The 115343-nt window shown below is 38.6% G+C and carries 107 protein-coding genes, 6 tRNA genes, 1 pseudogene, 2 riboswitches and 1 other annotated feature (1 of these 117 running past the window's edge); of the genes and pseudogenes, 11 read left to right on the forward strand and 103 right to left on the reverse strand.

Annotated features, from left to right (window positions below; translation table 11 throughout):
- The 32 genes and pseudogenes from ACAN52_RS16425 to ACAN52_RS16580 form a co-directional block, all read right to left on the reverse strand.
- A pseudogene (locus tag ACAN52_RS16425) lies at window positions 1-602 on the reverse strand (acetyl-CoA hydrolase); the annotation flags it as partial.
- 30 nt (window positions 603-632) lie between these two features.
- Window positions 633-1283 (reverse strand): redox-sensing transcriptional repressor Rex, encoded by a 651-nt coding sequence (locus tag ACAN52_RS16430; protein WP_378956017.1) that lies wholly within the window; start codon window positions 1281-1283, stop codon window positions 633-635.
- Window positions 1284-1560: 277 nt separating this feature from the next.
- Window positions 1561-2826 (reverse strand): O-antigen ligase family protein, encoded by a 1266-nt coding sequence (locus tag ACAN52_RS16435; protein WP_378956018.1) that lies wholly within the window; start codon window positions 2824-2826, stop codon window positions 1561-1563.
- A gap of 89 nt (window positions 2827-2915) precedes the next feature.
- Window positions 2916-4205: a bifunctional folylpolyglutamate synthase/dihydrofolate synthase gene (locus tag ACAN52_RS16440; protein ID WP_378956019.1), complete on the reverse strand. Its 1290-nt coding sequence runs from the start codon at window positions 4203-4205 to the stop codon at window positions 2916-2918.
- A gap of 46 nt (window positions 4206-4251) precedes the next feature.
- Window positions 4252-6930 carry a valine--tRNA ligase gene (locus tag ACAN52_RS16445; protein ID WP_378956020.1) on the reverse strand — a complete coding sequence of 893 codons (2679 nt, stop codon included), beginning with the start codon at window positions 6928-6930 and terminating at the stop codon, window positions 4252-4254.
- A 48-nt stretch (window positions 6931-6978) separates the two neighbouring features.
- Window positions 6979-7213: a binding site (T-box leader), on the reverse strand.
- Between the two features lie 57 nt (window positions 7214-7270).
- Window positions 7271-7825, reverse strand: coding sequence for a 3'-5' exonuclease (locus ACAN52_RS16450; protein WP_378956021.1), 555 nt, complete (start codon window positions 7823-7825; stop codon window positions 7271-7273).
- A 12-nt stretch (window positions 7826-7837) separates the two neighbouring features.
- Window positions 7838-8710: an aminotransferase class IV gene (locus ACAN52_RS16455; RefSeq protein WP_378956022.1), complete on the reverse strand. Its 873-nt coding sequence runs from the start codon at window positions 8708-8710 to the stop codon at window positions 7838-7840.
- A gap of 10 nt (window positions 8711-8720) precedes the next feature.
- Entirely contained in the window at window positions 8721-9392 is a 672-nt protein-coding gene (locus tag ACAN52_RS16460) for an anthranilate synthase component I family protein (protein ID WP_378956023.1), read from the reverse strand.
- Between the two features lie 29 nt (window positions 9393-9421).
- Complete coding sequence (locus ACAN52_RS16465; RefSeq protein WP_378956024.1) at window positions 9422-9583, reverse strand: hypothetical protein; 162 nt, start codon at window positions 9581-9583, stop codon at window positions 9422-9424.
- Between the two features lie 95 nt (window positions 9584-9678).
- Window positions 9679-11982 (reverse strand): diguanylate cyclase domain-containing protein, encoded by a 2304-nt coding sequence (locus ACAN52_RS16470; protein WP_378956025.1) that lies wholly within the window; start codon window positions 11980-11982, stop codon window positions 9679-9681.
- Between the two features lie 260 nt (window positions 11983-12242).
- Window positions 12243-13181 (reverse strand): exopolyphosphatase, encoded by a 939-nt coding sequence (locus ACAN52_RS16475; protein WP_378956026.1) that lies wholly within the window; start codon window positions 13179-13181, stop codon window positions 12243-12245.
- A gap of 147 nt (window positions 13182-13328) precedes the next feature.
- Window positions 13329-14384, reverse strand: coding sequence for a hypothetical protein (locus ACAN52_RS16480; protein WP_378956028.1), 1056 nt, complete (start codon window positions 14382-14384; stop codon window positions 13329-13331).
- Window positions 14377-17004 carry a UvrD-helicase domain-containing protein gene (locus tag ACAN52_RS16485; RefSeq protein ID WP_378956029.1) on the reverse strand — a complete coding sequence of 876 codons (2628 nt, stop codon included), beginning with the start codon at window positions 17002-17004 and terminating at the stop codon, window positions 14377-14379. Before ACAN52_RS16485 ends, ACAN52_RS16480 begins: the two co-directional genes overlap by 8 nt.
- Window positions 17005-17263: 259 nt before the next feature.
- Window positions 17264-18673 carry an NADPH-dependent glutamate synthase gene (gltA, locus tag ACAN52_RS16490; RefSeq protein ID WP_378956031.1) on the reverse strand — a complete coding sequence of 470 codons (1410 nt, stop codon included), beginning with the start codon at window positions 18671-18673 and terminating at the stop codon, window positions 17264-17266.
- Entirely contained in the window at window positions 18658-19512 is an 855-nt protein-coding gene (locus tag ACAN52_RS16495; RefSeq protein WP_378956032.1) for a sulfide/dihydroorotate dehydrogenase-like FAD/NAD-binding protein, read from the reverse strand. The genes gltA and ACAN52_RS16495 overlap by 16 nt, the downstream gene beginning before the upstream one ends.
- Before the next feature lie 94 nt (window positions 19513-19606).
- Window positions 19607-21274 carry a formate--tetrahydrofolate ligase gene (locus ACAN52_RS16500; RefSeq protein WP_378956033.1) on the reverse strand — a complete coding sequence of 556 codons (1668 nt, stop codon included), beginning with the start codon at window positions 21272-21274 and terminating at the stop codon, window positions 19607-19609.
- An 84-nt stretch (window positions 21275-21358) separates the two neighbouring features.
- The gene (gene folD, locus ACAN52_RS16505) at window positions 21359-22225 is read right to left on the reverse strand and encodes a bifunctional methylenetetrahydrofolate dehydrogenase/methenyltetrahydrofolate cyclohydrolase FolD (protein ID WP_378956034.1); all 867 of its coding nucleotides are present in this window, start codon (window positions 22223-22225) and stop codon (window positions 21359-21361) included.
- Window positions 22226-22279: 54 nt separating this feature from the next.
- Entirely contained in the window at window positions 22280-23131 is an 852-nt protein-coding gene (locus ACAN52_RS16510; protein WP_378956035.1) for a UbiA-like polyprenyltransferase, read from the reverse strand.
- Window positions 23124-24584, reverse strand: a complete 1461-nt coding sequence (locus tag ACAN52_RS16515; RefSeq protein WP_378956036.1) for a menaquinone biosynthesis decarboxylase — start codon at window positions 24582-24584, stop codon at window positions 23124-23126. The genes ACAN52_RS16510 and ACAN52_RS16515 overlap by 8 nt, the downstream gene beginning before the upstream one ends.
- Before the next feature lie 37 nt (window positions 24585-24621).
- Complete coding sequence (tatC, locus tag ACAN52_RS16520; protein ID WP_378956037.1) at window positions 24622-25371, reverse strand: twin-arginine translocase subunit TatC; 750 nt, start codon at window positions 25369-25371, stop codon at window positions 24622-24624.
- A 10-nt stretch (window positions 25372-25381) separates the two neighbouring features.
- The gene (locus tag ACAN52_RS16525) at window positions 25382-25588 is read right to left on the reverse strand and encodes a twin-arginine translocase TatA/TatE family subunit (RefSeq protein ID WP_378956038.1); all 207 of its coding nucleotides are present in this window, start codon (window positions 25586-25588) and stop codon (window positions 25382-25384) included.
- Between the two features lie 117 nt (window positions 25589-25705).
- The gene (locus tag ACAN52_RS16530; RefSeq protein ID WP_378956151.1) at window positions 25706-26659 is read right to left on the reverse strand and encodes a polyprenyl synthetase family protein; all 954 of its coding nucleotides are present in this window, start codon (window positions 26657-26659) and stop codon (window positions 25706-25708) included.
- A 299-nt stretch (window positions 26660-26958) separates the two neighbouring features.
- Window positions 26959-28587: an L-lactate permease gene (locus ACAN52_RS16535; protein WP_378956039.1), complete on the reverse strand. Its 1629-nt coding sequence runs from the start codon at window positions 28585-28587 to the stop codon at window positions 26959-26961.
- Window positions 28588-28966: 379 nt separating this feature from the next.
- Window positions 28967-29446, reverse strand: a complete 480-nt coding sequence (locus tag ACAN52_RS16540) for an AsnC family transcriptional regulator (RefSeq protein ID WP_378956040.1) — start codon at window positions 29444-29446, stop codon at window positions 28967-28969.
- A gap of 22 nt (window positions 29447-29468) precedes the next feature.
- Window positions 29469-29921: an Lrp/AsnC family transcriptional regulator gene (locus ACAN52_RS16545; protein WP_378956041.1), complete on the reverse strand. Its 453-nt coding sequence runs from the start codon at window positions 29919-29921 to the stop codon at window positions 29469-29471.
- 162 nt (window positions 29922-30083) lie between these two features.
- Complete coding sequence (gene yihA / locus ACAN52_RS16550) at window positions 30084-30734, reverse strand: ribosome biogenesis GTP-binding protein YihA/YsxC (protein ID WP_378956043.1); 651 nt, start codon at window positions 30732-30734, stop codon at window positions 30084-30086.
- The gene (gene lon / locus ACAN52_RS16555; protein WP_378956044.1) at window positions 30727-33048 is read right to left on the reverse strand and encodes an endopeptidase La; all 2322 of its coding nucleotides are present in this window, start codon (window positions 33046-33048) and stop codon (window positions 30727-30729) included. Before lon ends, yihA begins: the two co-directional genes overlap by 8 nt.
- Window positions 33049-33294: 246 nt before the next feature.
- Window positions 33295-34974, reverse strand: coding sequence for an ATP-dependent protease LonB (lonB, locus tag ACAN52_RS16560; protein WP_378956045.1), 1680 nt, complete (start codon window positions 34972-34974; stop codon window positions 33295-33297).
- 145 nt (window positions 34975-35119) lie between these two features.
- Complete coding sequence (gene clpX / locus ACAN52_RS16565) at window positions 35120-36382, reverse strand: ATP-dependent Clp protease ATP-binding subunit ClpX (RefSeq protein ID WP_378956046.1); 1263 nt, start codon at window positions 36380-36382, stop codon at window positions 35120-35122.
- A gap of 12 nt (window positions 36383-36394) precedes the next feature.
- Window positions 36395-37000, reverse strand: coding sequence for an ATP-dependent Clp endopeptidase proteolytic subunit ClpP (gene clpP / locus ACAN52_RS16570; RefSeq protein WP_378956047.1), 606 nt, complete (start codon window positions 36998-37000; stop codon window positions 36395-36397).
- 23 nt (window positions 37001-37023) lie between these two features.
- Complete coding sequence (tig, locus tag ACAN52_RS16575; protein ID WP_378956048.1) at window positions 37024-38313, reverse strand: trigger factor; 1290 nt, start codon at window positions 38311-38313, stop codon at window positions 37024-37026.
- Between the two features lie 227 nt (window positions 38314-38540).
- Window positions 38541-38615: transfer RNA gene (locus ACAN52_RS16580), tRNA-Gly, on the reverse strand.
- A 149-nt stretch (window positions 38616-38764) separates the two neighbouring features.
- Between ACAN52_RS16580 and ACAN52_RS16585 the strand changes: the two genes are divergently transcribed.
- From ACAN52_RS16585 to ACAN52_RS16595, 3 genes are all read left to right on the forward strand, one after another.
- Complete coding sequence (locus ACAN52_RS16585; RefSeq protein WP_378956049.1) at window positions 38765-40018, forward strand: radical SAM/SPASM domain-containing protein; 1254 nt, start codon at window positions 38765-38767, stop codon at window positions 40016-40018.
- A 23-nt stretch (window positions 40019-40041) separates the two neighbouring features.
- Complete coding sequence (locus ACAN52_RS16590; protein WP_378956050.1) at window positions 40042-40311, forward strand: hypothetical protein; 270 nt, start codon at window positions 40042-40044, stop codon at window positions 40309-40311.
- Between the two features lie 293 nt (window positions 40312-40604).
- Window positions 40605-42449 carry an APC family permease gene (locus ACAN52_RS16595; protein ID WP_378956052.1) on the forward strand — a complete coding sequence of 615 codons (1845 nt, stop codon included), beginning with the start codon at window positions 40605-40607 and terminating at the stop codon, window positions 42447-42449.
- 121 nt (window positions 42450-42570) lie between these two features.
- Here the strand turns inward: ACAN52_RS16595 and ACAN52_RS16600 are convergent.
- The 27 genes from ACAN52_RS16600 to ACAN52_RS16730 form a co-directional block, all read right to left on the reverse strand.
- Window positions 42571-42654, reverse strand: a tRNA-Leu gene (locus ACAN52_RS16600).
- 13 nt (window positions 42655-42667) lie between these two features.
- Window positions 42668-42743 (reverse strand) — tRNA-Lys (locus tag ACAN52_RS16605).
- A 4-nt stretch (window positions 42744-42747) separates the two neighbouring features.
- A tRNA-Gln gene (locus tag ACAN52_RS16610) sits at window positions 42748-42823 on the reverse strand.
- Window positions 42824-42846: 23 nt separating this feature from the next.
- Window positions 42847-42923, reverse strand: a tRNA-His gene (locus ACAN52_RS16615).
- Window positions 42924-43193: 270 nt separating this feature from the next.
- Complete coding sequence (locus ACAN52_RS16620; RefSeq protein ID WP_378956053.1) at window positions 43194-45161, reverse strand: methyl-accepting chemotaxis protein; 1968 nt, start codon at window positions 45159-45161, stop codon at window positions 43194-43196.
- A 294-nt stretch (window positions 45162-45455) separates the two neighbouring features.
- Window positions 45456-45532 (reverse strand) — tRNA-Arg (locus ACAN52_RS16625).
- An 83-nt stretch (window positions 45533-45615) separates the two neighbouring features.
- The gene (locus ACAN52_RS16630) at window positions 45616-46530 is read right to left on the reverse strand and encodes a TIGR01777 family oxidoreductase (protein ID WP_378956054.1); all 915 of its coding nucleotides are present in this window, start codon (window positions 46528-46530) and stop codon (window positions 45616-45618) included.
- A 236-nt stretch (window positions 46531-46766) separates the two neighbouring features.
- A complete protein-coding gene (purD, locus tag ACAN52_RS16635) occupies window positions 46767-48038 on the reverse strand; it encodes a phosphoribosylamine--glycine ligase (RefSeq protein ID WP_378956055.1) in 1272 nt (423 codons plus the stop codon).
- 114 nt (window positions 48039-48152) lie between these two features.
- Window positions 48153-49694: a bifunctional phosphoribosylaminoimidazolecarboxamide formyltransferase/IMP cyclohydrolase gene (gene purH, locus ACAN52_RS16640; RefSeq protein WP_378956056.1), complete on the reverse strand. Its 1542-nt coding sequence runs from the start codon at window positions 49692-49694 to the stop codon at window positions 48153-48155.
- Between the two features lie 9 nt (window positions 49695-49703).
- Entirely contained in the window at window positions 49704-50318 is a 615-nt protein-coding gene (gene purN, locus ACAN52_RS16645; protein ID WP_378956057.1) for a phosphoribosylglycinamide formyltransferase, read from the reverse strand.
- On the reverse strand, window positions 50311-51360 hold the full coding sequence (gene purM, locus ACAN52_RS16650; RefSeq protein WP_378956059.1) for a phosphoribosylformylglycinamidine cyclo-ligase: 1050 nt from the start codon (window positions 51358-51360) through the stop codon (window positions 50311-50313). The genes purN and purM overlap by 8 nt, the downstream gene beginning before the upstream one ends.
- Window positions 51357-52790 carry an amidophosphoribosyltransferase gene (gene purF / locus ACAN52_RS16655; protein WP_378956060.1) on the reverse strand — a complete coding sequence of 478 codons (1434 nt, stop codon included), beginning with the start codon at window positions 52788-52790 and terminating at the stop codon, window positions 51357-51359. The genes purM and purF overlap by 4 nt, the downstream gene beginning before the upstream one ends.
- Window positions 52787-53497 carry a phosphoribosylaminoimidazolesuccinocarboxamide synthase gene (gene purC, locus ACAN52_RS16660; protein ID WP_378956061.1) on the reverse strand — a complete coding sequence of 237 codons (711 nt, stop codon included), beginning with the start codon at window positions 53495-53497 and terminating at the stop codon, window positions 52787-52789. Before purC ends, purF begins: the two co-directional genes overlap by 4 nt.
- Window positions 53498-53524: 27 nt before the next feature.
- Complete coding sequence (gene purE / locus ACAN52_RS16665) at window positions 53525-54013, reverse strand: 5-(carboxyamino)imidazole ribonucleotide mutase (RefSeq protein ID WP_378956062.1); 489 nt, start codon at window positions 54011-54013, stop codon at window positions 53525-53527.
- 94 nt (window positions 54014-54107) lie between these two features.
- Window positions 54108-55478, reverse strand: coding sequence for an NCS2 family permease (locus ACAN52_RS16670; RefSeq protein ID WP_378956063.1), 1371 nt, complete (start codon window positions 55476-55478; stop codon window positions 54108-54110).
- Window positions 55479-55719: 241 nt separating this feature from the next.
- Window positions 55720-55821, reverse strand: a riboswitch (purine riboswitch).
- A 75-nt stretch (window positions 55822-55896) separates the two neighbouring features.
- Window positions 55897-56565, reverse strand: a complete 669-nt coding sequence (locus ACAN52_RS16675) for a TerC family protein (RefSeq protein WP_378956065.1) — start codon at window positions 56563-56565, stop codon at window positions 55897-55899.
- A gap of 178 nt (window positions 56566-56743) precedes the next feature.
- Entirely contained in the window at window positions 56744-58042 is a 1299-nt protein-coding gene (gene thiC, locus ACAN52_RS16680) for a phosphomethylpyrimidine synthase ThiC (RefSeq protein ID WP_378956066.1), read from the reverse strand.
- Between the two features lie 2 nt (window positions 58043-58044).
- On the reverse strand, window positions 58045-58698 hold the full coding sequence (gene thiE / locus ACAN52_RS16685; protein WP_378956067.1) for a thiamine phosphate synthase: 654 nt from the start codon (window positions 58696-58698) through the stop codon (window positions 58045-58047).
- 5 nt (window positions 58699-58703) lie between these two features.
- A complete protein-coding gene (thiF, locus tag ACAN52_RS16690) occupies window positions 58704-59330 on the reverse strand; it encodes a sulfur carrier protein ThiS adenylyltransferase ThiF (protein WP_378956068.1) in 627 nt (208 codons plus the stop codon).
- Complete coding sequence (thiH, locus tag ACAN52_RS16695) at window positions 59327-60430, reverse strand: 2-iminoacetate synthase ThiH (RefSeq protein ID WP_378956069.1); 1104 nt, start codon at window positions 60428-60430, stop codon at window positions 59327-59329. The genes thiF and thiH overlap by 4 nt, the downstream gene beginning before the upstream one ends.
- A 10-nt stretch (window positions 60431-60440) precedes the next feature.
- Window positions 60441-61211, reverse strand: coding sequence for a thiazole synthase (locus ACAN52_RS16700; RefSeq protein WP_378956070.1), 771 nt, complete (start codon window positions 61209-61211; stop codon window positions 60441-60443).
- A 4-nt stretch (window positions 61212-61215) separates the two neighbouring features.
- Window positions 61216-61416 carry a sulfur carrier protein ThiS gene (thiS, locus tag ACAN52_RS16705; RefSeq protein ID WP_378956071.1) on the reverse strand — a complete coding sequence of 67 codons (201 nt, stop codon included), beginning with the start codon at window positions 61414-61416 and terminating at the stop codon, window positions 61216-61218.
- Between the two features lie 173 nt (window positions 61417-61589).
- A riboswitch (TPP riboswitch) is annotated at window positions 61590-61687 on the reverse strand.
- A gap of 51 nt (window positions 61688-61738) precedes the next feature.
- Window positions 61739-62440 carry a purine-nucleoside phosphorylase gene (gene deoD, locus ACAN52_RS16710; RefSeq protein WP_378956072.1) on the reverse strand — a complete coding sequence of 234 codons (702 nt, stop codon included), beginning with the start codon at window positions 62438-62440 and terminating at the stop codon, window positions 61739-61741.
- A gap of 100 nt (window positions 62441-62540) precedes the next feature.
- Complete coding sequence (locus ACAN52_RS16715; RefSeq protein ID WP_378956073.1) at window positions 62541-63110, reverse strand: lytic transglycosylase domain-containing protein; 570 nt, start codon at window positions 63108-63110, stop codon at window positions 62541-62543.
- A gap of 195 nt (window positions 63111-63305) precedes the next feature.
- Window positions 63306-66371: an efflux RND transporter permease subunit gene (locus tag ACAN52_RS16720; protein WP_378956075.1), complete on the reverse strand. Its 3066-nt coding sequence runs from the start codon at window positions 66369-66371 to the stop codon at window positions 63306-63308.
- Complete coding sequence (locus ACAN52_RS16725; RefSeq protein ID WP_378956076.1) at window positions 66371-67498, reverse strand: efflux RND transporter periplasmic adaptor subunit; 1128 nt, start codon at window positions 67496-67498, stop codon at window positions 66371-66373. The genes ACAN52_RS16720 and ACAN52_RS16725 overlap by 1 nt, the downstream gene beginning before the upstream one ends.
- A gap of 223 nt (window positions 67499-67721) precedes the next feature.
- Entirely contained in the window at window positions 67722-68771 is a 1050-nt protein-coding gene (locus tag ACAN52_RS16730; RefSeq protein ID WP_378956077.1) for an AI-2E family transporter, read from the reverse strand.
- A gap of 548 nt (window positions 68772-69319) precedes the next feature.
- On the opposite strand from ACAN52_RS16730, the gene aroF reads away from it, so the two are divergent.
- From aroF to ACAN52_RS16755, 5 genes are read left to right on the forward strand one after another with little or no spacing between them, the layout of a single operon-like run.
- The gene (gene aroF / locus ACAN52_RS16735; protein ID WP_378956078.1) at window positions 69320-70333 is read left to right on the forward strand and encodes a 3-deoxy-7-phosphoheptulonate synthase; all 1014 of its coding nucleotides are present in this window, start codon (window positions 69320-69322) and stop codon (window positions 70331-70333) included.
- Between the two features lie 38 nt (window positions 70334-70371).
- Window positions 70372-71433 (forward strand): 3-dehydroquinate synthase, encoded by a 1062-nt coding sequence (gene aroB / locus ACAN52_RS16740; RefSeq protein WP_378956079.1) that lies wholly within the window; start codon window positions 70372-70374, stop codon window positions 71431-71433.
- Between the two features lie 15 nt (window positions 71434-71448).
- A complete protein-coding gene (gene aroA, locus ACAN52_RS16745; protein WP_378956080.1) occupies window positions 71449-72723 on the forward strand; it encodes a 3-phosphoshikimate 1-carboxyvinyltransferase in 1275 nt (424 codons plus the stop codon).
- Entirely contained in the window at window positions 72704-73771 is a 1068-nt protein-coding gene (gene aroC / locus ACAN52_RS16750; protein ID WP_378956081.1) for a chorismate synthase, read from the forward strand. Before aroA ends, aroC begins: the two co-directional genes overlap by 20 nt.
- Before the next feature lie 28 nt (window positions 73772-73799).
- Window positions 73800-74324 carry a shikimate kinase gene (locus tag ACAN52_RS16755; protein WP_378956082.1) on the forward strand — a complete coding sequence of 175 codons (525 nt, stop codon included), beginning with the start codon at window positions 73800-73802 and terminating at the stop codon, window positions 74322-74324.
- Window positions 74325-74356: 32 nt separating this feature from the next.
- Here ACAN52_RS16755 and ACAN52_RS16760 read toward each other — a convergent pair whose 3' ends face one another.
- From ACAN52_RS16760 to ACAN52_RS16795, 8 genes are all read right to left on the reverse strand, one after another.
- Window positions 74357-74701 carry a hypothetical protein gene (locus tag ACAN52_RS16760; protein ID WP_378956083.1) on the reverse strand — a complete coding sequence of 115 codons (345 nt, stop codon included), beginning with the start codon at window positions 74699-74701 and terminating at the stop codon, window positions 74357-74359.
- Between the two features lie 723 nt (window positions 74702-75424).
- Entirely contained in the window at window positions 75425-76453 is a 1029-nt protein-coding gene (locus ACAN52_RS16765; RefSeq protein WP_378956085.1) for an NADH:flavin oxidoreductase, read from the reverse strand.
- Between the two features lie 187 nt (window positions 76454-76640).
- Window positions 76641-77726, reverse strand: coding sequence for an NADH:flavin oxidoreductase (locus tag ACAN52_RS16770; RefSeq protein WP_378956086.1), 1086 nt, complete (start codon window positions 77724-77726; stop codon window positions 76641-76643).
- Window positions 77727-78049: 323 nt separating this feature from the next.
- Window positions 78050-79711, reverse strand: a complete 1662-nt coding sequence (locus ACAN52_RS16775; protein WP_378956087.1) for a methyl-accepting chemotaxis protein — start codon at window positions 79709-79711, stop codon at window positions 78050-78052.
- A 206-nt stretch (window positions 79712-79917) separates the two neighbouring features.
- Entirely contained in the window at window positions 79918-80121 is a 204-nt protein-coding gene (locus ACAN52_RS16780; RefSeq protein ID WP_378956088.1) for a hypothetical protein, read from the reverse strand.
- Window positions 80087-80245: a hypothetical protein gene (locus ACAN52_RS16785; protein WP_378956089.1), complete on the reverse strand. Its 159-nt coding sequence runs from the start codon at window positions 80243-80245 to the stop codon at window positions 80087-80089. Before ACAN52_RS16785 ends, ACAN52_RS16780 begins: the two co-directional genes overlap by 35 nt.
- A 180-nt stretch (window positions 80246-80425) precedes the next feature.
- Window positions 80426-80725 carry a hypothetical protein gene (locus ACAN52_RS16790; RefSeq protein WP_378956090.1) on the reverse strand — a complete coding sequence of 100 codons (300 nt, stop codon included), beginning with the start codon at window positions 80723-80725 and terminating at the stop codon, window positions 80426-80428.
- Between the two features lie 214 nt (window positions 80726-80939).
- Complete coding sequence (locus tag ACAN52_RS16795) at window positions 80940-81323, reverse strand: hypothetical protein (protein ID WP_378956091.1); 384 nt, start codon at window positions 81321-81323, stop codon at window positions 80940-80942.
- Window positions 81324-81431: 108 nt separating this feature from the next.
- Between ACAN52_RS16795 and ACAN52_RS16800 the strand changes: the two genes are divergently transcribed.
- Window positions 81432-81698 (forward strand): hypothetical protein, encoded by a 267-nt coding sequence (locus ACAN52_RS16800; protein WP_378956092.1) that lies wholly within the window; start codon window positions 81432-81434, stop codon window positions 81696-81698.
- Window positions 81699-81808: 110 nt separating this feature from the next.
- Here the strand turns inward: ACAN52_RS16800 and guaA are convergent, their stop codons facing one another.
- From guaA to ACAN52_RS16835, 7 genes are all read right to left on the reverse strand, one after another.
- On the reverse strand, window positions 81809-83341 hold the full coding sequence (gene guaA, locus ACAN52_RS16805) for a glutamine-hydrolyzing GMP synthase (RefSeq protein WP_378956152.1): 1533 nt from the start codon (window positions 83339-83341) through the stop codon (window positions 81809-81811).
- Window positions 83342-83415: 74 nt separating this feature from the next.
- Entirely contained in the window at window positions 83416-84237 is an 822-nt protein-coding gene (locus ACAN52_RS16810) for an MTAP family purine nucleoside phosphorylase (RefSeq protein ID WP_378956093.1), read from the reverse strand.
- Between the two features lie 58 nt (window positions 84238-84295).
- Entirely contained in the window at window positions 84296-85357 is a 1062-nt protein-coding gene (mqnC, locus tag ACAN52_RS16815; protein WP_378956094.1) for a cyclic dehypoxanthinyl futalosine synthase, read from the reverse strand.
- The gene (locus tag ACAN52_RS16820; protein WP_378956095.1) at window positions 85354-86193 is read right to left on the reverse strand and encodes a menaquinone biosynthetic enzyme MqnA/MqnD family protein; all 840 of its coding nucleotides are present in this window, start codon (window positions 86191-86193) and stop codon (window positions 85354-85356) included. Before ACAN52_RS16820 ends, mqnC begins: the two co-directional genes overlap by 4 nt.
- 4 nt (window positions 86194-86197) lie before the next feature.
- Window positions 86198-87289, reverse strand: a complete 1092-nt coding sequence (mqnE, locus tag ACAN52_RS16825) for an aminofutalosine synthase MqnE (protein WP_378956096.1) — start codon at window positions 87287-87289, stop codon at window positions 86198-86200.
- 142 nt (window positions 87290-87431) lie between these two features.
- Window positions 87432-88172: a polysaccharide deacetylase family sporulation protein PdaB gene (pdaB, locus tag ACAN52_RS16830; RefSeq protein ID WP_378956098.1), complete on the reverse strand. Its 741-nt coding sequence runs from the start codon at window positions 88170-88172 to the stop codon at window positions 87432-87434.
- A gap of 155 nt (window positions 88173-88327) precedes the next feature.
- Window positions 88328-89443, reverse strand: a complete 1116-nt coding sequence (locus tag ACAN52_RS16835; RefSeq protein ID WP_378956099.1) for a DUF362 domain-containing protein — start codon at window positions 89441-89443, stop codon at window positions 88328-88330.
- A 180-nt stretch (window positions 89444-89623) separates the two neighbouring features.
- On the opposite strand from ACAN52_RS16835, the gene ACAN52_RS16840 reads away from it, so the two are divergent.
- Window positions 89624-90055, forward strand: a complete 432-nt coding sequence (locus ACAN52_RS16840; RefSeq protein ID WP_378956100.1) for a winged helix-turn-helix transcriptional regulator — start codon at window positions 89624-89626, stop codon at window positions 90053-90055.
- A 63-nt stretch (window positions 90056-90118) separates the two neighbouring features.
- On the opposite strand, the gene groL is transcribed toward ACAN52_RS16840, so the two are convergent.
- From groL to ACAN52_RS16980, 28 genes are all read right to left on the reverse strand, one after another.
- Window positions 90119-91768 (reverse strand): chaperonin GroEL, encoded by a 1650-nt coding sequence (gene groL / locus ACAN52_RS16845; protein WP_378956101.1) that lies wholly within the window; start codon window positions 91766-91768, stop codon window positions 90119-90121.
- A 209-nt stretch (window positions 91769-91977) separates the two neighbouring features.
- On the reverse strand, window positions 91978-92265 hold the full coding sequence (gene groES, locus ACAN52_RS16850) for a co-chaperone GroES (RefSeq protein ID WP_378956102.1): 288 nt from the start codon (window positions 92263-92265) through the stop codon (window positions 91978-91980).
- A 171-nt stretch (window positions 92266-92436) separates the two neighbouring features.
- On the reverse strand, window positions 92437-93018 hold the full coding sequence (locus ACAN52_RS16855; RefSeq protein WP_378956103.1) for an ANTAR domain-containing response regulator: 582 nt from the start codon (window positions 93016-93018) through the stop codon (window positions 92437-92439).
- Between the two features lie 2 nt (window positions 93019-93020).
- On the reverse strand, window positions 93021-94442 hold the full coding sequence (locus tag ACAN52_RS16860; protein WP_378956104.1) for a histidine kinase N-terminal domain-containing protein: 1422 nt from the start codon (window positions 94440-94442) through the stop codon (window positions 93021-93023).
- A 148-nt stretch (window positions 94443-94590) separates the two neighbouring features.
- A complete protein-coding gene (tsaD, locus tag ACAN52_RS16865) occupies window positions 94591-95634 on the reverse strand; it encodes a tRNA (adenosine(37)-N6)-threonylcarbamoyltransferase complex transferase subunit TsaD (RefSeq protein WP_378956105.1) in 1044 nt (347 codons plus the stop codon).
- A gap of 100 nt (window positions 95635-95734) precedes the next feature.
- Window positions 95735-96184, reverse strand: coding sequence for a ribosomal protein S18-alanine N-acetyltransferase (rimI, locus tag ACAN52_RS16870; RefSeq protein ID WP_378956107.1), 450 nt, complete (start codon window positions 96182-96184; stop codon window positions 95735-95737).
- A complete protein-coding gene (gene tsaB / locus ACAN52_RS16875; RefSeq protein ID WP_378956108.1) occupies window positions 96181-96888 on the reverse strand; it encodes a tRNA (adenosine(37)-N6)-threonylcarbamoyltransferase complex dimerization subunit type 1 TsaB in 708 nt (235 codons plus the stop codon). Before tsaB ends, rimI begins: the two co-directional genes overlap by 4 nt.
- Entirely contained in the window at window positions 96870-97346 is a 477-nt protein-coding gene (gene tsaE / locus ACAN52_RS16880; RefSeq protein ID WP_378956109.1) for a tRNA (adenosine(37)-N6)-threonylcarbamoyltransferase complex ATPase subunit type 1 TsaE, read from the reverse strand. Before tsaE ends, tsaB begins: the two co-directional genes overlap by 19 nt.
- 15 nt (window positions 97347-97361) lie before the next feature.
- Window positions 97362-98357, reverse strand: coding sequence for a thiamine-phosphate kinase (thiL, locus tag ACAN52_RS16885; protein WP_378956110.1), 996 nt, complete (start codon window positions 98355-98357; stop codon window positions 97362-97364).
- Between the two features lie 211 nt (window positions 98358-98568).
- Window positions 98569-99159: a GerMN domain-containing protein gene (locus ACAN52_RS16890; RefSeq protein ID WP_378956111.1), complete on the reverse strand. Its 591-nt coding sequence runs from the start codon at window positions 99157-99159 to the stop codon at window positions 98569-98571.
- Window positions 99159-100247 (reverse strand): N-acetylmuramoyl-L-alanine amidase, encoded by a 1089-nt coding sequence (locus tag ACAN52_RS16895; RefSeq protein ID WP_378956112.1) that lies wholly within the window; start codon window positions 100245-100247, stop codon window positions 99159-99161. Before ACAN52_RS16895 ends, ACAN52_RS16890 begins: the two co-directional genes overlap by 1 nt.
- A 192-nt stretch (window positions 100248-100439) precedes the next feature.
- Complete coding sequence (gene rbsB, locus ACAN52_RS16900; protein WP_378956113.1) at window positions 100440-101372, reverse strand: ribose ABC transporter substrate-binding protein RbsB; 933 nt, start codon at window positions 101370-101372, stop codon at window positions 100440-100442.
- A 71-nt stretch (window positions 101373-101443) separates the two neighbouring features.
- Window positions 101444-102382 carry an ABC transporter permease gene (locus ACAN52_RS16905; protein WP_378956114.1) on the reverse strand — a complete coding sequence of 313 codons (939 nt, stop codon included), beginning with the start codon at window positions 102380-102382 and terminating at the stop codon, window positions 101444-101446.
- Complete coding sequence (locus ACAN52_RS16910; RefSeq protein WP_378956115.1) at window positions 102383-103879, reverse strand: sugar ABC transporter ATP-binding protein; 1497 nt, start codon at window positions 103877-103879, stop codon at window positions 102383-102385.
- A 14-nt stretch (window positions 103880-103893) separates the two neighbouring features.
- On the reverse strand, window positions 103894-104289 hold the full coding sequence (rbsD, locus tag ACAN52_RS16915) for a D-ribose pyranase (RefSeq protein ID WP_378956116.1): 396 nt from the start codon (window positions 104287-104289) through the stop codon (window positions 103894-103896).
- Window positions 104286-105221 carry a ribokinase gene (gene rbsK, locus ACAN52_RS16920; RefSeq protein WP_378956117.1) on the reverse strand — a complete coding sequence of 312 codons (936 nt, stop codon included), beginning with the start codon at window positions 105219-105221 and terminating at the stop codon, window positions 104286-104288. The genes rbsD and rbsK overlap by 4 nt, the downstream gene beginning before the upstream one ends.
- Window positions 105218-106255, reverse strand: coding sequence for a LacI family DNA-binding transcriptional regulator (locus ACAN52_RS16925; protein WP_378956118.1), 1038 nt, complete (start codon window positions 106253-106255; stop codon window positions 105218-105220). The genes rbsK and ACAN52_RS16925 overlap by 4 nt, the downstream gene beginning before the upstream one ends.
- 264 nt (window positions 106256-106519) lie before the next feature.
- On the reverse strand, window positions 106520-106747 hold the full coding sequence (locus tag ACAN52_RS16930) for a DUF3006 domain-containing protein (RefSeq protein ID WP_378956119.1): 228 nt from the start codon (window positions 106745-106747) through the stop codon (window positions 106520-106522).
- Window positions 106748-106749: 2 nt separating this feature from the next.
- A complete protein-coding gene (locus ACAN52_RS16935) occupies window positions 106750-107637 on the reverse strand; it encodes a ComEC/Rec2 family competence protein (RefSeq protein ID WP_378956121.1) in 888 nt (295 codons plus the stop codon).
- A 177-nt stretch (window positions 107638-107814) separates the two neighbouring features.
- Window positions 107815-108165: a type II toxin-antitoxin system PemK/MazF family toxin gene (locus ACAN52_RS16940; RefSeq protein WP_378956122.1), complete on the reverse strand. Its 351-nt coding sequence runs from the start codon at window positions 108163-108165 to the stop codon at window positions 107815-107817.
- A gap of 2 nt (window positions 108166-108167) precedes the next feature.
- Window positions 108168-108440, reverse strand: a complete 273-nt coding sequence (locus ACAN52_RS16945; protein ID WP_378956123.1) for a CopG family ribbon-helix-helix protein — start codon at window positions 108438-108440, stop codon at window positions 108168-108170.
- Window positions 108441-108647: 207 nt separating this feature from the next.
- Entirely contained in the window at window positions 108648-110201 is a 1554-nt protein-coding gene (locus ACAN52_RS16950) for an NAD(P)H-hydrate dehydratase (RefSeq protein ID WP_378956124.1), read from the reverse strand.
- Between the two features lie 4 nt (window positions 110202-110205).
- Window positions 110206-110580: a holo-ACP synthase gene (gene acpS / locus ACAN52_RS16955; RefSeq protein ID WP_378956125.1), complete on the reverse strand. Its 375-nt coding sequence runs from the start codon at window positions 110578-110580 to the stop codon at window positions 110206-110208.
- A 114-nt stretch (window positions 110581-110694) separates the two neighbouring features.
- Window positions 110695-111456 (reverse strand): flagellar motor protein MotB, encoded by a 762-nt coding sequence (locus ACAN52_RS16960; RefSeq protein ID WP_378956126.1) that lies wholly within the window; start codon window positions 111454-111456, stop codon window positions 110695-110697.
- A complete protein-coding gene (gene motA, locus ACAN52_RS16965) occupies window positions 111456-112241 on the reverse strand; it encodes a flagellar motor stator protein MotA (RefSeq protein WP_378956127.1) in 786 nt (261 codons plus the stop codon). The genes ACAN52_RS16960 and motA overlap by 1 nt, the downstream gene beginning before the upstream one ends.
- 108 nt (window positions 112242-112349) lie before the next feature.
- Complete coding sequence (gene hydE, locus ACAN52_RS16970) at window positions 112350-113441, reverse strand: [FeFe] hydrogenase H-cluster radical SAM maturase HydE (RefSeq protein ID WP_378956128.1); 1092 nt, start codon at window positions 113439-113441, stop codon at window positions 112350-112352.
- A gap of 107 nt (window positions 113442-113548) precedes the next feature.
- Window positions 113549-114037: a ferritin gene (locus tag ACAN52_RS16975; protein ID WP_378956129.1), complete on the reverse strand. Its 489-nt coding sequence runs from the start codon at window positions 114035-114037 to the stop codon at window positions 113549-113551.
- Window positions 114038-114207: 170 nt separating this feature from the next.
- Window positions 114208-114606 (reverse strand): carboxymuconolactone decarboxylase family protein, encoded by a 399-nt coding sequence (locus ACAN52_RS16980; RefSeq protein WP_378956130.1) that lies wholly within the window; start codon window positions 114604-114606, stop codon window positions 114208-114210.
- 75 nt (window positions 114607-114681) lie between these two features.
- Between ACAN52_RS16980 and ACAN52_RS16985 the strand changes: the two genes are divergently transcribed.
- Window positions 114682-115047, forward strand: a complete 366-nt coding sequence (locus ACAN52_RS16985) for a MerR family transcriptional regulator (RefSeq protein ID WP_378956131.1) — start codon at window positions 114682-114684, stop codon at window positions 115045-115047.
- Window positions 115048-115049: 2 nt separating this feature from the next.
- On the opposite strand, the gene ACAN52_RS16990 is transcribed toward ACAN52_RS16985, so the two are convergent.
- Window positions 115050-115343, reverse strand: partial view of a thioredoxin domain-containing protein gene (locus tag ACAN52_RS16990; protein ID WP_378956132.1) — the 3' portion only. It continues 1761 nt past the right edge of the window; 294 of the gene's 2055 nt are visible here — the last part of the coding sequence; its start codon lies beyond the right edge, outside the window; its stop codon occupies window positions 115050-115052.

Raw genomic sequence — 115343 nt, forward strand, 5'->3', positions numbered from 1 at the left:
CGATCATCCACTTTTACAATAGGAATTGGAAGACGGTGTGGAGGATCCATTGGAATATATATATCATGCATACCTTCAAGAGCAAGAGGCTGGCTTGTATTGACTTCTACAATAACAATATCAGCGCTTTGTACGAAGGATGCTGAATTACCCATTGAAGTGGTTGGAATAATATGTCCTTCTTCTGTAATAGCGCAAGCTTCAATGATCGCTACATCTACTTTTCCACCCAAAAATCCATATCTAGACATTTGCGCAGTATGACTTAGATGCAAGTCACAATACTTAACGCCACCAGAATTAAGAGATTTACGGATTTCATTGTTAGTCTGATACGGTAAACGTCTATTTATACCATTAACCGCGGCCAAAGCTCCATCGAGTTCCTTCCCAACGGACGCACCAGTCCAAAGGTTAATTTGGAAATGTTCTTTTTTGATTCTTTCAGCTAAGGCCAAGGGTACTGCTTTCGGATAACCAGATGGGGTGAACCCACTTGTTCCAACATTCATTCCTGGTTGAATAACTGCCGCGGCTTCATCAGCACTCACGATTTTCGCATGTAACGCAGAATTACGCACGCGATCTTTGATATCAATCATTTTAACACTTTCCTCCAAACATTTGAGTTATTATTCTACCTGCGTCTGTCTCGCCAAATAGAAAGACAAACTACTGAGTCCTACTGACAAGTCTTCATTTATGACTCGTACAGTATCAGGCACCTGAATTTTCATTGGGGCAAAGTTCCATATTCCACGCACACCAGCTGCAACTAATTTATCAGCAACTTCTTGTGCATAAATTTCTGGAACAGCAATAATTCCGATATGGATAGTTTGCTCCGTCATCACCTCTTCTAAACAATCTAGACTTGAAACTTGCACACCTTTTATACATTGCCCAATTTTATTAGGGTCAACATCAAATAAAGCTGTCAATTTGAACCCAAGAGAATCAAAGTTACGATAGTGAGCTAAGGCCCAACCTAAATGCCCTACACCAACTACAGCTATATGCCAATTATTATCCAATCCTAAGATTTTCCCCACATTGACAATGAGCTCTCGTATATAGTAACCAACACCCTTTTTACCAAACTGACCAAAAGATGCCAAGTCTTTACGAATTTGTTCAGGAGTAATTCCTAAACGGTGCCCGAGTTCTTCAGAAGAAATGATTTCCATACCTTCTTCTTGACTCAGCCTAAGAGTTCTAAAATATAAGGGCAGACGATCTATGGTCGCCTTCGAAATTACATTTTTATCATTATTATCTTTCAACAAAAAACCCTCCTCTGATTTTCAGGAGTCATCGGCCTGTATCAAAGTTTTGTAACTTCTATGCTTCCATAGTATGTACAATTTGTCACATAACCCAAAAACTCCTGCATAAAAACTATATATATTTTTTTTTTTTGTATTTTTAGCTATGTATACACGTATACTTACAGTTTTTGTATATACAGAAAGCATTTTTTGTGTTTTATTTGTTTATTCTAAATATTATATTAATTATTTTTTTACATTTAATGAAATAATTGTTTTTATTTGAAAATTTTTACATTACATTTTTTAGTAAAATATCTTGTTTTTGCCTTTGATGACTTTGCTGCCATACAACAACAATGAGTCCATTTAATAGCCAATATAGCATTGATAATTGGATATTAAACAGGACATAATCTGTAAGACCATTAATAATAATACCGCCAATCGCCGCAATAATTCCTAACATCAACCCTGATAACCAACATTCAAATGAACCTTGAAGCATCGATAAGGCCAAACGTACATGACCATACATGATCGTCAAAAAAGCGAGTAAGCCTGGAATACCGATTTCAGCCGCAATATTTAAATACATATTATGTGCATGAAATATTTTGATATTAGGATTATTTAAGAAAAAATCATATTCAGGATATACGAGCCAATAGGAGCCCCAACCAATGCCAAGGAGAGGCTTATCTACAATCATAGCAATTGTACTCTCCCATAATGCTAACCTCAAAGTCGACGAAGTATCAGTGGGATTCATAATAGACATAATTCTTTCTAACACTGCATCATGACAAAAAAGCATCACAATAGGCAGAAGAATGAGCAACCAGAAAATTTTCCGATTACATAATAAACCATACACACCAATGACAGCTAATAAACTCAGCCATGCTCCTCGTGAATAGGTCAAAACCAGGCAAGTTCCAAACATTGCCACTAAAGAAAATAATAAAATTTTTCCGCCTACGCTCGGAGTTTTATAGCCCATACTCGCACCGATCGCCATCATCGTCACTAGAAAGCCAGCCAATAAATTAGGATTTTCTAATGTTGAAAAAACCCTCATTTTAAGATCTGGAAATTGTTCTCCATCAACCCACTCATTGGCTGAAATATTAATGCCAAATAAATATTGATAGAATCCATAGAGTGTGACCATCAAAGCTGATGTTAGCATAACCCAAATAATACGTTTTATTTGAGCTGCAGAGCTAATATTATTCACTACTAAATAGTAAATAAGAACATAACGTCCCATTAAATTATAATAGTTATAAAAACTAAATCCACGATCTGGCGATGCATATATGGAAAATGCCGCTAGAACAACCAGTAAACCAATGACTACATCAAATGGCGTACGTTTAAAATCCATTTTTCTCTTCACTATCATTTTACTAAGCCAAAGTACTGCACCAAAGCCTAAAAAACCACTACTGATGGGGAGGGAGAGTGGCAAAAAAAAGGTCACCGCCAAAATGCAGTGCTCAATTAAATAATCCAAATAATATTGAGTTTGAGCAGTTTTATATGTCATATTCACAATTTCACCTGTCTAATAGTAATTATAATCACAAAATTACAACTACTAGATTATATATTGCTTATTATATCGGACAATAAATCTTTTGTCTACGTACATATTATCTGCCTTGCTGCTCCAACTAAATATAAGGAACCTGCAACACAAATCACACCATTTTCTCCTGCGAGAAGGCGCGTCTGTTCTAAGCCTGCTGAAATCGAATTAGCTGTCTCTACATGAACTGCCTGTATTTGCTTGGCAATCTCTTGGGGTTCTCCAGCTCGTTCGGATAAAGGTGCAACCACCACAACTTTATCAACAGGGTAAATTAGTTCTCTAAGAATGGCTGCCACATCTTTATCTTGCAAAATCCCCAGTAAAAAAACAATTTCTTTTTGTCCATAGAATTCATTCAAATTTTTACGTAGCCCTCTTGCGCCATCCTGATTGTGAGCTCCATCAATAATAATCGTTGGTTGTCCTGGAATGACCTCAAACCGTCCAGGCCAACATACTTCTAAGAGTCCTTTTTTCAGAGCAGACAAGGTAATACGCTCTTCTTCTTTGGCTAAGACAAATGCGGTCTTCACAGCAATTGCACAATTATCCACTTGGTGATGACCTAATAAACTAACTGTAAAGGTCCCTATATTTCCTTGTTCCTCATCTTCGATTACAACATTTTGACGATGTTCGATCAAACCAGCAAAAGTTGCAGAGAAATCATGGCCATAGCGATACAGCTTGGCTGATTTTTCTTGTGAAAATTCTTTAATAATATCGAAAGCTTCCCCTTGCGCTCCTGTAACAATCGGCACCCCTTGTTTAATAATTCCAGCCTTATGAGTTGCGATCTGAGAAATTGTATGACCACATTTATCAATATGATCTAGGGTAACATTCGTAATTACAGACACTTCTGGCACAATGACATTGGTCGAATCTAACAATCCGCCTAACCCGACTTCAATTACAGCATATTCCACTCCACATGTTGCAAAATAGTGAAAAGCTGCTGCTGTTAATACTTCAAATTCTGTTGGATGTCCAAACCCATCTTCGGCTATCTTTTCCACAAATTGACTTGTATACTTAATGGTTTTTGCAAACTGCTCAGGAGTTATTTGTTGTCCATTGACCATCATACGCTCTGTATAGTGAGCAAGGTGGGGAGACGTATACATCCCTGTTTTTATGTTGGCAGACCTTAATATAGATGCCAACATCGCTGTTGTTGACCCCTTCCCATTGGTTCCCGTAATATGAATTGTTTTAAATTTTTTCTCTGGATGATCCATCATCTCAAGAAGTTTTTCAATCCTAACCAAGCCTAAATTAATACCAAATTTACATAAATTAGCCAAATAATGCAAAGATTCCTCATAGGTCATCATCATCACATCCTTTGTGTAAAATAGGCGGGTGTAACACCCGCCCTTATCATTATATACTAGCTAAATAGACCAATCGTTCTTGAATCGCTTGTTGTTTCTCTTGGTATTCTCCAGCTTTGGCTTTTTCTTTTGCAATGACTTCAGGTGGAGCTTTTGCAACAAAAGCTTCGTTGGAAAGTTTGCCCGCAATGCGCGCCAATTCTTTATCAAGACCTGCCAATTCTTTATTAAGACGTAATGTTTCTTTTTCCACATCAATCATCCCTTTAAGAGGCATATAGATCTCTACACCATTGACAACAGCTGTCATGGCATTTTCAGGTTTCCCCGCCTCAGGGCTAAGCATTGTAATCGGATCAGCGGCTGCCATTGTTTTTACATACTGTAAATTGCTAGCAAAGACAGTTTGCAATTCAGCAGTAACAACTTGCAAAATAACTTCGCTTTTTTTGCCTGGCGGTACATTGACTTCAGCCCGCATATTACGAATGGCTTTAATGGCATCCATGATGGTATTCATCTGTTGTTCTGCTTGCTCATCAAGTAAACTTGATTCCTCAGCGGGCCACTCAGCTACCATAATACTATGACCTTCATGAGGTAAGTGTTGCCAAATTGTTTCAGTGATAAAAGGCATAAATGGATGTAACAGTTTTAATGTTTTCTCCAGGACATACCATAATACATACTGGGCTGTTGTTCTAGCCGAAACATCTTCTTTGTTATAGAGTCGCGCCTTAGCCATTTCGATATACCAATCGCAATACTCATTCCAAATAAATTCGTACAAGAGACGCGCTGCTTCACCGAGTTCAAAACGTTCCAAATTCCGTGTAACTTCAGTCACAGTTTTGCCAAAACGACTTAAAATCCATCGATCAGCTAAAGTAAAACTATTATTTTCTCGCGCAGTCACTCCATAACTTTCTAACTTAGAAACCTGGTCCACATCTTCTAGATTCATTAGTACAAAGCGAGAAGCATTCCAGAGTTTATTTGCAAAATTGCGGCTTGACTCTACTCGTTCCCAATAAAAACGCATATCATTGCCCGGAGTATTTCCTGTTACTAAAGTGAAGCGCAGAGTATCAGCACCATTTTTTTCAATGACTTCTAATGGATCAATACCATTGCCCAAAGACTTACTCATTTTGCGCCCCTGAGAATCTCGAACTAATCCATGAATAAATACATGTTTAAACGGAATTTCTTTTTTGAATTCTAGCCCCATCATAATCATTCGAGCTACCCAAAAGAAAATTATATCATAACCAGTCACAAGTACACTGGTTGGATAAAACTGCTGCAATTCATCTGTGTCCTCAGGCCACCCCATGGTAGAGAAAGGCCATAATCCCGAACTAAACCAAGTGTCTAATACATCAGAATCTTGCTGAATACTATGGCTACCACATGTAGGACAAACTGTAATATCTTCTCGTGCTACAATGGTTGCACCACATTCACAATACCAAGCAGGAATGCGATGTCCCCACCAAATTTGTCGTGAGATGCACCAATCACGAATATTATCCATCCAGTTAATATAAGTTTTGGTAAAACGTTCAGGCACAAATTGAATTTTACCTGAATTTACAGCTTCAATCGCAGGATCAGCTAAAGACTGCATATTAACAAACCATTGTTTCGAAACCAGTGGTTCTACAACTGTGGTACAACGTTGACAATGACCGACTGCGTGTTGATGATCATCAATTTTGACCAAATAACCTTCTTCTTTTAGATCGTTTACTAATGCCTTACGACACTCGTAACGATCCATTCCCGCATATTTGCCAGTCTCTGCTGCCATAGTTCCGTCATTGGTAATGACAACGATTTGCGGCAGCTTATGACGAAGTCCCATTTCAAAGTCATTCGGATCATGAGCTGGAGTAATTTTTACAGCTCCTGTACCAAAAGCCTGATCTACATATTCATCAGCAATCACTGGAATAGAACGTCCTACTAAAGGTAAAATTAAGTTCTTACCAATTAAATGGCTATATCGTATATCCTCTGGATTGACAGCAACAGCCGTATCACCCAAAATCGTTTCTGGACGAGTCGTCGCCACACTCAAAAATTCTCCTGAACACCCTTCCACAGGATAACGAACATGATATAGATGACCTGGTTTGTCTTCATGCTCAACTTCAATATCACTTAAGGCCGTATTGCAGCGTGGACACCAATTGGTGATACGATTTCCTTGATAAATAAGACCTTTCTCATAGAGGGACACAAACACTTCCCGCACGGCCTTAGAGCAGCCCTCATCCATCGTAAACCGTTCTCGCTGCCAATCACAAGAAGCCCCTAAACTTTTTAATTGTTTAATAATCCGATCCCCATATTGTTCTTTCCATTCCCATACTTTTTCGATAAATTTTTCTCTGCCTAAATCATGGCGGGTAATACCATCTTGCGCCAGCATTTCTTCAACCTTAATTTGCGTAGCAATGCCAGCATGATCTGTACCTGGCATCCATAAGGTATTATAACCTTGCATTCGGCGAAAACGAATCAGAATATCTTGCAGAGCATTATCTAGGGCATGTCCCATATGAAGTTGTCCTGTTACATTTGGTGGCGGAATCACAATACTAAAAGGCTTTTTCCCTTTATCCACTTCATCATGAAATAAACCATGATCTTCCCAATATTTATACCATTTTTCTTCTACTGCCTGGGGATCGTATACTGTTGGAATATTCTTTTCTGTCAAAATTAGCGCCTCCTCGTTATTATACAAAAATAAAAAGCCCTCTCATCCTAAAAGGACGAAAGAGCATACTCTCGTGGTACCACCTTGTTTTACCGCCAATAGCCATAGAAAATGCCTACGCGGACTCTACTGCCATAACGGGGCATACCGGCAACACTTACTATCAGTTCAGCGCTGCAGCTCAAGGACTACCTTCCCCTATTCCACTCCGAGAGATCTTTCAGCCACGGATCTCTTCTCTGAACGGCGGTCACAGGGTACTCCTCCCTATCATAGCTTATCGAAATATATCACCTATAATATACTCATAAGACATAGTATTTGTCAAGTTTATGCTACTTTATGCAAAATCTTTGACGGGTAGCTTTAATATATGCATTAACTGTAAAAAGTTATTAATTCTTAATTCTCGCCCAGCCAAAATGGCAATTTTTGCACATGTGCGGGCATCGTGAAGAGCATTATGGTGTTCAAAATCAATATTGAATCTTTGGGCTAGTGTATTGAGCTTATAATTATCTTCACCGGGCCATGTTTTTTTTGCAATTTGTACCGTACAAGCATATTTCATAGTAGGCACTGGTAAGGAATACGTTTGCAAAATACTGCGCAATACACTGATATCAAAAGCAGCATTATGGGCCAGAACAATTTTATTTTCAATATGAGGACAAATACGCTCCCATAATTGATCAAACGTTGGTTTATGCATCACATCTTCGGGCTGAATACCATGTACTTCGATATTACGATAATCAAATTTCATTACAGGAGGACGGATTAACGAATAAGCTGAACGGACAATCTGTCCATTTTCTACAGTAACAGCTGCCAAACTACATACACTTGAACGGCTGGCGTTGGCAGTTTCAAAATCAATTGCAACAAAATTCATTCTTAATTGGCGCTAGGTTGCGCTCTGACTCCTCTCAGTCTTAATTTTATATTCTTTTTGTAATAATTTCGTTATCTTACCGGGGCGACCATCTTTGACGATACGTTGGTCTAATATGGTCACAGCCATAATTTCAAGCAATGAACTGGTAATAAACATTTCGGATATTCCTAATAGTTCATCAGGATCAACTTGTCGTTCTTCTACCCTAAGACCTGCCTGATAGGCAATTTTTAGCACAAGGGCACGAGTAATACCTGGCAGCAGCCCACTCTTTTCATCAGGAGTAATCAAGCGATCATCAATTACAAAAAAAACATTGCACATTGTACCTTCGGCAACATTCCCCTTTGTATTAAGTAATAAGGCTTCGTTTGCTCCTTTATGCCGCGCTTCGGATTTCGCCAAGATATGATCAAGATAATTGGCAACTTTAAGGCCACATAAGGGTGAAGTGAGGTTGCGCCTTATGCTCGCTGTAACCATACTCCACCCTTGCTCGTACACGTCAGCACCAAGAAGCTGAATGGGATAAGCAAAGACAGCAACCGTTACTTGCCCACAGGTTGATGGATCGGGACGACTCGCACCAATCCCCCGGGTTACAGTAAGACGAAGGGAAGCCTCTTGCAGTTTATTTTTTTCTAACGTCTGATAAATGGCAGAAGATAATACTTCAGCATCAAACCATTCAGGCCATCCTAATACAAGACTACTAGCATGGAGACGTTTCAAATGTTCCTCTAAACAAAAAACGTTACCTTGATAAACGCGCATGGTTTCAAATAAACCATGACCGTATAAAAAGCCATGATCGAAGGGCGAAATGCTAGCCTCACTTTCCAGAACCATTTTATCATTTAGATAGATCCAATTATCCTGCATTATACTCTCCTTACACCTTGTAGCCTAAAGCACCCATTAATGCCCGTCCTTTATCCAAGGTTTCCTGATATTCTAATTCAGGTACAGAATCAGCAACAATTCTGCCACCAACGTAAAAATTAGCTTGTCCATCTTTTATAATCAATGTACGAATGACAATATTCAAATCTGCATCACCATTAAAGTCAATATAACCAATAGAACCTGTATAAATTCCCCGTTGTATAGACTCTTGTTCTGCAATAATTTCCATAGCCCGTACTTTTGGTGCCCCCGTGATCGACCCTCCAAGAAAAGAAGCCATGATCACATCGATAATATCCTTATTTTTAGAAAGCCGACCTATCACTGTCGATACCAAATGAAAAACCGTAGCGTACTCCTCTAAGCGAATGAGATCTGGCACGCAGACACTGCCATATTCACATACCCGCCCTAAATCATTACGTTCTAGGTCAATAATCATAATCAGTTCTGCTTGATCTTTCTCGCTGCTTAAAAGTTCTTGCCGTAAGTGTTGATCAGACTGTTCGTCAATACCACGAGGTCTTGTACCTTTTATAGGCCTAGCTTCAACCATTCTATCTTGCAAAAGCAAATATCGCTCAGGGGATGCACTCGCTACCACCACTTCAGGAAAATGTAAATAAGCAGCAAAAGGAGCAGGATTACTATAGCGCAAATAACGATATAAGTCAAAAGAAGGGACTGTTAATGGTGCTGAAAAATTAAAATATGAGTAGGTGCCAAATTCTCAATTTCTGAAATACTAATTTTATCATTACGCGCTACCTTAATATCCTGTCCAAGTTCACCAAGATATTGGATTAGATTATATACAAAGGAATCATAGTTATCAATTACAAAAATCATTAGGACCTCCACAACAGGATAATAATCCTATTATGCCACAAAACTCAAAAAACCTCTACCTAACTAGTTTACTAGTAAAATAGAGATTTTAAATCTTAACATTCTTTTGTAGTATCGATAAGTTGATGATTTGTAGCAGCGATTTCTCTCATGATAACTTGGTGCCTCTCAGCTCCTAAGTCAAGAGTTTTAGCAACTATATTTTTAAAGATTTCAACTAAATTAGGATCAAACTGAGTACCAACACATCGTTCAATTTCAGCGATTGCATCATCATGGCATATCGCATCACGATAAGGACGCTCATTTGTCATTGCGTCATAAGCGTCGACAATGGATAAAATACGACAAGCAAGTGGTATGGCTTCGCCTTTAATGCCCAGTGGATAACCTTGTCCATTCCACCATTCCTGATGTTTGAGTATCCAGTCAGCAATAGGGGCCAACTCACCGGAAGACTGAGCAATACGATAACCAATTTCACAATGACGTTTCATAATCTCAAACTCACTATCAGTTAAGCGCCCTGGCTTAAATAAAATTTCATCAGGTATACCAACTTTCCCAATATCATGAAAACGACCAAATAAACGTAAGTCTGATAGCCGACTATCGGATAACCCGATTGCCATTGCTAATTCCACAATCAAATATTGTAATCGATCAGCATGACCACTGGTAACAAAATCACGCGCTTCTAATGCCTTTGCAAGGGTCTGAACAATAGAACTTCTAATGCTTTGGCTACTATGTAATTTTTCGCGGTACATGTTATCATCAGCAATCTTAAATACTTCATATAAACTTTGTTCTGGCTGGCTGCGCAGACCTATCCCTAGGGAAATACTCATTGGTATTTTAAGATTATCCTTACGAAATTGGCTAACGCACTCTCGGATCTTATGACAGACATTTTCAACTTCTATCTGATCTTTATTCGGCAACAAAATGGCAAACTCATCGCCACCGACACGCGCTATCTCATCTTTCGCCGACAAACAACTTTCAATTATTTTAACAGCGCTCATTAATAATTCATCCCCAGCTTGATGGCCAAAGGTATCATTTACTAATTTCAAGCCATCAATATCGCACATAATAATGCCAATAGGAACTTGACAACTGTCACTTAATTGTTGAATTTTTTCTTCAAAATAGGATCGATTATATAGCCCTGTCACCTTATCATGCAGTGCATAATACTGAAGCTTACACTCCAGTTCTTTGCGTGTCGTGATTTCTCTAGCAATAGCAATGACTTCATTTATACCGCTTTTCAATATTCGTATTTCTTGGTATTTCAAAACACCTTGTTCAATCTGTTGATATTCAAAAACTTGGGTAACCCCTGTCAAAAGAGTTTTTTCTATGTTATCCATGAGTATTGATGAATATTCTGGCAATAAAAAAGTTTCTATTTTCTCTCCAATTCTTCCCTGCATGTCTATCGCCCATTCTAATTCTTTGCCCTTTTTATAATCAAGTAACGTTCCATGTTGATCCAATTGAAAAATAGAGTCTGGCAATGCATCAATCAAGGCTTGATTACGTTTTTGACTCGTTTGTAATTCTTCATGGAGCAACAGATTGACTAAGGCAATGGATGCTAATTCGGCAAAACTGTCTAACATGAGTCGTTCTTCTTTATCAAATACATGATGCTCCGTATAGTTCATACTAAATACACCAATGACTTCTCCCCCTGCTTTTAAAGGGAGCCCAATCGCTGTACGCAAAAGATTATAAGGGTGACCTGTCAATCGATCTTCCCATTTGTGATAATGATCAATGACGAGTGTTTCTTCATTTTTCCATACTTGGCCGATTAACCCTTCACCTTTTTTTACACTGGTCTTAATTTCATCTACAGAAAATCCATCAATGACTTTAGATTTCATCAGCATATCATTTTTATCAAGTAAATAAATATAACCAAATTGGGCACCACTTAATGCCATCATTTTACTTACGACAATGGCAAAAGGATCTTGTACCTTATACTCCTGTACTAAAATGAGAGAAGCTTCATGTAAGGCATATAAACACTCATTTCGACGGCTAACTTGCTCTTCACGATTCAATATTTCATCAAATTGTTGCTTTAACTCTTCTTCTTGGGCAATTAATTCTTCATAAGCTAGCATCGTTTCTTCATGTTTTTCTTGTAATTTTTGCTCTGATTCCACAATAATCTTCATATGCTGAAAAATTAATCGATAAAGTAATACTGCAGTAATCCCAACAAATAACCAGCCCTTTACAATTTCAATAGTAATAACTGACACTGGATCGGAAATAAAATAATGTAATACACGATCTGATAGTAAAATCCATAAAATACTGGTTACTGCATAAACCATCGTAATTTTAAAAGCAATTGAAGATGCCCGTCGAACCATGATGCCCACTCCTTATAATGCCCTTTTTCTGTATCATTCGATATTTTTTTTATTTTTCCTGTATTATGTCAAACAGAACTAACAATAAGCAAAACCTTAACCATGGTTACTTGATACTATTTTGATTGTACAACAAATAACCGCCCAGTCTTATATAGAGCTACTCATAAAATAAGTTTGAAAGTCTTCCTCTCAAATCTATCTTGTGAGCAGTCCCCATATATAAAAGGCGGTTAGTATGCCATATGTAAATTAAAAATTTAAGCGTCAGCGTTTATTTTTTCAATGAGTTCTTGTAACACAAGATCAGCCTGATTATGATTAACTTGACAAGTTCCGGCATTGAGATGTCCGCCTCCACCGTATTTAAGCATTAGCTCGCCAATATTGGTATTGGATGTACGATTGAAAATGGACTTACCAACTGTAAACACCGTATTTTGCTTTTGGAATCCCCACATTCTGTGGATTGAAATATTACACTCCGGAAATAATGCATAAACCATAAAGCGATTACCACTATAAATAATTTCTTCCTGCTGTAAATCTAAAACAACTAAATTATTATGAACTGTTGCACAACGCTTAATCTGTTCTTTAAACTTTTCCGCATGCTCAAAATAAAGATCGACTCGCTCTTGCACATCAGGTAATAACATGATTTCATCAATTGTATTCGTGCGGCAATAATCAATCAGTTCCATCATCAAATTATAGTTTGATATTCTAAATTCTCTAAATCTTCCAAGTCCAGTCCGAGCATCCATTAAAAAATTGAGTAGTGCCCAATCGGTTGGATTCAATACTTCTTCTAAATTGTACTGAGCTGAATCCGCTTTATCCACCGCTACCATCATATCTTCAGAGACCTGAGGGAATCGTTCGCGTCCACCAAAATATTCATAAACAACACGCGCTGCTGATGGAGCATCAGGATTGATAATATGATTCTCTGGGTGTCCCTTTACACGGAATGTCTCGCTTAAATGATGATCGAAAGCCAAATATACGCCTGGAACATAGGGTAAATTTGTAGTGATATCATTCTCCGTGACTGCAATCTTACCATCTTGCATGTCTTTTGGATGAACAAATTTAATTTCTTTTAGTATATTAAGTTCTTTTAACAATACTGCACAAACCAATCCATCGAAATCACTGCGTGTCACTAATCTAAATGTTCTATCTCCATTTTCCATAATACCCCTCCTGCATCCTATCTCGACTATGATCTTGGTATGACAGATATAGTCATAAAAATTACTATTTCTTACTCACTTTTATTCTCTCTACAATATGGTTTATCCTGCTAAAAAATGTGGAATTACAATATTATTACCCACTCCTTATTTCCAGCGTAAACCTAAAGCACCTTTTATTTTTTTCAAAATGACTTCATCTAAATTTTCTTCTGCCCACTTCTCAACAGCTGCATTTAAATGTTCTTGTTGCCATTTTTCACATATGTTCGTAAAGTATTCATTTGCTACTTGATCAGTCGCTTTCATTTTTTCAACAAAAGCATTCATCGCCAAATTTTTTTGTGCAATACTGAGCAGTTCACCTTGCATTTCTTTTGTTTCAGACATCATGCGCCGATACTCTATCATTTGCAACTGCAATTCTTGCTGCATCACATTCATATCACGAACACTGCTACTGATCTCATGAGCAACCTCAACCATTCCATTCTGCATGCCCTTTAACTGCTCTACTTCAGCCTGTAAAGATTGATAAGCGGGTACCATTTCTTGGGTATATTGCTTTAGGTAGGTACTGATTTCTTTTAACTCAGCAAAGGTTTCTGCCGATTGGACTGCACATTGACTACCCAGTTCACCAATCATTTTAAAAGTACTGACCACATCCTGTTGTTGCGCTCCAGTATGGCTTAAAAGTTCCTTATGCTGCTCTAATTTTCGAGTCAATTCACTATGCATATTTAATATTTTGTTCATATCAGTATGCATGTTTTTCATTGTGAGCTCTGTTGACTGTTGTGCATCCCCTACGATCTCTAATTCTGTTCCTAGAGTTCCATAAAAAGGGATAATCTCATCTAGATACTTTTGTAAATATTCTTGAATATGATTGAGTTGTTTCCATGATTGCTCAACATTTTCAGAATACATTTCACCTCTGGCTTGCATTTCTTCAGTATGTAATTGTATTTTTTTTAGGTTATCACTAATCGTTGAATACACATCATTCGCCTGAGTAAACTGTTGATTTACTTTTGGTAATAATGTTTCTATTTCATTTTTCAAGGCAAAATTTTCTGCAGTCTTATGGAATTCTTCCATAACTCCATGTAGACTCAAAATTCCTTCTTGTAAGGAACTTAAACTCTGTGAGCTTTTTACAAACCCATCTAATAATTTTTCCAACTGTTTCTCACTCATCAGATGCAAACTCCTTTTTGACCATTTCAATACCATGTAAACAATCATCACATTTTTTTTGATACTCGTGAAACTTCGGTCCTAAATAGTTATCATAAACTAATTTCATAAAGTCATGATTATCAACCGATTGAGCAATGACTTCATGTATGACAGCAAGAGGTTTCACAAACATAGTTTCTACTTCCGTAGGGCTTGTCATAATTTGCAGTAAAACAAATAAACGAACTTGATCATCCTCTAACTCTTCTGCAAGCTGCCACGCCTCATCATTTTCATCTGCCGCTAAAAACTTCTTGATCGCCTCCAAATACAAACCTTGTTCACGAAAAATTTTCCCCTCACATCGCAAAACCCCAATTTGTTCATTCATGTCAGCATATCCCTGCATGGCTTGCTCATAATTCCCTAGGCGTTCTTGATTCCGAGCATCATTGAGGATTTCCTGACGATTGGCACTTCTGGTTAGTTCCATCGAAGCAGAATCAAAAGTTTTTATGATTTGAAAATAGTCTCTGAGCTGTGACAATAAGGGATGATCAATCTGTTCTTCATAAATGCATAAATTTCGTTTTGCACGAGTTAAGGCCACATAAAAGATATTGAAATAATAACGATACTTGGCATTCTTTTTGCCCTGACCTGCCATAATATCTTGCCATTCACTCAAAAAAGGCGTCAGCATGTTGACACATACCACATAGTCATATTCTAAACCTTTAATTTCTTGAACAGTAAATACACGTTCAGCAGTTCCCATTTCTTCCTGAATTCGTTTTTTTTCTGTTTCGTTTGGAACGACAATAATTGCATATTTACGATCTTTTCGTTGTAAGGTCGAAAATAACTCTCGTTCATTATCTGCTGTTGGCATTAACCAAAAAGGTAGATTCCCTGGATTTTGCAAAGGAATGGAACTAAAGTTATCTTTAGCTCCAATATAACTCTTACACAATTCACCCATTTTATTACTCAATGTTACGATGTGTGCTTGACTACGATAGTTTTTTTCAAGTAACTGAAGTTCTTTTTCCACATGATGATAATGAAAGGGCATTCGTAGCCGACTAAAACTAAAATAGGTGGGATTGATCATTTGATGAATATCACCACTAAAAAAGAAATCATTAAAATGACCATTGTCGCGTTTTAAAGATAAGAGTAAATAAATTTGAAGTTCACTTAAATCCTGAACTTCATCCACCATCACATAATCATAATTAGGTTTTATTTTGCCCTCTTTGATCATAACCAGCATCCTGCGAGCCAGGTCATTTTCATCAAATTTATTTACTTTTTCCAACCAAGCCTGATACTTTTCTGCAATATAATAAATCTGATTTCGCTCTTCTTTGCTAAAAATACAATCATCATCCTCCAAACTCAGATAAAGTTCTTTGGAAATAAGTGGCGATCGGAATTGCCCTTCTTGCATTTTTTTCTTAATTTGTCGAATATCAGTGATGATTCCTTCTCTTCCCTGTTCAGCTCCCAATAGTAAATCAACAATCATATCCTCATTATTTTCATTAAACAATGATTGTGGATTTTTGATAACCATATAATGATCTTTTTCGATCTGCGCAATAAACTTATGATGAATTAAAAAATCTAAGGTTCCTAAGCTGATCTTTTTATTTAGATTATCAAAAACTTCATTGCGTAACCAATACCTGCCCATAAACCCTTTGATGAGACCACGAATTTCTTGCCAAATATCAACTTTGTGAATGAGCATATTGTGAAAGAGCGGCCAATTTTCCGTAGAAAAATCACTCTCAAATTTACGAAAATCAATTAACTTTCCAAATTTAACTCCTAATTTAGTAAAACAAAAGTCATTGAGTGAATGAAACTCAACTTTAGCCATCAATTCATTGGGATTACTCTTGCTATAGTCTGTTTGATACACATCATACATTTTTTCAAAATCTGTTTTTAATGTTTTAGTATAGGTAAAATAAGCCAATTTTGCATCTTTATTTTTACTGAGTGCAAATAATTTATGTAGTCCAATCGTTGACTTACCCGTACCGGCTCCTCCTGATAAAAATACAGGACGATCGTGGATTTGCACACAATTATATTGCTCATTATTTAAATAGTACTGCCAATCTTTCACTCCATCTTCAGCCATTCGCGCCAAATCGTGATCTTCAACTTGGTAAGCGCGCGTATGATCAATCATCAAATTTAAGGCTGCATAATTCGCTTCAATTTCAGAAAAAATTATACTTTCCGTTTCTTCTGTATAGCCTTCCATTTCAAAATCATATTCAGAAAATTTTTCATTACCAGTGACTTCAAAATTTCTACCTTTACGGATTTGTTCATCATGATTACAGTAAGCAAGTAGTACAATACCACATTTATTTTCCAACCGAATACCTTTGACGTCATCAGCATATATAAACAAAATCCGATCATCATTTGCCATTCGAAACTTATATTTATCAACAGTACCTCGAATGCGCCGTGCATAGAATCCTTTTGGCATATTACTTATATTACCGCGCTCTTCGGTGAGTTTTTTTAAATAATAAGGTAGCTTGCGGCGGACATGCTGTACCTTTTCGTGTGGTATACTATCCCAAAACTGCTGTAATATTAAATGTTTCATGTGACGACTCCTTACAATCTGAATCACTGGTTGCTGAGTCAGTACCCGCACCGCAATATTCTACCTATTTTACCTTTGTTTTCAACGAATGATGTTAAAATCCTTCATTTCGTAATCAGAAAGTATAACACTTTCTCGATTACAAGTAAGGGCAACTAAGACTTTGGTCTACGCTGAGGCTCGACCGAAGCCAAGTTTTCTTTATCGCAAAAATATACACCCATCTACTCATGAATCAAGTAGATGGGTGCAGATTACATTATTTACTCGCTTTTTGTTCTTGTAAATATTGATCAATAGCCACTGCAGCTTTCTTACCAGCCCCCATAGCGAGGATAACGGTAGCGGCACCTGTGACAATATCACCACCAGCAAAAACGCCTGGTTTACTAGTGGCACCCGTTTCAGCATGGGCATTAATATTACCTTTTTTGTTGGTTTCTAGTCCCTTAGTCGTAGACTGTACTAATGGGTTAGGACCTTGACCGATGGCAATAATCACCGTATCCACATCGAGTACAAATTCAGAGTCAGAAACTTCGATCGGACGGCGACGCCCTGAAGCATCTGGTTCACCAAGTTCCATCCGAACACATTGTAGACCAGTCACCCAACCTTGTTCATTGCCTAGTACGGCAGTTGGCGCAGTCAGCAATTGAAAATCAATGCCTTCTTCTTTTGCATGGTGTATTTCTTCTAGTCTTGCTGGTAGCTCTTTTTCTGAACGACGATAGACAATGGATACATGTTCAGCACCAAGACGAAGAGCTGTTCTAGCACCATCCATAGCTACGTTGCCGCCACCAACGACAGCAACTCTTTTTCCTACATGAATCGGTGTTCCGCTTTGAGGAAAACGATAGGCCTTCATTAAGTTACAGCGGGTTAAGAATTCATTAGCAGAATATACACCATTTAGATTTTCTCCAGGTATCTCCATGAAATAAGGAAGGCCAGCACCTGTACCAATAAAGACGGCATCAAAACCTTCTTCTTCCATCAGTTCATCAACGGTAAAAGTACTCCCAATAACAGCGTTCACAACAATCTCTACACCAAGCTTGCGCAAATTATTAATTTCAGCCTGCACTACTTCATCTTTCGGCAAACGAAATTCCGGAATACCATACATAAGTACACCGCCTGGTAAATGCAGAGCCTCAAACATGGTGACCTTATAGCCCATTTTTGCTAAATCACCTGCAACACTGAGGCCTGCAGGGCCAGAGCCAACAACAGCCACTTTTTGCGCATCATCTGCATACGCAAGAGGAGTCGCAGTTTGACCTTGATTGCGAGAATAATCGGCAACATAACGTTCTAAACGACCAATAGCAACAGCTTCGCCTTTTTTTGCCAAAACGCAAAGTTTTTCACATTGCTCTTCTTGAGGACAGACTCGACCACATACTGCTGGCAGGGCATTTACTTCATTTATTTTTGCGATCGAGGCATTCATATCCCCTTCTTTAACCAGTTTAATAAAAGCTGGAATATCAATTTCTACTGGACACCCTTTACGACAAGGAGCCGTTTTACATTGCAAACACCGCTCGGCTTCAGCCTGGGCCAATTCAGGTGTATAACCAAGAGTAACTTCTGAAAAGTTTTTAGCCCGCACTTTCGGATCTTGTTCAGGCATTGGATGTTTTGTTAGTGAGAGTGACATTTGCATCCTCCTTCCCGTTTACCAGCACTATGTTCACTATGTTGTTTTTCATGAGGTTTATACATACGTTGGCGAGACATAAGTACGTCAAAATCTACTTTATGTCCATCAAATTCTGGACCATCTACACAGGCAAACTTATTTTCATTGCCAACAGAGACACGGCAACCGCCACACATTCCTGTACCATCAACCATAATTGGGTTAAGACTCACAACAGTTGGGACACCGTAAGGACGGGTGGTTTCAGCAACAAATTTCATCATAATTACAGGTCCAATGGCAACAACAAGGCTAATATTTTTATCAGAATCTAAGAGTTCCTTCAGTGGCTGAGTTACAAGGGCTTTGCGGCCTTTTGAACCATCATCCGTTGTGATAATAAGTTCATCACTGACAGCTGCCATTTCTTCCTCATAAATTAAAATATCTTCAGAGCGAGCGCCAATAATAGAAATGACTTCATTACCAGCTTCCTTCATACCCCGAGCAATAGGATATACAGGTGCAATACCAATACCACCACCGACACAGACAATGGTTCCCATTTTTTCAATATGAGTTGGTTTACCTAATGGTCCAACTAAGTCTAATAGAAATTCACCTTCATTTAAAAGGCCTAATTCCACCGTAGAAGCGCCTACTTCTTGGAAAATAATCGTAATTGTACCTGTCTCGCGATTAAAATCAGCAATTGTGAGAGGAATACGTTCCCCATCTTCATTAATCCGCAAAATGACAAATTGACCTGGTTGAGCTTTTCTCGCAATGAGTGGTGCCTCTACCTCAAAAAGTTGAACGCTCGGCGCCAATTGTTTTTTAACAAGAATTTTATACACAAGAAGCCTCCTCTAAATAGGAATAGGCAAACAGCCTTGAGCATGTCTGCCCTTCCATTAAACTATCATGATTTTAATAATACGAGTTCTATTTTTAAAATAATCCGCTAATTTTTCCAGTATTATCAATATCCATTTGTTCTGCAGCTGGACGTTTTGGCAAACCTGGCATCGTCATGATATCACCAGTCAAAGCCACCAGGAATCCAGCACCTGCAGCAACCCGCACTTCACGTACTGTAATCGTAAACCCTGTAGGACGACCAAGTTTAGTCATATCATCACTTAGTGAATACTGAGTTTTTGCCATACAAATCGGTGTTTTATCAAACCCCTGAGCTGTAAGTTCTGCAATCGCTTTTTCAGCTTGAGAAGTATAGTTTACACCCTCTGCACCATAAATGTCTGTAGCAATAGCCAAAATTTTATCTTTAATAGATTGTTTCTCATCATAGATATAGGTAAATTTGCTAGGTTGAGCACAAGCAGCTAACACTTTTTCAGCAAGTTCAATACCACCTTGCCCGCCTTTTGCCCACACCTCAGATAAAGCTACTTCAGCACCAAGTTCCATACATTTTTCCCGTACAAACTCAAGTTCTTTTGCAGTATCCATTGGAAAGGCATTAATCGCCACAACTGCTGGCAAACCGAATTTTTGCATATTCTCAATATGTTTGGTTAAGTTAGCTAAGCCTCGCTCTAAAGCAGCCATATTTTCACCTATTAATTCAGCCTTCGGTACACCACCATGCATTTTTAGTGCGCGCACTGTCGCAACAATGACAACAGCATCAGGCTTGATACCAGCAAAGCGGCACTTAATATCAAGAAACTTTTCCGCACCAAGATCAGCACCGAAACCTGCTTCAGTCACGCAAATGTCAGCAAGCTTTAAGGCAAATTTTGTCGCCATTACACTATTGCAACCATGGGCAATATTTGCAAATGGTCCACCATGGACAAGGGCTGGCGTATTTTCTAGTGTTTGTACCAGATTAGGCTTAATTGCATCTTTAAACAGTAAGGTTAATGCCCCAGTCACTTTTAATTGGTCAGCTGTGACAATTTTATTGTCATAGGTATAACCAATAATAATTCGTCCAATACGGGCTTTCATATCATCTAAATCGCGAGCTAAACATAAAATAGCCATCATTTCTGAGGCTACAGTAATGTCAAAGCCACTTTCTCGCGGCACCCCATTGATTTTTCCACCAAGACCACCAATAATGGATCGTAATGCTCGATCATTTAGATCAACGACCCGCCTCCAAGTAATGCGGCGCGGATCGATTCCCAGTTCATTACCTTGATGGATGTGATTATCAAGGACTGCTGCTAATAAATTGTGTGCTGTAGTAATGGCATGAAAATCACCTGTAAAATGCAAATTAATATCTTCCATTGGCACGACTTGTGCATAACCACCACCCGCGGCACCACCTTTTAAACCAAAACAAGGACCAAGTGAAGGTTCTCTAAGAGCAATTGCCACTTTATTGCCCAGTTTGCGTAACGCATCACCAAGGCCGACAGTCGTGGTCGTCTTCCCTTCACCTGCAGGTGTAGGGTTGATCGCCGTAACGAGAACTAATTTTCCATCTGGGCGTCCTTTAATACTTTCCCATTTTTCTAGAGATAACTTTCCTTTATATTTACCATAAAGCTCCAAATCATCTTGGGTAATTTCTAATTCTTCAGCTACTTGGTGAATGTGTTTCATGATCGCCCCTTGGGCTATTTCAACATCACTTTTCATCCCTATAAATCCCCTTCCTCATGACTAAAGCCAAAGTGAATTGTTGAAACAACAAAACGTTTCAATATTCCTTTGGCTGTTTTATTACTGTATGTTATGTCTTAACTTTACTGCTTTGACAGTGTTGCTGAGTAACATAGCAATTGTTAAGAGGCCGACTCCACCAGGTACTGGCGTAATCGCCCCTGCTACTTCTTTGACTTGTTCAAAGTCAACATCACCAACTAATTTCTTATCAGCCAAGCGATTAATACCAACATCAATTACAACAGCACCTGGCTTTACCATTTCTTTTGTTACAAAATTAGGTTTGCCAATCGCCACGACTAAGATATCTGCTTGGCGTGTTATACTTGGCAAATCAACAGTACGAGAGTGGCATATAGTGACTGTGCTATTTCGTGCTAATAATAAATTAGCCATAGGTTTACCAACAATATTGCTGCGGCCAACAATTACAGCATGTTTACCTGCAATGTCAATCTGCGCAAGTTCTAGCATCTTTATACAGCCATATGGTGTACAGGGTAAAAGATGTTCTTGCCCAATTGCTAATTTTCCTACATTAACAGGATGAAAGCCATCTACATCTTTATCAGGATCAATTGCCTTTAAAAATTTAGCTTCATCATGTTTTAAATGTTCTGGCAACGGTAATTGCAATAAGATACCATCAATAGCAGGATTTTCATTAAGAAGTTTAATTTGTGTTAACAACTCTTCTTGAGTTACCATTTCTGGCATTTGTACGACTTCAGAATAAATACCAATTTCTTCGCATGCTTTGTGTTTATTAGCAACATACACTTTTGAAGCAGGGTTTTCACCAACAATAATGACTGCTAAACCTGGCGTAATACCATGTATCTCCATTAGGTTTTCTACTTCAGATTTAATACTTTCTTTGATTTGTGCGGCAAATATTTTGCCCTCTAAAATTCTTGCTGACATATGTAAATACACCCCGGCACTGAGTGCCACCCCTCTTGCAAGGGGACTATTTATCTAATCGAACATCATACTGATGATGGTAAAAACCAACAAGGCAATACTAACCAAACCATTGCGCATAAAATACCTTTGGTTAACTTTCGTAAAATCAGTTGGAGTAACAATGGAATGTTGATACACAAGAACTGCTGCTGCGAGCATCACACCACCATAATATATCCACTGCATATGCATAAATTGACCCACAATAAAAAAACCAATAATACTCATCATATGCATGACTTTTACGATAGTAAGTGCGCCTTTCACTCCAAACCGCACGGGCACAGAATGTAGACCATTTTTCTTATCAAAGGCTACATCCTGGCATCCGTAAATAATATCAAAACCAGCAATCCATATGGCAACAACCAAACCAAGTAAGACAATCGGCAAGGTGAGCTCGCCTCGAATGGCTACCCATGCTCCAATCGGAGCAATGGATAAAGCCAACCCTAAGACAAAATGACAAGTCCAGGAAAATCTTTTCATATAAGGGTATACAGCAAAGGGAATGACAGCTAAAGGTGCCAACTTAACGCATATGGGATGCAAATAAGTCGTAGACCAAAAAAACAGCGTTAAACTAGCCAATGTTAATGCAATTGCCTCCCAAGGTTTCACTGCTCCAGTCACCATGGGACGGTTGGCAAAGCGAGGCTGCAGACGATCATATTTCAAATCAATAAAGTTATTGAGTGCCATAGCCGCGCTGCGTGCCCCCATCATTGCCACCGTAATCCATACAAGATCAGAAATCTTTGGCATACCATTAGAAGCTAATATTGCCCCAATATACGCAAAAGGTAAAGCAAAAATTGCATGAGATAAAACGATATTATTCATATGTGCTTTTAGTTTATTCAAGACCTAGACCCTTCCATTTCTTGTCAACCATTTCTTTTATATCTGCTGACATTTCAATTTCATCTGGCCACTCACGAGTATAACCTTCTGTTGGCCACGCTTTCGTAGCATCAATCCCAACCTTTGTTCCCCAATTTGGCATAGGAGATGAGTGGTCAAGTACATCAAGCGGCCCATCAACCATGACAATATCGCGACGAGCATCAATATTATTATACACTCGCCACCAAACTTCATTCATATCTTGAACATTCACATGTTCATCCACAACAATAATCATTTTCGTAAACATCATTTGACCCATACCCCATATGGCATGCATGACTTTTTTAGCTTGTTGAGGATAAGTCTTTTTAATCGATACCACAGCACAGTTGTGAAAAACACCTTCTAGTGGTAAATTGATATCCAAAATTTCTGGTAAACTCATTTGTAATACAGGTAGAAAAATACGTTCTGTCGCCTTTGCTAAGAAGCAATCTTCCATAGGTGGCTTACCAACAATCGTTGATGAATAAATAGGATCCTTACGATGAGTGATACAAGTAATATGAAACACTGGATAATCATCAGCCAAGGAATAGTATCCAGTATGATCACCAAAAGGCCCTTCTCTTCTGAGCTCATCCATCATCACATAACCTTCAAGGATAATTTCCGCATGAGCTGGAACTTCGACATCAATCGTTTCACATTTCACAAGTTCTACAGATTTTTTACGCAAGAACCCGGCAAATACCATTTCATCAATATCTTTAGGTAGAGGAGCAGTTGCAGCATAAGTAACTACTGGATCCGTCCCAATCGCCACCGCCACTTCAATGCGATCTTTTCCCAAAGTCTGATGAGCACGATAATTCTCAGCCCCATTTTTATGAATATGCCAATGCATGCCAGTTGTTTGTCCATCATATACCTGTAGGCGATACATGCCTACGTTACGTTTTCCATTCAATGGGTTTTTGGTAAAGACTAAAGGTAATGTAATAAACTTACCTGCGTCACCAGGCCAACACTGTAAAACAGGAAATTTATCTAAGGAAGGTTGATCTTTAATAATGACTTCCTTACAAGGAGCATTTTTCACATACTTTGGAAAGTTAATGGCCCGTTTAGCCATAGGAATAATTTTAAGTAAATCCAACTTATTTTGCATCGAAATATAGGGCAGTGAAAAAATACCTTTTAATTCAGTCGCAATATCATCAATTTTATCTACACCAAAAGCTAATGCCATACGTTCCATACTGCCGAAGGCATTCATCAAAACCGGCATTTGATAGCCTTTTACATTTTCAAAGAGTAAAGCTACATTTTTATCTCCGGAAAGTTTGGATACTCGATCAGTAATTTCTGTAATTTCTAACTCGCAATCTACCTCTTCTTTGATCCGTTTCAACCAGCCTCGTTCTTCTAAGGCCCGAATAAATTCACGTAAATCATTAAATGCCACTTATATAACTTCCTTTCATTGATTGCCATTATTTATATTATTTTCTTAAAACATATTTTACTATTAATCGACTTATTTCATACATTACGATGATCGGCACAGCAACCATTGTCTGGGAAAAAACGTCAGGTGTAGGGGAAATAATAGCACCAACGACAAAAGAGAGAACCAATATATGTTTGCGTTTTGCAGTTAAAAACTCCGAACCAATGATTCCAAATTTAGCTAATACAACAATTAAGAGTGGAAGTTCAAAGATAAAACCAAATGGCAATAAAAATGAAATAACAAAAGATAGATATTGTCCTAACGATAGCATGGGCTGAAGGTCTTCTGTAGCAAATCCCATAAAGAACTTGATACCAGCTGGTAAAACCCATACATATGAAAAAGCCAATCCTATCAAAAATAATAATACAGATGCTGGAACTAGAATGAAGGAAGCTAAACGTTCCTTTTTACTTAAAGCTGGTACTATAAAAGCCCAAACCTGATATAATACCACTGGTAAGGCTAGTAAGAAACCTGAGAAGAACGATACCCTTAAATACGTAAAAAAAGCTTCTCCCGGGCTCATATAATATAATTTACCAGCAGGTGCTGTAATAAAATGCACTAGATCAGAAGCATAAAAATAACAAATAGTACTACCGATAACCACAGCAATAATAGCGGTAATTAATCGTTTACGTAATTCTTGCAAATGATCAATCAATGACATTTTATCGTCTTTTACGTCATTCTCTAAGGGTTCCTCATCATTATCATGATTTATTATTTCAGACATCCAGTTTTCCTCACTTTTTTTCTTCAGGCTTGCTCTCAGCTTTTACCGGTTCGACTTTTATCGATTCATCTTTTGCCGCCTCACCATTTGTAGCTTTTTTAAATTCTTGGATTCCTTTTCCTAATGCTTTGCCGACTTCAGGCAATTTCCCAGGACCAAAAACGACAAGGGCAATGACTAGCACTAATGCCAATTCAGGCATACTAAAATTAAACATCTGTAGAAAACCCCTCTCACATAAAATTATATCTATATTATACATAAAAAAGGCCAATAAGAAAAGGCTTGGCTTTTGCCAAGTCTTTTCTTATTGGTACTAAAATCTTCAACCATGTTAGTATTTACGTAAACCAACGAAATCAGCAACTGCAATGAAGGATTCTTTATGTTCAAGTAACACTGAATCAGGAATAACACTACGTGCTTTTTCCAAATAATCAGCAACCCGATTATATGAATATTCAATTGCATCTGTTTCGTGTATAATCTCTAGGCCACGTTTAATTTTTTCTTCTGACATATTACAAGTTTGTACAATATCACGAAGTTCATCTTTATGGACACTATGCTGTAGTGCATATATTACAGGCAAAGTTACGATACCTTGTCTTAAATCATTACCTACGGGTTTCCCTAGTTCTTCTGAAGAAGAAGTAATATCTAAAATATCATCCGTAATTTGAAAAGCCATACCTAATGAATAACCATATTCACGAAAAGCCTGTACTTCAGCACTAGGAAGATCAGCAGCCAATGCACCAAGTTCACAACTTGCAGCAAGGAAATCAGCGGTTTTTTGTGCAATCCGTCCCAGATAGTCATTTTCTACTTGGTCAGCATTAAAAGTACTTCGGTTTTGATTAATTTCCCCTTCACACATAGAACAAATCACATCTGTTAACACTTTAAGCATTTGATTACTTACTTTATTTGCAACTAGAGAAAATGCTTTAGCAAATAAATAATCGCCAATTAGTACTGAAGAATGATTACCCCAGCATGAATTGGCAGTCGGTCGTCCCCGGCGAATAGCAGAATTATCAATGACATCATCATGCACAAGTGTCGCCATGTGTATTAATTCAATTGCTACTGCCATTGGCATTAATTTGTCAGTACCACACACTCTATTTTGAGCACACATAAAATATAAGGCAGGTCTTAAACGCTTGCCACCTGCTTCAACTAAATGTTGACTCATATCCGTGATTAATTCTTCTGGCGAGTGTATTACAGAAAGCAATTCAGCTTCCAATAGTCTTAAATCACTTTTCACTGTTTCAAACATTGATTCTTTATTCACTATTTTAATCACCTACATGTAAATTCTCTTTCTATAATACACCATTATTCATCTTTACGTCTATTTTTTTTTAATTAATAGACAGAAAGGTATGGTTAAAATCAATATAATCTCTCTTTTTTGTCTTAATTACTATTCACCATTCATGATAAATTAATGCATATCCTTAAGTTATTAACATTATTCAAATCAGTAAATTACTTCCATCGATGATTCTACAAAAAATACTGGGCGGAGACTTCTCTCCACCCAGTATTCAATATCACGCACTGTGAAACTAGTCTTTAAGGAATCATCCAAGTTAAGTAATAAGCCTGTACATATGTCATAATTCCAACAATAACAGCTAAGATCAAGGAATGTTTAACTGCGAAGTTAAATAAATCCCCTTCTTTACCTACAAGACCAGTTGCTGCAGTTGCTACTGCAATACTTTGTGGTGAAATCATTTTACCAGTAACACCACCTGATGAGTTTGCTGCTACTGTAATAATCGGATTAACACCAACTTGATCTGCAGTAACGGCTTGTAAATTTCCGAACAACGCATTTGCTGATGTATCAGAACCTGTCAAGAAAACTCCTGTCCAACCCAAGAAAGCTGAGAAGAATGGGAAGTAGTGACCTGTTCCTGCTAACATTAAACCTAATGTTGAGCTCATACCTGAATAATTCATAATATATGCTAAACCAAGTACACAAGGAATCGTAATAAGAGGTTTTGTTAATTGTTTAAAGGTTTTTGCAAAAATAGCAATAAACCGGCTAGGGCTAACACCAAGTACAATTGAGGTCAAAATACTAGCAATGAACAAGGATGTACCAGCAGCACTTAACCAATTGACTTTGTAAAGTGCAGCCATCGCAGTTGGAATTTTAGCAATTGGTGCTATTTGCATAACCACTTTATCTAAGCCTGGAATTAAGAATTTAAGAGTAACAGCATCCAACATGGTTGCTACAGGTTTTAATCCCCACAAAATAACCATAACTGTTAAAATGATAAACGGCGACCATGCTTTAAAAACTCTGCCAAAAGTAAGATTGGATTTATCAATAGAAATTGTTGGCGCTGGTTCATTAGGGAAACGCCAAACATTTTTTGGTCTCCATACTTTAAGAAATAAAGTCAAGGAAATAATCGCTGCTAATGAAGATAAAATATCTGGAAGTTCTGGTCCGATATAGTTAGAAGAATACCATTGCAGTAAAGCAAAAGCACCACCAGTTACTAAACAGGCAGGTAGAACTTCTTTCGTAGCTTTCCAACCTGACATTAACATAATTAACCAAATAGGAATAACGAAGGATAAGAATGGTAATTGTCTACCAACCATAGCACTAATCTTCATTGTATCAATACCAGTAACCTGTCCCGCAACAATAATTGGAATACCAATACCACCAAATGCTACTGGTGCTGTATTCGCAATCAAGCATAATCCCGCTGCATAAAGAGGATTAAAACCAAGGCCTACAAGCATACCTGCAGAGATAGCAACAGGAGTACCAAAACCTGCCGCGCCTTCCAAAAATGCACCAAATCCAAAAGCAATTAAAAGTGCTTGTAAACGGCGATCATCAGTAATTGAGGCAATTGAATCTTTAACAATTTCAAATTGACCTGTCTCCACTGTCAAATTATATATAAAAATTGCAGTGACAACAATCCAAAATATAGGAAATATTCCATACATGGCACCCATACCCGTAGCTTTGAGAGCAATCTCAACTGGCATATTGTAAATAAAAATTGCAACCAATACTGCCGAAGTTACAGCAATGGCACCAGCAATTTGTCCTGGAGTTCGACGGATAGCTAAAAGATAAAAAATTACAATAATCGGGATTGAAGCAAAGAACGATGAAAGAGCAAGGTTATTCATTGGATCATAAATTTGAGTCCATGTCATGTAAGTAAACACCCCTTTTATTTTTTCCAGCAACAATGTTTGAATTTTCACAAATAACTGTTATTGAATTAACTGAAAATTATCACCTCACTCTTTCATATAGCATTACCAGCAAAGTCAGATTTATACTATTTTATTTAGGATTCAATATTTATTATTTTATCCAATAAAACAAAATCAATCCGCTAACAACATTATTATTGTTAGATAATAATAAGTTTGCCTTAATTTTCACTTATTATTAAACTCTGATTATTCTTATTCGACATACAATTACAAATTCCCTCTTTTTTCGCTATTTTTTTTATATTAAAAAAACATTGAAAAAAAATATAGTTGTACAGCTCATCATAAATGTACAACTATATTTTCCAAATATTTAGTTTTTTATTTTTCGAAAATACTGCATGCTATTTTTTTTCCATTCTTTGGTACTAAATAACATAATATATTCTTCTAATTCAGCTTGACTAGCCAATTCTTTAGCAATCGTATTACATTGTTCCCGAGAGTTTGCATGAAGCATCGTATAAAAATTGTATGGCCAATCAGGCTGAGTCACACGAGCATAACAATGGGTAACTGCAGAAACTTTCGAAAACATTCTACCAATTTCTTGAATTCGCTCTTCCGGTACATTCCATGCACATAGGGCATTTGCAGTATAACCCACTTCACGGTGCTTAAGTACAGCTCCCATTTTGCGAATTTTACCTGATTGAGTGTATTTGTTTAGTCGGCTCAAGAGTTCTTCTTCACTTATACCTAACTTATTAGCAATTTCCAGATAGGGTTTTGCGACTAAGGGAAAGTCATCTTGCATAATGCTAATAATTTTTTTGTCTAACTCATCTAACATGTGTCACCTCATTCATTTGATCTCATGATAAAGTAAATTGTACACTCACCTTAAATTTTTGGGTAGCAGGTAAATTGATCATCCGTACTACACCAGGTATTTTTTCAATTTTATCCAATGTTTCTTTTTGCTCTTCCAGAGTATGGCTAAAAAGAGTAAACCATAAATTTAAACTTCCATCCCGCTCATAATTATGAGTAACGCCATAATCTGAATTAATAAAGGCAGCAACTTGTGGTATGAAATTGGGCTCAACTTCTAATGCCACTAAAGTCCCGATATAACCTAATTTAGTAGAATCAAAAAATGGACCAATACGCCGAATAAATCCCTGTTCCTTTAAATAGTTAAGCCGTTCAATTACAATAGCCTCCTCTGAATCTAAACGTTCAGCAAGAACAGCAAAGGGACGACTCTCAAGGGGTAATTCAATCTGTATAAGGTTTAACAGTCTTTTGTCAAATGCAGTAAGCATATACAACTCCTTCATTAGTTTATTTATTCACATATAGAATAGACAGGATGCCATTAATTTTGAGTTCAACGGCGTTTAGTAATAGATAACACCCTGCACTAGATTTTCTGCAATTTAGTAAAAAGGAGAACAGCCCCCGCTGTTCTCCTTGGGATTTATATTTTATTTTAACAGAATTTCTCCTATTACGTCAAGTAACTCACTTCGACCTAAACCTTTTTCAGATGAATAGGCAATAATATTATTACTTTTCATACCAAGCCCTTTGCGAATGGCAGCAACATTTTTATTAATATTCATCCTTGTCAATTTATCGGCTTTTGTCGCGATGACTTGTACAGGAATATCATTTTCAATCAACCATTGATAGGTGCTAATATCACTCTCCATAGGAGCATGCCGAATGTCAATTAATTGACAAGCAAGCTGAAGACGTGGAGATTTTAGTAAATACTCCTCAATAAATTTGGCCCACTGAATTCGATTAGATTTTCCAGTACGCGCATAACCATATCCAGGTAAGTCCACTAAAAAAAACTCTCTTCGATCTTCTTCACTCATTTTTGCCATTAAGCGATAAAAATTTAGTGTCTGCGTTTTACCAGGGCTACCACTGGTCCGAGCAAGCCCATTACGACGGCATAATGAGTTAATCAATGAAGATTTTCCTACATTTGACCGCCCCATAAAAGCCACCTCGTGCAGCTGCCCCTCTGGGTACTGATCAATACGAACTGCAGAAGCTACATACTGTCCGCTTGTAATATTGATCATAATTTTTTCTTCATTTATTGTCATTTTTTCTTCATTCATCCACTTTCACCAATGCAGTCGCAAGTACTTCATCCATATGTCCGACAAAAACAAATTCAAGATTTCTTCTTACATTAGCTGGTATTTCATCAATATCGCGTTTATTTTCTTTCGGCATAATAATTGTTTTAATACCGACACGATGAGCCGCTAATACTTTTTCTTTAATACCACCAACAGGTAGTACTCGTCCACGCAAAGTAATTTCTCCAGTCATTGCCACATCACTGCGAACTGGTCTGCCAGTTAAAGCTGATACAACAGCTGTCGACATGGAAATACCTGCTGATGGACCATCTTTAGGAATTGCACCTTCAGGAAGATGGATATGGATATCCGTCTTTTCTTGGAATTCGCTATCAATATTTAAATCCTCAACTCGAGTGCGAATATAGCTAAAACCAGCTTGTGCAGATTCACGCATAACCTCACCCAATTGGCCAGTCAATATGAGTTTTCCCTTACCTTTCATCACAGAAACTTCGATTGGCAGTACATCCCCACCAACTTCAGTCCATGCTAAACCAGTACTCACACCGACTTGTGGCTGTATCTCGGCTTGTTTATGACGATATTTTGCTGCACCTAAGAAAGTATGTAGATTTTGAGCCGTTACTTTTACATGAGCCCGTTTGTTCTGTACAATTTGCCGTGTTACTTTGCGGCATAATGTGGCTATTGTACGTTCCAGACTGCGCACACCTGATTCACGAGTATACTCACTAATTATTTTTTGCAAGATCCCATCAGCAAAACCAATCTGTTTTTCATTCAAGCCATGATCACGGATTTGTTTCGTAATCAAATAACGTTTGGCAATCTGTACTTTCTCTTCTTCTGTATACCCAGGAATATGAATGATCTCAATCCGATCTAACAGCGGCCGCGGAATACTATGCATTACATTGGCCGTTATGACCCATAAAACCCGAGAAAGGTCAAAGGGGACCTCTACATAATGATCACTAAAAGTATTATTTTGTTCAGGATCAAGCACTTCTAATAGAGCTGCAGATGGATCACCTCTAAAATCAGCACTCATTTTATCAATTTCATCTAATAAAAAGACTGGATTCTTCGAACCTGCAGTACGCATCCCTTGAATAATTCGTCCTGGAAGTGCTCCAACATAAGTACGGCGATGACCACGAATTTCAGCCTCGTCTCTTACGCCCCCCAATGAAACCCTAACAAATTTGCGATCCATTGCTTTGGCTATAGAACGTGCTAAGGAAGTTTTACCTACACCAGGTGGCCCAACTAAACACAAAATAGGCCCTTTCATACTTTCAGTCAACTTACGAATTGATAAATACTCTAAAATACGTTCTTTGACTTTTTCTAAGCCATAGTGATCTTCATCCAATGTTTTTTCTGCCATATTAATATCTAACATATCTGTTGTTTCTGTGCTCCAAGGTAAAGCTAATAAGCAATCTAAGTAGGTGCGAATTACGGCACTTTCAGCTACCATAGGTGGCATTTTACCTAAACGATCAATTTCTTTATTGATTCTCTCCATGACTTCTTTAGGAAAATCTTGATCCTTAAGTTTTTCTCGATATTCATCGACTTCAGCAGTACGATCATCTTTTTCACCAAGTTCTTTTTGAATGGCTTTAAGTTGCTCACGCAAATAATACTCTTTTTGAGTTTTTTCCATTTGCTTACGTACACGAACATTAATTTTCTTTTCTAGTTCGAGAATTTCCATCTCGCGACCTAAAATTTCACATAATGTTTCTAAACGTTCTTCAACATTTATTTTATCAAGAAGGGCTTGTTTATCCTCAATTTTGAGCGACAAATGACTCGCAATCAAATCGGCCAATCGACCTGCTTCTTCTACGGCAATTACTGAAATCAATGTTTCTGGTGGTATCTTTTTACTAAATTTTACCCATTGTTCAAATTGATTAATGGCATTACGTGTGAGTGCCTCAACTTCGGTCGTTCGTTCTTCCACTTCTGAAAACTCATTTATTTCAACTTGATAGTATGATTCTAAATCACTATATTCAACAATTTCAGCACGATGTAAACCTTCTACAAGAACTCGAATCGTACCGCCAGGCAACTTTAATAATTGTTTGATTTCAGCCACTGTACCAACATTAAAAATTTCTTCTGGAGTTGGTGCATCATTTTGCGCATCTTTTTGCGCAGCAAGCATAATTAAACGATCGTTTACCATCGCTTCTTCTAACGCGCTAATCGACTTTTCTCGACCTACATCAAGATGAATAATCATATATGGAAAAACTAAAATGCCTCTAAGGGGCAGTAATGGTATTGTTCTTGTCTTATTTATCATGAAAGTAACCTCCTCTTTATCTTGATCACCTTGGTATTTTTTTCAGGTTTACTATTTATAAATATTCTTATTTCGACCACAAAAATCCTCTTAATTTGTAAATAAAAACACTCAGTACTATACTTTTTTTTATAAATCATAAAAAAAGTACAGATTTTTCACATTAATTCTATAATTGAGTCAGTTGATTTTAAAAATTTGTCATTTCGTACATAATAAGTAGCCCTCGCACGAGAGGGCTACTTATTATGTGCTTTTCACACCAGCAGCAGCTAAAATATCAACTGGCGGCGTGGCAACATCCATATAAATAGAATTCTCTACTCGTAGCAAAGAATATTGTAAGGCTTCAGCAACAGTTTCAATTCCAATGACCTCAACAGCAAGATTACTATATAAGTCTTGCCAATTTTCTTTAGGAATCAGCACTCGGCGCGAGCCAGCCTGCTCTGCTGCGTATATTTTAGCACTTACACCTCCAACAGGTTTAACCCATCCATGAATGGAGATTTCACCAGTCATCGCGACAGTATTATCGATAGGAATATCATGAATTGCTGAGTAAGTCGCCACTGCCATCGTAACACCCGCCGACGGACCATCGATGGGAGCACCTCCTGGAAAATTAACATGAATATCATATTTATGCAGCGGAACTGAAAAACAGTTTGAAAGTACAGTTAATACATTTTCCAGAGAACTTTTTGCCATACTTTTTCTGCGAATTGTACGACCTGGTACGACAAATTCTTCTTCGTCGACAACACCCGTAATCGTCAATTTTCCAGTACCATCGATAGCCGTCACTTCAACTTCTGTAATAGCCCCAATATTGGCACCATGTACTGCTAAACCATTGGCAATTCCCACTTGAGGTTTGTTAGGTATTTTTTTATCAGGACGAGGAGTATATTGGCCAAAATTAATAACCCATTCTACATCTGCACAAGATATTGCCTGACGATGATCATTAATCGCAACACCTGCAGCGATCTGTATAATATTTACAACATCTCGACCATTTGAAGAATAATGTTTAATCACATCAACAGCTCGATCTGCAATGGAAAAATTAACCTTTTTCGCAGCATTATAGGCAATCCGACTGACCTCATCAGATAAGAGTGGGCGAAAAAAAATTTCCACACAACGCGACCTAATGGCAGGAGGAATATCTTGCGGCATCCGAGTCGTTGCTCCAATTAAACGAAAATCAGCTGGTAGACCATTTTGAAAAATGTCATGAATATGAGTAGGAATATTTTCATCTTCGCTATTATAATATGAGCTTTCTAAAAATACTTTACGGTCTTCTAAGACCTTCAATAATTTATTCATTTGTGTACTATGTAATTCGCCAATTTCATCAATAAACAAAACTCCACCATGGGCTTTAGTGACAGCCCCAGCTTTAGGTTGAGGAATCCCTGCAACACCAAGAGGACCAGCACCTTGATAAATCGGATCATGTACTGTGCCAATTAAAGGATCAGCAATACCACGTTCATCAAAACGTGAAGTCGTAGCATCGAGTTCAATAAATTTAGAATTGGATCTGAAAGGGGATAAAGGATTACGTTTAGCCTCCTCTAGAATAAGTCTAGCAGCGGCTGTTTTGCCAACCCCTGGTGGTCCATATACTAAGACATGTTGTGGATTAGGACCACATAAGGCAGCTCGCAGAGCTTTTAAACCATCTTCTTGACCAACGATCTCAGCAAATGTAGTCGGCCGTGTTTTTTCTGATAGTGGCTGTGTTAATGATATTTCACGCATTTTTTGTAACTTATCGATTTCTTTTTTGGACTCACGTTCGACAGCTCCACGGTTTCCCTGTTGAGAGCGCAATAAATTCCAGAAATACATTCCAATCACAATGACAAAAAAGAATTGGACAACACTAACAATACTCACCGCATAATCCATTTTTACAAATCCTCCTCCCAAAACGATGTTCTAATGAACTTAGTATTGTCAGACAGTTTAATTTTATCCTGCCAGAAAATACTTCCTTTGAGAAAAAGGAAATTAAAAACGTAGAAAAGACTTAAGCCTTTTCTACGTTTTCTTTTTATGCTGATTCTTCTTTTTTCTTGTTTTTACGATCAACAGTAACTAAAATCGGCTCTTCTTTATTCAAAACTGCTTCCTTCGTCACTGTACATTTAGCTACATCAGTACGAGACGGAACCTCATACATCACATTGCACATAATGCCCTCAATGATAGCCCGCAGTCCCCTTGCACCAGTTTTACGTTTCAACGCTTCTTTCGCAATTGCATCTAATGCATCTTCTTTAAATTCTAACTGCACATTATCAATTTCCAAAAACTTTTGGTATTGCTTGATAAGAGCATTTTTAGGCTCAAGCAAGATACGCACTAAAGCTTCTTCATCCAAAGCATCTAATGTCACAACAACTGGTAAACGACCAACGAACTCAGGAATAAGACCAAACTTCAACAAATCTTCCGGTAAAATTTGTTTTAACAATTCACCGATTTGTTTTCTTTCCTTACTCGGCACTTCTGCACCAAAACCCATATTTTTCTTACCTGTACGTGCACTAATGAGCTTATCAATACCGTCAAAAGCACCACCACAAATAAATAAAATATTAGTTGTATCAATTTGGATAAATTCTTGATGAGGATGCTTACGTCCGCCCTGAGGTGGAACACTTGCTACCGTTCCTTCAAGAATTTTAAGTAGTGCTTGCTGCACACCTTCTCCTGATACATCACGGGTAATAGATGGATTTTCAGACTTACGGGCAATTTTGTCAATCTCATCAATATAGACAATGCCTTTTTCAGCTTTTTCTACATCATAATCAGCAGCTTGGATAAGTTTGAGGAGAATATTTTCTACATCTTCACCTACATAGCCTGCTTCAGTTAATGAGGTCGCATCAGCAATCGCAAAAGGTACATTTAACAGTTTTGCCAGTGTCTGAGCAAGTAAAGTTTTACCACTACCAGTAGGTCCAAGCATGACGATATTAGATTTTTGTAATTCAACATCATCATTTTTGCTAGTAAAGTTAACCCGTTTATAATGGTTATATACTGCTACCGCCATTGTCTTTTTGGCAGCATCTTGACCAATCACATATTGATCAAGGATATCTTTTATTTCTTTAGGTTTTGGAACATCACGAAGTTCAACATTGATGTCTTCGCTTAATTCCTCTTCAATGATCTCATTGCAAAGTTCAATACACTCATCACAAATGTATACACCAGGACCAGCTACAAGTTTTTTGACTTGTTCCTGTAGCTTACCACAAAAAGAGCATTTGAGCTGACCTTTGTCATCCCCAAATTTTAACATACTATCACCTCTCTATTTGGGACTTTCCTTAAACTGCGTGCCACGGACAACCACAGAATCAATGAGACCATACTCTTTTGCTTGCTCAGCAGACATAAAGAAATCCCGTTCAGTATCATGTTCGATTTTTTCCCGAGTTTGACCCGTATTACTGACAAGAATCCCGTTCAGTAATTCTCTCAATCTTAGTATTTCTCGAGCATGAATTTCAATATCTGTAGCTTGCCCTTGAGTTCCTCCCAGAGGCTGATGAATCATGATGCGCGCAAAAGGAAGTGCATAGCGTTTACCTTTTGCACCTGCACTTAATAAAAATGCCGCTGCACTAGACGCTGAGCCCATGCAAATAGTGGAAACATCTGGTTTAATGTAATTCATAGTATCATAAATCGCTAAAGCAGCTGTCACTACACCACCAGGGCTGTTAATATACATATGAATGTCTTTATCTGGATCTTCTGATTCCAAAAATAAGAGTTGAGCAATTACCACATTTGCCACATTGTCGTCAATAGGACCGCCAATAAATATAATACGATCTTTTAGGAGCCTGGAAAAGATATCATAGGACCGTTCCCCACGACTAGATTGCTCCACAACTATTGGTACAAAGTTCATGTTATAACACCTCTATTGGTTTATTACTCTTTTTCTACGCTGTCAATAATAAGCTGAGCTGCTTTTTTACGCAATATAGAATCAACCACGAAAGACATTTTACCTTGACCTGTAATAATTGATTTTACATCGGCGAGTTCAGCGCCATACCCTTTAGCAATAACACCAATCTCTGCGTCAATTTCTTCAACCGTTACTTCAAGAGCTTCCGCCCGCACAATTGCTTCCATCAACATATCAGTTTTAACAGCCACTAATGCAGATTCACGATAGTTCGTACGAACTGCATTCATGTCAGTATTCATATATTTGATATAATCTTCAAGTTTCATGCCACGACTTTCAAGATTGGCACTCAAATCTTCAATCATTTTTGTAATACGGTCTTCAACCATAATTTCTGGAATCTCAACAGTTGAATTTTCAACTGCTTGTTTTATCGCTTCATTACGGAACTCATGTGTAGCTTTTTCAGCAGCAGCCACTTCCAATTTATTCTTAATGTCAGCCTTTAATTCCTCTACAGTATCGAAATCGCTTACATCTTTAACAAACTCATCATCAAGAACCGGTAATTCTTGGCGTTTTACATCATTAACAGTAACTTTAAATACAGCTTCTTTGCCTGCTAAATCAGGAGCATGATATTCAGTTGGGAATGTTACATTCACATCAACAGTTTCGCCAGCTTTCACACCAATCAATTGTGTTTCAAAACCAGGAATGAAGGAGTTGGAACCAATTTGTAATGGATGAGCTTTACCTGCACCACCAGGGAACGCAACATCATCGACAAATCCTTCAAAATCGATAATAGCAAAATCACCTTCAGCAATAGCAACGCCTTCAGCAACTACCATTTTTGCATGACTATTGCGCATCGTTTCAATTTGAGCATCAATTTGCTCTTCAGTTACTTCTGCAACAGTTTCAGCAACTTTTAGTCCTTTGTATTGTCCTAAAGTTAATTCCGGCTTAGCAACTACAGTCACTTTAAAGACTAAATCTTTATCTTCAGCCAATGTAACTACATCAATTTCAGGATGGCTTACTGGCTCAATATTGTTCTCTTCAAGAGCTGTTGCATAAGCAGGACTAGCCAAAAGTTCAAAGGCTTCATCCAATAATGCCTCTTTACCAATATGTCTTTCTAAAATATTACGTGGTGTTTTACCTTTACGGAAACCAGGAATATTTACTTTATTAGCTAGTTTACGATATGCCTTCTCTACTGCTTTTGCTACTTCAGCTTGTGGCACTTCAATTTCAAATACCACTTTATTATTGTCTATTTTTTCCATTGTTGCTTTCATTTATACTATATCCTCCTATGTAATGAGTTAGCAAAATATTCTATACTGCCAACAAATATTTTTATCAGTTTCAACATATTTTTATGTTGTTTCTAATTATCCCCTCAATTTAGGCATTAAATACCCAAGCTTTATAATACCATAGCCCATATGATACCATAACTATTCCACAAAAACAAGATATATACAAAAAACCCAGCAATAACTGCCGAGTTCAATCTACTTCATGGAGCGGAAAAGGAGATTCGAACTTAGGGCCTTCGCCTTGGCAAGGCTATGCTCTACCGCTGAGCTATTTCCGCATGCTTGGTTCATTTTTAACAACATAAATAAGTATAGCTGTTGTCATTTTATTTGTCAACGTAATACCCAGACTTTTATTATTAAAAGTCACACCAAGCTAACACTTCTGCATATTATGTAATAAATCACCATAAAGGAGGCTAGATCGTTGTATTATCAGCTTCAAGATGACTGTAAATTGGTGAAAGGTGCTGCTCGAGCCGCAATTTATGATTTTAAAACTGGAAAAGTTCATTCAATTAATATGGATGCTGCTCAACTACTTGATGCCTGTCAGGATACTGCAATTGAAGATTTATGGAATCTAGATTCCCCTGACAATGATTATCTTATGGATTTTCTAAATAAACTATGTACTAAAGAACTAGGACATTTTTGCGATACTAAACCAAGTCCAGAATTACCTTTGCCATATTCACCAATAAAACTTGATTTTATTTGGTTTGAACTTACCTCCACTTGCAACAGCAAATGCCTACACTGTTATGCTGAGTGCAGCCCATCATGCCCACCTCCTGAGCAAGTACCTCATGACCGCTGGCTATCATTAATTGATGAGGCCAAACAAGCTGGTGCCACCTCAATCCAATTTATTGGCGGGGAACCTCTACTTTATCCAGCCTGGCGAGAACTAGTAATAAAAGCCCATAACCTTAATTATGACTATATTGAAATTTTTACAAATGGAACTTTAGTTGATGATGATTGTATCGACTTCTTTAAAAAATACAACGTAAGCATTGCAACAACTCTTTATGCCGATAATGCACAAATCCATGACAAAATCACATTACAACCAAATAGCTTCAATAAGACCATGACAACCATCAATAAACTTATAGATGCCAACATTCCTCTTCGAGTTGCTTCTATTATTATGAAAGATAATGAACATGAAGTGGAAAACATTATGAAACTCTATGAAAAATGGGGCATGAAGGATGCCTACCCTGACGTTGTTCGCCCTACTGGCAGAGGTGATGACCAGCATTTACAACCCCTACATTACAAGAAGCCTCCTATAAAGCCGCCATTTTACAGTGATGAATACTCTTTTTTTGATGCACATCATCACCATGGATGCCTGGCTGGTAAAGTTGCTGTTACAGCAACAGGAGATGTCATTCCATGTATTTTTGCAAGAAGCCAACTTTGTGGAAACATTTTAAAAAACTCCCTCGATGAAATACTTAGCGGGCAGTCTCTTACTCAGTGTTGGCAAACCACCAAAGATCTTATTAATCAATGTAAGGACTGCGAATATCGCTATGCATGCCCAGACTGTCGCCCTCTTGCTCAGAGTAACGACTCTGAAAAAAATTGGTTTGCACATCCTCAGTCTTGTTTCTACAATCCCTATACAGGTAAATGGAGCACTCCTCTTGTACCTGCGGAACTTTAAAATAACAAAAGGAGGTTTATATCATGTATTATGATGATTATGATCAAAGACCAAAATGGGATCGTCCCGAAATTGATGATTGGGATGATGATGATGATTTCTCGCGAGAATATACCAATGATTTAATCGGTTGCATGCCAACGAGTACTCCTTGCTGGCCACGCCAGTGTTGGCCTCGCCCATGTTGGCCACATCAATGTTCACCACGTCAATGCTGGCCTCGCAAACAGTGTTGGCCTCGCCCTTGTTCACCTCGTCTTTGCTCCCCTCACCACTGCTGGCCACGACGTTAACGTTTATCTCTCAACATTAAACACAAGCATGTTTTATTGGACACTGATCATTTTCAGTGTCTCTTTTTTCATTAAATATCCATTTTTTAAATTCAATTTTATTATGTTATAAAAATTTCGTAAAGAATGTATAAAGAATGTATAAATATTATAGATTCTTACTTCCATTCTCCTAGAAGCATTGTATAATGGATTTTATGTAAAATCACTTTTATTATTTTCTTTCCATTATATGTTTACGTTTTTTAGCAAATAATAAAGATAACCCCACTACACAAGGAGGCACATCCATTATGATGAAATTAGTCCGACGAATACTCATCGGCAGACCATTGCACAACCAAGAAATCAGCCACGAAAAACTCCCTAAGTGGAAAGCCTTAGCTATTTTTTCTTCAGATGCCTTATCATCTGTAGCCTATGGGCCAGAAGAAATTATGCTTATGCTAACACTTCCAGGAATTATAGCATATGGTTATCTAGCACCCATTTCAATTGCTATTCTACTTCTGCTCGCTATTGTAACGATTTCTTATGTCCAAGTAGCTAAAGTTAACCCTGGAGGCGGCGGATCTTATTCTGTAGCCATTAAGAATCTTGGCGAAATGCCAGCCTTAGTCGCTGCAGCTGCATTATTTGCGGATTATACCTTAACAGTCGCCGTGAGCGTTTGCGCCGGTACAGCAGCTATTTTATCAGCGTTTCCTGCATTGACCGTTCATGGAGTAGCAATCGATTTAGCTGTGCTATTTGGAATTTTAATGTTGGTCAACCTGCGCGGAGTACGCGAGGCTTCCACTGCCTTTGTTTATCCTACCTATGCTTTTATATTCGGCATCGTAGCATTAATTGGTACTGGAATATATCAATCTTTAACTCAACAAATGCCAATCATTCCTCCTGAATCCTTAGCTAAGCAATTTGATTGGACAATCGCCCTCCTCCTTTTACGCGCCTTTGCTAATGGCTGTAGTTCCATGACAGGAGTAGAAGCCTTGTCTAACGGTGTACCTATGTTCCGTTCACCCGAAGTACGTAACGCTTCGATAACGACCTATTGGATGTCAGGTATTCTTGGAGCCATGCTCCTTGGTATTTCTTTCTTAATTATGCATTTTCATATTTTACAAATTGAAGGTGTAACTGCTTTATCACAAATAGCTGAACTCACTTTCGGACGGAACTGGCTTTATTACTATATACAGATTACTACAATGTTAGTGTTATATTTAGCTGCAAATACTTCATTCAATGGTCTACCTTCTTTATTATCTTTACTTGCCACAGACGGTTATATGCCTCGTTATCTAGGTATTCGAGGTGAACGTCTAAGTTTCTCTAACGGTATTATATTATTAAGCACAATTGCTGGTTTGCTCATTTTTATTTATCAAGGCGATACAGAACATTTGATTTCACTCTATGCGATTGGCGTATTTTTATCATTTACCATTGCCCAAACAGGCATGGTCGTCCATTGGCGTCGGGAGAGGACACCTGGCTGGGGTGCACGTGCTGCCGTCAATGCAGTCGGCGCTACAGTCACGGGAATTGTTGTTCTTATTATCGGAATTACTAAATTTTCTCACGGCGCCTGGGCAGTCATTATTTTTATTCCATTTATGATTTTTATCTTTAAAAAAATTCGCTCTCATTATAACGATATGTCTGAACAACTTCACTTACCAGTTGAAGACTTTGATCCGACAACTGCTACTAATCTCAAAATAGGGCGAAATGTTGTTATTGTACCCATTGCAACCCCCACAAATATCGTAGCACAAACTTTAAAATATGCTAAAACAATTAGTAAAGATGTTGTTGCCTTACATATTGCTACCGACGAAGCAAGTGCTCTGCGAGTAGAAGAAAAATGGCATAATTGGAACCCTGGAGTAGAGTTAGTCACAATGTATTCCCCTTATCGCCTAGTCATTCAACCATTATTGAATTATATCAGTCAACTCGAACGCCAAAGAAAACCTGAAGATTTTATTACAATCTTAATTCCTGAATTCCAAACAAAAAAATGGTGGCATCGCTTACTTCATAACCAAACAGGTTGGGTACTTCGTACATTACTTATCCTTAGAGAAAACGTAATTGTGACTACTGTGCCTTTCCACCTGAAAAAATAATAGTCAAATAAAAATACGACTCATGTATGAGTCGTATTTTTATTTGACTATATGCCCTCTCACCATTCTCAGCAAAACAAAAAAGCTTTCAGAAGTTCATCTGAAAGCTTTGACTTTAATGTGGTGCGGGAAAGAGGACTTGAACCTCCACACCTTGCGGCGCCAGATCCTAAGTCTGGTGCGTCTGCCATTCCGCCATTCCCGCATATGAGATTAAATGGTGGCTCACCCGCGGCTCGAACGCGGGACACCCTGATTAAAAGTCAGGTGCTCTACCAACTGAGCTAGTGAACCGTAGTGGCAGGGGTAGCTGGACTCGAACCAACGCATACGGGAGTCAAAGTCCCGTGCCTTACCAACTTGGCTATACCCCTATTAGTTTTTGCTAGTTTTAAAATGGGGTGGCTGAAGGGGATCGAACCCTCGCAATAACGGAACCACAATCCGCCGTGTTGACCGCTTCACCACAGCCACCATTTTCTTAACATTCCCTAGCGACAAGATTTATTATATCATGTCTCTTATTTCGTGTCAAGTTTTTTTACTAACTTTTTTTCGCTTGTTACAAGCAATTTCTCAACTTGTTTTTGGCGACTTTGTTAGTATACCAAATTACTACTATATTAGCAACATCAAATTTAACCGTTTTCATAACTTTTTCATTAAATATTTCACTTTTTCTCTTTTTTTCGCCTTATTTCGCCTATTTATTTATTTATTTATTATACTATAATTATAATGATTTTATACTTTAAAATTACTTACAGCCTCTTGTAATTCACTAGACATCTTTGCCAAACTAGAAACAGCTGTAACAATTTCTTGTAAAGAAGCGTTTTGCTCTTGACTGGCAGCTGCAACTTCTTGTGAACTATCCGAATTCAACCGAGCTGAATCAGCAATCCCTCTTACTACCTGCTCAACTTGCGAACTCCCCATACACTGGTGTTCGACCAATCCTACAATTTTTTCTACACGTTGCCTCATATTCTTCACATCGACATAAATTTCTTCAAAAGCAATTTTTGAAGCGACAACGACTCGTACACCTTCAGCCACTTCTTTACCACTCTTGTCCATAGCTTCTACAGTTTGAGCCGTTTCACTTTGAATCGCACCAATAATTGCAGCAATTTCTTTAGCAGCGGTTTGCGATTGTTCCGCTAATTTTCGTACCTCATCTGCTACTACCGCAAATCCGCGTCCCTGTTCGCCAGCGCGCGCTGCTTCAATCGCAGCATTTAATGCCAATAGATTTGTTTGCCCTGCTATACCAGTAATCACTTCAACAATCTGACCAATTTGCCGTGATTTTTGACCAAGCACATCAATCATAATACCTGTTTGATTTACATCATCTTGAATATGATTCATCAAACTAACAGCGTGCTCCGCTTGTTTAATGCCATTTTCAGCCGATTGTTCACTTTTGTCTGATACCTCGGATACATCACGCGCTGCTTGTACAGTATCCAAGTTACAGCTATTCATACCTAAAATTACATTAGTCGATTCCTCAGATAAGCGCATCTGTGTAACAGCACTGTGAGCTACATTTTGAATCGTATGTGCAACCTCATCAGAAGCCCTGCCAACTTCAGTTGCTGCAGCTGTTAATTCTTCAGCCGATGCTGCCACTGATTCAGCCACAGTCGCAGTATGTGTAATAATTTTCCGCAAAGATTCGGTCATATGATTGACTCCCCGTACCAACTGATTCACTTCTAAAACACCTTCAGCTGTAAGAGTATGAGATAAGTCACCATCAGCAATGAGATCAACTGTTTCAACGACTTGTCGCAATGGATTGACAATGCCACGTGTTATATAGAAAGCTGTTATCGTCGCAAGTAAGATAGAAATAATTAAAATAGCAATTATAAGGTATGCAGCTGAAATTGCAGCATCAAATATTTCCGCCACTGGCTGATTGACGATAATTCCCCATTTATAGTTAGCAATCGGCGCAAAATCAGTTAATGTTTTATCACCACGAGTTGACACCGTTTCTACCCAGCCAGACTGTCCATTAATGACTTTTTGTACATAATCAATATTGGCAAAACTTTCTTTCTTTAGTACTTTATCATGATCTGGATGAGCAATAACAGTCCCTACATTATCAATAATTTCAATATAACCATTTTTCCCAACTTTAACATTTTCAGCAATACCTTTAAGAGACTGCAAACTAATATCAGCAGCAAACACACCAACAACTTGACCACTTGAATTTTTTATTGGAGTCGAAATCGTTATACAGGGTGCATTCGTGAAGGATGATATATATGCATCTGTAAAAAAAGTGTTCCCCTTTATTGCTTCTTTGAAATAAGGTCGATCACCACGATTTGCCAGATTCCCCGATGTCCTAGCAATTTGCATACCATTAGCATCCATTACGAAAATTAGCTCAAACTGAGGATTTTTTTGTTGCATTCCAATAATCATGTCCCGTATGGCAGCTCCATCCATAGAATGAGCCGTCGGTCCTAGTGCCAAGCCTTCTATCATCCCTTTAGAACCATTTAACATAATTTCAATTTGTTTCGCAACTTGTGCCGCCGTGTTACCGTTACTATGTACTGCCGCACTTTTAGTTGAAGTGATATTCATATAAATACTAATTGCCCCGCCAATCGCCGCAGGAATAAATGCGAATAAAATAAAACATAAAATCAGCTTTGCTTTTAAACTTTGTTGTTTTAACATAAAAGTCTCCTTCCCCTTTATACCGTTTTAAATCTATCTACCATTATCATACACTGCATTCACAATACTTCATAATACTTCTTTTATTTTCCGTTTTTTTTTGATTTTATTGACTCAATTATATAAAATTTTATTCAATTAGACGATAAAAAAAAAGACTCGGCTTACGCCAACTCATCTTATCTAATCCAAAGCTTTAATTATTCATCTTTAGAATCAAAAATTCAATATACCCTTTGATTAGCTAATACAAAAAAACACTTGAATATTCTTCAAGTGTTTACATTTATAAAGTGGTGACCCCGGCAGGATTCGAACCTGCGACCTCTTGATTCGTAGTCAAGCGCTCTATCCAGCTGGGCTACGGAGTCAGTAGTTGTTTTAACCACTTGTTTATTATAGGTGTTTTCAAAACCAATGTCAACATTTTTTTTTGTAATTTCTTATTATTAATTTATTTACGATAAATATCGACTAAAGTTTCTTCTAAATGAGGATATTGAAAGATATATCCTTCTTTCAACAAACGCTCAGGAAAGACTTTCTGTCCTTTCAGCAATACTTCTTGTGCCATTTCTCCAAAAAGAAGCCTTGCCATATAACTTGGAATACGCACACGACTTTTACTGCCAATGACCCTCCCCAACACCTCCATAAATTCTTTCATAGTGACAGCATAAGGCGTCGTCAGATTATAAACCCCCTGCCAATTATCACCCTCCAAAGATTGTATAATGATCTCAATCAGTTCTTTACGATGAATCCAAGACATCCATTGCTGCCCATCACCCAAATAGCCTCCCACACCGAAACGAAAGGGGAAAGCTACGCGTTGCAACATGCCACCATCACAATCTAATATATGGCCAAACCGCAAGCAGATCACTCGAACTCCTAAAGATTCTGCCTGCAGAGCCTCTCCTTCCCAACATCGACATACATCAGCCAAGAAATCATCACCGTTCTCACTTTTTTCCGTAAAAATCCGCGATGGATGAGTCCCATAATAACCGATTGCCGAGGCATTCACTAGAACCTTTGGGTAAGGCATCCCCTGCTCACGATTACGTCGAATGCTTCCTACAAGACAGCGAGTCATTTCTACTCGACTCGTTAAAATCCGATCGCGCACTTGCCTGTTCCAGCGATGACCAGCAATACTTTCACCAGCTAGATTAATGACTTGCGATACTCTCCCGATCAAATCTGGAGGAAATAATTCACCAACAGTCGGTATCGCAACTAAGGATCCTGAAGAATCTACGGCATGGCTACGTGAAACAATATAAGGTGTAAAGCCCTGTAATACGAGCCGATTCACTAATGCTTTTCCAACAAATCCAGTACCACCAGTTACCAGTATATTCATACTCACTTCTCCTTCCCTTTGCCTCTCACCAAGTCCTCAACCCAGACCTTACTCGTAACCTTAGAAAGTGTAATACTTTCTAATTACGTAAAAATAGGCACCTTAGATTAATATAACCTAGGTGCCGTTTCCTCTTGTTTTTCAATAAAACATATCCAAAAAGTACTTTATATACACTGTGCTCTTGGAAAAAGAATATTTTCAATATGAAGAGTTTCTCTATTTCATGATACTGCTTATTTTTTCATTGCACGATGTGCAATATCTTTTCGATAATGAACACCCTCAAACTGGATTTTACCAACTGCCTGATAAGCCTTATCGACAGCTTGCTTAAGATCTGAAGCAATGGCTGTAACACCTAAAACACGACCACCATTCGTCACGAATTGGTTATCATTAGAAAGGGCAGTACCAGCATGAAATACAGAAGCCCCTTGTTGTTTGGCTTCTTCAAGACCAGTCATCACATCACCTTTTTTATAAGTTCCAGGATATCCGCCTGCTGCCATTACAACACAAACGGCTGCTGCATCCTTCCATTTGATCTCAGTATCAGTTAATGTTCCATTGATACATGATACCATAATAGTGACCAAATCGCTATCTAATAAAGGTAATACGACTTGAGTTTCAGGATCACCAAAACGCGCATTGAATTCAATCACTTTTGGTCCATCAGCTGTTATAATAAGCCCCAAATACAAACAACCACAATAAGGAGAACCTTCATTCACCATCGCATCAACTGTAGGTTGTAGAATTTCACGCATAACTTGCTCACTAATACTTGCAGTAACCACTGGTGCTGGTGCATATGCGCCCATACCACCAGTATTAGGCCCTTGATCATGATCATAAACTCTTTTATGATCTTGAGCTGCCACCATCGGTACGATTGTTTTTCCATCAGTAAAGGTAAGTATGGAGGCTTCTTCACCGACTAAAAATTCTTCAATGACAACCTGACTACCTGCTTGTCCAAAAACATTGTCACACATGATCATATCCACCGCTTCTAGAGCCTCATCAAGAGTCATAGCAACCACTACACCTTTACCAGCAGCTAAACCATCTGCTTTAACCACCACAGGTGCACCTTGTTTCTTGATATATTGTTTTGCGGACTCTGCGTCTGTAAATACGGCGAAAGCAGCAGTGGGGATATTATATTTTTCCATTAAATATTTTGCGAAAGCTTTTGAACCTTCAATACGAGCAGCACTTTGTGTTGGTCCAAAAATTTTAAGACCGTTCTCTGTAAAAATATCAACGATACCGTTTGCTAAAGGTACTTCAGGCCCTACGACCGTAAGACCAATCTCATTTTTTTGAGCAAATTCCAGAAGAGCTGAATTATCATTGATATCAACCGAAACACACTGAGCCATCTCAGCAATACCCGGATTTCCTGGGGCACAGTAAATTTTTGTAACCTGTTGACTTTCCTTTAACTTTGATACTAGTGCATGCTCACGTCCACCGCTACCGATCACCAATATATTCACTAAACATCCACCTCTCAAATAAATTTAGAGGGCCAAATCGCCCCCTGACTACTCACTTATTAACCTTAGAATCAGGCTTAATTTTTTTATATCAATTAAGCCTGATCCTAATTTTTAATGTTTAAAATGTCGAATGCCAGTAAACACCATCGCAATACCATGTTCATCAGCAGCTTGAATGGATTCTTCATCTCGCATGGAACCGCCTGGTTGAATAATAGCAGTAATACCAGCTTTTGCAGCAACATCTACCGTATCACGGAAAGGAAGGAAAGCATCAGAAGACATGACTGCACCCTGTGTTTTTTCTCCAGCTTGTTGTAAAGCAATCGCAGCTGCTCCCACCCGATTCATCTGTCCAGCTCCAACACCAAGTGTCTGATGATCACCTGCGACAATGATCGCATTCGATTTTACATGCTTAACCACTTTCCATGCCAACATTAATTGTTCCCATTCTTCAGGGCTCGGTTGACGTTTTGTGACAACTTTCATATCTTCAGATGATTCAATTGACACATCGCGTTCTTGTATCAGCATACCACCTGAGACAGTTTTTATATCGACTTGCTTACAACCACTCTGTAATTTATCAGCAACTAACAACCTAATATTTTGTTTTTTGCTCAGAATCGCTAAAGCGTCTTCACTAAAACTTGGAGCAATCACTGCCTCAATAAAGATTTTACTAATTTGCACAGCGGTTACTACATCCACTTCACGATTAAGACCAATAATACCACCAAATGCCGATACAGGGTCAGCCTGATAAGCCTTTTCATAAGCTTCAGACAAAGTATGACCAATTCCTGTACCACAAGGATTAGTATGCTTTATAATAGCTGCCGCTGGTTCATCGAACTCAGCTACAATACTGTAAGCAGATTCTACATCTACAATATTATTAAAAGATAATTCCTTACCATGCAGTTGACGAGCATTGGCTACGCCAGATCCTGTAAAATGTTTTTCCCTATAAAAAGCTGCTTGCTGTTGAGGATTTTCACCATAACGCAAAGGTTGTACTTTTTCATATACTAAATGTACGGTATCAGCAAACTGACCTTCCCCTAGCTGCCCAGCTAAATACCCTGCAATGCAAGCATCATATTCTGCTGTATGATTAAAAGCTTCTTTTGCAAGAGCCATTCTGAATCCATCGGAAATAGTACCGCCCTCAGCTAATTGAAGTAAAATATCATTATATCTTGCTGGATTTACAACAACAGTAACATATTTAAAATTTTTGGAAGCAGCCCGAATCATAGCCGGTCCACCAATATCAATATTTTCAACTGCATCTTCCAGAGAAACATCAGGTTTTTCGATTGTCTGACGGAAAGGATACAGATTGACAACAACCATATCTATTCCAGTAATATTGTGTTTCTCCATCGCCTCAACGTGAGCAGCATTATCACGGATCGCTAAAATTCCACCATGAATATATGGATTAAGAGTTTTTACTCTCCCATCCATAATCTCTGGAAAACCAGTTACTTCACTCACATATTTAACAGGTATACCCGCTTCTCTCAGCGTCTTCATCGTACCGCCTGTAGAAATAATCTCTACACCATAATTATGAAGTTCTTTAGCAAATTCAACAACACCAGTTTTATCAGAAACACTAATTAGTGCACGTTTTATATTCATTGAGACTCCTCATCCTTCGATAATTTTTACATTCCGACCTTCAATACACAGACGTTGCTCACAATATAAACCAATCGCCTTGGAATATAATGCATGCTCTACTTTAATGATACGTTCAGCCAAACGATCAGCCGTATCGTCAGCGAGCACTGCCACTGCTTGTTGCATAATAATCGGCCCCGTATCTACACCTTCATCGACAAAATGAATTGTACAACCAGAAACTTTAGCACCATACGCCAATACCTGTTCATGAGCATGTAATCCTGGAAAAGCAGGTAATAAAGATGGGTGAATATTCATAATACGTCCCGAAAATAAACCAATAAAATATCCACTTAAAATACGCATGAAACCTGCTAACACAACCAATTTCACTTCATGATTAACAAGTTCTGCAGCGATAGCCGCCTCAAACTCTTGCTTAGTAGCAAAGTTTTTTCGTTCAACGCATACCGCTGGAATCCCAGCGGCAGAGGCAATTTCTAACACTTTGGCAGTCGGATGATCACTAATGACCACCCCAATCTTAGCATGAATCTGGCCCGAATGAATGTTATTTAAAATGACTTGCATATTGCTGCCTCGCCCTGAGGCTAATATACCGAGTACTGTTTCACTCACCGAAGATGCCACCTTTCAGCACTGCCTCCCGTGGTCCATCAGTCACATGACCAATGACATAGGAAACTTCTCCCCGTGCTGTTAGGTCTTCTTGAATGGCACTCACTTCGGACTGAGGAACAACCAAAATCATCCCAATCCCCATATTAAAAGTGCGGTACATTTCTGGCCACGCAACATTGCCCCACTGCTGCACTAATCCAAAGATTTCTGGTTTAGGCCAAGCTTCTGTATTGACTTCTACACCACAGCCTTCTGGCAGCACCCGAGGAATATTTTCATAGAATCCACCACCAGTAATATGAACCATACCTCGTATATCAAATTTCTCAATTAAAGGTAAACAGGCTTTTGGATATAATTTAGTTGGTACTAATAATTCATCACCTAACGTTTTACCTAATTCCGGAATTTGCTGATCAATTGTAAATCCCTTTACATCAAAACAAATTTTACGCACTAAAGAATAACCATTCGAGTGCAATCCACTTGACGGCAGACCAATCAAAACATCACCAGGTTGTATTTTTTCACCAGTGATCAACTTAGAACGTTCCGCTACGCCAACAGCAAAACCACCAATGTCATATTCTCCATTTTTATAGAAACTAGCCATTTCGGCTGTCTCACCACCAATGAGTGAACAACCTGACTCTAGGCAGGCTCCCGCTATACCACTAACAATCGCAGCAACTTTTTCAGGTTCTAATTTACCGACAGCCAAATAGTCAAGGAAAAATAAAGGTTCCGCTCCTTGTACTAAAATATCATTCACGCACATAGCAACAGCATCTTGACCAATGGTATCATGCTTATCTGCCATGAAAGCAACACACAACTTCGTACCTACACCATCAGTGCCAGATACAAGAACTGGCTGACGATATTTCCCAGTATTAAGAGCAAATAGACCACCAAAACCACCAATATCACCAAGTACTTCTGGGCGGTAGGTAGAACGTACATGTTTTTTCATTAAGTCAACAGCTTTATTGCCGGCATCAATATCTACACCAGCTTCACGATATGTCAATTGGCTCATCGAGGGGCCCCCTGTTCAAAAACATATTTTCCATTTTCGCTTGTTTGTTCGCAAGGCTTGCTGCCTGGATATTTAGAATTGAAACAGGCATAGCACATATTTTGATATTTAGCCTTGGTCACAGATTTAGCTAGTCCTTCAATTGAAAGATAGTGCAAGGAATCGGCACCGATAAACTGTCTAATTTCTTCCTCGTTTTTGGAAGCAGCAATCAACTCTTTGCGCACTGAGGTATCAATACCATAGTAGCAAGGATACATGATTGGTGGTGAACTCACACACATATGCACTGCAGTTGCTCCTGCATCCTTAATCATGCGCACAATTTTACCGCTGGTTGTACCACGCACAATGGAATCATCGACCATAATGACCGATTTTCCTTTAACGATAGATTTAACAGCATTTAACTTGATCTTAACGCTTAAATCTCTTTCTTTTTGATCAGGTTGAATAAACGTACGTCCAATATAACGATTTTTAATCAATCCTTCAGCAAAAGGAATCCCTGACTCTTGGCTAAATCCTAGAGCAGCGGTCGTTCCGGAATCAGGTACAGAAATAACAATATCAGCGGTAAGACCACTCTCACGAGCTAATTCTCTCCCCATTTCAAGCCTGGCTTGATACACACTTTGACCATCAATGACACTATCAGGTCTAGCAAAGTAAATATATTCAAAGATGCACAATGCCTCTCGGCCTTTTTCTCCAAAATGATAGGATTCGATACCATGATCATCAATCACTACCATTTCACCTGGTTCTACATCCCGCACAAATTCAGCAGCAACTGTATCAAGTGCACAGGATTCTGATGATATCACATAACCGCCACCACTGAGTTTACCAATACACAAAGGACGAAGCCCATTAGGATCACGCACTCCAATTAATTTTTCTTCAGTCATGACAACTAAACAATAAGCACCTTCGATTTTTGATAAACTTTCAATCACTTTTTCTTCTAATGTTGCTTTTCTTGATCGAGCAATCAGGTTAACGATCACTTCACTATCAATGGAAGTCTGAAAGATACTCCCCTCTTCCTCCATTTGATTCCGCAATCGTCCTGCATTTGTCAAATTTCCATTATGAGCCAAACTAATATGACCACCAGAATACTTAACCTTTAAAGGTTGAGTATTCATTAACGCACTAGAACCGGTTGTGGAATAACGTACATGACCAATCGCAATGTATTGTCCTGGCAAATCGGGCAATTGATGGCGAAAAACTTCGTTCACAAGCCCCATCCCCCGAGACACATCCATCCATGATCCATCTGTTACTGCAATGCCTGCACTTTCTTGACCACGATGTTGTAAGGCATACAAACCCCAATAGGTATTTTTAGCTACATTATCCTGACGCGAATAAATCCCGAAAACACCGCATTCGTCATGCATCTTATCATAATCCAGAATCATGCCTTTTCTCCTGTTAAACGATATAATACTTCTTTATAGGCCTCCTCAACATTTCCAAGGTCACGACGGAATCTATCTTTGTCCATTTTTTCGCCTGTTTCACTATCCCAAAAACGGCAAGTATCTGGAGAAATTTCATCACCAAGTAAGACTTCACCTTTATGCACACCAAATTCTAATTTAAAGTCAATGAGTTCTAATTTTTTAGTTTTTAAGTAATTAGTCAACACTTCATTTATTTTAAGAGCATATTCTTCCATTATTTTCACTTGTTCTTCTGTCGCGAGTCCCATCATTTTGATGTGATAGTTATTAATTAAAGGATCACCAAGATCATCGTTCTTATAGTACATTTCAAGAACAGTCTGAGGAAGTTTTGTACCTTCTTCCCAACCAATGCGTTTAGCCAAGCTACCTGCTGCAATATTACGAACTACGACTTCTACTGGTAAAATTTCTAATGATTTTACTAACATTTCACGCGGACTTGGCATGCTAATAAAATGGTGAGGAATACCGTGTTCACTGAGTAAATTAAAAAAGAATGTAGAAATTTTATTATTGAGTACACCTTTGCTTTCAATTGTTCCTTTTTTCTCACCATTAAAAGCTGTTGCATCGTCTTTGAAATATACCAATAATTCACCGTCAACGTCAGTTTTATATACCCTCTTTGCTTTTCCTTCATACATAGGTTGTTTTTCCATGTTCAAACGCCTCCTCATTAATTCTTCTTATGATAATTTGTTGGAAAGTCTAACTGCTTTTTCTTCAACTTCATTTGCCATTTGTTTGCGATAGTCGGCAAGCTTATCAACAAGTTGAATATGTTTTCCAGACATGATCTGCACGGCAAAAATACCTGCATTTTTAGCGCCATTGATCGCCATTGTAGCGACGGGAATACCCGCTGGCATCTGGACAATACTGAGTAGTGAGTCAAGACCATTGAGAGTTGTACTATTAATCGGGATACCAATCACAGGTAATGTCGTATAAGCTGCAATCACTCCACCTAGATGGGCCGCTGCTCCAGCAGCTGCAATAATTACTTCAATACCTCGCTGCCGAGCCTCTGAAGCAAAAACATGCACTTTATCAGGTGTGCGATGGGCTGATGCCACAACAACTTCAGTCTCAATGCCAAATTGAGTTAATACTTGAACTGCTGGTTCTACGAGAGGCCAGTCAGAATCACTTCCCATTATAATTGCAACTTTCATAAATCCTCCTGTCGTTTTTCTTTTTAGACAAACTATTAAATTTATTTTTTAGTAAACCCAGATATCTTCTTGATTGATATCTGGGTTTATGGGTTTACTCTGCAAGAAATACTAGGCGTATAATAACCAGAATAGCTAATATATATACAATCCAATGAACTTCACGACTACGACCAGTAATGATCTTCAAGAGTGGATATAATACCAATCCGAAAGAAATACCATTCGCAATACTATAAGTAAAAGGCATCATAACAATGGTCATAAACGCAGGCATAGCCTCAGTAAAATCAGTAAAATCAATATGACGCACACCTTCCATCATCAAGCAACCAACAATAATCAAGGCAGGAGCCGTCGCAGCATCAGGAATCAAACTTACAATCGGTGTAAAAAAGAGCGCTAGGACGAATAAAATACCACAAACAACTGCAGTTAAGCCTGTACGACCACCCGCTGCAACACCTGCTGCACTTTCAACAAAAGCAGTGATTGTACTTGTTCCAAGTACGGCACCAAGACTTACACCAGTAGCATCTACCAACATAGCCTTACCAATATTAGGAATTTTCCCATCCTTGTCCATTAAACCGGCTTTACTTGTTGTTCCAACCAAAGTTCCCATGGTATCAAATAATTCTACAAAGGTAAATGTAAAAACAATTGTCATCAACCCCATACCAATTGCGCCTGGGATATCAAGGGCAAAAAAAGCATTATTACTAAAATCAGGAATAGCAATAGGAACAAATCCCGCTGGAACTTTTACAATTCCCATCACAACACCAACAAGAGTGCTTGTAATAATACCAACCAACATCGAACCTTTTACATTCCGTGCAATTAAAACGCTGGTTAACAAAAGACCGAATAAAGCTAATAATACTTCTTTATCCGCAACTTTTCCCATTTCAATGATGGTTTCAAAATACATAGGTGTACCATTTCCATGTCCAGCAACAATTTTCTCGATTGTCGGTGGAATGAGAGATAAGCGAATACTCATAATCCCTGAAATCTTTAGACCAATGATTGTAATAAACATACCAATCCCAACTGTAATGGCATGTTTTAAAGAATGAGGCATACCTTCAACTAAAAGTTGACGTACTTTTGTCAGGGTTAAGAGTAAGAAAATAACACCGGAAATAAACACAGCTCCCAGAGCAACTTGCCAAGGGATTCCCATACCAATAACGACTGTAAAAGCATAAAAAGCATTGAGGCCCATACCAGGAGCTAAGGCAATAGGGTAATTTACAAATAACCCCATCATCATTGTAACAACTCCTGAACCAATCGCAGTCGCTAATAATACAGCATTCTTGTCCATACCTGCCGCACCAAGAATACTAGGATTTACAAATAAAATATATGCCATTGTCATAAATGTGGTAATACCAGCTGTTACCTCGGTCTGCACATTTGTATTCCGCTCACTTAGTTTAAAAAAACGATCTAACATTTATGTATCCCCTTTAATATAAAATATAATTGATCGGATCTTGATTTTATCCAGAAAAGCTAACCAACCACCACCCCCATTGTAAAACAATAACCCGGGCAGGGAGAATCGCATCGAGTAATGAGCGAAACCTCCCCGCCCGGGTTTTTATCCCATCGGTGTAACACTGTCATAGTGTCTGTACCACTTGGTCACAGACCATAATAAAGTAGACAGATTGTCTACTTACATCATGCGGAACCCTAGGTACACTTTCACTCGTAGTTAGACAATTTACGGTCGCCTTGTAGAAACGCTTGAGCCCTATTCTCAAAATTATACGAGTTATATTCTGTTACCACATTATTTTACAACATACACAAAAAGCTGTCAATAAAATATGAACATTATCTACTTTTTGTATTTTAACATTCGGATTTTATTTTTTTCTTTTTAATCTCTTATGAAAATTTACCATCCAGCTACCAGTAATTACAACAATGACTGCAAAAACACTCGGAACAACCATTTTTAACCAGTAATTTCTTTCAACAATCTGAATTATCTGATTGTCAGATATAACCATTTCTCCTGCAGTCCATCCTAAAAAAATTGATCCTACTACAATAAGAATAGGCCATTTTTGAATCAGTATGCCAATAAATTTGCTTCCCCATATAATCATAGGAATACTAATAATAAGTCCAATCACTAATAAACTTATATTTCCTTTTGCAATGCCAATAATGGCAATTACATTATCAAGACTCATGATAATATCGGCAATGATAATGGTTTTAATGGCATCCCATAAATTTTTTTTTGCTTCAATTTTTTCATGTTGATGATGATCAACAATTAATTTGATGGCAATCCATAATAACAATACACCTCCTAAAATTTGCAAATAAGGTATTTTAAGAATAAATACCGCAATAAAAGTTAAAATAATCCGCAATCCAATGGCACCAATACTACCAAACAGCATAGCAGACTGTTGTTGCTTGGGTCCCAATTTACGACTAGCCAGAGCGATCACTAAGGCATTATCACCACTAAGTAAAATATTAATCATTATAATACTCAATAAAGGTAATAAATACTCCATTTCGCAACCTTCCTTTTTTTAATTTCTGCATGTTAGTATTTGCGATTAAGAGAATCATCATGTAGATGATAGCAATATTTTTTCACCTTATTATCGTATGCCCCAAAAAAGAAAAAGTGCGGTTAAAAACCACACTTTTTGTAATCATGATTACAAGTTATATAAGGATCAGAAGGTTTTAAATATCTAAACCTTCCCCATTTAAAATTCGATTCATCGTTTTCATCGCACACATTTTACCGCACATTGTACATGTGTCTTCTTGCTCAGGCAATGATGATTCCCGATAAGATTTAGCTTTCTCAGGATCAATGGCCAGTTCAATCATCTTGTTAAAATCAATATCTGCGCGTGCTTTACTCATTTGATTATCCCAATTTCGCGCACCTTTAACTCCTTTAGCAATATCGGCAGCATGAGCCGCAATACGCGCTGCGATAATCCCTTCTTTCATGTCATCCAAGGTTGGTAAACGCAAATGTTCGGCAGGCGTCACATAACACAAAAAGTCTGCACCAGCAGAAGCAGCAATAGCTCCCCCAATTGCACTGGTAATATGATCATAGCCAGGTGCTACATCCGTTACCAATGGTCCTAATACATAAAAAGGTGCACCATGGCATAGACGTTTTTGCAACATAACATTTCCAGTGATTTCATTTAATGCCATATGTCCAGGTCCTTCAATCATAACTTGAACATTTTTTGCCCAAGCACGTTTTGTCAATTGACCAAGAACAATCAGTTCATGAATTTGAGATGCATCTGTCGAATCATTAATAGAACCTGGACGGCAAGCATCTCCGAGACTCAAGGTAACATCATGCTTAGCGCAGATATCAAGTACCCGATCATAATATTCATAAAAAGGATTTTCACTATTATTCAGTTCCATCCAAGCAAAGAGTAACGAACCGCCGCGGGATACAATATTGGTTAATCGTCTTTCTTCTTTTACCTTCGCAGCTGTTTCGCGGTTAAGACCAGAATGAATCGTCATGAAATCAACGCCATCTTCTGCATGTTTTTCCACAACAGCTAAAAATTCTTCAGCGGTAATATCTTTTAGTTCTTTATCTAAAAAACCCACAGCATCATACATGGGTACTGTACCGATCATGGCAGGTGACATTTCAATCAACCGACGACGAAATTCCCGCGTTTTTCCAAAACAGCTCAAATCCATAATCGCATCAGCTTTCATATCAATGGCTTTTTGGACTTTGCAAATTTCTTGCTCCACATCACAGCAATCTTCTGAAACACCAAGATTAACATTAATTTTTGTGCTCAATCCTTGACCTACTCCTGTAGCATCAAGAGATGTATGGTTTTTATTGGCTGGTATCGCAATTTTCCCTTGGGCAACAAGCTCCATTAAGAGAGCAACATCCATATCTTCTTTTTCTGCAACCCTCGCTATTTCCTTAGTAACAATTCCTTTTTTGGCTGCATCCATTTGTGTTGTATAATTCATCATCATTTCTCCTCAACTATACTATTTTTAATGACTTCTCTAATTTGGCTGATCCGCTCAGGGATATCACCAGCTGTCGTTATTTCTGTAATGATCGCAACACACTGCGCACCGCTCTTGATCACCTCGGGGATATTATTGAGTTTAATTCCACCAATGGCAACAAAAGGAATCGGTATGTTTTTTGCAACATAGTCTAAATACTCAAACCCTACAGGAGCACATACATCTTTCTTCGTAGCCGTTTTGAAAATAGGTCCTACTCCAATATAATCAGCCCCCGCTTGAACAGCCTGCTGGGCCTCTTCAGGACAATGAGTTGAAATACCGATAATCATCTGCTCTCCAACCAGTTCCCGTACTTTTTCAATCGGTAAATCATCTTGACCAATATGTACACCATCCGCCTGTACAATGATCGCCAAATCAATATCATCATTAACAATAAACGTGACACCGGCCTTCTTAGTCAGTTCTCTAATAATGCAACATTCACTGTATTTCACTTTCATTTTTTTGTCTTTTTCTCGGTATTGTATGATTTTCACGCCAGCAGCAATCATTTCTTTTACAACCTCAACGTTGCTACGCCCCATTGAAAGTTCTTCAGCTGTAATACAATATAACTCTGTATTAAAACGGTAATTTCTTTGCATATGGACTATTCTCCTTTCAATATATAATCTAAGATAATATTCGCTTGTTTTGCCGCAGCAATACTGACTCTGGGCGCACATGGCGGTAAGTCTTTTCCAACTGCTGACGACAAATCACCAATAATATATAAATTTTCTTTGATCTTATGGGTTTTTAATTCATCACTATTTGACCAGCCAGCAATTCCTGATGCAGATACAATCAGCTTATTCGAAGGTAGATAGTGTTCGACAATCATTTTTTTATAACGTGCCTGATCAAAAGCCTCGACAATCACATCACAATTCGCAAAAATCGTTTCCACATTATCTTCTTCAATTTTTTGTTGCCTAATGTCTAATTGTAAATTAGGATTAATGGCAAGCAAATTTTCCTGTAACGCCTGCACTTTCGGCAAACCGACCTGATTATAAAAATAAAACTGGCGGTTGAGATTCGAATACTCAATTTGATCAAAATCCACAATCACAAAATTAAGAAAACCACTGCGCACCAAGTTGACTGCACAATTAGAACCGAGACCACCAGCGCCAGCTATGCCAATGGTTGCTCTTTGTATTTTTCTTAGCTTTCCTTCACCGAAAGCACCCTGTAACGCTTCTTCAAATCGATTCGTAAGATGATTCATCATATTGCTTGCCAATCCTTAAATACTGGTTGGTATCCAAGTTGCAATATAGCTTCACACATTTGGGCAACACTTCGTTCATCCGATATTGCAAACTGACCTGAATTTTCTTGACTTTCCGTATGACCGCCAACTGCGGTATTGACCCCTGCAGACATTTTTGTGACTCCAAGTTTAATTGCATGATCACGAAACTGTGCATTTTCACGTGTAGAAAGAGTAATTCCAGCGCGCGGCATAAATAAACGAAAAGCTGTCATCATTTGTACCATATTTCTATCATTTACAGTAAGTCCAGTTTCACATTGCCCCATGGTCGGGCGTATGCGCGGCAAAGAAAGACTTACTTCCACATCTGAATATTTATTTTGAATATAATTGGTATGTAAGCCTACAAAAAAACCATCACGCCGCCACTGATCAAGACCAAGCAATGCACCAAGATTGACAGATCGCATCCCCGCCTGACAAGCCCGCTCCGGTGCGTCGAGACGATAACGATAATCTTTTTTAGGACCTGCTAAATGCAATTGATCATATAAAAGCGGATCATATGTTTCTTGAAACATTGTCATACTGTCGACTCCGGCATCGACCAATTCCTCGTATTCCGACTTATCCATAGCATATATTTCAATAGCGATGGCAGAGAAATATTTTTTCAAAATTTTAATACACTCTTTCATATAAGCAACGCCAGCAATCTTCGGAGCATCACCTGTCAAAAACAAAATATGTTTAAGCCCCGTAGCAGCAATACTTTGAGCTTCTTTTTCCACTTCTTCAAGAGTCAGTTTTTTCCGCGTAAAAGTGTTGGTTACATTAAAACCACAGTAAACACATTTATTTGTACAGTAGTCCGACAAATAGATTGGTGTAAATAAGAAAATGACACGTCCAAAATTTTGCCTAGTTAACTGATGAGCTTTTTGCGCCATCAATTCTAAATGTTCTTCAGCGGCAGGTGATAACAAAGCTAAAAAGTCCATGACTGTTAATCGATCTTTGCCAATAATCTTTACAACTTGATCCGATGTTGTACCTGTTAATACTGCATCGATATCATCATTGGAATATTGTACATATTCATCATAAAAACTCATAGTTTCCCCCTTAGTCATTTAAGAATCCAGTAAGAGGTGATGATGCACTCGCATATTGATGAGTTCCTCCTAGCCCAGCTAAATAAGCTTTGCGTCCTGCAATGACCGCCATACCAAAAGCTTCAGCCATGAGCCCTGGATTATTAGAACTCGCAATTGCAGTATTAAGCAAGCAAGCTGCCGCTCCCATTTCCATCGCTTCACAGGCATCCGAAGGTTTACCAATACCAGCATCAACAATGACAGGTAAGGATATTTCCTCAATTAATATTTTTAATAACTCTTTCGTTTTAAGACCGCGATTTGTACCAATTGGCGCACCAAGTGGCATCACTGCTGCTGCACCTACTTCAACAAGTTTCTTTGCAACCATCAAATCTGGACTGATATAAGGCAAAACCACAAATCCTTCTGCTGCCAAAACTTCAGTCGCTTTGATCGTTTCATAACCATCAGGCAGTAAGTACTTGTTATCGGATATCACCTCAATTTTAATCCAATTACCACATCCTGCTGCTTTAGCTAAACGTGCAATACGTATTGCTTCTTGCGCATTCCTAGCTCCAGATGTATTGGGTAATAATTGCATACCAGAGGGAATATGATTCATCACATTTCCAGTAGAAGAATTAAAATCAACCCGACGTAAGGCTACAGTAATGACTTCTGATCCAGATTTTTTTACTATTTCAGGAATCATCTCATCTGTAGAATATTTACCTGTACCAATGAATAATCGACTCTGCAAACTTTTCCCACCAATTATTAAGGCATCACTCATATCCTCAGCCTCCTCCAACAAAATTCAGTACTTCTAAACAATCATCATCTTTTAAAACAATAGCTGACCATTCTGTTTTTTTTACGATTTCCCCATTGTACTCAACAATAATTGTTTCTGGATTGAGTCCTTTGAGTTCTACAAATTCCGATAAAGATAAATTTCTTTCCAACATTTCTTGATTGCCATTCAATACAACTTGCAAATCTTTCACCTCACAAAATTCATGATTTAAGGAATTTTAAATAAGAGAAACGCTGACATGCCTTATCGATCTACAAAAAATAAAAATCTGATCCCGAGTATAACTTCACTATGATTTCTAATAGGAAAAAAAGCTTATCCACAGAGGATAAGCTTGTTCGCTCAATATAAAAAAAATATACAAAGCAGCTTCCCTACGATGGTATTAACCATGTCAGGTTCAAAGGGTCAGGAACATCCTTCTCAGCCATTAGGCCCCCCTAGCATCTTATTTAATTAGTTAAATCATAATTCATTTATCACAATTAGTAAAGCAGATTATTTTATTCAGACATTTCCAGGGCAATATTCATCATTTGCGTAAAAGTAGTCTGACGTTCATCTGCTGTAGTGGCTTCGCCAGTGACCAAACTATCACTCACGGTTAGAATGGTCAAGGCATTAATACCATGTTTCGCTGCTAATGTATAGAGTCCTACTGTTTCCATCTCAACAGCAAGAACACCAAAATCAGACCAACGTTTCCAATCCGTAGGATTATCATGATAAAAGGTATCTGTTGTGAAGATATTGCCAACCTTAACCTCAATACCTAGCTTTTGTGCTGTATGATAGGCTTTCTCCAAAAGCTGAAAACTTGCAGTAGGCGCATAAGTCATGCCTTCAAAACGTTGTAGATTGATATTAGAATCATGGGATGCAGACATCGCCATGATCACATCTTTTATTTTTACGTTTTCTTGCAATGAACCGCATGTACCAATTCGAATAATATTTTTCACATTATAACTAGTAATGAGTTCATGAGCATAAATGGATATTGATGGCACTCCCATACCCGATGCTTGAACTGAAATTCTTTTTCCTTTATAAAAACCAGTGTATCCGTACATGCCCCGCACTTCATTATAGCAAACAGCCTTCTGTAAAAATTTTTCTGCAATAAACTTTGCTCTTAGTGGATCTCCTGGCATTAATACCGTACTTGCGATATCACCTTGCTCAGCATTAATATGTATACTCATTGATTCAGCCTCCTCCATTTTGATTATGTAAATATTATATAGTCTTTACTAACTATTATACAACCAAATTCCTTATTTAGGTGTTTCTCATCTTATTTTCCTAATACCCCATTTCTTTTTGTAACTGACTATAATTTTGCGCTACACCATTTACATGATTTTTCGTTTCAGAATAAGGTGGAATTCCTTGATACTTTATAACAGATTCTGGTCCAGCATTATAGGCTGCTACTGCGTAGGTAGTCCCCCAGTCACCTGCTTGATTAAATCTAGCCAGTTGAACAGCTAAATATTTTATGCCACCTTCTATATTTTGTGCTGGATCAGCAGGATCGAATCCTAGCCCAGCAGCTGTTTCTGGTTGCAATTGAGCAATTCCAACTGCCCCAGTCCGAGAATAAGCAGCCATATTGAATCCTGATTCTTGTTGAAATAATGCTGTAACTAAAAGTGGGTCTAGTGCATATTGTCCTGAATAGTAAAGAATGGCTTGAGCAATCCAAGCCGACCACTCGGACCCCATCGGACTACGTTCTGCAATATGGTGATAAATAACTTGATAATACGAGTCATAAGAGTTGTTTGCTTTCCCACTAGCAAAGACAGTCACACTCATTACATTCAGTATAAATAATCCTACGATAAATAATATAGAAACTCTACGGGACATCTTTTTATCCTCCTTGGCGCAAACGACATCATATACATTTACAACTGATTATAAATGACTTCGCCAAACAATTCCTACAACCTGCTAACTAGTTGTATTTCTCACAATGATTAACTCTTGATTCAGCAGCAAAGACCTACAGATCGCATGCGCCGTCTGTAGGTCTTTGCTTTTTTATGAAACTGTATCTTTTCATCACTTACGTTTTTGTAATTGATTAATCATCAAGTATACAACTGGCACAACCACCAATGTGAGTATGGTGGACGTAATAAGGCCACCAACCAGCACTACCCCCATGGACTGACGAAGTTCAGCTCCTGCACCAATCCCTAATGCGATAGGCATCATTCCAAAAATCATTGCTGCAGTGGTCATTAAGATAGGGCGCAGCCGCACACTACCTGCTTCTATCAACGCTTCAGTGATTTCTTTACCCGTTTCCCTTAGCTGATTTGTATAATCTACTAATAGAATGGCATTTTTAGTCACCAATCCCATTAACATAATCACACCAATCAATGACATAATATTCATAGTTTGCCCAGAAATCAATAGGCCTAAAATAGCACCTACTAATGAAAATGGCAGGGATAACATAATGGTCAGAGGATGAATAAAGCTTTCAAATTGGGCAGCAAGTACCATATAAATTAAGATGACTGCCAATCCTAATGACTTTCCAATTTCCATAAAAGAATCTTGCATCGTTTGGGCTTGTCCAACAAATTTGTAAGAGTATCCGAGAGGCAAATTCATCCCTGACATAATTTCTTTCACCTTCGTAATAATATCACCTGATGATACCCCTACTACATTGGAATAAACGATCACTTCTCGTTGGCGCATATCTCGATCGATTTCAGTCGGTCCTGATGATAATTTAATCTCTGCAACGTCTCCCAATCTAATAAACTGTCCAGACTTTGCAGCAATCTGCAAATTAGCCACATCATCAATACTCTGCCGATGTTCAGACGCCAACCGTACCTTAATATTGTAATCTTTATCTCCAGCATTATATTTATTTCTAGTATTAATTCCTAGAAAAGCTGATTGAACTGTATTTGCCACTACGGTTGCATCAAGTCCCGCATCATTGACCCGTACAGAATTCAGTGTAATCTGCACTTCTGGAGATGACTGTTCACTTGATATATCAACATCAGCAGTACCGGGAATCTGTTTGATTTTTCCCGCTAGTTCCTGAGCTGTATGAGTCAACACTTCAAGATCAGGTCCCCGCAGAGCAAGTTGTACTGGCCTAGCATCACCACGCCCCATACCTTGACTATTTTGTACAGCAACTTTTAAGTCGCCAAAATTACGAAATTTTAATCTTAGCTCATCCATAATTTTATCCATTGATCGTGATCGTTGATCAGTAGCAACCAACTTTACACCGATCGTCGCTTTATTCCCTTGATTACCAGGCCCCACAGTCAATACAGCAGATTCCAATTCTGGTATCCCTGTTACCTCTTTCTCAATTGGGGCAACAAGCCTCTGCATTTTTTCAAAAGCTGTACCTGCTGGCGCTGTCATCATAATACTAAATTCCCCTGAATCATAGGTGGGTTGAAACTCAGTACCAATAAAGGGCAATAATAATCCATTGATAAGCAGGGAAGCTACTGCAATCACTACAATTTTTTTCGGTCGATGTAGTGCCCAGATTAAAACGTTTTTGTAGTTTTCCTGCACTACTAGAAAACCGTTCTCCCAATATTCCAAGAAAGTTTGTAGTATTTTGCGCCAACCGTGGAGTATCGGTTTATCATGTTCTGGTTTTTTTAGCCAGTAGGCTGATAATGTTGGCGTCAAAGTAAAAGCTACAAACAAGGAAAAAGTTACAGCAAAGGCTACTGTTAAACCAAATTGTTTGAAATATTGACCAACAATCCCGCCCATACTGCCCACAGGTACAAATACAGCTAAGATAGATAAAGTGGTAGCCATAACCGCCAAAGCAATTTCTGAAGTACCATCTCGCGCTGCCTCTAAAGCTGATTTACCAGCTTCCATGTGCCGATAAATATTTTCAATAACAACAATGGCATCATCAATTAAAATGCCGACAGCCAAACTAAGTCCCATCAAAGACATATTATTCAACGTGAAATGCATATTTTTTAATAAGAAAAACGTTGCAATCACTGAAGTCGGAATCGCAATCGCACCAATCATAGTCGCCCGAGTATTTTGCAAAAACAAAAAGGTGATGACAACAGCTAAAAACCCACCAAAAATCATAGACATCATAACATCGTCTACACTGCTTTTGATATACACTGCTGTATCACGAGTGACCGAAACTTTTATATCTGGCGGCAATAATTTTTGCACTTTGTCCATGGCACTTTTAGCACGCTCAGCTACATCTACCGTATTTGTCCCTGATTGTTTTTGTATAGCAACCATCACACTCGGCACTCCATTTGTACGCACTAAGGAACGCTGTTCAGCAAAGCTATCAACGATATCTCCTACATCACTCAGCTTAATCAAACGGCCATCCTGGTTAGCAATGATGAGATTTTTAATATCATCAACACTTTTATATTGCCCGATTGTCCGAACTGTTAACTGAGTTCCTTTTTCAGTGATATCTCCTCCAGGAGCATTCAAATTTTGATTATTGATACCATCAATAATTTGTTGCATGGTAATTTTATAAACTGCTAATTTCTTAGAATCTACCTGCACTTGGATCTCACGTTCTGTAGCACCTGTAATACTCACATCAGCAACGCCATCAATACGTTGCAATTCATCTTTTACTACATCAACAGCTAATTTTCTTATTTCTCCGGGACTTCGGGTATTTGACAGCATACTAAAATATAAAACAGGGGCAGCCCCCATATCAAACCGTTGAATGGTCGGTTCATCAATCTGATCAGGAAGTCTTTTACGGACAGTTGCCACTTTTTCTCGCACTTCATTTGCTGCAAGTTTAGGATCAGTCCCAAACTCAAATTCGATCGTTGTTTGAGAAACCCCTTCCTTTGTTACTGAAGTTAAATTTTTGATACCTGAAAGGGAACTTACGACATCCTCAATCGGTTTCGTTACCAAACTTTCCATTTCTTCCGGTGAAGCACCAGCATAACTAACAGATACATTGACAAGAGGAAAATCAACATCAGGATTAAGATCAATCCCCAGACTCGGATAGGCTCCTAAACCAAATACTACCAATAGCATAACCAGCATCGTTGTAAATACAGGACGTTTAATGAACGTTATAATCCCTCCCATTACTGTCCACCATCCTTCACTGCACTGACTTCAATGCCATCCTTTATTTTATTTTGTCCTTCCACTACAATACGTTCCCCTTGTTTTACCCCATCAAGAACTTCTGCTACACCACCACCAATAAACCCTAGCTTTAATACACGTTGCTGTACTTTATTGTCATCTCCAAGAACAAATACTGTTTTTTGATCCTCTCGCATAACCAAAGCACTTTCAGGAATAACCACTGCATTAGGATGTGGCTTAATCGGCACTCCTATTTTAGCAAACATCCCAGCCTTTAATAGACCTTGCTCATTGTCAATTGAAATTTCCGCTGTAAAAGTGCGGGCCGGTAAAGCTGCCACAGGGGAAATACGTACAATACTACCGCTAAATTCTTGCCCACTTAGGGCATCCACCTTAACTGTTACACTGGATCCCACTTTCAATTCTGCGACCTGAGCCTCACCGATCGTAGCCTTAGCTAATAAAGTAGATAAATCAGCTACTGTAATAATAGGAGCTCCGACTCGTGTAAAAGTTCCAGACTGTACATATCTTTTGGTCACTACACCGCCACGAGGCGTTACAACAGTCCCATTATTTAATTTTTCTTGCGCCTGCCTTACAGTTCCCTCTGCAGCCCGCACTTGTCCACTTGCTGCATCTCGTTTTGTTCTCGCATTATCAAGAAGCTGTGCCGATACTGCACCTTGAGAAGCTAAAGCACTATATCGATTATAGTCTAACTCTGCCTGTTCCAAACTAGACTGAGCGACAGATAGATTCCCCTGAGCTTGTAACACTTGTGCTGATAACTCATTCGTATCGAGTGTCGCTACGACAGCACCAGCCTCAACACGATCGCCCTCTGCTACCTGAAGAGTATCGATCCGGCTATCAACTTTGGCGGAAATATCCGTACTCCATACTGGTTCTAACCCCGCTGAAAATTCGGCTACTGGTATCATATCACGCACTTCTACTGTAGCAACCTGAACAGCAACGCCTTTACTTTGAGACATTTTAGCAGTTCGTTCTTTGCTTACAGATAGATTTTGATAGATTCGGTATCCAATAATACTTGAAAATACAACCATGACCATAATTACAATGGAAAGTTTCTTGCGTTTTTGTAGAAGCATCAAACTCTCACCTTTCTTACTAAAAATGATATAATCAAAATGACTATATAGTCATTTTGATTATATCATTTTAGTTTGCTTTTTGATATATTTTTTCATATTTAAAGTATATCAAAATAAAAACAATCGTGTATCACACAATTATACTTTCTGATTTCGCAAAAAAATAGGATCTACTACTTTTTTAAAGCAATAGATCCTATCGATATGAACTTCAAAATGATTAGCAGACTCTATCACCCTTTTCTTGCCCTAGCAAATGCAGTAACCAGACTCGCCCCACCGCTACAGTAGGTACCGCAAACAACATACCAGTAACTCCAAACAGATGACCAAATAATAAAATGGCAACCATAATAAATAAAGGATGTACCTTAATCGCCTTACCAACTACCTTAGGATAGATAATATTATGATTTACTTTTAATAAAATCACATAAAATAACAATACCTTTAACGCCAATAAGGGGGAATAAGATAAGGCTACCAAAGTGCCAGGTACAGTTGCAATCACGGTGCCAATAACAGGCACAAATTCTGACAGCGCAGATACGACCGCCAAAATATGTGCATAAGGTAAACCGAAAATGGACATTCCTATAAATACCACAATACCTGAAACGAGAGAAATGAGCATTTGTCCTCTGATATAACTGCCAAGCACTCTGCCAACATCACCTAAAAAAGGGGAAATCTTTCCGACCTGCACTGGTGATAAAAACTTCCCGATGGAAGTCGCAATTCTTCTCCCATCTTTTAATAAATAAAAAGTTAAAAAAGGCACTGCAATCATTTCAGCGACTCCAGAAAAAGTACGGATGAGAGGGACAATGGATTCTTTAACAATATCCACGCCAAAAACAACAGCATCATGTAGAACTTGATTGCCATAATCCATGAATTCTGGCGGCAGACCACGTAATAAAGCCGAAGAATCAAATTGAGCGACAACCGCTGGAAATTCTCTTACAAACCCTGCTAAATCTGGAAGAATAGTATGAAAAAATAAACTGGCTACCACGACTAAGATACCAAAAAAAGCAAATAAAACGAGCAAGACTGCTACGCTATGTGATACACAGCGAGAAACTCTAAAGACCGCTGGATCAAGCAGAATGAATAATAAGGCTGTAATAAACAAAAGAATCAATAAAGACTTAGCAAATATATACAAAATCGATACAATCATTATAAAAATAGTAAATAAAATAAAAATTGGATCTTTCCACACACTTTGTGTTTTTATACCTAGACGATCAATATCATTTATCACGGCAATGGCCCCCTCATATTTCGATCACTATAACCCTTTCGACTTTATGATTCAACTATCCTGTTTTCATCACCTATAGTAATGATTTTATATTTAATCTCCATCCAAATCAACAAAAAGGATCTGTTTTTACTCACTGCACACAAGACCGACTCCAGGAAACATAATTAACATTTATATTCTTTTACAACCTTTTTTCAACTATCCCTTGACATACTTTATCTGTTTGTTATAATAGAGAGCAAATGACAAAAAATTTATCACTTGTTTTGATTGGAGGACGTTTTCATGTTAACACCTATGCATAAAGTAATGAGACAACAATATTTTTACTTTTTTAGTTGGAGCTACTTTTTTAGCTTTGACTATTTTTGCTGGGCAAATTTCATGAAACAATTTTCCAATGAGTATCTTGATGCGATCGTATTGCTAGACTGAAACTGGCAACTACATATTTTTCGCAAGCATCTTGACAAGACTCAATGGAGTCTTATTTTTTTTACTATCATCTAGAAAATTTTCCCACAAAAAAAGAGGAGGTTTTATTTATGGTTATCGTATTACATCCAACAGCAACACAAGAAAATCTTGAGGAAATCATACGTATTCTAGAAAATAACGACTGTAAAGCATGTCCAACTTATGGTGAATTTCAAATTATTATTGGTGTTATCGGCAATACACAACAAATTGATCGTGACAGATTGCTAAATAAAAAATATGTAGATAAAATTTTATCTGTACAACAACCTTACAAAAAAGCAAATCGTATGTTTCATCCTGAAAACAGCCTAATTCAAGTAGGAAACCAAATCATCGGTGGTACACAACTTACAATGATCGCCGGTCCATGTTCTGTAGAAAGTGAAGAACAAATTCTTGATATCGCGAAAAAAGTGAAAGCCTCTGGTGCCGGTTTCTTACGTGGCGGCGCTTATAAACCTCGTACATCACCTTATGCTTTTCAAGGTATGGAAGAAGAAGGACTTGAACTGCTGAAACTTGCGAGAAAAGAAACTGGATTACCAATCGTCTCGGAACTCATGTCAATCACTAAAATTGATAAATTCGTTGATGATGTAGATATTATTCAAGTCGGCGCACGTAACATGCAAAATTTTGACTTACTTAAAGCTCTCGGTCAAACAAATAAGCCTATTTTGCTAAAACGCGGACTCAGTGCTACTTTTGAAGAGCTTCTCATGTCAGCAGAATATATCATGGCTGGCGGCAACGACAATGTAATTTTGTGCGAACGCGGAATTCGTACCTTTGAAACTTACACACGTAATACCCTTGATCTAAGTGCAGTACTTGCTCTTAAAAGACTGAGCCACTTACCAATCATCATTGATCCTAGTCATGCAGCTGGAAAATGGTGGATGGTAGAGGCACTTTCCAAAGCAGCTATCGCTGTCGGAGCCGATGGACTCATCATTGAAGTACACAATGACCCAGACAACGCCGTTTGTGATGGTAAACAATCCATTACGACAGAACGTTTCGCAGCTTTAATGGAACCTTTACGCTTAATTGCTCAAATTGATAACCGAAACTTCTAAAGAAAAGCCTTTTGTTTAGAATGAAGGAGGAATTTTCAGTGCAAACCCTGTCGATTAATCTTCCACAAAAACAATATTCTATTATGATAAAAAAAGATTTATTGCCTACAATTGCAAAGCACATCTCCATGAACCATAGCAACAAAAAAATTGCTGTCGTCACTGATGAACATGTTGATGCACTCTACGGAAATATTTTAATGGATAGCCTTTCCCAGCAAGGTTTTCTTGTAACCAAAATCGTCGTTCCTCCTGGGGAAAAAAGCAAATCTATGACCATGCTAGAGTATTTATATGGTCAATTTCTAGACTTTAAAATATCTCGCTCTGACCTCATTATCGCCTTTGGCGGTGGTGTGGTCGGGGACTTAGTTGGTTTTGCTGCTTCAACTTTCCTACGCGGAGTACCTTATATACAAATTCCAACGACATTACTAGCACAAATCGATAGTAGTATCGGCGGAAAAGTTGCCGTCAATCTACCAAATGGCAAAAATTTGATTGGTACCTTTTATCACCCTGACGCAGTCTATATCGATCCTAAACTTCTCGAAACATTACCAATTAGAGTTCTGCGTGATGGTATTGCCGAAGTCATCAAATATAGTGGAATTAGCGAAACATCTCTCTTTGAAGACCTCAGTCGTTATCGTGACGAACAAGAATTACTTGAAAATATCCACTCAGTAATTGCTACTTGCTGCGAAATTAAACAATCTTTCGTTGAGAAAGATGAAAAAGATACTGGATTACGAATGACACTCAATTTTGGTCATACCATTGGTCACGCAATCGAAAATTATTTTAATTACGAAACATATACCCACGGCGAAGCCGTTGCTATCGGCATGGCACGCATCACAACGCGAAGCGAAGCGTTAGGCATTACCAAACCTGGCACAAGCGAGGCCCTGATTGGGCTCATCGAAAAATACGGCCTGCCCACTACGGCAACGGATTATAATCAAAAAGCATTATTAGAATCAATGACCTTAGATAAGAAAAATTCCACAAGTGGTCTACATCTTATTTTACTAGCCCACATAGGAAAAAGCCTTATTCAAAAAGTTAAACCCGATGAAATACATCTTTATTTATAATCAGGAGGTTATTTTATGAGTGACATGCATATTGCCCCATCTAGTCTAGCTGGAACCGTTCGTGTCCCAAGTTCCAAAAGCGTTTGCCATCGTGCTGTTATCTGCGCTGGACTAGCTGAAGGAACGTCAAAAATTACTGGTGTTTTATTATCTGATGATATCATTGCCACCATGAAGGCCATGGAAGCTTTAGGAGCCGTCATTCATCAAGAAAATGATACTTTGATCATCACAGGAACCAATTGCATACAATCAACGCCTCTAGAAATTGCTTGTAATGAATCGGGTTCTACACTCCGCTTTTTGATTCCCCTTGGACTTAATAACCAGACCATGACCTTTACCGGTAAAGGTCAGCTTGTAGAGCGACCTCTTCATGATTACTTTAATATTTTTGATAAACAGCAGATTGCATACCAAACTACGGATGGACATCTCCCCCTCTCAGTAACGGGCGCATTGAAACCCGGCGAATTTCGGTTGCGAGGAGATGTAAGTTCCCAGTTTGTTTCTGGTCTGCTGTTTGCTTTACCGCGCTTACCTGGTGATTCATCGATTATCATCACAACAGAAATGGAATCAAAAGGTTATATTGATTTGACCCTATCTATGCTCAAACGATTTGGCATTAAAATTATTAACAACAACTACCGCGAATTCATCGTACCAGGTAATCAAAAATATCAAAGCACAGACTATTGCGTCGAAGGTGACTATTCACAAGTTGCTTTTTGGCTGGTGGCCGGAACATTGGGCAATCCTGTTCGCTGTACAGGACTCGACCCCCATTCCCTCCAAGGCGATAAAGTCATTATTGACTTAATTGAGCAAATGGGAGGGAAATTAAAAATAGAAACTGATTCCATTACGGCTTCCCCTGCGATCACAAAAAGCATCGTAATTGATGCCTCTCAATGTCCTGATCTTGTTCCAATCCTCACAGTATTAGCAGCCGTTAGCGATGGAACAACTCAAATCATCCGCGCTGGCAGACTTCGCATCAAGGAATGTGACCGACTCAAAGCAATTGCACAAGAATTAAACAAATTGGGTGCTGATATTCAAGAGAATGAAGATTCATTAACCATCAATGGACGCCCTTGTCTGACTGGCGGCGTTGTTCATAGTTGGCACGATCACCGCATTGCTATGGCCCTTGCTATTGCTTCTGTCGCATGCCAAACACCTGTTACTATCAAACACAGTGAATGTGTAAGTAAATCCTATCCTGACTTCTGGCAAGATTTCCATATGTTGGGAGGAAAAAATAATGAGCGCCACGTGGGGTAATAAAATTCGCTATACGATTTTTGGCGAAAGCCATGGTAAAGGAATTGGCATCACCATCGATGGTTTGCCACCCGGCCTTGAAATTGACTTAGCAGAAGTAACCCGCGAGATGGAGCGCCGCGCACCTGGAAAAAGTCCACTTGCAACAGCCCGTAATGAAAAAGATCGATTTACCATTTGGAGCGGCTTTATTAATGGTAAAACCACTGGTACTCCCTTATGCGCCATAATTGAAAATCAAGATCAAAAATCAGCAGACTACGACTCTTTAGCGCAAAAATTCCGCCCTGGTCATGCCGATTATTCCGGTTTTATAAAGTATAAGGGTTTTAACGATATTCGAGGCGGTGGCCATTTTTCAGGCAGATTAACGGCCCCTCTCGTTTTTGCTGGCGCCATTGCTAAACAGTTTCTCTGGCAAAAAAATATCCAGATTGGCGCACACATCCAACGTATTGCCTCAATCTCTGAACCCAAATTTAATCCTCTACAAATTGAAGAAGAGGTTTTAAAGGAACTAAGCAGCCGAACTTTCCCCGTGATTGATTCTGCAATAGGTCAACAAATGCAAGAATGTATTTTATCAGCAAAATCATCCGGAGATTCTGTGGGCGGTATTATCGAAGGAATAGCGATCAATCTACCCGCTGGTTATGGAGACCCTTTCTTTGATTCTGTAGAAAGCACATTATCTCATCTGTTATTTTCCATCCCTGCAATTAAAGGCGTAGAATTCGGTGATGGTTTTTCAATGGCTGAGATGCGTGGCAGTATGGCAAATGATGCGATGTCTAACGAAAATGGAATCATCAAAACCACCACCAATCACAATGGCGGCATCTTGGGTGGAATCACGAATGGTATGCCTCTCATTTTTCGCGTTGCCGTAAAACCAACTCCATCCATTCACATTGAACAACAGACTGTGAATGCGAAAGGAGAAAATGTTTCTCTCGTGGTTGGCGGTCGTCATGATCCATGTATTGTCCAAAGGGCTGTCCCCGTTGTCGAAGCTGTTACAGCGATGGCAATTTTAGATATACTGTGAACAATCTTTATTAGGGAGGTATATTCATTTGGAGATCAACACTAATAATATTGTTCTCATCGGTATGCCTGGCTGTGGAAAATCATCCATTGGCTTACTTATCGGTCAACTCTTAAATCTTCCTTTTTATGACTTAGACAGTTATATCGAAGAAACAGAACAAACAAATATCACCGCTCTTTTTCAACGAGGGGAAGATTATTTTCGACAAATCGAAACCAAGGCCGTTCGAGACATTTACCATAAAACATCAATCGTCATTTCTACTGGTGGCGGCATTGTGACTCGCGATGAAAATATGACCTTACTGCGCCAAACAGGCACTATATTTTATATTGATCGTCCAATAGAAATGATTTTAAACTCTTCTGACTTAACAACGCGCCCACTACTGGCCGACAATAGTCATAAAATATATACTCTTTATAATGAGCGAAAACACCTTTATGAAGAATATTGTCATTTTTCGATTGTTAATGACCAATCTCTTGAGATAGCGGCTGAAAAAATTATTAACATAATTAAAAGCACAAACCAAAACACCGTCACATAATGTGACGGTGTTTTATCAATTTTACATCTATTTTATCGAGCAATTTTCAATTGATTAATTTCTAGCTCATGTTGGATCGAGTCAGCTGAAAGTTTACGCAGCCAATCAGTATGTAATTGTTGAGTGGCAACTACTTTATCAATATCATCTTTGGTTGCCATTCTTTGTAATATAATTTTTATATCTTCTTGCTGTTCTTTATAAAGCATATCAACTTTATTTTCAAGACGAATAAAATCCTCTTTAAGTATAGCAACGTCATCTTTTAAAGCAGTTAAATCTGTACGCATTCCATCAATTGTCGAATTATTATTTGCGGCCATACCAATTAATTGTTCCATCATTTTTTCCATACGATCTAATCGTATATCAGTCATGCCCGTCCCTCTTTTCTGTACATAATAACAGAGGCAACCCCTAGTGGATCTATTATACCCCAATTGATCACCATAAATAAAGAGGTATTATTTAACATTACATTAAATAAATACCTCTTTTATGTAATGAAAAACACCGTCACATAAGTGGCGGTGTTTCCTATTTAAGTCAGATTTTGTCGTGGCGCAGTGCCATTTATTGCCCAAAAGGCATTTTCCTTTATTCTCCCTGGCTTTGCCAGGTATGCCCGCCACTCCATGGTGAGCGCCTTTTTTAGCAAGCAGAAATTCCTGTATTTACGTGGGTTGAGGATAAAAAACGACCTTGCATAAGCTTCGAAAAGCTTTAATGCAAGGTCATTTTTTCTATGTCGGCAGGTTAAGCCATTTTGCCTTTGGGAGGATAAATGGCAGTGCCCCACGACATAGTATCCTCGACCTTTGTAACTTTCTGATTAGATTTCGGATCACTGCTACACAGTCGTTCTCATTGCTGCCGCCCAGCAGCCTAGAGATTGCGGCAAATTTTTCCGGCGAATAAGAAATGGCTTTCTCATAGATTACCGGAGTCAGTGTTGCCAGTCCTCTGACAAGATGCTCCATCGCGTAGGGTGCGGCTACACCAGCGTTGTTCACCCCCCCCCCCGAGGGTACTGCCCCATCTAATCGTCTCCCACACTTTCATTAGCCCTTATCTGTTGTTCATAAACTTATCTTCTTATTTTAGTTAAGAATACATCTCTTTTTCCCAACCGTAAAGCACTTATTGCAACTTACACATCTTGCTTTTTCCTGACCATTTTTTAGTCTGGTAATCAAATCAGGTTCGCTTATAAGTGGTCTGCTTATAGAGATCATATCCACACCAGCTTCCAACACTGCCTCCATATCCTCGAAATTTCGTATACCGCCAACTACTATTATAGGGATGTCTGTATTCCCTTTGATATTCATTGCGCTTTCAACAAAATAATTGTGATCCGAGTATTTCATATGTATGAAATTAGACCCGCTAAATTCAACAGCTTCGACACCCAATCTCTTAAACTCAGGTATCATTTTCTTCAAGTCACTCGTATATTGTTCATTTTCTTCAGCGGCATTTGAATTCACCTTGACAAAAATCGGATAATCAGCTCCACATTTGTTTTTGATCTCTTGGATTATCTTTTTGACAATTAAAAATCTGCCTTCATAGGTTTCACCATATTTATCGGTTCTCTTGTTAAATGATGGTGTTAAAAACTCACATAGAAGGTAGTCGTGAGCACAATGAATTTCAACACCATCCATCCCTGATAATTTTGCACGATAAGCAGCATCTATGAAATCTTCAATCACAGACTCAATTTCATTCACCCGCATCTCTCGGGCTTGTTTACCTTCCTCAAGTTCAATAACTGATGGTCCAACTTTATTATCCTCCGGATAGGCTTTGGCGCCTGCATGATTGAGTTGTGCAATCACTTTAGTACCGTATGGTCGAACTCTTGAAATGATTTTACTTGCTCGTTCGATTTGATAATCTTCAGCAAGTTCATTAGAACCGGGTCTTACAATCCCTTTTGGGGATACAAAAAATTGTCCCGCGACGATTAGTCCAATATCATTACTCGCCAGTTCTTCAAACATATCTAGTTCTTCATCGCTAATCGTACCATCGATGTTCCCTAACATGCTATGTGTCGCTGATCTTACAATTCTGTTTTTAATCGTTAGATTTTTAAATTTCATTTCCTCAAATACTTTCATTTTTCTTCCTCCATTTTTATAAATTATCAATAAGTTTGATTTTTTTACATCATAGCTTTCTTGTTAATGAATTATTATTATTAATCACCATCAGCCAAATTACTTATGACATACCAAGTACTGTATATGCCAGAGATAGATCATTTCTATCGGTAATAAAATATGACATTATTTTGGTAACATGTTTTTATTGGCGGTTAAAAATACAGCTCGTTCCGCCAGGATTAAAGCACTTATTGCAAGAAATACATTTTGATGGTGTAAGGTCTCCACCCTGCCAACGGTTAATTAAATTGCTTTCACGTATTAACGGGCGACAAAGACTAACATATTCAATTGAAGTCTCATGTAAAAGATCCGTCAATGCTGCAAAATCATGGTTACCACCTACTGAAATCACTGGAACATTAATTTCTTTGGCCACTTCTGCAGCATACTGTTTAAAGTATGGTTCTTGGCCAGTTGTTATGGTTCTTGCCACCCCCTCATTAGGCCTCGATGATCGACTACCACCACTAATCTCAATAGCATTTATCCCTAATTCTGCTAACTTTTGGCATACGTATTTGCATTCTGCAAAAGTCATACCTTGATCCATAAAATCTTCACTATTTATTTTAATTAAGATGGGATATTCCAAACCAACCTTTGCTCGTATTGCCTCATATGTTTCCAAAACCATTCTTGATCGGCACTCAATGCTACCGCCATATCCATCTGTTCTGCAATTATAATAAGGCGATAAAAATTTATTCAATAGATAGCCATGAGCTGCATGCATTTCCACACCATCAAACCCTGCTACTTTGGCTCTAAGCGCTGCATCGGCGAAAGCTGTCTGAAGGAGGAAAATTTCTGACAACGTCATTTCCTGTGGGGTTGTCTTATATCCCAGATCTTCGATGGCGCTAGGCCCCCACATGACCTTTCCCCCATTTTCATTGGGAAATGTTTGAGAGCCAAGAGAGGCAATTTGAAGGATAATATTGGCATTATATTGATGAACCATTGCGGTCATCTTTTTATATTCGTTAATAAATGAATCATCGTAGATGCCCATCTGACCTGGAGAGGGTTGCTCTAAATCACTAATATAAGTCATACCCGTGATAATGGTCCCAACTCCCCCCTTTGCCAAATTTTCATATACCTCAAATAACTCCTTTGTCATGTGTCCGCGTTCATCTGCCACCCCATCAACGGTGGCAGAACGAATCAATCTGTTTTTCAGTTTTATGCCGGCAAACTGTGTCTGGTCAAATAAATTTTTCATTAAATTTCACTCCCATTTGTTTATACGGACATTCCCCACAAATCCCTCAGTCTCACTTCCATGAGAACTAGAATAAAAGCCAATATCGCACTAATCACACCTTACCCAAGGACTAATCATACAGTCATTAAACCGCATGATTACTAAGTTCTTCATTACATTCTACTCATAACCTCATTTTCATATTTTATATTGAGATCACTCTATCAATATTAAGCACTTCTAAACAAGTGACTACTAATGTCGACTATTTGGACTTTGTAGCTCTACTGTTCTTTATGGTTAAGCCATCAATCTCTTTTTAAACATAAATATCTCTTTTCTTACATTACCCGAAACTGACCGGCAGCTGTGATCATTTCATCGGCTATGACACTAAGGGCACTAGAAGTATCCGTTAGATGGTATGAAGATTCTGTTTGATCCTGCAATAAGGCCGCAATTTCTTCGGATGCCGCCGATATTTGGGATGCTGCTTCGGCCAGTAATTGAAATCTGCCGGCGACTGATTGCTGGGCTTGGGTAGAACTGTCGACAGATTGTAATGTTTCGGTAATGATGGGAGCGATAGTCTGGATCTCATGGAATATTTGCCCGAATGACTGGACGACATCGCTAACCATGTGAAACTGCTGATTTGTTTGTTCCCCTACTTGTTGTTGCGTTGCCAGGACATCACGAGTTTCTACTCCAATCTGTTCCATGACAATTTGTATTTTACGGGATGAATCCAAAGACCCTTCAGCAAGTTTACGGATTTCATCAGCCACCACACTGAACCCTCGTCCATGTTCACCAGCCCGGGCGGCTTCAATCGAAGCGTTTAATGCCAGTAAGTTGGTTTGGTTAGCAATGGATTTAATTATGTCAGCGAAGGTGTTAATATCTTGAATACGGGAAAATAGTTGGGAGTTTTTATCGCTTGCCAACAGAAAGTTGTTCTGAATCTGTTTTAGATATTGGGATACTTGCTGGAGATTCTCCGAACCTGCTGTGGCTAATCCTCCTACACGGCCTGTACCCTCTGATAGTAAACCCATTTGCTGATTAATATGGCTCATATTGCTATCCAAATGGTTCATCAAATCCACAGCATTACTGACGCTGTCCGCCTGTTCTTGTGCCTGATTGGCCACGTCCTGCGTCGCCACAGACAACTGATGATTGGAATCGCGAATCTTTTGACTTGCTGCTACGACGGATGCTGATGACTTTTTGACTTCCCCTGCCTCTTGTTGAACACTAATCAGCATATTTTGTAGCCGAGCATTACTCTTGTTCGAGGTTGAAGCTAGCATTCCCAATTCATCCCGGCTGGTTACTGGAACGCGAACGGTCATATCGCCGGCTGCGATCTGATTCAACCCATCAATAACTGTCAATATCGGACGGGTAATCCTGCGAGAAAAAGTGAAGGCTAACATAATGCTCAGGATCAGGATTAGGGCAGAAACAGCCAAAGTCAATACAACTGTGGAATGAATCGCAGCATACATATTTTGTAGGGATATGGCAATTACAGTAAGGCCAACAATTTTATCGCCGTTATGTATTGGCATGGATATATTAAAGACTGGGCTACCATAACTTTCTAAGATCTCTGGTGTGTCCATAATAACGGCCTTCGGCTTACCTTCGCTGAAAGCTTGTCGCCCCTCTTCTGTCGGAATGATTTTATCGATAAATTCATAACTACTTGCCGCAATTAGACGAAAAGATGGGTCCATAACACCGGCATAAATTAAGGTGCCATGACTTTCTATTTTTATTTCATCTACATAAGATTGTAATCTTTTCACATCGTTCATGCCGATCCGTTCTACGCCTGAAGCAACCAAATAAGCACTGGCAACTCCATCTTCGCGCATTTGATTGCTAACTGCTTTTTCAATACTGTAATAGGCCACTGCAAATAGTGAAGCGACGGTTAGAAAAATGATGGCAGTTACGGTGATCGTAATTTTGTTTGATAATGAGTTTAGCATATAATGATCACTCCTTGATTTTTATATTGGTTCTGAACTATCCATCATACTAGGCACAACAAGACAGTTCCCCGCTCCCATGATATAAGTTCTTTTATCCTCAGAAGTCTCTATTTAGTTGATTTAAGTGTATATACACTTAAATCAACTAAATAGAGACACACTGATCGTGTCACTAAGACTTCTATTGAATATTTATGCTCACATCAAGGCACAAGTGCTTCTAACTTTGACAGTAGTAACACGAGTGTCGCCAAATCTTCCTCCCCTAGATATTCTTGTAGTGATGCCTGAGCCTTACCCCACAGTGCCCATCCTTTAGTCACTGCCTCTTTTCCCAATTCTGTTAATATGACTTGCCGAATTCGAGAATCCTCACCCGGGATGCCGTAGCAACCCCAACTGAGCAATGGTAAGGCCACTTGACTTTAATTCTTGATCATAAAGCTGAGTCACAGCACGAGACGCTCGCCGTATATTCAGGCAATTGCAAACACTCGGTGTTTTAGGATATATTTCGCAAATATGTTTCATGATATAGAATTCCTTTCATGTTTATCTAAATACAATAAGTGCATATACACACATTATATTATTCCCATCATACATGTGTCAAGTATAATGAAGGGTGTATTGGTATTTAAATTGTGATAATGCCACTATGTGAGAGATACAGGACAGGTCACTTCCAATTTATTAGTACATTAAGTATCACTACGTATAACAGTAATGTTGCGTAAGCCATAGTATTTTAGAATTTATAATTGCTAAGTTCCATCCTTGCACAGTCACACATGGTACAACATTGGTATAGGGATTATCAGCTTCAATCACTCGATTCTCTGTAATCAAATTAATAGCCTTGCTGATAGCAGAACTCTTACCTATTCCAGACGTGCCGATAATGGTAAAGCTATCAGATCCGCCCATGATGCCGCTATATTCCTGCTGCATAATGGCTCTGTAGTTCTGGTTCTGCTGCTGTACCGCCAGCTTCGTTCCCTTCTTCTGCATAGAGGCAAGAGGGCCAAGTACAATTTGCTGTAGATTTCCAGCGACATTTGCGAAGGAATATACACCCTGTATAAGTCCGATAGCGCCATAAGCCTTACGGAAGCATTGGTATTGGAGATTTCAGGATTGTACTCTGGCAATAATTCCAATGCGGCTATCAAATCATCCCCTGACTTCATGCAAGGCAGGACGTTGATGATATCTGAAAGATTTGTCATGGCTTGGCTCCTTTCATATAGTTTCTATGGTGTTTACGTTGTTCACGCTTGCGGTTATCTCGGATATTCTTAACGCTTACATCGGCACTGCTCCTGACACTGCCAGCGATTGCCTCAATATGCCGCGCAAGATTAATCTGAGCCTGTAGATTATTCTGGTTGGCTCCTTTTACAATGTCTCTCTGGGCTGTCTGTAAACTCTGTACAGCAGTCAAATCTTTACCCTTAAATCTGGATTCAATAATGGTAAACTTGGCATATATTCCATTTTCCAACAGCCATACAGAAGTAACGTCCTCTGGATTATAAGCAACTGTAACCTCACCGCACTTGGCAATGACGCGCTTTTCACAACGACCTTTAAAATTTTTCTTCCTCACCTTGCAAAACCTCCTTGTGTGGAACGCTCTGCTGCTTGACTCCATTTTCCCAAAAACACTTCCCAAAAATAAAAATGGGCGGTTTTTGGGGAATTGGAGATTAGATTTTTGGGGAATTTAAAAATCATGGATATGCTCTTCCGCCCCATGTTACGGGCGTTTCAATCCAACATCCATGAAAATCATAGCGCTATGCTTTTTCCCCAAAAGCATAAAAGAAAATATCACCATGTCGTGGGGCACCGCCATTTATTCTCAAAAGAGATTTTCCCTATTCTCCCTGGCTTTGCCAGAAATACCCGCCACTCCATGGTGACCGCCTTTTTTAGCAAGCAGAATTTCCTGTATTTACGCGGGTTGAGGATAAAAAAATGACCTTGCATAAGCTTCGTAAAGCTTTAATGCAAGGTCGTTTTTTCTATGTCGGCAGGCTAAGCCTTTTTGCCCTTTGGCAAATAAATGGCAGTGCCCTACGACAATTTCTGCTATTCAAATTCAATTGTTGCTGGCGGTTTTCCTGTGCAATCATAAAGCACACGATTAACGCCCTTTACTTCATTTATAATACGGCTGGTAACAACAGCAAGCACTTCCCACGGAAGCTGTGCACTTTCTGCTGTCATAAAATCAGATGTCATAACTGCACGAAGAACAATCGCATAATCATAGGTACGACCATCGCCCATAACGCCGACAGAACGCATATTGGTAAGTGCTGCGAAATACTGTCCCAGATCTTTCGCTACACCAGCTTTTGCTACTTCTTCGCGGTAAATAGCATCTGCCTCCTGAACGATTTGTACTTTTTCTTCCGTCACTTCGCCGATAATACGAATGCCAAGACCCGGACCCGGAAATGGCTGACGGCTGACAAGAGATTCCGGAATCTGTAATTCTCGCCCTGCTTTTCTTACTTCATCTTTAAACAGCAGGCGCAAAGGTTCTACGATTTCTTTGAAATCAACATAATCCGGCAGACCACCTACGTTATGATGGGACTTTATAACGGCAGATTTACCCAGACCACTTTCAATAACGTCTGGATAGATCGTTCCCTGTACGAGGAAATCCACTTTGCCGATTTTTTTGGCTTCATCTTCAAACACACGGATGAATTCTTCGCCAATAATTTTACGTTTTGTTTCCGGATCGGTAACACCCTTTAGTTTTGCATAAAAACGGTCTTTAACATTTACGCGGATGAAGTTCAGATCGTAGTGACCATCAGGACCAAATACAGCTTCTACTTCATCACCTTCATTTTTTCTCAGCAAACCATGATCAACAAATACGCAAGTCAGTTGTTTGCCGACAGCTTTTGAAAGCAAGACGGCAGCAACAGAGGAATCCACGCCGCCCGACAATGCGCAGAGAACTTGTCCATCACCAATCTTCTGGCGAAGCCTCTGAATTGTCGTTTCTACGAAGGAATCCATTTTCCAGTCGCCATTGCAGCCACATACATTGAAAACGAAGTTATGAAGCATTTTCATACCTTCAACTGTATGCATAACTTCTGGGTGGAACTGCACGGCGTAGAGCTTTCCTTCTTCATTTTCCATAGCCGCAACCGGACATACTGGTGTAGATGCTGTAATCTTAAAAGATGCTGGAGCTTCTGCAATATAATCCGTATGACTCATCCAGCAGATATTTTCCTTGGAAACGCCTGCAAAGATTCTAGAACTTTCATCTTTAATACTGACTTCCGTTTTGCCATATTCGCTGATCGGAGCGGTTGCAACCTTGCCACCAAGCAAATGTGCCATAAGCTGTGAGCCGTAGCAAATTCCCAAAACCGGAATTCCCAGCTTCAAAAGTTCTGCACTGCATACGGCAGAATCCTTTTCATACACACTATTAGGGCCGCCGGTGAAAATAATCCCTTTCGGCTTCATTTTTTTTATCTCTTCAATGCTCATCGTATACGGAAAAACTTCGCAGTATACGTTGCACTCTCTGACACGTCTGGCAATCAGTTGGTTGTACTGCCCACCAAAATCCAACACTAAAATCATTTCATTGCTCTCATTGCTCAACTCAAGAGTCCTCCCCCATATTTAAATATTGAATCAAAATATAGCACATAACATTACTTATTGTAAATACCTTTTAGCAATGTTTCTTTACGCAGGTCTTTACATTCACATTGACCATTCACCGGTAATTGACGAATGGTATCAATGATAATGCGACTGATCATGGGTGCATCATCATAAAAAATAGTTTTTAGATCGTCATGAGACCATTGAGCAACTAGTCCTTCACCATAATTTACAACAAAGTAAAGCCCTGCAAAACACGCACCGATTTCCCTTGCCAAATACACTTCCGGACAAATGCTTTGGCCAATAATATCAGCATGTCCCTTCATCATGGCTACCTCTGCCGGACTTTCAAAATGACGTCCATCCGTATTCGCATAAATCCCTCTGGTAAAAATGCGGCCATCATACTGCTTACGAGTATTTTCAATCAAAGTACTGCGTACTTCACCGCATAAGGAATCACGCATAACGAGTAAATATCTGCCATCGAGTTCTACGTCTTTACGAACAGAAAAATCAAGATAATCATCAGGAATGACAAAATCCCGTGGATCTAGAAGATGGTTGGCTGTCCCCACTCCGCCTTCACTAATAATACGTTTTACTCCAGCTTCACGAAATACCCAAAAAATTTGCCGCGATGCATCGGCGCGACTGACTCCACTGCGCCAGCCATGCATTTTGCACGTCAGTACTTTTTTGTCATCTACGCTAAACAAACGAAAAATCGGACTTAAACCATAAGGAGTGGCAAACTGTAAATCATCATCAATCAATAGGACTCCTGAATCGTTCGCCCCTAAAGGAAAATCACTTGAAAGAGTACCTGAACCACCAATGACTGCATATTCAACTTGTATATCCATATTACTCATCCTCACTTTATCGTCAGCTATAAAAATGCTCTGAGAAGATACACTCTGCTCAATTCACCTTATCATTTGTGCTTTCCATCTCAAATGTCTTTATAATTTCATATTGAGTATTACGTTGTGCTGGTTTTTTGCCCGTCGCTCTAATCAATTCTACCATTTTTCCAATGGACATCTCATAGGCTGTCCCTGCCGCTTTGACCACATTTTCCTCTAGCATAATGCTGCCAAGATCATTGGCGCCAAAAGCTAAAGTAAGCTGTCCAATATTTTGTCCTTGCGTTACCCAAGATCCTTGGATATGCTTAATATTATTAAAATAGAGTCGTGCCACAGACAAGGTTTTCAAATAATCCCAAGCAGAAATTTTTTCCCCACCAAGTTCTGTATTCCCTGGCTGATAAGACCAGATAATAAAAGCACGAAAACCACCTGTTTTTTCTTGTAATTTACGTATTTTTTCCATATGTTCCATACGCTGTGCATAAGTTTCTCCCATACCAATTACCATAGTCGCCGTTGTTTCCAGTCCGACACTATGAGCGGCTTCCATCACTGCCAACCAGTCACCAGCACTAATTTTCTTGGGACTGACTCGCGCACGCACAGCATCAACAAGTATCTCAGCCCCGCCGCCTGGTAATGAATCAAGACCAGCTGCTTTAAGCTTTGATAACGTCTCAACTACAGATAAACCTTCTTGCTTAGCAATATGTAATATTTCCGCCGGAGAAAAAGAATGAACGATAATATCAAAATTCTTTTTAATAAACTGTAAGAGTTTCACATAATAATCTAAACCCAGTGCTGGATTGAGACCACCTTGTAACATGACTTGAGTGCCACCAGCTTCAATCGTCTCTTGCAATTTTTCAAAGATAACAGACTCTGAAAGAGTATATCCTTCTGCATGCCCTTCTTTTCGATAAAAAGCACAAAAACGACATTCACTCGTACATATATTCGTATAATTAATATTACGGTCCACCACGAAGGTAACGATATTATCAGGATGAATCTCTTGACGCACCTGATTGGCAGCTTGTCCTAGTTCAAGAATGTCACCATTGGTCAACAGTTCTAATCCTTCACTTGTCGTTAACATGTTACTCATTTCATTACCTCCGCAAACTCAATCGCTGGCACACCATCAATCAACCCTAGCACATGTGAGAGTTGATAATAGGTCACAAGAGCTTGTTTATGAGCAGGAGTAAACTCATAGTTTAATAAGTTGATATAAGTGATGAGTTGCTGGGTTGTAAAAGAAACCTTAGGGGCTAACGTTTCAGCCGCAACTGATAGATTTGATAGACCATAAGCAAAAGCTCCTGTCACTTGCTGATATACCATATGGACTAAATCTGCATGCCGTGCAGCAAATTGACGATTGACCACCCATACTGCATATACCATTGAAAGGCCTGTCATTCTTTGCCACTCATCACCCAAATCATAATAATAATAGCCTGGAACTCGATTATGATAAGCCTGAAGTGCATCATCGCCAATAAACAAGACAGCTTCAGCGTCTTTTAGTACTCCACCTTCAAGAGATAATGGACTAATGAAATAGTCGGGATTGGCCTGATAAGCATGATACATAATGATTTTAAGCAATCCATGAGAGGTCGCCGACTTTGCCGTCAATGCAATACGTGCTTCTTTTAACTGCTCAATAGGATATTTAGAAACGAGTAAAATACTTTGTAAGGCTCCATTAGCGCTGATTGATACATCAGGTAATATGAGCAGTTTATCGCTATGTCTAGCATAAATGATTGAAGATACAGGACTTACATCGAGTTCGCCAGCTACAACTAAACTATTGAGTTCCGCTGGAGTTCCTGATTTTATAGAAACTTTCTCTCCAAATCCCCCTTCCATCAATCCATGATGTAAAGGTAAACAATTTATAAATTTAATATCTCCCAATTTTGGTTTATTCATGTTATTACTCTCCACTTATACATTCCAGCGGGCGGTAAAAAGTATCTCGTTCTACCGCAGTATAACCTGTTTCCTCAACAAGTCTAATAATTTCCGCCTTCGTAATTCCAGTTTTAGTTTTCGCACCAGCTGCATGAATAATTTTTTCTTCTACAACTGTTCCATCAAGATCATCTGCACCAAATGTCAAAGCCAGTTGGGCGATTGGCAAGGTTAGCATCATCCAAAATGCTTTGATATGATCAAAATTATCCAATACTAAACGGGCCATGGCAATCATTTTTAAATCTTCCCAGGATGTAACTCTCGTAAGTTCCGTAAAACCAGTATTGCCAGGATGGAAAGGAAAAGCAACAAAGGCCTGAAAGCCACCCGTTTGATCCTGGATATTTCTTAAAGTCATCAGATGTTGTATCCGTTCTTCTACTGTCTCAATATGCCCATATAACATCGTGGCATTCGTAGGTAATCCCAAGTTATGAGCAGTCGTAATGACCTCAATCCATTCTGCCGTTGTTGCTTTATTGGGGCAAATAATCTTACGTACACGATCATCCAAAATTTCAGCCCCACCACCCGGTAATGAATCAAGACCAGCAATTTGTAGACGTTTCAATACGGTTTGTATCGTCAGCCCGGAAATTTTGGCAAAGTGTACAATTTCAACCGGAGTAAAAGCTTTTAAATGGACAGATGGTAGATTCTTTTTAACTGCTGCTACAATTTCTTCATAGTAGCTAAAAGGTTTATCTGGATGCAGTGCACTCACCATGTGTATTTCACTCAGATTAGGTATATCCTGGGCTGTCTGACGTACAATCGCAACGACCTCTTCTACTTCCATAACATAAGCTTTTTCATGTTCAGCAGTACAACCAAAAGCACACAAGGGACAAGCAGATACACAAATATTAGTTAAGTTGATGTGTCGATTCACATTATAATATACATTCTTCCCTGATTTACGTTCTTTAACGATGCGTGCCAGGCTAGCCAATTCCAATAAATCATCACTATGATACAAAGCTAAAGCTTCTGCAAAATTGAGCCGTTGACCACTACGTATTTTTTCTCTAGCACTATGTACTATACTCATTCTATTCTCCGCCACCTTATCATCTATGATGGTAGTTTATTATATATTTTGATCGGATTACGCAACTTATACATATTCGAGATATCGATTAAAATTCCCTGCCCTTGTGCAAAAAAAAAGGGCTTGTGATAAAACAATCCCATCAATGTCTTTGTATTCCATTTTCACTGTATTGATCTAAAAGTTGACCAACAGTAACGATTTCATACCCTTGTGCTTTTATTTTTTCAAGCAAAATAGGCAGTGCCTCTGCGGTCTGCACTGGTGTATCTGAAGCATGCATCAAGATAATTCCACCAGGTTTCAGCCGTTTCATGACTCTTTCTATGATGACATCGCGTCCAGGATTTTTCCAATCTAATGAGTCAATGTTCCAAATAATTGTTTTATAGCCTAGTTCGTCAGTTACTTTTAAAGATTCTTGACTATAGTGGCCATTTGGTGGACGAATGAGTTTAGCATCAACACCCGTTACCTCTTTAATTAAGGCATGGGATTTTTCAATATCTTCTTTGACCCACTCTCTTGTCATATCCCCATAATTTTGATGCCTGTAGCCATGACTTGCAATTTCATGTCCATCAGCTACCATACGCTTAGCCACCTCTTGGTATTTTTGCGCCCATGGTCCCATGATAAAAAATGTGACTTTTGTATTATTTTGCTTGAGAGTATCAAGGATCGATGGTGTAAACTTATTGCCCCAAGAATGATCAAAAGTAAGAGCGACTACCTTGCGTTCAGTCCGAGTACCTGCAATAGCAATCGGACCGGAAGAGATCAGTTCAGCTACTTGAATATACATAGCTCCAATGGCGAATAACCCAATCACACCATAAAACAAATGTCGATGATTAAATAACCGTCGTAAATTGATAATCATACCACTTCCCCCTTCTGCCACATACATTAGTATGTATGCAAAGAGATAGGGAAATATGAACTTGTTTTATATAGATAAAATCAAGGAGAGTCCATAAGTTTTCTAAACTCATGGACTCTCCTTGATTTTTTATTATTTATTGCAGTATAAAAATTTTAGATTTCAATCAGTTCATAGGCTTTTCTACCAATACCAAGTTTTTCAGCATGATCAATACACACCATCCAATTTGTTTCAGGATGAATTGTAGCAAAATGATCACTATTATTTTTTTGTTTTTTAAATTTTTCCGCCAAATAGCTATTAGGCATCATAGGAGCTTGGTTGGCCATATCCGCACAGGCCACATCAAGAGCGACTGGATCAAAAGATGCAAACATACCAATATCAGGAATAATAGGCACATCATTTTCAGCGTGACAATCACAGTATGGTGATACATCAATGACTAGACTAATATGAAAATGAGGTCTATCATGTAACACGGCCAAAGTATACTCTGCAATTTTTTTATTCAGAACATCATTAGACTCATCCCACGCTGGAGAAATCGCATTAAAATGACAAGCACCTATACATCTTCCACAGCCAACACATTTACTATGATCAATCTTTGCCTTTTTATTTTCAAGGCGTATTGCACTATGGGCACACATTTTTACGCAAGCTCCACAGCCTACACAGGTTTCACTTGTTACACGTGGTTTACCATCACTGTGCATTTCCATTTTCCCAGCTCTCGAACCACAACCCATACCGATATTTTTAAGCGCACCGCCAAACCCTGTAAGCTCATGACCTTTAAAATGTGTCAAACTGATAATGATATCTGCGTCCATGACAGCGCGTCCAATTTTTGCTTCTTTTACACATTCACCACCTGGTACAGGAACGTATGCCTCATCAGTCCCTTTTAATCCATCTCCTATGATAATCTGGCAACCCGTAGTAAATGGATTATAACCATTTTCATACGCCGCATCCAAATGCTCAAGGGCATCTTTACGTCTACCAACATACAACGTATTACAATCCGTAAGAAATACCTTACCACCCATATTTTTTATTACATCAGCAATCACTTTAGAGTAATTCGGTCTGAGAAAAGCAAGATTACCCGGCTCACCAAAATGTATTTTAATTGCAGTAAATTTACCTTTAAAATCAATTTCTTCAATTCCAGCTTTCTTAACCAACTTCTCTAACTTTTGTAACAAATTCATATTTGGAGTCGCAAGTAAATTTGTAAAATAAACCTTAGATTTTTCCATTATATTCTCCTCTAAATTCAAATTTTTAACATAAGTATCATTTATAGTATAATTAACAATCGTATGATATACAAGAGTGCACTTTATTGATAGATAGTATCCTCTATGATACTATAGTAAGGTCATCATTTTATCTGTGCTCGTAATTTCTGAGAGAATCTATAAATTAGGAGAATCGTCATGAATGGGAAAAACAAAAAAATCCATGAGGCCATCTGTGAAGTTGAAGTAACTTTTGGCGTTATTGGCGGTAAATGGAAACCAATTATATTATGGTTTCTTGGCAAGTGTGAGCAGCTGCGCTTCGGCCAGCTTCAGCAACTACTACCAGATATAACACATAAAATCTTAACAAAGCAATTACGGGAACTTGAAGTAGATCAACTTATCGAAAGAAAAGTCTATCCCGAAGTTCCACCAAAAGTTGAATATTCAATTACACCGAATGGAAAAGAAATTATTCCGATTCTTGAACTCATGTGTGACTGGGCCTACAAAAACAATTATTTTGGTTATGAGTTAAAATATAATCTATGTGATGCCGATATCGAAAACAATTTATTGTATAAATCAAAATCCAATAAAAAAGAGGTTGTTCATAAGTTAAGCTAACTTATGAACAACCTCTACTTTTTTGTCAGTGTCTAGGAAAATGGTACGGTTTGAAGGGCTGAATTACATCATGCCGCCCATTCCACCCATGCCACCCATACCGCCCATGCCGCCCATGGCAGCAGCGCCAGCACCACCGTCTTTTTCAGGCTTATCAGCAATCAAAGACTCAGTGGTCAAGACCATAGCAGCAATGCTCGCTGCATTTTGCAGTGCAGAACGAGTTACTTTAGCAGGATCAACAATACCAGCTGCAATCATGTCTACATATTCTTCAGTCAACGCATTAAAGCCCATGCCTTTGCCAGCTTTCTTTACGTTTTCAACAACGATAGAACCTTCGCACCCTGCATTGTGAGCGATTTGACGTACTGGTTCTTCAATTGCACGGCGTACAATATTAACACCAGTCAATTCATCACCAGTTGCTTTAATACCATCAAGAGCAGGTAAAATATCGATGAAAGTTGTACCACCACCGGCTACGATACCTTCTTCAACAGCTGCACGAGTTGCATTGAGTGCATCTTCAATACGATATTTTTTCTCTTTTAGTTCAACTTCAGTTGCAGCACCAACTTGGATAACAGCTACGCCGCCAGCCAATTTAGCAAGACGTTCTTGAAGTTTTTCTTTATCGAAATCAGAAGTACTATCTTCGATTTGAGTTTTGATTTGGCTAACACGAGCTTTGATAAGCGTAACATCACCAGCACCATCAATAATCGTAGTTTCTTCTTTAGAAACACGAACTTGACGAGCACGGCCAAGGTCAACAAGTTCAACAGTGTCAAGCTTACGACCAATTTCTTCAGTTACAACAGTACCGCCAGTTAACGCAGCGATGTCTTCGAGCATTGCTTTGCGGCGATCGCCAAAACCAGGAGCTTTTACAGCTACAGCTTTAAACGTACCACGAAGTTTGTTAACAACCAAAGTAGCTAATGCTTCACCTTCGATATCTTCAGCAAGGATTAGAAGTTCGCGACCTTGTTGTACTACTTTTTCTAATGTAGGCAACAAATCAGCAATAGCGCTAATCTTACGATCAGTAATTAAGATATAAGGATCATTAAGAACAGCTTCCATTTTATCAGTATCAGTTACCATATAAGGAGAAATGTAGCCGCGGTCAAATTGCATACCTTCTACTACATCAAGGCTAGTGCCCATTCCTTTGGATTCTTCAACAGTAATAACACCGTCTTTTCCTACTTTTTCCATAGCTTCAGCAATCAAGTTGCCAGTTTCTTCATCTGCTGCAGAAATTGAAGCAACTTGTGCAATTGCATCTTTTGTCTCTACTTTTTGAGATGATTTTTTGATTTCTTCTACTAAAGTTTTAACTGCTTTTTCAATACCTTTTTTAATGATCATAGGGTTAGCACCTGCAGCTACATTGCGCATACCTTCACGAACCATGGCTTGTGCCAAAAGTGTAGCAGTAGTTGTACCATCACCAGCAACATCATTCGTTTTAGTCGCAACTTCTTTTACCAATTGCGCGCCCATATTTTCAAACGGATCTTCTAAATCAATGTCTCTAGCAATTGTTACACCATCATTAGTAATGGTAGGAGCACCGAATTTTTTATCAAGAACAACATTGCGGCCCTTAGGTCCAAGTGTCACTTTTACTGCATTAGCAAGAGCATTTACGCCTCTTTCAAGAGCGCGACGTGCATCTTCATCAAATAAAATTTGTTTTGCCATTGTATGTAAGCCTCCTAATTATATTGATCAAATTCTAATACTTCCACTTTTATCAGTGAAAATTAACTGTTTCGTTCTAATGAAAGGTAGTAGTCTCTCACCAGAATCTTTATACCAACTTAAATCCTAAAAGTTGACTATTTAGCTGTAATGGGAGGTAGTAGTCCCTCATCAAAGCTTTTATGTTCAACTTCATTTAGATCATTTTATTATTCTACAATTGCCAAGATATCTCTTTCAGCACTTACGATTAGATAATCTTGTCCTTCAAATTTCACTTCAGCACCAGCATATTTGGAGAAAATGACTTTATCGCCAACTTTTACATCAAAAGCCACACGTTGTCCATTTTCTAATACTTTACCAGTACCAATGGCAACAACTTCACCCTCCTGCGGTTTTTCTTTCGCAGTATCAGGTAATACGATACCACTCTTTGTTTTCATTTCACCTTCAAGAACCTTAATGACTACTTTGTCACCCAATGGTTTAATCATCGAAGTAACCTCCTTTATGATGTATAATTTACTAACGTTGTTGTTAGCACTCATTAGTAGAGAGTGCTAATCACTTATTTCATGATATAAAATTCAAGAGCAAAAAGCAAGTGTTTCCCAAGAAAAATAAGGTTTTTTTATAAATTTTTATGAAAAAACCTTATTTAGACATTAATTTTTCTTTTTTGCGGCCCCCACGATAGCTTCAGCGACTTCCTTAATTGATTTACGTTTACTCATACTATACTGTTGAATCCGTCGATAGGCTTCTGTTTCACTCAAACTATATGCATCCATCAAGATGCCTTTAGCCCGATCAAGAATTTTTCGCGTTTCTAAAGAACTTTTGACATTTTCTAATTCTTGTTCGAGTTCAGCGAATTCCTGAAAACGAGAAACAGCAATTCCCATGGCTGGAAACAAATTAGCTTCCTTTACAGGTTTAACCAAATAAGCCAACACTCCTGAATCTTGCGCCTTCTCTACAATATCCTTTTGACTGAAAGCAGTGAGAAGTAAAACAGGAGCAATTTTTTCATTAGAAATTATTTTTGCAGCTGTAATACCATCCATTTCAGGCATTTGAACATCCATAATCACAAGATCAGGCCGATGAGTACGCACTAAATCCACTGCTTTAGCACCATTGGGTGCTTCAGCAATGACAATATGCCCGGCTTCTTCAAGCATTTCTTTTAAATCCATTCTGATAATCGATTCATTATCAGCAATTATAATTCTCAAAGATTCCATCTTTACACGACTCCCTCCACCTTACGGGGAATTATAATACAAGCACGAGTACCATTATCATTATACATTTCAAAACTACCGCCAACATCACTTTCAATCAGTGTACGGACAATTTGCAGTCCAAGACTATTGGATGTCTGGGGATTAAAATTGGAAGGCATACCAATTCCATTATCATAGATTTCAATTTTATATGAATTAGGTAAGGTAGCAATTTCAACTCCAATGAGACCTTCCCGTCTACCAATAAAGCCATGCTCAATTGAGTTTTGTATCAATTCATTAATAACGAGTGCCAAACTACTGGCTTGCTCAGATGGAAAAATGACCGTCTGACCATTAAAACGGGTTTGCAAATCAAAGTCAGGTTCTAGCATATTTTGAATCACGAGTTCTAAAATATTCTTAGTGACTTCTGCTACATCAATAAATTCAGCATCCTGCTGTGATAAAAATTCATGAACAACAGAAATGCTCGATATGCGATTCACACTTTCTTGAAGAGCAGCTTTTACTTCTTGGGATGTCGTACGACGCGCCTGCAACCGCAGGAGACTTGCAATGGTTTGTAAATTATTTTTCACTCGATGATGGATTTCTTGAATGACAGCAGATTTGATAAGTAATTCTTTCTCTTTCTTTTTCAGTTCAGTTACATCGGTCAAGATGACAACTGTACAGATTGTAACTCCATTCAAAATAACTGGAATTGCTCTTTGTACGAGTGTCATTTTCCCTGTTACGATTTCTACTTCACATGCCTGCTGGCTCGACATTGCTCTTTGAACAAGATTCATATGGGCTTGCCTTTCATAGATACGTCGTCCAACAATACAACCAACAGCTAGTACTTTATAAATACTATCAGCTGTTGAGTTAGCAAAAATAATTTTTCCTTGCTCGTCAACAATAAGAATACCATCACTTGCCGATAAGGAACGGTACATTTTACTACTGCTTGGAATTTTCACTGTAGCAAGCATCAATTGAGCCGTTTCTACAAGAAGTTGATGATCTACAAGCTTCGCTTCTTCCATACTAGTTTCAAAACTGACAACTCCAATTACGTTACCGCTCGCATCACGGACTGGATAAACTTGCATCTCCATCCACATACCCACTGCCCACTCTCGCTGACCACGAATGGGTATTCCTGTAGTCATCGTTCGCCAAACAAGAGGTTCTTCTGGTGCATATACAATTGTTCCGAGCAAATTAGGTTTCTGTTGTACAAAACTAGTATTAGGCTTAACTTGGGCTACAATGACCAAGGATTTTTCAGTACACGTATGGGCATATACTGTAACCTGGGCATGAGCTAAATCACTTGCCAAACCGAGTATAGAACAAATACTATCCAATACTGCTATTTGAGCCGGGGCCAACGGGGTTACCTTCCGGCAAATATCTCCTGCTACTACCATATATACCTCCAGCCAAAACTAACAAGTTTATTTAGATTCCTATACTGCCAATATAACCGTAATGAAATCATATTACCATTATTATTCAACTTACTTTGAGAAAATCCCTTGTTTTTGCTAAATACCTTTATCTAATTACTTTATTATACTATTTACTCCCCAGTTTTAAAGATGGTATGGCATTTAAATGCAGATCAGCATGATCACCAATCAAATGTTGATAATAAGCCCTGCATGCAATCATGGCTGCATTATCTGTGCATAATATAATGTCAGGATAATATAAAGTAAGACCTGCCCGTGTACATTCATTCTGCAATTTACGCTTCAGCCCACTATTTGCAGCAACACCACCAGCCAATACAACTTGCTTCACGCCACATCGCTGAGCCGCCTGTAAAGCTTTGCTGACGAGTACATCGACAACAGCGGCCTGAAAACTCGCTGCTACATCAGCATTATTTATTTCATCCCCTCGTTGAACGGCACTATTTATATAATTAAGTACTGCCGATTTGAGCCCACTAAAACTAAATTCGAAATTATCCCGTCCAGCTAACGCTCGTGGAAAAGCAATGGCTTCTGGATTGCCTGTTTCTGCTAAACGATCAATGTACGGCCCACCAGGATAAGGTAATTTCATAACACGTGCTATTTTATCAAAAGCTTCACCAGCTGCGTCATCACGAGTTTGTCCTAATAGTTCAAACTCATTATACCCCTTAACATGGACGAGTGAGGTATGCCCTCCAGAAACGACCAAAGCCATAAACGGTGGCTCTAATTCAATATGAGATAAAAAATTAGCAAAAATATGTCCCTCCAAATGGTTAACGCCAACAAGAGGTATATCAGTAGCAAAGGATAAGGCCTTAGCAACTGAGACCCCCACGAGTAGAGCTCCTACTAATCCAGGACCATGTGTTACACCAATAGCAGCAATATCCTTTAACGTCACGCCCGCCTCATGCAATGCTTGGTCAACTACTGGAATGACGTTTTCGATATGTTTACGAGAGGCAATTTCAGGTACAACGCCTCCAAATTTTTGATGGACTGGTACTTGAGACGAAATCACATTTGATAGTATAATACGTCCATCTGCCACCACAGAAGCTGAAGTTTCGTCACAGCTGGTTTCTAAGGCTAAAATTAAACAGGCTTTAGAGTTTTTTTGTTCATCATCTTGCAAAATATTGATCTCCTTTTTGTAACAACTTATCGATGGATTCCATATTATAAGTATCAACAATCACCCTACTCGCCACGAAAGTGGCGCTTTTTTTTATCTCTCATACTAAGTGATCGCACCACATAATTACGGCATCTTCTTGTGTATCAGTATAATATTTTTTTCGTACACCACGTGCAACAAAACCAAATTTAGCGTACATCCCTTGGGCCACAAGGTTGGATGTGCGTACTTCAAGTGTCATGCTCAAAGCGCCCCGCTCTTTCGCATGTTGAATTAATGCGGCCATTAATTTTCCACCAAGTTTTTGTCCTTGATATTGAGGAATAATCGCTACATTTGTAACATGAGCTTCATCAACGATGAGCCACATACCTGCATATCCAATAATATGACCATCACTTATCATAACCAGATAATGTGATAATTCATTTTTCATCTCAGCAACAAAACCTGCCCGAGACCAAGGGATTGTAAAAGATTGTTCCTCCACTGCAAGCACGTCATCAATATCAAATTCATTCATCCTACGTATAGTCGCTAAGGTCATACACTCACTCCATTACGACGTTCCCACAAAACTTCGGCTTCGGATCGTCTAATATATAGAGGTTCTAATGCCATTACATCATGTTCTATGCCGTCCTCAATGAGCATATGCCCGAGACCCGCCACACTACTTGCCCTTTGAATAATCACATGAGGAGCTGCTAGCAATAAAGGATTGCCTGCTTGACTAATTTTTTCACGATGCAGCACTGCGGCTTCTCCCATCAATACTACAGGGATCTTATATTGAGCTAACTTCGCTAGACTCTCACCAATTTCCATAACAGTTGCTGGCATAATTTCTTGCATGCGGCCATCTTTCCATTCAAATAAAGCTTGATATACATTACCTTTTTGTGCATCGAGCATAGGTGCCAGGATTACACCAGGAGTCGGACAGCCATAAGCCATTGCTGCCAAGGTAGGTACGCCAATCAACGGTATATTGAGGGCATAAGCTAGAGTCTTAGCAGTAGCCAATCCAATTCGAAGACCGGTAAAAGAACCAGGTCCAATGCTGACTGCAATCGCCTTAAGTTCAGATTTTTTTACCCCAGCACTTTCTAAAATTGTTGCAATGTGGGGCATTAATAGTTCTGAATGTGTTTTTTTAGTTTGTAATGTAATTTCAGCGAGCAGAGTATCGGCAGTCGCTAATGCTACACTTGATACCAAGGTTGCTGTTTCTATTGCAAGAATGGGCATATATTTTTCAACTCCTCACAGATCTTTTCATAAACGTCGCCACGCGCCCGCACATGAAAAATACGTTCATTTATATTTTCATTGGTTGTTATCTCGATCCATAAATATTCATTAGGTAATTCCTCTGGAAATTTATCAGGCCATTCAATAATGGATAATCCTTTAGCTTCTGTATATTCATAAAAACCGATATCAAATAATTCTTCAGCATAATTTAAACGGTATAAATCAAAATGATAAATGGGAAAATTTGATTCATATACATTCAAAATCGTAAACGTTGGACTCGTGACTGCATCTTCTATCCCAAGCGCCCTCGATAATCCCTGCACTAATAAAGTTTTGCCTGCCCCCAAATCTCCGGCGAGACAAATAACCTGACCTGGCCCCAATACTTTTGCCAGCGATTGTCCAAATGCAACTGTTTCTTCTGGCGAATTTGATTTAAAATTCAACATAAAAAATGAATCCCCCTAACGAAAATGATTATAACCCTTTGCTTCAAGTTTAGAAGTTTGGTCATCCTGATCTACAAGTAATGTCCCTTGACTCTGGTTAATAACTTCACCAATGACAGTCAAGGGAACTCCAATATCAGCTTCTACTAATTGGTTAAATTGTTCAGGCGGGATTGTAAACAACAATTGATAGTCCTCCCCCCCATATAAAGCATACTCGACTGGTGATTTTTCAAGTAAGGCAGCAGCAGTCCGAAGTTCAGACGATAGTGGAATCTTTTCTCTATAGATACGCATACCGACATGACTAGCAAGAGCAATTTCATTCACTTCACTTGCTAGACCATCACTAATATCATTCATACTTGTCGAACCAAATGCAGCAAGCAAAGGACCTATGTGAACCTGTGGCTTTGGCATGAGATGCCTTTCCACAAGAAGCGCAGCAGACTCATACCCTTCCCAATTTCCTTTTATTAACAAATCCAGCCCACAGCCAGAATCTCCTAAAGTTCCAGTAATAACAACTAACTCACCCTCGCGAGCACCTGAACGTCGTTGAAGTTGTTTCGGATCGACTTCACCAATAACTGTCACATTAATAATCAATCCATGAGGGCTCGATACTGTATCCCCCCCCACAATATTGACATCAAATTCACGACAAATTTCTTTCATTCCATCATATAAATTGACAACAAAGTCGACTGGCAACTCTTTTGGCAAAGCAATTGAAACGACAATATTTCGCGGTATACCACCCATAGCTGCAATATCACTTAAATTTACCCCAATCGCTTTATATCCAAGTTGCCAAGCAGTGCTTGTCCCTAAATCAAAATGCACTTTTTCAACTAACATATCCGTTGTTACCAATTGCAATTGTCCTGGAGTAGAATTAAGGACAGCGGCATCATCACCGATACCAACAATTACACTATCAGGTTTATTAATAGTATCTTGTTTTATCAGGTCAATCAAGGCAAATTCCCCTAATTGTTCAAGTTGCATATTTGTTACACCATCCAATCATCACTATAAATATAATATGGTTCTGCTCCTTCTCGCTAAAATCCTGCCTTTCTAGTATGCCATATCTATAAAAAAAAATTGTATTGATAAAGAAAACTTGACCTCGGTCAAGCCTCAGCGCAGACCAAAGTCTTAGTTGCCCTTACTTGTAATCGAAAACAGCAGTCCACTATGGACTGCTGTTTGAGCGTCATTTTTTTATTATTTTCTCAGAACGACTGAGAGGTTCACCAATATCCATATGTCCTGAGATACTATCAATTTTTTTACCCTCAACTAAAATTTGTACTTTTTGTATATTATGAAATTCTGTCAATGTATTCACAATAGCAGCAACCAATAGCATCTCTGATGCTGAGCCACCAGTATTATTTTTAATCAAGTTCTCATTAAAATCTACATATGCAATCCCATCTTTAACTGAGATATTTCGTAATTTTGTCCCTTTGGGCATGACTGCAATTAAATCTGTATTCTTCGTCCCTGCGACTAATGATTCAATTGCCGTCTGCGCTGGATGATCATTCTTAGGAACGACACGACTTTCTGCTACTAAGTGCGTAGCATCTTTCGTTGCATTATACACCGTTACTACCATCTTTTCCTGATTGACTATCGCAGTTTGGTTACTCTGACTCCCTGGTACAATTCCTTGTTGTTGCTCATTTTTCCCCGCATCAACCGGAGGTGTTGGAGACTGAGAACCTTGCTGAGCACATCCCCCAACTAACATTCCTAATAAAATAAATAACATCCCTAACAACTTTCGAGTACCAACCATCAGGAGCCACCTCCTTTTCTAGCTGCCTGAGTAAAAAACCCATCTAAGCCTTGAACAATACCTTGTGCCATCTGTTGCTGAAACTGAGGAGTATTCATCATCTTTTCCTCATCAGGATTGGATATAAAGCCCAATTCAGTTAATACTGCTGGCATTGTTGTGCGTTTTATAACATAAAATCCAGCCGCATTAATTCCCCGATCTTGAGATATGCCAAAATTTGCTAAATTATCTTGGATATTTTGAGCTAGCATAGCATCATACCCTGTTTTCTGGTAATAATAAGTGGCAATACCACCCACTGAAGGATTGGAAAAAGCATTGATATGAATGCTAACAAAGACATCGGCTTTATTCAAATTGCCTACTTTTGTTCTAGCTTGCAATTCATCCGTGGCACTGGCACCAGGCCCATAGACATCAACATCAGTTTGCCTTGTCATCAACACTTTAGCGCCTGCTTTTTCAAGCAAATTCTGAACTTTTTGAGCTATTGCCAAGGTAATTGTTTTTTCTTGAGTTTTATTCGAACCAATCGCACCAGAATCACTGCCACCATGCCCAGGATCAATGGCAATGACTTTACCTTTTAATCCCGGAGTAAAATTATAATTTACTTTAGGTACAGGTTTATTAATATCTATGACGACGCGAAAGCTTTTATTACTCTCAGCATTACTCGGTAAGGTAAATACTTTGTAGTCACTAGTCTCAATCATATTGGATAAATCTACAAGGATTTGGCTGCTCGATATATTTTTTTTGCTAAAAGTGACTTTATCAGCAATTTGTCCATCTAAAGCCACTGATTGATCGATTTTACCCAAAACTGCATCTTTAACATCAATCATCAATTGAGGGCCAGGCTTTTCACTTAGTACACTGCTTATTTTAACAGGACCTGTTGTGTCAATGACCAACCGCAACCTGCTCGTCCCTTCCACGGCATCTGTATGTACTTGCCAGCGTACATTAGCCAATTCCACTTTCGCTACAGAGCTACTACTACCATTTAGAGTTGCTGCAACAGCGGCCTGCGGTGCCATAAACACTAACAATAACAATAAACTTAGAACTATACGATGCAATTATAACACCTCCATATCTTACTACATATTTGTCTATACATATTCTTTGTTCTTATCATGTATTTGGATAGAATTCGCGTTTCCTGACAAAATCCCTGCAGGACTTTAGGCTAAATAAGAAGTAAAAATCAGGAAAGCTGTCAGCTTTCCTGATTTTTTGTACGATTTATATAGTTGACCTTACTGTCATTATTATTTCTTTACTACAAGTTCTAGAGCTACAGGAATCGTTGTTGGTACACTTTCTTTAGCAATTACTTTTTTAGCAGTTTCAATTGCAATTTTACCCATATCTTTAGGTTTTTGCGCTACAGTTGCATTCAATGTACCATCATTTACTGCTTTTACTGCATCTGCAGTGGCATCAAAACCAACTACGATAACACCTGTACGTTTGGAAGATTTAATTGCTTCTAAAGCGCCTAATGCCATTTCATCATTATGAGCAAATACAGCATTAATTTCTGGATTAGCTTGCAAAATATTCTCCATAACTTTCATGCCTTTAGCACGATCAAAGTCAGCTGGTTGTTTTGCTACTACAGTCAAACCGCTAGCAGCTTTAGCTGCCTCATTGAATCCTTTACCCCGATCATTCGCAGCGGAACTTCCAGGAATTCCTTCTAGTTCAACAATTTTACCTTTACCAGCTAGTTTATCAACGATAAATTGACCTGCCATCTTACCACCAGCAACATTATCAGAGGCAATCGCACTTACGACTTGTCCGCCAGCAGCCCCGCGATCTACGGTAATCACTGGAATATTAGCTTTATTAGCAGCTTCAATCGCTGCTACAATGGCTTTAGAATCGACTGGATTTACGATAATAACACTCACTTTTTGTTGAATCAAATTTTCAATATTTGCCAATTGTTTAGATGCATCATCTTGAGCATCCATAACAATAAGTTCCATTCCATTGGCATCAGCAGCGGCTTTAGCCCCATCACGCAAATCTACAAAAAACGGATTATTTAATGTGGAAATGGATAAACCAATTACTGCTTTTTTAGCAGCAGGCTCTTGCTTTGTGCTGCCACACCCCGTCAACAGAGCGCTCACACTAAAGGCTACCAACACTAACATCACCCAAAAACTTTTTTTATGCATACTTTTAAACACAATCAACCACTCCTATTTTTTAATATTTTTCTTAAAAAACTGGACACCGTGCTTTCTTCTCATCATCCTCCTTATCGACGTTTTTTATCAAGAAATACTGCCAACAAAATCACTAAACCTTTAGCAATTTGTTGATAGAATGAAGAAACATTTAATAAATTAAGACCATTATCAAGAACACCAATAATAAAGGCCCCGATTAAAGTACCACCAATTGTACCAACACCACCAGATAAACTGGTGCCCCCCAATACAACTGCGGCAATAGCATCTAATTCAAAACTAATACCTGCAGTAGGTTGTGCAGAATTTAACCGGGAAGCCATAATAATACCGCTCACCCCAGCGAGCAAACCTCCTAATACATATACACACAGCAATATTTTTTTTGTGTTAATACCCGATAATCTAGCAGCTTCTTCATTACCGCCAATCGCGTAAATATAACGCCCTAGTCTAGTCTTTTTTAACATGATGTATGTTAAGGCAAAAATCAATACCATCACAATGACAGGTACAGGAATGCCAGCAAGATAACCTCCACCTAAGAAACGAAAAACTTCTTCCATGCCCGTAATCGGTCGCCCTTCTGTATAGACTAAGGTCAATCCTCTAGCTACGGTCATTGTACCTAAAGTCGCAATAAACGGTGGAATTTCGGCGCGGGTAATTAAAAGGCCATTAAACAATCCTAATAATGCCCCTACAAGCATTCCCATGAAAATAGCTGGAAAGATAGCTTGTCCACCTACGAGTAAGCCTGCGGTAATGCTACCTGTTAATGCAACAATCGAACCTACTGACAAATCAATACCACCAGTTAAAATGACCAATGTCATGCCCACGCTGATAATTGCATTTATTGAAATTTGTCGTGCAACATTCAATAAATTATCAACAGTAAAAAATCGATCAGATAATATTGTTAATGCTATACCAAGCAAAAGCAACCCTAACAAAGGACCCATTTTACGAATAATCGTATTCTTTTTATTATTTTTATCAGACATTTATGACTCTCCTCCCGCTGCATAGGACATAATTGTTTCCTGTGTGGCTTCATTGACTGGCATTTCCGCAACAAGTTTGCCACGATGCATCACCAGTACACGATCACTCATTCCCAAAATTTCAGGAAGTTCTGAAGAAATCATTAAGATTCCTACACCAGCAGAAGTCAGCATATTCATAATATGATAAATTTCAGCTTTTGCCCCCACATCAACGCCGCGAGTAGGCTCATCCATAATTAACACTTTAGGACAAGTAGCGAGCCACTTGGCAATGACTACTTTCTGTTGATTCCCGCCACTTAAATTTTTTACCAACTGGGTAGCGCCTGGAGTACGAACCTTAAGTTTTTCAATATTTCCTGCAATCATTTCCTCTTCTTGATCATCATTTATAAAGCCATTTGCACAAAACTGTGCCAGAGAAGCCAGTGAAATATTTTCGCCGACAGACATCCCTAATACCAATCCCTGATGTTTACGATCTTCGGTAATCAGACCAATACCAACACGAATCGCATCTGCAGGGGAATTAATCGTACATTTTTGTCCATCGAGAAAAATGGTGCCTTTCTCGATGGGGTCGGCTCCAAAAATCGCCCTGCCAACTTCCGTACGCCCTGATCCCATTAGACCCGCCATACCGACTATTTCACCAGACCGCACACTAAATGAGATATTTTCCAGTTCCCCCTGTCTTCCTAATCCCTCGACTCGCAGAACCTCTGCTCCAAACTCAGCAACTTCTTTTGGAAAACGGGTTGTCATATCCCGCCCAACCATCATTTTGATCAAGTCATTAAACGTAATTTCTTTTGTCTCTACCGTTCCCACATAAGTACCATCTCTTAACACGGTTACACGATTGCTTAAAGCAAATAACTCCTCCATACGGTGGGAAATATAGATAATTCCAACACCACTTGTTGCCAACTGACGAACAATCTGGAATAATTTTTGCGTTTCACGTTCTGTTAAGGCAGCTGTCGGTTCATCCATGATTAAAATTTTCGTTTCATAAGATAACGCCTTAGCAATTTCGACCATTTGCTGTTCACCAATACTTAGACTGGATACAGTTGCGGCAGGATCAATATCTGAACCAAGTTTGCTCAGAAGTATCGTGGTCTGATCTTTCATCGTCTCGGCCTTAAGAAATCCAAATAAATCAGTTAACTCTCGCCCAAGATAAATATTTTCCCAAACTGTTAGTTCTGGAACCAAATTCATCTCTTGATGGATAATACCAATACCATAGGCTGATGCTTTACGCGGACTACTGATTTCTACCAGCTCGCCATTGATCCAAGTTTCGCCTGCATCTTTATGATAAACGCCACTTAGAATTTTCATCAATGTTGACTTTCCAGCCCCATTTTCGCCTAACAAAAAATGAACTTCTCCAGCCAGTAAGGTCAACTCCACATCTTGTAGCGCTTTTACGCCAGGGAAAGATTTTGTAATTCCCTTCATTATTAACAACGGCGTATTATCCAATTATGTCTAACCTCCTAAAAAATCACACCGGATTTCAAGATAATATTTGCATAAGGTGTACATTCTCCTGTACGAACTACGGCTACAGCTTGCTGTGTGATTTTTTTAAATTCATCATGACTGACCATCTCAATTGTTACATTTTCCATTAACGGTTGCAGTTGCTGATATAGTTCAGAACTTTTCTCAATCATTTCACTAGCAATCACAGCACTTTCCACTTGGAGTTCTTCTTTAACCACCAATAAAGTTTGTAAGAACGTAGGGACACCAGCAGTCAGAGCTAAATCAATTCTCCGTACTGTCTTAGGAATCGGCAATCCACAATCACCGATCACTAACATATCTCCATGCCCCATACCAGCAATGACCTCACTAAGGCACTGATTTAAGGTTCCAATTTTTTTCATCTGTCAATTCCTTCTTTACTCATGAACTCTTCTACCTCTGCTCGCCAAGGTAGTGATGGCTGAGCACCTCTTCGAGTTACAGATATGCCAGCTACCGCAGCTGCAAAATCCATACTTTCGAGCAATGTTTTACCTTCAGCCAAAGCAGTTGCTAGTCCTCCAGTGTAGGCATCCCCTGCCGCCGTTGTATCAACAGCATTCACACTATATGGCTTGATTTGTTGATAACCCAACTCATTACAGCAGACCGCACCTTTAGATCCCATGGTCACAATGACATTCTTGACCCCACTTTCCAGCAATATCCCCGCAGCACAAACAATTTCATCCAATGTCTCCACAGGGCAATCTGTTAATAGTGCCATCTCCGTTTCATTCGGCATGATAATATCGACACAAGACATTAATTTCTTTTGAATTTGCCGCGCCGGAGCAGGGTTGAGAATAACCATCCATCCTCTTGCTTTCGCAGCCTCAATCGCATATTCAACCGTCTCCCGAGACACTTCATTTTGTACTAATAAAATTCCTGGTTCTAACAAACTTTCTAACGCTCGATCAACATCGATTGATGTACATTCCATGTTAGCTCCGCCTACCACAACAATCGTATTCGCACCATCATCAGCGACTGTAATGAGAGCCGTACCAGTTGACGCATCTACCTGGCGAATAAAATTAGTATGAACCTGATTTGCCTCTAAACTGCCCATCAGCTCACTACCAAATCCATCATGGCCAATACACCCTACCATGTGAACGATCGCATCCAGTTTGCCTGCAGCCACAGCTTGATTCGCACCTTTACCACCAGGAAAAGTAGCAAATTCCTTACCAAAAATTGTTTCTCCTCGTTGGGGAAGACGTTGTGCTGTCGCCACTAAGTCCATATTCAAGCTACCCACCACGAGTACCGTTTTCTTTGTGATCATGATCGATCTCCCTTCCCACCAGAAGATTGACGGACGATCAATTCTGGTTTTAATATTTCATCATTACAATCTGTTATAACACCTGTGATATGGTCTACTATGAGTTTTACTGCAACTTGCCCCATATCATATACTGGCTGCTTGATCGTTGTAAGGGAGGGTTTATACCATGCAGCCATACGAATATCATCAAATCCAATTACAGCTACATCATCAGGTACACGTTTCCCATAGTTAGCTAAACATTCAATAGCACCAATTGCCATCATATCATTCGCTGCAAATATGGCATCAAAAAACTGCCCGCTGTTTATCAAACTTTCAGTTGCTTGGTACCCCCCTTCAAAGGAAAAATAACCAGTTAAAATAAGAGATTCATTTGAAGAATATCCATGAGATTTAAGACAGTTCATCGCTCCATTGACCCGTTCCATACTTGTAGGAGACTCAGGCTTACCACCAACAATGGCAATGTGTTGCCTCCCTTGCGCGATAAGATGATCGACAGCCATCGAAGCACCTAATCCGTTATCGACCAAGACAGTACTAAATGGTGCGTCTTTCATCCGTCGATCAACCAATACGAGCGGTACGGATAAGGCAGATAGCCAGCTTCTATTTTGTGAAAATTTTAAATTACCAAGAAATAATATACCATCTACCTGTTTACTCAAAAGAAATTTAAGATACCGTTCTTCTTCCTCGGGTTTGCCATCAGTGTTACACAAGATCACAGCGTATCCTTGCTTTTGCGCTGCATCTTCCACCCCTCGTACTAGGGCGGGAAAAAAAGGATTCTCAATATCAGGAATAATCAACCCAATACTGCGAGATTGAGAACTTTTTAAAGCCTTAGCAATGCCATTAATTTGATAATTAAGCTGTTTTACCGCGATCTGTACCTGCTCACTTAATTCCTTGGAAACGCCTTCTTGTTGGTTCAAAACCCGCGATACGGTAGCGATCGACACCCCAGCCGCTTGCGCTACATCTTTTATCGTAATTTGTTTTAAATTATTTGCTTTTCTATTCACAACTTGATTTTACACTCCTAATTACAATCTAAAAATACATAATTACTTAAATGTAAACGTTTACTTTTTATATTCTAGAATAATCTAAAAATTCCTGCATTCTGACTAAACTTTTTTATTCAGGTTATCTCTATGAAAATAGTTGTAGTTAGCAAGCCTTCAAAGAGAAAAAGTAAAAGATTGTTACAGGGTATTCTAGCCCCATAACAATCTTTTGCTTTTAGTATGATTTTTGAAAGATAGACTTTTTCAGTGGCCTCGCGATTAACCTTCTTGATTTTTTGCTAATATTTCTTTTAGCAAACACTCTGCTTCTGTTTTTGCAGTGATCGTTGCCTTAACATCGATGTGTAAGTCAATGTGCAAGATATCACCTTCTTTGACTTCACTAGGTAAAATATGTTTTGGCCATACGACTCGTGCCTCTTCATCTCCTAACAATAGTATCGCTTTATTACCTTCAAATCGATCAATAACAGCTTGAATTTCCATAGTTATTTCTCCTTCGTAATCTGATATGTGCTACCATCACTCGTAATACTAACCGTTCCATCTTGATCCGTACGGTATACCTTAAGCTTGGCCTGTTCATATTTTTTTAACGTTGAGGGATGAGGGTGATGATAGTCATTATTAGCTCCTAATGAGATAATAACGGCTTCTGCTCCCACTGCTTTTAAAAATTCAGACGTAGAAGATGTATTACTGCCATGATGTCCAGACTTTAGCACTGTACTTTTAAGCTCACCAGCATAAGTTTTAAGCATACGTCCTTCAGATTCTTTTTCTGCATCGCCTGTTAATAACATAGAAAATTTATTATAAATCAATTTAGCTACGACAGAGTTGTTATTCAATTCTGAGGCTGTAAGATAAGGCTTTTCAGGTGCAAAAAATTTCATTTTAATATCATTACTAATTACAATTTCAGTCCCTGCAGTCACGACTGTAAACGGTATATTTTTCTTATTTACGAGAGATAAATATTGACGATACAATGCTGTTGTTCCCGTTTGCCCACTATCATAAATCTGTCTCACCTTGAAATTTTCCAATATCCCAATCATCCCCCCTAAATGATCGGCATGGGGATGAGTAATAATGACTTTATCAATGGTCGTAATACCTTCTTTTTTTATGTATGCTACCATTTTGTCCCGAGTATCAATATCACCCGTATCAACAAGTACTGTTTGTCCAGCTACTCGAATTAAAATCGCATCACCTTGTCCGATATCCAGAACCTTCACCGTGAGTGCCGAATTTGAATTTTGTTGTTCTTGATTTTTCTCTGTTGTTTTTACTGTCCCCTTACCACAACCTGCTAAAAAAACCATTGTAAAAATTAAGACCGCACTCACTAACCATAACCCTTTACGCATTTCAATCCTCCATTAGTATTTTAATATTTTTTGATCATAAAAAAAGACTTGACTTGTACCAAGTCCTCAGACGCAAGCAGAAGTCTTAATCATTCTTACTTGTAACCCTAGAAAGTGTTATACTTTCTGATTACATATTAAAAAATAGGCAGTTACCTGCCTATCCTCTACTATCATTTATACATCAACCAGACCTAAGCTTACCTTGATGGCTTCATCAATCATGTTCATCACTTCATCACTTAGATGAGTCACTTTTTCTTTTAAGCGCCGTTTATCTATTGTGCGTAACTGCTCAAGTAGAATGACAGAATCTTTTTCTAAATTAGAAAATCTAGAACTAATCTCCACGTGTGTCGGTAATTTCCCTTTGGAAATCTGAGAAGTAATGGCTACTACAATCACCGTCGGACTATATTTATTGCCAACATCATTTTGAATTACTAAAACAGGTCGATGGCCACCTTGCTCAGAACCCACAACCGGGCTTAAATTAGCATAATAAATATCTCCACGTTTTACCACCATATTTATTCACGCTCTGCCAGCAAGGTAGGCATTTCAAAAATATCTGTATCTGCCAGCAATCCTTCCTCAGCTAGTTGCATATTAATATTAGCCATTTCCTGATATCCTTTACGCATCCTATCACGTACTTCTTTACGCTTACGATCCTCAATACACGAACGCATAGCATCACGCACAAATTGACTACGGCTTAACTTCTCCATAGCAATAATACCATCCACTTCTTGAAGTAAACTATCTGGAATACTAATCATAATGCGCCTCAATTCTGCCACGCCTTCACCCCCGCCAGTTAACACATGCTTTTCATATAGCTTTATTATAAGTTTTATCTATAAGGATGTCAATTTTTTTATATATGAATCTGTTAAATGGCGAATGATAACGAGCTGCATTTATCTATACTACCCATTTCTCCTTGCGCGTTTACCACAACGCACATCACTATCATTAAGTATGCTTGAAAAAAGAAGAAATTATGCTTAATCCTTTTCTTGAATGCCAAATATTGCTGCTGGCAAAGCTTGAATCAAATCACTCGCTGCTACACCAATCATTCCATTCCGCGCTACAATGTCACCAGCCAAACCGTGAATATATACACCAACCAAAGCTGCTTCATGACTTGATAGGCCCTGAGCAATTAAAGCGGCAATCACTCCAGTTAATACATCACCAGTACCACCTGTTGCCATACCAGCATTACCGTTGATATTAATATATACTTCACCATCTGGAAATGCTACTAAAGTGCGCGCTCCTTTCAAAATAATAATGCTTCCCCACTCAATCGCTGCTTGTCGAGTAATATAAATTCGATCTTGGTTAACTTCATCAACGGTTAATCCAACAAGCCTTGCCATTTCTCCAGAATGGGGTGTTAAGACTGGTACAGCTTTCGTTTCCGTCAAGATATCTGTATGACCAATCAATGCATACAAAGCATCAGCATCGATGACTAATGGTTTTTCTACTGTTTTAATGATTTGACGTATCGCTGTCATCGTGTCCACGTGACGGCCAAGCCCAGGACCGATTGCTACGATGTCATTTCTAAGGGCCATTTCTTTTATATCACTGATTGCACCTTGCCCCATAATACCTGCCGCTACCTCCGGCAGGGGTTTGGTCATGACTTCTGTTAATTTAGCTTCCATGATATCATGTAAACTTTCAGCAATCCCTAAAACAACCAAACCAGCGCCAGCGCGTACTGCAGCATTCGAAGTCAGAGCTGCTGCACCAGTCATTCCTTTTGAACCTGCTACAATTAATACTTTTCCACAACTGCCTTTATGAACATCTGGATTTCGTTTAGGAAACATCGACTTCACTATCGTATTTGTAATAATATTCTGTTTAATTTTTTCATCAATCAATAATGTGCGCGGAATTCCGATATCTGCTACTGTTACATCACCAGCATAAGAAGCACCAGGATAGAGCAATAATCCTTGCTTCGGTAGAGAAAAGGTAATGGTATGATCAGCCTTTACTGCTACACCAGAAATTTGCCCTGTATCAGCATCAACACCTGACGGAAGATCAATTGCAATCACGACTTTATTGATTTTATTAAGACTTTCGACAACTTGAGCCATATGACCACTCAATTGTCCAGTAAACCCCGTTCCCACCAATGCATCTACTAAACAATCTGTAAATGTCATCGCAATTTTTACTTTATCCCAGTCACTCTCATTAGCAACTTCGATCACATCAATGCCCATATAGGAAATAATTTGCAAATTAATCAAAGCATCTCCCGTGACATTGGCTTTGTTACCAATCAAGAATACTTTTACTTTAGCCCCTTGATTATAAAGATGTCGAGCAACAACATAGCCATCGCCCCCATTATTACCTTTACCAGCAAAAATAGACACCCTTTTATTATATAAATTTCCCATAATCCGCTCAATTTGACTTACAACTTCATTTCCTGCATTCTCCATAAGAGCTACACTTGGAATTCCATATTCTTCAATTGCCCTTTGATCGATTGATCTTATTTCAGCACTTGTTACAAATTTCATATTATCACCCTCCCCATAAAATAGCCTGTGCGGCAGCATATTCGCGCGCATGCGTTAAGGAAATATGGATACCAGTCACTCCCATATCCTTAGCTAACGTTGCAAATTGTCCACTAAGTTCTACATATGGACATCCTTTATCATTTAGCAAAATTTCTATATCTTGTAAACTTCCTCCAGCTAAACCTGTACCAAATCCCTTCATTATAGCCTCTTTGCCAGCAAAACGTGCTGCATAAGAAGAAGCCTTCTGTACACCACGACTTTCGCAATACTCTTGTTCATTTTTCGTAAATACTCTATTAATGAAAGACTGGCGTATAATAGCAGCTTTGACGCGACTAATTTCAATAATATCAATACCAGTACCAAGAATCACACTCTTCACTCCATATTAGTCTTTATTATGCATTGTATCAGTATTAACCTTGTTTTGCCAACACTTGGTGACAAAAAAGAAGACTTAGCATTTTTCTAAGTCTTCTTTTCACTATTATTGTATTCTAAAATTGCGCATAATCAGTACTTCGACTCGCCGATTTTTAGACTGTGCTTCGCTTGAAGTATTAGGTTCTAGCGGGCGGTACTCTCCATAACCAATGGCACTAAATCTTTCAGGCTTTAAATTTCCTTGACTCAATAGAAATTTCATGAAATTAATTGCTCGTGTAGAACTCAACTCCCAATTAGATGGAAATTCACGAGTATTAATTGGTACATTATCAGTATGCCCTGAAATGACAACTTTTTGTGACAAAGGCGCAAGCATTTTTTCAATCTCAGTAGCAAGTCGCTGAGATTCTGTACGAAGTGCGGCACTGCCAGAAGGAAATAATGCTGAATCTTTAATCCGAATCATTAACCCATCTTCTGTCAAAGATGCACTTAAATCGCCAACTAATTTGTTATTTTGGATATATTGATCAAGCTCTTGTTTTACTTTTAACAACTCAACTGTTTCTTTTAATTGAGCTTGGTCTTTAGCGCCGCCTTCAGTCCTTGATTGATCTGGCTTAGAAGCGTCAGCTTCTGGAGCAATGGATCGATTGTTATCAAAAACAGAAGGACTACCACTAAAAGCTGCACTCAACGACTGAGCCATTTGAGTAAATTTTGCACTATTTGCATCAGCTGATGCAAATAAAACAATAAATAAGGCTAATAATAATGTTAATATATCAGCATAAGGAACCAACCAGGATTCATCTGTATGCTCTTCATGATGCTCACCATGATGTTTTTTCCTTCTGGACATTATGCTTCCTCCGTCTTAGCCTTTAACAATTGACGTTCACTCTGGGGAATAAATACCATAAGTTTAGCCTCAATCGCAGTGGGGGAATCACCAGCTTGCAGTGATAAAATTCCTTCTACCATCATTTTTTTGCTATCAACTTCTTTTTTGGACATCATTTTTAATTTATTTGCAAAAGGATGCCAAATAACATACCCAGTAAAAATCCCTAGCAACGTAGCAACAAAAGCTGCTGCAATGGAATGTCCCAATTTTTCAATATCATCAAGATTACCTAGCGCGGCAATCAGACCAATAACCGCACCAAGTACCCCTAGGGTTGGAGCATATGTACCTGCTTGGGTAAAAATAAGAGCCCCTACACGATGTCGTTCTTCCATACTTTGAATTTCTGCATCCAATACATCACCAACAAAATCTGGATCAAGACCATCAATAACCATACTTAAACCTTTCTTCAGAAATTCATCCGTAATCTCATCGACACGACTTTCCAAAGCTAAGATACCTTCCCGCCTAGCTACCTGTGATAAATCAACAAACATTTTTAACATATCACCTTTAGGCATCAATTGGGGTTTCCTAAATAATGTTTTGAACAATGCTGGAAAATTTTTCAGAATATCCATTGTAAAAGCATTAAACAAACAAGCGACTGTACCACCGATAATAATCAAAAATGCAGCTGGATTGATTAATGCCATTGGACTTGCACCTTTCAAAGCCATACCGACGACGACAGATAAAACACCAGCAACCAAACCAATCACTGTTGATGTTTCCAAGATATTTCCCCCCAAACTCAAACCATAGACCTAATCTATGGATATTTTGTGTATTTCAGCCTATTTCTACATAATTCACTTTTTTTTTTCATTTTCCTGCACATCATTCTATTTTTTTATGCGATAACCATATTCTTTTGATACCTGTCGACCAATCCCCGTAATTTTCCCTGTAATACATCCTCGACAATGGGCAGGCGTATCATTTATGCATATTTTACCAGGATATAAACTATAAAGTTGTCGATACTCTCCCTCTGTCACATTTGGCATCACCACATTTGCACCACTTTTGAGAGCGATCATTCTTCCTTCTTTATTTAAAGTTTCCATTGCTGTCGTTGCTGGTATATTTGCATCAGGTAACAACAAGCGAATCAAGGCCATCACTTTCAAACTTAGTTCAAAAGTCCCTCCTAATTCATGAGCTAAAGGTGTATCTTCATTGGGAATAAAAGGACCAAGACCGATCATATCAGCGTCTAACTCTTTGAAAAACAAAATATCATCCGCCAAAGATTCTACGGTTTGCTCAGGCAATCCCACTAAGCAACCTGTCCCAATCTCATACCCTAGTTCTTTTAAATCAGTCAGACAGCGAATCCGGTTCTCAAAACTCATACCTGGATGAAGTTTTTCATAAAGTTTACGATCAGTTGTTTCGATCCTCAGTAAATATCGATCAGCACCAGCTTCTTTATAAGCCAGATACTCACTTCTCGTCTTTTCCCCTACACTTAAGGTAAGTGCCAAACCCAAAGACTTAATGTTACGAATAATATATTGCATATCTTCAACGCCATAGATATCACTTTCACCTGATTGCAGCACAACAGTCTGATACCCATAGCTGCTAGCTTTCGTGGCAAAATCAATAATCATCTCCGGAGTAAGCCAATAGCGTTTAACATTACCATTATCTTTTCTTAGACCGCAATAATGACAATTCATCTTACAAATGTTAGAAAACTCAATAAGTCCACGTAAATGTACCTGATCGCCAACAAATTGACTGCGAACTCGATCAGCGGCACTAAACAACTCTTGAACACTCTCATTATTTTTCAACAATAAGACGATTTCATCCTTCGTTAAAGAGTGTGTATTTTCAGCTTTATGAATAATCGCCAATGCATCGATCAAACTACCACTCTCCCATACTAATTTAAATTGATATGATCTCTTTATTTCTTCATTCATTCCATGAATCCCTTTTTAAATAAAAAAATCAGATTTATGTCCTATTCGGCCATAAATCTGATTCCACAAGAAAAAGGCCTCTACTATGTGGAGGCCTTTCAAATATCTTAAGCGCGTTTTCCAAGCTCTTTATCGATATAAAGAAGAGAACCATTACTATTGCCAACCATTTTCAATCTTTCTAAAATAGTTGAAGCATTTCCTTCTTCTTCTACTTGTTCTTCAATGAACCATTGCAAGAAAATCTGAGCAGCATAATCTTTTTCTTCAATGGCTAATTCATATAACTTAGTTATCAAACTAGTGATATGTATTTCATGGGCTAATACTTTTTCAAACACTTCAACTGGAGTACCAAACTCAACTGGCGGAGCTGCAATAGCTTGAAGTTTAACAGTACCTCCTCTTTCAGTTAGGTAGTTTAATAATTTAAAAGCATGACCCATTTCTTCATTATATTGAGTTTTAAGCCAATGAGCAAATCCTCGAAGATTTTTTCCTTCTGAATAAACGGACATTGCTAAATAAATATACGCTGAATCCATCTCTGCTTGAATTTGATTGTTGATCGCATCTTGTAATTTGTTGCTAATCATTTCTCATTACCCCTCTCATTTGAAAAGTTTTTTCTTGACTTAATATTAACATATTATAGCAACACTTGCAATCTATTTTTTTTACTAAATAATATTTATTATCCATTGATAATATTATTACTTATTAATTGATAACAACTATTTCACTCAATCTTATTTACGATACCATATTATACAATCGTCTTCTCAACACCTAGATTCCGCAGTTTAAAAATCTTCTTAGCAACACCCACAGCATTTAGAACTCTTGGAAATCCTGTATAAGGAATACATTGAATAAAAACTTCAATTATTTTCTGAGGAGTTATTCCTACATTTAATGCACCATTGATATGTACCTCTAACTGATTTTCACAACCTCCTAATGTCAGCAGACTAGATAACGTGATGATCTCTCGTTCTTGTAAATTCAAATTTTCACGACAATATATGTCTCCAAAAGCAAACTCAATAATATACTTTCCTAAATCAGGCGCAATGTCATTAAGAGATTCAATGACATGTTCACCGACATGACCATCTACCTCTGATAACTTTTTTAAACCTTTTTCAAAACGACTTAATTCCATTGTTCTGACCTCCTCAAATTGTTATAATCAAATTGTAACTCTTCGAGTTAACTCTAAGTCAAGGGGAATCTGAAAATGAATTATTCAATAGGACAGTTTGCAACAATAACCAATATAAGCTCCCATACATTACGCTATTATGAAAAAGAGCAATTATTGATTGTAAGCCGAAATTCAATAGGAAGACGATTTTATACTTCAGAAGACGTCGATTGGATTCTATTTATCAAAAAGCTAAAAGATACAGGAATGTCGATTAAAGGCATTAAAGAATATGCTTTATTACGTTATCAAGGAGATTCCACAATGCAACAGAGGCTAGAAATATTAGAACAACATCGACAATCTGCAGTCGAAGAAAAAGTTAAATGGGAACGTAATCTTTCAAATCTCGATGAGAAAATTAAGATCTATAAAAATAAAATAAACAAAAAAGCTTAAAACTAACTGCTCACTAAATGAGCGAGTTTTTCCATATCGGTAATCGGAGGCTGACATGCAAAACTTTTGCATAGATAAGCCGTAGCCTTGCCATCAATGATTTTATATTCATCCTGCCTTTCTCCATCTGACTCATAGAAATGTACCACACCTGCAGGCAAGAAACTCTTTTTCATAACTTGTAACATGTTTTGAGTATCAATAGCATCTTTAGCGCCAACAATAACAACTTCTATTTTTCCCACCAAATAATAATCAAGGGCCATCATAAAATAAGTATAACCTGCAGCATATTG

This window comes from Pelosinus sp. sgz500959 (genome assembly GCF_042610375.1).
In the GTDB taxonomy this organism is placed as follows: domain Bacteria; phylum Bacillota; class Negativicutes; order DSM-13327; family DSM-13327; genus CTSoil-075.

Coding starts and splice junctions, on each gene's coding strand:
- ACAN52_RS16935 (WP_378956121.1), bottom strand. CDS start 107,637: ATGCGTAAAGGGTTATGGTTAGTGAGTGCGGTCTTAATTTTTACAATG.
- ACAN52_RS16855 (WP_378956103.1), bottom strand. CDS start 93,018: ATGGAATCTTTGAGAATTATAATTGCTGATAATGAATCGATTATCAGA.
- purM (WP_378956059.1), bottom strand. CDS start 51,360: ATGAGCCAATTGACATATCGTGAAGCTGGTGTAGATATTGATGCCGGC.
- gltA (WP_378956031.1), bottom strand. CDS start 18,673: ATGTCACTCTCACTAACAAAACATCCAATGCCTGAACAAGATCCGAAA.
- thiL (WP_378956110.1), bottom strand. CDS start 98,357: ATGCAACTTGAACAATTAGGGGAATTTGCCTTGATTGACCTGATAAAA.
- ACAN52_RS16630 (WP_378956054.1), bottom strand. CDS start 46,530: ATGAATATACTGGTAACTGGTGGTACTGGATTTGTTGGAAAAGCATTA.
- ACAN52_RS16465 (WP_378956024.1), bottom strand. CDS start 9,583: ATGATTTTTGTAATTGATAACTATGATTCCTTTGTATATAATCTAATC.
- thiH (WP_378956069.1), bottom strand. CDS start 60,430: ATGAGTTTTTATGATGAATATGTACAATATTCCAATGATGATATCGAT.
- ACAN52_RS16820 (WP_378956095.1), bottom strand. CDS start 86,193: ATGAATAAACCAAAATTGGGAGATATTAAATTTATAAATTGTTTACCT.
- ACAN52_RS16455 (WP_378956022.1), bottom strand. CDS start 8,710: ATGCAGGATAATTGGATCTATCTAAATGATAAAATGGTTCTGGAAAGT.
- guaA (WP_378956152.1), bottom strand. CDS start 83,341: ATGATTTTAGTGTTGGATTTTGGTGGGCAGTACAACCAACTGATTGCC.
- ACAN52_RS16675 (WP_378956065.1), bottom strand. CDS start 56,565: ATGGAGTATTTATTACCTTTATTGAGTATTATAATGATTAATATTTTA.
- ACAN52_RS16790 (WP_378956090.1), bottom strand. CDS start 80,725: ATGCAGAAGAAGGGAACGAAGCTGGCGGTACAGCAGCAGAACCAGAAC.
- ACAN52_RS16765 (WP_378956085.1), bottom strand. CDS start 76,453: ATGAAAGTATTTGAGGAAATGAAATTTAAAAATCTAACGATTAAAAAC.
- ACAN52_RS16975 (WP_378956129.1), bottom strand. CDS start 114,037: ATGATTAGCAACAAATTACAAGATGCGATCAACAATCAAATTCAAGCA.
- thiF (WP_378956068.1), bottom strand. CDS start 59,330: ATGATGAATCATCTTACGAATCGATTTGAAGAAGCGTTACAGGGTGCT.
- ACAN52_RS16810 (WP_378956093.1), bottom strand. CDS start 84,237: ATGGATATACAAGTTGAATATGCAGTCATTGGTGGTTCAGGTACTCTT.
- ACAN52_RS16475 (WP_378956026.1), bottom strand. CDS start 13,181: ATGGAAAATGGAGATAGAACATTTAGATTAGTGACACGCAGTGATTTC.
- ACAN52_RS16860 (WP_378956104.1), bottom strand. CDS start 94,442: ATGGTAGTAGCAGGAGATATTTGCCGGAAGGTAACCCCGTTGGCCCCG.
- tig (WP_378956048.1), bottom strand. CDS start 38,313: ATGAAAGCAACAATGGAAAAAATAGACAATAATAAAGTGGTATTTGAA.
- rbsK (WP_378956117.1), bottom strand. CDS start 105,221: ATGATCACAAAGAAAACGGTACTCGTGGTGGGTAGCTTGAATATGGAC.
- ACAN52_RS16770 (WP_378956086.1), bottom strand. CDS start 77,726: ATGAAAAATTTATTTGACCAGACACAGTTTGCCGGCATAAAACTGAAA.
- purF (WP_378956060.1), bottom strand. CDS start 52,790: ATGATTCTGGATTATGATAAGATGCATGACGAATGCGGTGTTTTCGGG.
- ACAN52_RS16535 (WP_378956039.1), bottom strand. CDS start 28,587: ATGACATGGACTCAAATTTATGATCCAATGAATAACCTTGCTCTTTCA.
- tsaE (WP_378956109.1), bottom strand. CDS start 97,346: ATGTTGAATTTTAAATCAAATTCGCCAGAAGAAACAGTTGCATTTGGA.
- ACAN52_RS16775 (WP_378956087.1), bottom strand. CDS start 79,711: ATGCTAAACTCATTATCAAACAAAATTACGATCACCGTAACTGCCATC.
- deoD (WP_378956072.1), bottom strand. CDS start 62,440: ATGAGTATACATATTAATGCTGAGCAAGGTGATATCGCAAGTACGGTA.
- ACAN52_RS16545 (WP_378956041.1), bottom strand. CDS start 29,921: ATGCTTACTGCATTTGACAAAAGACTGTTAAACCTTATACAGATTGAA.
- ACAN52_RS16985 (WP_378956131.1), top strand. CDS start 114,682: ATGAATTATTCAATAGGACAGTTTGCAACAATAACCAATATAAGCTCC.
- purH (WP_378956056.1), bottom strand. CDS start 49,694: ATGAATATAAAACGTGCACTAATTAGTGTTTCTGATAAAACTGGTGTT.
- aroA (WP_378956080.1), top strand. CDS start 71,449: ATGAGTGACATGCATATTGCCCCATCTAGTCTAGCTGGAACCGTTCGT.
- clpP (WP_378956047.1), bottom strand. CDS start 37,000: ATGAACTTTGTACCAATAGTTGTGGAGCAATCTAGTCGTGGGGAACGG.
- ACAN52_RS16905 (WP_378956114.1), bottom strand. CDS start 102,382: ATGTCTGATAAAAATAATAAAAAGAATACGATTATTCGTAAAATGGGT.
- ACAN52_RS16700 (WP_378956070.1), bottom strand. CDS start 61,211: ATGAGTGATGCCTTAATAATTGGTGGGAAAAGTTTGCAGAGTCGATTA.
- ACAN52_RS16470 (WP_378956025.1), bottom strand. CDS start 11,982: ATGGTTCGACGGGCATCTTCAATTGCTTTTAAAATTACGATGGTTTAT.
- purC (WP_378956061.1), bottom strand. CDS start 53,497: ATGGAAAAACAACCTATGTATGAAGGAAAAGCAAAGAGGGTATATAAA.
- thiE (WP_378956067.1), bottom strand. CDS start 58,698: ATGCAAAGAAATTACCGTTTTAATACAGAGTTATATTGTATTACAGCT.
- mqnC (WP_378956094.1), bottom strand. CDS start 85,357: ATGAGTAACATGTTAACGACAAGTGAAGGATTAGAACTGTTGACCAAT.
- ACAN52_RS16590 (WP_378956050.1), top strand. CDS start 40,042: ATGTATTATGATGATTATGATCAAAGACCAAAATGGGATCGTCCCGAA.
- ACAN52_RS16940 (WP_378956122.1), bottom strand. CDS start 108,165: ATGGTGGTAAAACGTGGAGATATTTATTATGCTAATTTAAGCCCGGTT.
- ACAN52_RS16620 (WP_378956053.1), bottom strand. CDS start 45,161: ATGTTAAAACAACAAAGTTTAAAAGCAAAGCTGATTTTATGTTTTATT.
- ACAN52_RS16480 (WP_378956028.1), bottom strand. CDS start 14,384: ATGAGTGAGAAACAGTTGGAAAAATTATTAGATGGGTTTGTAAAAAGC.
- ACAN52_RS16670 (WP_378956063.1), bottom strand. CDS start 55,478: ATGTTAGATCGTTTTTTTAAACTAAGTGAGCGGAATACAAATGTGCAG.
- ACAN52_RS16530 (WP_378956151.1), bottom strand. CDS start 26,659: ATGTTTGAAACAGTGAAAAGTGATTTAAGACTATTGGAAGCTGAATTG.
- ACAN52_RS16595 (WP_378956052.1), top strand. CDS start 40,605: ATGATGAAATTAGTCCGACGAATACTCATCGGCAGACCATTGCACAAC.
- ACAN52_RS16450 (WP_378956021.1), bottom strand. CDS start 7,825: ATGAATTTTGTTGCAATTGATTTTGAAACTGCCAACGCCAGCCGTTCA.
- lonB (WP_378956045.1), bottom strand. CDS start 34,974: ATGGATTATGCGGTGAGTATTGTTAGTGTTGTCCAATTCTTTTTTGTC.
- ACAN52_RS16840 (WP_378956100.1), top strand. CDS start 89,624: ATGAATGGGAAAAACAAAAAAATCCATGAGGCCATCTGTGAAGTTGAA.
- hydE (WP_378956128.1), bottom strand. CDS start 113,441: ATGAATGAAGAAATAAAGAGATCATATCAATTTAAATTAGTATGGGAG.
- mqnE (WP_378956096.1), bottom strand. CDS start 87,289: ATGAGTATAGTACATAGTGCTAGAGAAAAAATACGTAGTGGTCAACGG.
- tatC (WP_378956037.1), bottom strand. CDS start 25,371: ATGTCTGAAATAATAAATCATGATAATGATGAGGAACCCTTAGAGAAT.
- ACAN52_RS16540 (WP_378956040.1), bottom strand. CDS start 29,446: ATGTTAGATGAGTTAGACAAAAAAATTATTAGCATTATGCAAGATGAC.
- ACAN52_RS16980 (WP_378956130.1), bottom strand. CDS start 114,606: ATGGAATTAAGTCGTTTTGAAAAAGGTTTAAAAAAGTTATCAGAGGTA.
- ACAN52_RS16960 (WP_378956126.1), bottom strand. CDS start 111,456: ATGTCCAGAAGGAAAAAACATCATGGTGAGCATCATGAAGAGCATACA.
- ACAN52_RS16785 (WP_378956089.1), bottom strand. CDS start 80,245: ATGAAACATATTTGCGAAATATATCCTAAAACACCGAGTGTTTGCAAT.
- ACAN52_RS16890 (WP_378956111.1), bottom strand. CDS start 99,159: ATGGTTGGTACTCGAAAGTTGTTAGGGATGTTATTTATTTTATTAGGA.
- purE (WP_378956062.1), bottom strand. CDS start 54,013: ATGAAAGTTGCAATTATAATGGGAAGTGATTCTGACTGGCCTCTCGTA.
- yihA (WP_378956043.1), bottom strand. CDS start 30,734: ATGAATGAAGAAAAAATGACAATAAATGAAGAAAAAATTATGATCAAT.
- ACAN52_RS16715 (WP_378956073.1), bottom strand. CDS start 63,110: ATGTCCCGTAGAGTTTCTATATTATTTATCGTAGGATTATTTATACTG.
- ACAN52_RS16930 (WP_378956119.1), bottom strand. CDS start 106,747: ATGGAAATTCAAGCTGTTATTGATCGATTTGAAGGTAATAAAGCGATA.
- ACAN52_RS16725 (WP_378956076.1), bottom strand. CDS start 67,498: ATGCTTCTACAAAAACGCAAGAAACTTTCCATTGTAATTATGGTCATG.
- ACAN52_RS16720 (WP_378956075.1), bottom strand. CDS start 66,371: ATGGGAGGGATTATAACGTTCATTAAACGTCCTGTATTTACAACGATG.
- groES (WP_378956102.1), bottom strand. CDS start 92,265: ATGATTAAACCATTGGGTGACAAAGTAGTCATTAAGGTTCTTGAAGGT.
- aroC (WP_378956081.1), top strand. CDS start 72,704: ATGAGCGCCACGTGGGGTAATAAAATTCGCTATACGATTTTTGGCGAA.
- ACAN52_RS16950 (WP_378956124.1), bottom strand. CDS start 110,201: ATGAAATTTGTAACAAGTGCTGAAATAAGATCAATCGATCAAAGGGCA.
- rbsD (WP_378956116.1), bottom strand. CDS start 104,289: ATGAAAAAAATTGGAACCTTAAATCAGTGCCTTAGTGAGGTCATTGCT.
- ACAN52_RS16525 (WP_378956038.1), bottom strand. CDS start 25,588: ATGTTTAATTTTAGTATGCCTGAATTGGCATTAGTGCTAGTCATTGCC.
- pdaB (WP_378956098.1), bottom strand. CDS start 88,172: ATGATTATCAATTTACGACGGTTATTTAATCATCGACATTTGTTTTAT.
- tsaB (WP_378956108.1), bottom strand. CDS start 96,888: ATGCCCATTCTTGCAATAGAAACAGCAACCTTGGTATCAAGTGTAGCA.
- ACAN52_RS16440 (WP_378956019.1), bottom strand. CDS start 4,205: ATGATGATGACCTATGAGGAATCTTTGCATTATTTGGCTAATTTATGT.
- folD (WP_378956034.1), bottom strand. CDS start 22,225: ATGTCAGCAAGAATTTTAGAGGGCAAAATATTTGCCGCACAAATCAAA.
- ACAN52_RS16760 (WP_378956083.1), bottom strand. CDS start 74,701: ATGACTGATATACGATTAGATCGTATGGAAAAAATGATGGAACAATTA.
- ACAN52_RS16500 (WP_378956033.1), bottom strand. CDS start 21,274: ATGAAAAGTGATGTTGAAATAGCCCAAGGGGCGATCATGAAACACATT.
- groL (WP_378956101.1), bottom strand. CDS start 91,768: ATGGCAAAACAAATTTTATTTGATGAAGATGCACGTCGCGCTCTTGAA.
- ACAN52_RS16835 (WP_378956099.1), bottom strand. CDS start 89,443: ATGGAAAAATCTAAGGTTTATTTTACAAATTTACTTGCGACTCCAAAT.
- clpX (WP_378956046.1), bottom strand. CDS start 36,382: ATGTTAAAATTTGGGGATGACAAAGGTCAGCTCAAATGCTCTTTTTGT.
- lon (WP_378956044.1), bottom strand. CDS start 33,048: ATGATAAATAAGACAAGAACAATACCATTACTGCCCCTTAGAGGCATT.
- ACAN52_RS16485 (WP_378956029.1), bottom strand. CDS start 17,004: ATGAAACATTTAATATTACAGCAGTTTTGGGATAGTATACCACACGAA.
- aroF (WP_378956078.1), top strand. CDS start 69,320: ATGGTTATCGTATTACATCCAACAGCAACACAAGAAAATCTTGAGGAA.
- rimI (WP_378956107.1), bottom strand. CDS start 96,184: ATGACCTTAGCGACTATACGTAGGATGAATGAATTTGATATTGATGAC.
- thiC (WP_378956066.1), bottom strand. CDS start 58,042: ATGAATTATACAACACAAATGGATGCAGCCAAAAAAGGAATTGTTACT.